Origin of the sequence: Caballeronia sp. ATUFL_M2_KS44 (assembly GCF_023630965.1) — a bacterium.
Taxonomy (GTDB): domain Bacteria; phylum Pseudomonadota; class Gammaproteobacteria; order Burkholderiales; family Burkholderiaceae; genus Caballeronia; species Caballeronia concitans.
The window spans coordinates 1-115343 of record NZ_JALQEA010000052.1 but is presented as its reverse complement, the minus strand read 5'-3'; the positions used below and the strand labels follow the sequence as shown (position 1 = coordinate 115343).

Annotated in this window: 101 protein-coding genes and 6 pseudogenes (1 of these 107 running past the window's edge); 65 read left to right on the top strand and 42 right to left on the bottom strand. The window is 63.2% G+C overall.

The genetic code is table 11. The features are described from left to right. From NCR39_RS23485 to NCR39_RS23475, 3 genes are all read right to left on the bottom strand, one after another. Nucleotides 1-449, bottom strand: the 5' end (the start) of a protein-coding gene (locus tag NCR39_RS23485; RefSeq protein WP_250454487.1) for a DUF2971 domain-containing protein. 520 nt of this gene lie to the left of the window's left edge; the window shows 449 of its 969 coding nt (coding positions 1-449); the start codon lies at nt 447-449; the stop codon falls past the left edge of the window. 633 nt (nt 450-1082) lie between these two features. Then, nucleotides 1083-1631, bottom strand: coding sequence for an MFS transporter (locus NCR39_RS23480; protein ID WP_350029692.1), 549 nt, complete (start codon nt 1629-1631; stop codon nt 1083-1085). Next, the gene (locus NCR39_RS23475; RefSeq protein WP_250454485.1) at nt 1556-2095 is read right to left on the bottom strand and encodes an MFS transporter; all 540 of its coding nucleotides are present in this window, start codon (nt 2093-2095) and stop codon (nt 1556-1558) included. The genes NCR39_RS23480 and NCR39_RS23475 overlap by 76 nt, the downstream gene beginning before the upstream one ends. A 130-nt stretch (nt 2096-2225) precedes the next feature. On the opposite strand from NCR39_RS23475, the gene NCR39_RS23470 reads away from it, so the two are divergent. The 3 genes from NCR39_RS23470 (at nt 2226) to NCR39_RS23460 (ending at nt 8116) form a co-directional block, all read left to right on the top strand. Then, a complete protein-coding gene (locus tag NCR39_RS23470; protein ID WP_250454484.1) occupies nt 2226-6269 on the top strand; it encodes a helix-turn-helix domain-containing protein in 4044 nt (1347 codons plus the stop codon). Nucleotides 6270-6354: 85 nt separating this feature from the next. Continuing rightward, nucleotides 6355-7383, top strand: coding sequence for a hypothetical protein (locus NCR39_RS23465; RefSeq protein WP_250454483.1), 1029 nt, complete (start codon nt 6355-6357; stop codon nt 7381-7383). 22 nt (nt 7384-7405) lie between these two features. Next, nucleotides 7406-8116, top strand: coding sequence for a hypothetical protein (locus NCR39_RS23460; protein WP_250454482.1), 711 nt, complete (start codon nt 7406-7408; stop codon nt 8114-8116). A 157-nt stretch (nt 8117-8273) separates the two neighbouring features. Here NCR39_RS23460 and NCR39_RS23455 read toward each other — a convergent pair. Beyond that, nucleotides 8274-8938: pseudogene (locus NCR39_RS23455) on the bottom strand (integrase core domain-containing protein). Between NCR39_RS23455 and NCR39_RS23450 the strand changes: the two are divergent. Further along, nucleotides 8909-9928 carry an IS110 family RNA-guided transposase gene (locus NCR39_RS23450; protein WP_250454481.1) on the top strand — a complete coding sequence of 340 codons (1020 nt, stop codon included), beginning with the start codon at nt 8909-8911 and terminating at the stop codon, nt 9926-9928. The pseudogene NCR39_RS23455 and the gene NCR39_RS23450 overlap by 30 nt on opposite strands. Before the next feature lie 169 nt (nt 9929-10097). Here the strand turns inward: NCR39_RS23450 and NCR39_RS23445 are convergent, their stop codons facing one another. After that, entirely contained in the window at nt 10098-11300 is a 1203-nt protein-coding gene (locus NCR39_RS23445) for a PIN domain-containing protein (RefSeq protein WP_250454480.1), read from the bottom strand. A gap of 422 nt (nt 11301-11722) precedes the next feature. Between NCR39_RS23445 and NCR39_RS23440 the strand changes: the two genes are divergently transcribed. The 4 genes from NCR39_RS23440 (at nt 11723) to NCR39_RS23425 (ending at nt 14422) form a co-directional block, all read left to right on the top strand. Then, nucleotides 11723-12223 (top strand): transposase, encoded by a 501-nt coding sequence (locus NCR39_RS23440; RefSeq protein ID WP_250454479.1) that lies wholly within the window; start codon nt 11723-11725, stop codon nt 12221-12223. Beyond that, nucleotides 12199-12378, top strand: coding sequence for an IS66 family insertion sequence element accessory protein TnpB (tnpB, locus tag NCR39_RS23435; RefSeq protein WP_250454478.1), 180 nt, complete (start codon nt 12199-12201; stop codon nt 12376-12378). The genes NCR39_RS23440 and tnpB overlap by 25 nt, the downstream gene beginning before the upstream one ends. Nucleotides 12379-12505: 127 nt before the next feature. Next, the gene (locus tag NCR39_RS23430; protein ID WP_250454477.1) at nt 12506-13468 is read left to right on the top strand and encodes a DUF2806 domain-containing protein; all 963 of its coding nucleotides are present in this window, start codon (nt 12506-12508) and stop codon (nt 13466-13468) included. 144 nt (nt 13469-13612) lie between these two features. Next, on the top strand, nt 13613-14422 hold the full coding sequence (locus tag NCR39_RS23425) for a PD-(D/E)XK nuclease domain-containing protein (protein ID WP_250454476.1): 810 nt from the start codon (nt 13613-13615) through the stop codon (nt 14420-14422). A 544-nt stretch (nt 14423-14966) separates the two neighbouring features. On the opposite strand, the gene NCR39_RS23420 is transcribed toward NCR39_RS23425, so the two are convergent. Both NCR39_RS23420 and NCR39_RS23415 read right to left on the bottom strand, forming a co-directional pair. Next, nucleotides 14967-15221 carry a hypothetical protein gene (locus NCR39_RS23420; RefSeq protein ID WP_250454475.1) on the bottom strand — a complete coding sequence of 85 codons (255 nt, stop codon included), beginning with the start codon at nt 15219-15221 and terminating at the stop codon, nt 14967-14969. Nucleotides 15222-15265: 44 nt separating this feature from the next. Beyond that, entirely contained in the window at nt 15266-15943 is a 678-nt protein-coding gene (locus NCR39_RS23415; protein WP_250454474.1) for a hypothetical protein, read from the bottom strand. A 522-nt stretch (nt 15944-16465) separates the two neighbouring features. Here NCR39_RS23415 and NCR39_RS23410 point away from each other — a divergent pair. Beyond that, nucleotides 16466-18004, top strand: coding sequence for a methyl-accepting chemotaxis protein (locus NCR39_RS23410; RefSeq protein ID WP_350029691.1), 1539 nt, complete (start codon nt 16466-16468; stop codon nt 18002-18004). Nucleotides 18005-18307: 303 nt separating this feature from the next. On the opposite strand, the gene NCR39_RS23405 is transcribed toward NCR39_RS23410, so the two are convergent. The 4 genes and pseudogenes from NCR39_RS23405 to NCR39_RS23390 form a co-directional block, all read right to left on the bottom strand. After that, a complete protein-coding gene (locus tag NCR39_RS23405) occupies nt 18308-18541 on the bottom strand; it encodes a hypothetical protein (protein WP_250454472.1) in 234 nt (77 codons plus the stop codon). 166 nt (nt 18542-18707) lie between these two features. Then, nucleotides 18708-19880 (bottom strand): glutamine amidotransferase-related protein, encoded by a 1173-nt coding sequence (locus tag NCR39_RS23400; RefSeq protein ID WP_250454471.1) that lies wholly within the window; start codon nt 19878-19880, stop codon nt 18708-18710. Nucleotides 19881-20270: 390 nt separating this feature from the next. Then, nucleotides 20271-21836 (bottom strand): methyl-accepting chemotaxis protein, encoded by a 1566-nt coding sequence (locus NCR39_RS23395; RefSeq protein ID WP_250454470.1) that lies wholly within the window; start codon nt 21834-21836, stop codon nt 20271-20273. A 558-nt stretch (nt 21837-22394) separates the two neighbouring features. Next, a pseudogene (locus NCR39_RS23390) lies at nt 22395-22916 on the bottom strand (IS66 family transposase); the annotation flags it as partial. 1068 nt (nt 22917-23984) lie between these two features. On the opposite strand from NCR39_RS23390, the gene NCR39_RS23385 reads away from it, so the two are divergent. After that, on the top strand, nt 23985-25292 hold the full coding sequence (locus tag NCR39_RS23385) for an SBBP repeat-containing protein (RefSeq protein WP_250454469.1): 1308 nt from the start codon (nt 23985-23987) through the stop codon (nt 25290-25292). A 606-nt stretch (nt 25293-25898) separates the two neighbouring features. Here the strand turns inward: NCR39_RS23385 and NCR39_RS23380 are convergent. Both NCR39_RS23380 and NCR39_RS23375 read right to left on the bottom strand, forming a co-directional pair. Then, complete coding sequence (locus NCR39_RS23380) at nt 25899-26036, bottom strand: hypothetical protein (RefSeq protein WP_250454468.1); 138 nt, start codon at nt 26034-26036, stop codon at nt 25899-25901. 41 nt (nt 26037-26077) lie between these two features. Further along, a complete protein-coding gene (locus NCR39_RS23375; RefSeq protein WP_250454467.1) occupies nt 26078-27778 on the bottom strand; it encodes a S10 family peptidase in 1701 nt (566 codons plus the stop codon). Between the two features lie 181 nt (nt 27779-27959). Between NCR39_RS23375 and NCR39_RS23370 the strand changes: the two genes are divergently transcribed. Both NCR39_RS23370 and NCR39_RS23365 read left to right on the top strand, forming a co-directional pair. After that, entirely contained in the window at nt 27960-29405 is a 1446-nt protein-coding gene (locus tag NCR39_RS23370; RefSeq protein ID WP_250454466.1) for a DEAD/DEAH box helicase, read from the top strand. A 290-nt stretch (nt 29406-29695) separates the two neighbouring features. Next, nucleotides 29696-30097: a VOC family protein gene (locus NCR39_RS23365; protein ID WP_250454465.1), complete on the top strand. Its 402-nt coding sequence runs from the start codon at nt 29696-29698 to the stop codon at nt 30095-30097. 338 nt (nt 30098-30435) lie between these two features. Here NCR39_RS23365 and metE read toward each other — a convergent pair whose 3' ends face one another. Continuing rightward, nucleotides 30436-32727: a 5-methyltetrahydropteroyltriglutamate--homocysteine S-methyltransferase gene (gene metE, locus NCR39_RS23360; protein ID WP_250454464.1), complete on the bottom strand. Its 2292-nt coding sequence runs from the start codon at nt 32725-32727 to the stop codon at nt 30436-30438. A gap of 107 nt (nt 32728-32834) precedes the next feature. On the opposite strand from metE, the gene NCR39_RS23355 reads away from it, so the two are divergent. From NCR39_RS23355 to NCR39_RS23330, 6 genes are all read left to right on the top strand, one after another. Next, entirely contained in the window at nt 32835-33743 is a 909-nt protein-coding gene (locus NCR39_RS23355) for a LysR family transcriptional regulator (RefSeq protein WP_250454463.1), read from the top strand. Between the two features lie 187 nt (nt 33744-33930). Beyond that, complete coding sequence (locus tag NCR39_RS23350) at nt 33931-34959, top strand: gluconate 2-dehydrogenase subunit 3 family protein (protein WP_250454462.1); 1029 nt, start codon at nt 33931-33933, stop codon at nt 34957-34959. A 16-nt stretch (nt 34960-34975) separates the two neighbouring features. Continuing rightward, nucleotides 34976-36799 (top strand): GMC oxidoreductase, encoded by a 1824-nt coding sequence (locus NCR39_RS23345; protein WP_250454461.1) that lies wholly within the window; start codon nt 34976-34978, stop codon nt 36797-36799. A 3-nt stretch (nt 36800-36802) separates the two neighbouring features. After that, a complete protein-coding gene (locus NCR39_RS23340; protein ID WP_250454460.1) occupies nt 36803-37987 on the top strand; it encodes a cupin domain-containing protein in 1185 nt (394 codons plus the stop codon). A 15-nt stretch (nt 37988-38002) separates the two neighbouring features. Beyond that, nucleotides 38003-39256, top strand: coding sequence for a cupin domain-containing protein (locus tag NCR39_RS23335; protein ID WP_250454459.1), 1254 nt, complete (start codon nt 38003-38005; stop codon nt 39254-39256). A 10-nt stretch (nt 39257-39266) separates the two neighbouring features. Beyond that, nucleotides 39267-41207, top strand: a complete 1941-nt coding sequence (locus tag NCR39_RS23330) for an alpha amylase C-terminal domain-containing protein (RefSeq protein ID WP_250454458.1) — start codon at nt 39267-39269, stop codon at nt 41205-41207. Nucleotides 41208-41225: 18 nt separating this feature from the next. On the opposite strand, the gene NCR39_RS23325 is transcribed toward NCR39_RS23330, so the two are convergent. The 3 genes from NCR39_RS23325 to NCR39_RS23315 form a co-directional block, all read right to left on the bottom strand. Then, a complete protein-coding gene (locus tag NCR39_RS23325) occupies nt 41226-41531 on the bottom strand; it encodes a hypothetical protein (protein ID WP_250454457.1) in 306 nt (101 codons plus the stop codon). A gap of 135 nt (nt 41532-41666) precedes the next feature. Then, on the bottom strand, nt 41667-45017 hold the full coding sequence (locus NCR39_RS23320; RefSeq protein ID WP_250454456.1) for an adenylate/guanylate cyclase domain-containing protein: 3351 nt from the start codon (nt 45015-45017) through the stop codon (nt 41667-41669). 209 nt (nt 45018-45226) lie between these two features. After that, nucleotides 45227-45472 (bottom strand): hypothetical protein, encoded by a 246-nt coding sequence (locus tag NCR39_RS23315; protein WP_250454455.1) that lies wholly within the window; start codon nt 45470-45472, stop codon nt 45227-45229. Nucleotides 45473-45558: 86 nt separating this feature from the next. On the opposite strand from NCR39_RS23315, the gene NCR39_RS23310 reads away from it, so the two are divergent. Further along, a complete protein-coding gene (locus NCR39_RS23310; protein WP_250454454.1) occupies nt 45559-46683 on the top strand; it encodes a LuxR C-terminal-related transcriptional regulator in 1125 nt (374 codons plus the stop codon). Nucleotides 46684-46729: 46 nt separating this feature from the next. Here the strand turns inward: NCR39_RS23310 and NCR39_RS23305 are convergent, their stop codons facing one another. The 4 genes from NCR39_RS23305 to NCR39_RS23290 all read right to left on the bottom strand — a co-directional run bounded on the left by NCR39_RS23305 (nt 46730) and on the right by NCR39_RS23290 (nt 50669). Then, nucleotides 46730-47500, bottom strand: a complete 771-nt coding sequence (locus NCR39_RS23305) for a hypothetical protein (RefSeq protein ID WP_250454453.1) — start codon at nt 47498-47500, stop codon at nt 46730-46732. Between the two features lie 452 nt (nt 47501-47952). Further along, entirely contained in the window at nt 47953-49023 is a 1071-nt protein-coding gene (locus tag NCR39_RS23300) for a hypothetical protein (protein WP_250454452.1), read from the bottom strand. Next, nucleotides 49020-50114, bottom strand: a complete 1095-nt coding sequence (locus NCR39_RS23295; RefSeq protein WP_250454451.1) for a GH25 family lysozyme — start codon at nt 50112-50114, stop codon at nt 49020-49022. Before NCR39_RS23295 ends, NCR39_RS23300 begins: the two co-directional genes overlap by 4 nt. A gap of 105 nt (nt 50115-50219) precedes the next feature. After that, nucleotides 50220-50669, bottom strand: coding sequence for a hypothetical protein (locus NCR39_RS23290; protein ID WP_250454450.1), 450 nt, complete (start codon nt 50667-50669; stop codon nt 50220-50222). Between the two features lie 147 nt (nt 50670-50816). On the opposite strand from NCR39_RS23290, the gene NCR39_RS23285 reads away from it, so the two are divergent. The 15 genes from NCR39_RS23285 to NCR39_RS23210 all read left to right on the top strand — a co-directional run bounded on the left by NCR39_RS23285 (nt 50817) and on the right by NCR39_RS23210 (nt 63512). Then, complete coding sequence (locus tag NCR39_RS23285; RefSeq protein ID WP_250454449.1) at nt 50817-51491, top strand: carboxypeptidase-like regulatory domain-containing protein; 675 nt, start codon at nt 50817-50819, stop codon at nt 51489-51491. Between the two features lie 57 nt (nt 51492-51548). Continuing rightward, on the top strand, nt 51549-52766 hold the full coding sequence (locus tag NCR39_RS23280; protein WP_250454448.1) for a phage tail sheath family protein: 1218 nt from the start codon (nt 51549-51551) through the stop codon (nt 52764-52766). An 18-nt stretch (nt 52767-52784) separates the two neighbouring features. After that, on the top strand, nt 52785-53255 hold the full coding sequence (locus NCR39_RS23275; protein WP_250454447.1) for a phage tail protein: 471 nt from the start codon (nt 52785-52787) through the stop codon (nt 53253-53255). After that, nucleotides 53252-54508: a hypothetical protein gene (locus tag NCR39_RS23270; protein ID WP_250454446.1), complete on the top strand. Its 1257-nt coding sequence runs from the start codon at nt 53252-53254 to the stop codon at nt 54506-54508. The genes NCR39_RS23275 and NCR39_RS23270 overlap by 4 nt, the downstream gene beginning before the upstream one ends. Further along, nucleotides 54487-55167: a CIS tube protein gene (locus tag NCR39_RS23265; protein ID WP_250454445.1), complete on the top strand. Its 681-nt coding sequence runs from the start codon at nt 54487-54489 to the stop codon at nt 55165-55167. The genes NCR39_RS23270 and NCR39_RS23265 overlap by 22 nt, the downstream gene beginning before the upstream one ends. After that, nucleotides 55164-56669, top strand: a complete 1506-nt coding sequence (locus NCR39_RS23260; RefSeq protein WP_250454444.1) for a contractile injection system protein, VgrG/Pvc8 family — start codon at nt 55164-55166, stop codon at nt 56667-56669. The genes NCR39_RS23265 and NCR39_RS23260 overlap by 4 nt, the downstream gene beginning before the upstream one ends. Before the next feature lies 1 nt (nt 56670). Further along, on the top strand, nt 56671-57018 hold the full coding sequence (locus tag NCR39_RS23255; RefSeq protein WP_250454443.1) for a hypothetical protein: 348 nt from the start codon (nt 56671-56673) through the stop codon (nt 57016-57018). 46 nt (nt 57019-57064) lie between these two features. After that, nucleotides 57065-57487 carry a GPW/gp25 family protein gene (locus NCR39_RS23250; protein WP_250454442.1) on the top strand — a complete coding sequence of 141 codons (423 nt, stop codon included), beginning with the start codon at nt 57065-57067 and terminating at the stop codon, nt 57485-57487. Nucleotides 57488-57491: 4 nt separating this feature from the next. After that, the gene (locus NCR39_RS23245; protein WP_250454441.1) at nt 57492-60116 is read left to right on the top strand and encodes a baseplate J/gp47 family protein; all 2625 of its coding nucleotides are present in this window, start codon (nt 57492-57494) and stop codon (nt 60114-60116) included. After that, nucleotides 60097-60648: a phage tail protein gene (locus NCR39_RS23240; RefSeq protein WP_250454440.1), complete on the top strand. Its 552-nt coding sequence runs from the start codon at nt 60097-60099 to the stop codon at nt 60646-60648. Before NCR39_RS23245 ends, NCR39_RS23240 begins: the two co-directional genes overlap by 20 nt. A 2-nt stretch (nt 60649-60650) precedes the next feature. Further along, complete coding sequence (locus NCR39_RS23235; RefSeq protein ID WP_250454439.1) at nt 60651-61658, top strand: PASTA domain-containing protein; 1008 nt, start codon at nt 60651-60653, stop codon at nt 61656-61658. Nucleotides 61659-61774: 116 nt separating this feature from the next. Next, nucleotides 61775-61987 carry a hypothetical protein gene (locus tag NCR39_RS23230; protein ID WP_250454438.1) on the top strand — a complete coding sequence of 71 codons (213 nt, stop codon included), beginning with the start codon at nt 61775-61777 and terminating at the stop codon, nt 61985-61987. After that, entirely contained in the window at nt 61987-62466 is a 480-nt protein-coding gene (locus NCR39_RS23225) for a hypothetical protein (RefSeq protein WP_250454437.1), read from the top strand. Before NCR39_RS23230 ends, NCR39_RS23225 begins: the two co-directional genes overlap by 1 nt. Before the next feature lie 16 nt (nt 62467-62482). After that, nucleotides 62483-63181, top strand: a complete 699-nt coding sequence (locus tag NCR39_RS23220) for a hypothetical protein (RefSeq protein WP_250454436.1) — start codon at nt 62483-62485, stop codon at nt 63179-63181. A gap of 172 nt (nt 63182-63353) precedes the next feature. Then, nucleotides 63354-63512 (top strand): hypothetical protein, encoded by a 159-nt coding sequence (locus NCR39_RS23210; RefSeq protein WP_250454492.1) that lies wholly within the window; start codon nt 63354-63356, stop codon nt 63510-63512. A gap of 221 nt (nt 63513-63733) precedes the next feature. Here the strand turns inward: NCR39_RS23210 and NCR39_RS23205 are convergent, their stop codons facing one another. Continuing rightward, the gene (locus NCR39_RS23205; RefSeq protein ID WP_250454435.1) at nt 63734-64234 is read right to left on the bottom strand and encodes a ProQ/FinO family protein; all 501 of its coding nucleotides are present in this window, start codon (nt 64232-64234) and stop codon (nt 63734-63736) included. Between the two features lie 625 nt (nt 64235-64859). On the opposite strand from NCR39_RS23205, the gene NCR39_RS23200 reads away from it, so the two are divergent. The 12 genes from NCR39_RS23200 (at nt 64860) to NCR39_RS23145 (ending at nt 77722) form a co-directional block, all read left to right on the top strand. Next, nucleotides 64860-66143 carry a quaternary amine ABC transporter ATP-binding protein gene (locus NCR39_RS23200; RefSeq protein ID WP_250454434.1) on the top strand — a complete coding sequence of 428 codons (1284 nt, stop codon included), beginning with the start codon at nt 64860-64862 and terminating at the stop codon, nt 66141-66143. Further along, entirely contained in the window at nt 66140-67033 is an 894-nt protein-coding gene (locus NCR39_RS23195) for an ABC transporter permease (protein WP_250454433.1), read from the top strand. The genes NCR39_RS23200 and NCR39_RS23195 overlap by 4 nt, the downstream gene beginning before the upstream one ends. A gap of 104 nt (nt 67034-67137) precedes the next feature. Then, nucleotides 67138-68013, top strand: a complete 876-nt coding sequence (locus tag NCR39_RS23190) for a glycine betaine ABC transporter substrate-binding protein (protein ID WP_250454432.1) — start codon at nt 67138-67140, stop codon at nt 68011-68013. A 41-nt stretch (nt 68014-68054) separates the two neighbouring features. Then, nucleotides 68055-69371, top strand: coding sequence for a serine hydroxymethyltransferase (gene glyA, locus NCR39_RS23185; RefSeq protein WP_502800272.1), 1317 nt, complete (start codon nt 68055-68057; stop codon nt 69369-69371). Between the two features lie 35 nt (nt 69372-69406). After that, the gene (locus NCR39_RS23180) at nt 69407-70291 is read left to right on the top strand and encodes a dihydrodipicolinate synthase family protein (protein ID WP_250454431.1); all 885 of its coding nucleotides are present in this window, start codon (nt 69407-69409) and stop codon (nt 70289-70291) included. 7 nt (nt 70292-70298) lie between these two features. After that, complete coding sequence (locus NCR39_RS23175; protein ID WP_250454430.1) at nt 70299-71630, top strand: NAD(P)/FAD-dependent oxidoreductase; 1332 nt, start codon at nt 70299-70301, stop codon at nt 71628-71630. 15 nt (nt 71631-71645) lie between these two features. After that, nucleotides 71646-73142, top strand: coding sequence for an aldehyde dehydrogenase (locus tag NCR39_RS23170; RefSeq protein WP_250454429.1), 1497 nt, complete (start codon nt 71646-71648; stop codon nt 73140-73142). Then, complete coding sequence (locus tag NCR39_RS23165) at nt 73135-73911, top strand: pyrroline-5-carboxylate reductase (protein WP_250454428.1); 777 nt, start codon at nt 73135-73137, stop codon at nt 73909-73911. The genes NCR39_RS23170 and NCR39_RS23165 overlap by 8 nt, the downstream gene beginning before the upstream one ends. 94 nt (nt 73912-74005) lie before the next feature. Then, the gene (locus tag NCR39_RS23160; RefSeq protein WP_250454427.1) at nt 74006-75010 is read left to right on the top strand and encodes a LysR substrate-binding domain-containing protein; all 1005 of its coding nucleotides are present in this window, start codon (nt 74006-74008) and stop codon (nt 75008-75010) included. Nucleotides 75011-75034: 24 nt separating this feature from the next. Further along, on the top strand, nt 75035-75379 hold the full coding sequence (locus NCR39_RS23155) for a cupin domain-containing protein (protein ID WP_250454426.1): 345 nt from the start codon (nt 75035-75037) through the stop codon (nt 75377-75379). A gap of 11 nt (nt 75380-75390) precedes the next feature. Then, entirely contained in the window at nt 75391-76323 is a 933-nt protein-coding gene (locus tag NCR39_RS23150) for a LysR substrate-binding domain-containing protein (protein ID WP_250454425.1), read from the top strand. 145 nt (nt 76324-76468) lie between these two features. Further along, a complete protein-coding gene (locus tag NCR39_RS23145; protein ID WP_250454424.1) occupies nt 76469-77722 on the top strand; it encodes an aromatic ring-hydroxylating oxygenase subunit alpha in 1254 nt (417 codons plus the stop codon). A gap of 174 nt (nt 77723-77896) precedes the next feature. Here NCR39_RS23145 and NCR39_RS23140 read toward each other — a convergent pair. Then, nucleotides 77897-78355: pseudogene (locus NCR39_RS23140) on the bottom strand (nitroreductase family protein); the annotation flags it as partial. 5 nt (nt 78356-78360) lie between these two features. Between NCR39_RS23140 and NCR39_RS23135 the strand changes: the two are divergent. The 6 genes from NCR39_RS23135 to NCR39_RS23110 all read left to right on the top strand — a co-directional run bounded on the left by NCR39_RS23135 (nt 78361) and on the right by NCR39_RS23110 (nt 86652). After that, nucleotides 78361-78774: a condensation domain-containing protein gene (locus NCR39_RS23135; RefSeq protein WP_250454423.1), complete on the top strand. Its 414-nt coding sequence runs from the start codon at nt 78361-78363 to the stop codon at nt 78772-78774. A gap of 135 nt (nt 78775-78909) precedes the next feature. After that, the gene (locus tag NCR39_RS23130; protein ID WP_250454422.1) at nt 78910-81162 is read left to right on the top strand and encodes a TonB-dependent siderophore receptor; all 2253 of its coding nucleotides are present in this window, start codon (nt 78910-78912) and stop codon (nt 81160-81162) included. 84 nt (nt 81163-81246) lie between these two features. Next, on the top strand, nt 81247-82896 hold the full coding sequence (locus tag NCR39_RS23125) for a cyclic peptide export ABC transporter (RefSeq protein ID WP_250454421.1): 1650 nt from the start codon (nt 81247-81249) through the stop codon (nt 82894-82896). Nucleotides 82897-82905: 9 nt separating this feature from the next. Continuing rightward, nucleotides 82906-83826 carry an ABC transporter substrate-binding protein gene (locus tag NCR39_RS23120; RefSeq protein WP_250454420.1) on the top strand — a complete coding sequence of 307 codons (921 nt, stop codon included), beginning with the start codon at nt 82906-82908 and terminating at the stop codon, nt 83824-83826. Further along, nucleotides 83819-85843 (top strand): Fe(3+)-hydroxamate ABC transporter permease FhuB, encoded by a 2025-nt coding sequence (fhuB, locus tag NCR39_RS23115; RefSeq protein ID WP_250454419.1) that lies wholly within the window; start codon nt 83819-83821, stop codon nt 85841-85843. Before NCR39_RS23120 ends, fhuB begins: the two co-directional genes overlap by 8 nt. Before the next feature lie 8 nt (nt 85844-85851). Beyond that, nucleotides 85852-86652, top strand: a complete 801-nt coding sequence (locus NCR39_RS23110; RefSeq protein WP_250454418.1) for an ATP-binding cassette domain-containing protein — start codon at nt 85852-85854, stop codon at nt 86650-86652. A gap of 200 nt (nt 86653-86852) precedes the next feature. On the opposite strand, the gene NCR39_RS23105 is transcribed toward NCR39_RS23110, so the two are convergent. Continuing rightward, nucleotides 86853-88940, bottom strand: a complete 2088-nt coding sequence (locus NCR39_RS23105) for a TonB-dependent receptor (RefSeq protein ID WP_502800273.1) — start codon at nt 88938-88940, stop codon at nt 86853-86855. A gap of 447 nt (nt 88941-89387) precedes the next feature. Here NCR39_RS23105 and NCR39_RS23095 point away from each other — a divergent pair, with 447 nt between their 5' ends. Next, nucleotides 89388-90323, top strand: coding sequence for a LysR family transcriptional regulator (locus NCR39_RS23095; protein WP_250454417.1), 936 nt, complete (start codon nt 89388-89390; stop codon nt 90321-90323). On the opposite strand, the gene NCR39_RS23090 is transcribed toward NCR39_RS23095, so the two are convergent. From NCR39_RS23090 to NCR39_RS23080, 3 genes are all read right to left on the bottom strand, one after another. After that, nucleotides 90300-91025: an SDR family oxidoreductase gene (locus NCR39_RS23090; protein WP_250454416.1), complete on the bottom strand. Its 726-nt coding sequence runs from the start codon at nt 91023-91025 to the stop codon at nt 90300-90302. The two genes, NCR39_RS23095 and NCR39_RS23090, sit on opposite strands and share 24 nt — an antisense overlap. A gap of 63 nt (nt 91026-91088) precedes the next feature. After that, nucleotides 91089-91748, bottom strand: a complete 660-nt coding sequence (locus NCR39_RS23085) for a peroxiredoxin-like family protein (RefSeq protein ID WP_250454415.1) — start codon at nt 91746-91748, stop codon at nt 91089-91091. 25 nt (nt 91749-91773) lie between these two features. Next, a complete protein-coding gene (locus NCR39_RS23080) occupies nt 91774-92340 on the bottom strand; it encodes a carboxymuconolactone decarboxylase family protein (protein WP_250454414.1) in 567 nt (188 codons plus the stop codon). On the opposite strand from NCR39_RS23080, the gene NCR39_RS23075 reads away from it, so the two are divergent. The 3 genes from NCR39_RS23075 to NCR39_RS23065 all read left to right on the top strand — a co-directional run bounded on the left by NCR39_RS23075 (nt 92231) and on the right by NCR39_RS23065 (nt 94025). Further along, nucleotides 92231-92623: a hypothetical protein gene (locus tag NCR39_RS23075; protein WP_250454491.1), complete on the top strand. Its 393-nt coding sequence runs from the start codon at nt 92231-92233 to the stop codon at nt 92621-92623. The genes NCR39_RS23080 and NCR39_RS23075 overlap by 110 nt on opposite strands. A gap of 66 nt (nt 92624-92689) precedes the next feature. Next, the gene (locus tag NCR39_RS23070) at nt 92690-93325 is read left to right on the top strand and encodes a peroxidase-related enzyme (protein WP_250454413.1); all 636 of its coding nucleotides are present in this window, start codon (nt 92690-92692) and stop codon (nt 93323-93325) included. Between the two features lie 55 nt (nt 93326-93380). After that, nucleotides 93381-94025 (top strand): RBBP9/YdeN family alpha/beta hydrolase, encoded by a 645-nt coding sequence (locus NCR39_RS23065; protein ID WP_250454412.1) that lies wholly within the window; start codon nt 93381-93383, stop codon nt 94023-94025. Nucleotides 94026-94066: 41 nt separating this feature from the next. Here NCR39_RS23065 and NCR39_RS23060 read toward each other — a convergent pair whose 3' ends face one another. Genes NCR39_RS23060 through tauA form a run of 3 tightly spaced genes read right to left on the bottom strand, consistent with a single transcriptional unit; the run spans nt 94067 to nt 96749 of the window. Further along, nucleotides 94067-94942 carry an ABC transporter permease subunit gene (locus NCR39_RS23060; protein ID WP_250454411.1) on the bottom strand — a complete coding sequence of 292 codons (876 nt, stop codon included), beginning with the start codon at nt 94940-94942 and terminating at the stop codon, nt 94067-94069. After that, nucleotides 94939-95718, bottom strand: a complete 780-nt coding sequence (locus tag NCR39_RS23055; RefSeq protein WP_250454410.1) for a taurine ABC transporter ATP-binding protein — start codon at nt 95716-95718, stop codon at nt 94939-94941. Before NCR39_RS23055 ends, NCR39_RS23060 begins: the two co-directional genes overlap by 4 nt. After that, entirely contained in the window at nt 95715-96749 is a 1035-nt protein-coding gene (gene tauA, locus NCR39_RS23050; protein WP_250454409.1) for a taurine ABC transporter substrate-binding protein, read from the bottom strand. Before tauA ends, NCR39_RS23055 begins: the two co-directional genes overlap by 4 nt. Before the next feature lie 225 nt (nt 96750-96974). On the opposite strand from tauA, the gene NCR39_RS23045 reads away from it, so the two are divergent. Then, nucleotides 96975-98306, top strand: coding sequence for an LLM class flavin-dependent oxidoreductase (locus tag NCR39_RS23045; RefSeq protein ID WP_250454408.1), 1332 nt, complete (start codon nt 96975-96977; stop codon nt 98304-98306). A 128-nt stretch (nt 98307-98434) separates the two neighbouring features. Next, nucleotides 98435-99493: an LLM class flavin-dependent oxidoreductase gene (locus NCR39_RS23040; protein ID WP_250454407.1), complete on the top strand. Its 1059-nt coding sequence runs from the start codon at nt 98435-98437 to the stop codon at nt 99491-99493. 44 nt (nt 99494-99537) lie between these two features. On the opposite strand, the gene NCR39_RS23035 is transcribed toward NCR39_RS23040, so the two are convergent. The 5 genes and pseudogenes from NCR39_RS23035 to NCR39_RS23020 all read right to left on the bottom strand — a co-directional run bounded on the left by NCR39_RS23035 (nt 99538) and on the right by NCR39_RS23020 (nt 103429). Continuing rightward, complete coding sequence (locus tag NCR39_RS23035) at nt 99538-100779, bottom strand: acyl-CoA dehydrogenase family protein (protein WP_250454406.1); 1242 nt, start codon at nt 100777-100779, stop codon at nt 99538-99540. A 19-nt stretch (nt 100780-100798) separates the two neighbouring features. Next, a complete protein-coding gene (locus NCR39_RS23030) occupies nt 100799-101803 on the bottom strand; it encodes an NrtA/SsuA/CpmA family ABC transporter substrate-binding protein (RefSeq protein WP_250454405.1) in 1005 nt (334 codons plus the stop codon). An 88-nt stretch (nt 101804-101891) separates the two neighbouring features. Next, nucleotides 101892-101996, bottom strand: a pseudogene (locus NCR39_RS29935) (sulfonate ABC transporter ATP-binding protein); the annotation flags it as partial. Between the two features lie 87 nt (nt 101997-102083). Continuing rightward, a pseudogene (locus NCR39_RS23025) lies at nt 102084-102584 on the bottom strand (ATP-binding cassette domain-containing protein); the annotation flags it as partial. Beyond that, nucleotides 102581-103429, bottom strand: coding sequence for an ABC transporter permease subunit (locus NCR39_RS23020; protein WP_250454403.1), 849 nt, complete (start codon nt 103427-103429; stop codon nt 102581-102583). The pseudogene NCR39_RS23025 and the gene NCR39_RS23020, both read right to left, overlap by 4 nt. Before the next feature lie 481 nt (nt 103430-103910). Between NCR39_RS23020 and NCR39_RS23015 the strand changes: the two genes are divergently transcribed. The 3 genes from NCR39_RS23015 to NCR39_RS23005 are packed head-to-tail and all read left to right on the top strand — an operon-like array spanning nt 103911 to nt 106080. Continuing rightward, nucleotides 103911-104726: an ATP-grasp fold amidoligase family protein gene (locus tag NCR39_RS23015; RefSeq protein WP_250454402.1), complete on the top strand. Its 816-nt coding sequence runs from the start codon at nt 103911-103913 to the stop codon at nt 104724-104726. Nucleotides 104727-104758: 32 nt separating this feature from the next. Continuing rightward, on the top strand, nt 104759-105364 hold the full coding sequence (locus tag NCR39_RS23010) for a DUF6875 domain-containing protein (protein ID WP_250454401.1): 606 nt from the start codon (nt 104759-104761) through the stop codon (nt 105362-105364). Next, nucleotides 105361-106080 (top strand): oxygen-binding di-iron domain-containing protein, encoded by a 720-nt coding sequence (locus NCR39_RS23005; protein WP_250454400.1) that lies wholly within the window; start codon nt 105361-105363, stop codon nt 106078-106080. The genes NCR39_RS23010 and NCR39_RS23005 overlap by 4 nt, the downstream gene beginning before the upstream one ends. A 122-nt stretch (nt 106081-106202) precedes the next feature. On the opposite strand, the gene NCR39_RS23000 is transcribed toward NCR39_RS23005, so the two are convergent. The 6 genes from NCR39_RS23000 to NCR39_RS29930 form a co-directional block, all read right to left on the bottom strand. Continuing rightward, nucleotides 106203-106973, bottom strand: coding sequence for an ABC transporter ATP-binding protein (locus tag NCR39_RS23000; RefSeq protein WP_250454399.1), 771 nt, complete (start codon nt 106971-106973; stop codon nt 106203-106205). 13 nt (nt 106974-106986) lie between these two features. Next, nucleotides 106987-107769, bottom strand: coding sequence for an ABC transporter permease (locus tag NCR39_RS22995; protein WP_250454398.1), 783 nt, complete (start codon nt 107767-107769; stop codon nt 106987-106989). A 9-nt stretch (nt 107770-107778) separates the two neighbouring features. Then, nucleotides 107779-108603 carry an ABC transporter permease gene (locus NCR39_RS22990; RefSeq protein WP_250454397.1) on the bottom strand — a complete coding sequence of 275 codons (825 nt, stop codon included), beginning with the start codon at nt 108601-108603 and terminating at the stop codon, nt 107779-107781. After that, nucleotides 108604-109689 (bottom strand): ABC transporter substrate-binding protein, encoded by a 1086-nt coding sequence (locus NCR39_RS22985; RefSeq protein WP_250454396.1) that lies wholly within the window; start codon nt 109687-109689, stop codon nt 108604-108606. Between the two features lie 64 nt (nt 109690-109753). Next, the gene (locus NCR39_RS22980) at nt 109754-110692 is read right to left on the bottom strand and encodes a TauD/TfdA dioxygenase family protein (protein WP_250454395.1); all 939 of its coding nucleotides are present in this window, start codon (nt 110690-110692) and stop codon (nt 109754-109756) included. Nucleotides 110693-110793: 101 nt separating this feature from the next. Beyond that, complete coding sequence (locus NCR39_RS29930) at nt 110794-111117, bottom strand: hypothetical protein (RefSeq protein ID WP_502800271.1); 324 nt, start codon at nt 111115-111117, stop codon at nt 110794-110796. Nucleotides 111118-111704: 587 nt separating this feature from the next. Between NCR39_RS29930 and NCR39_RS22970 the strand changes: the two genes are divergently transcribed. From NCR39_RS22970 to NCR39_RS22955, 4 genes are all read left to right on the top strand, one after another. After that, entirely contained in the window at nt 111705-112526 is an 822-nt protein-coding gene (locus NCR39_RS22970; RefSeq protein ID WP_250454394.1) for an ABC transporter substrate-binding protein, read from the top strand. Nucleotides 112527-112605: 79 nt separating this feature from the next. Continuing rightward, complete coding sequence (locus NCR39_RS22965) at nt 112606-113337, top strand: amino acid ABC transporter permease (protein WP_250454393.1); 732 nt, start codon at nt 112606-112608, stop codon at nt 113335-113337. Then, nucleotides 113334-114068, top strand: coding sequence for an amino acid ABC transporter permease (locus tag NCR39_RS22960; RefSeq protein WP_250454392.1), 735 nt, complete (start codon nt 113334-113336; stop codon nt 114066-114068). The genes NCR39_RS22965 and NCR39_RS22960 overlap by 4 nt, the downstream gene beginning before the upstream one ends. Before the next feature lie 132 nt (nt 114069-114200). Next, nucleotides 114201-114665: a RidA family protein gene (locus tag NCR39_RS22955; protein ID WP_250454391.1), complete on the top strand. Its 465-nt coding sequence runs from the start codon at nt 114201-114203 to the stop codon at nt 114663-114665. A gap of 58 nt (nt 114666-114723) precedes the next feature. Here the strand turns inward: NCR39_RS22955 and NCR39_RS22950 are convergent. Continuing rightward, nucleotides 114724-115207, bottom strand: a pseudogene (locus NCR39_RS22950) (MetQ/NlpA family ABC transporter substrate-binding protein); the annotation flags it as partial. Nucleotides 115208-115343: the final 136 nt, after the last annotated feature.

Sequence of the window (115343 nt, the reverse complement as noted above, 5' to 3'; positions counted from 1 at the left end):
GACGGATCAAAAACTATCGCAGCTCCGCCGCCGTTCGCGCCATATCCACGCCACATTGAAAGTAGTCCGTCTGAGTTCCCTCGTTCGTGGGCACAGAAGCACAGGACGTAGATGTCAAATGCGCCTCCTTGCTCTAATCCGTCATAAGCGTCTTCAACGAGTTTTGAGAACGCTTCATATTGCTCTGCCTTGGAGAACGCGTTTGCAATCGCTTCGTTCTGGCGGAACCTCTCGCGACTTTGCCGCATGCCGAACCTCAGCTCATCTAGGTCGTTCATGAAAAGCGGATTTGAAAACCACATCTCGTTGTTCTTTACAATTGATTCCAACACCGGAAGAGAGCAATAGTGCGCCAACAGAGGCATCTTGTCAGGTGACGGCGTTTCTTCTTGTGCCTCACGCCAAAGCGGGGCGAACAACCCTGTTATCCGGATTACTTTTTCGTTCATGGCTTGAGCGGCTATCTTTGATGTTGAGCATTTTAACCGGTGTGTCTCACCCCGCCGTTTCTCGCATCAAAATTGCGTCATTTCACAACCGCATTTCTTGCTTGAGTGGGCCCCCAGAGCGCGGCTTGACGCGATCCTGGCCATGCATCAAGAGTTGGGAGACAAGGAGCGACCAGGCGCGGAGCAACACCTGCATAGCCGGCTGGCCTCGAAATGGTCGATGTCATGCGGGCCGTACTCTGCAGCAGCTTTTCTATCCGCTGCTTTTAGAATGGCTGGAGTTGGCCAAACCCCGTCGGATGTCTGGCGGGCGAGCTTCGGCCTTTGCGAACGTTCGTGCATCGGCTTGGGTCAGGCGGCTGAGCGCGGCTTTCCGGCCGTTCGCACGTCAGCCTGTCTCGAATGACCGGTCACGCTGTCCCCCAATGCGAACTCGCGACCCGCAAGAGACGATCGCACCGGTCCGGCTCAATGGCCGTTTGCTAAGCTACTGCGGCCATCTGTGCGTCGACAACCATCTGTCCGACGGATCAACCGAAATTGTCTATGTCTCCCGATCAAGCGGTCCATCGTGAGTGAGGTGCGTGCGGCGGGCTATCCACCCTCGGGACCACGGGGTTAGCGCCAACGCGCTCAACCCGCCATCGCTGGTTTCAACTTCGCGCGAAGACGTTGCTCTGCTTCCTTGACGAACCTCAACCGTACAACGAGTATGCCGGCGGCGACGAGCGTCAGGCTCACGAAGCCCAACCCCGCGTAGATGGAACCTGTCGAGTCTTTTAGCGCACCAAACGCAACCGGGCCAACGAAGCCACCCAGGTTGGCAATTGAATTGATCGCTGCAAGGCCAACGGCCGGCGAGGAACCCGTCAAGAAAAGTGACGGCATCGCCCAGAAAGGGCCATACGGTGCATAGATGGCAGCGGTGATGACGATGAGCAGCGCAACGGAAACCCAAATATTGCCCGCCGAAAGCGCCATCAAAACGAGGGCAGCACCCGCAACCAAGAGCGGCAACGCAGCGTGGCACCGTCGCTCGCCAGTCCTGTCCGAGCACCGGGCCCACCACACCATCAAGACGGTCGCCACTGCGTAAGGCAGGCCGTTCACGAAGCCCACTGCGGTGCTGCTGAGCTCTTGTCCCAAGCCCTTGACGATTTGAGGGGAATAGAACGCGAGCACATACCCGCAACAGACTTGGCGTAATAGATAAATGCGAGCAGCCAAATGCGCGCGCCACCCAGACTCCTCCAGAACGATACGTCTCCATGTTGCTTGACCTTCGCGGCAGCCTCAGCTTCGAGGACGCCTACCAGCCAGGTCTTCTCTTCTTCGCTCAACCATCTGGCATCGCGCGGATGGTCGACAAAGATGCGCAGCGCGAGGAACCCGAGAAGCACTGCAGGCAGTCCTTCAAGGATGAACACCCAACGCCAGGAAGCGATGCCATTCCAATGGACGTGGTCGAGGATGATGCCGGACAGCGGGCCTGCGATAAGCGTCGCAATCGGTAATGCGATCATGAAGAGCGCCACCACCCGAGCACGCTGCCGCTCCGGAAACCAATACGTCAAATACAGCAGCACGCATGGGAAAAATCCCGCCTCGGCGATGCCCAGAATCGTCCGAATGACGGCAAGCTGCACCTAGCTCTGCACGAAACCCGTGCAGGCGGCGACCGCGCCGTAGGTGGACTAGTTGCGCGCAATCCTTGACAAGAGAATCAGACATAAATATTCTGATGTCAGTTATTTACTATGACGTTGAATCAAATATATGATCCAAACTCTCTCGCCGGCACAGGTGCGTGCTGCACGGGCGCTCTTGGGCTGGTCGCAGCAGGATTTAGCCAAGCAAGCGCGGGTTGCCGCGTCAACTATCGCTGATTTCGAGCGCGGTCAGCGTACGCCGATAGCGAACAACTCGGATGCGATCCGATCGGCGTTAGAGTCAGCAGGCGTGGCTTTCTTCGGCGGCGGCGCACTCTTCGAAATGCCGCCCGCCGCACCGGCACTCATACCTACAGGGCAGCCGATACGCTGGATCGAAGCATCTGACTTGGGAGACTGGGCGGACCGGCGGGATGGCCAAGCCGCAATGCCGGAACTGCTGAGCAGGCTTATCTCTGCGACGTGCAGCAACGCCGCACAGCTTCGATTTCCTGCCGGAGATAGTGTCCAGTATTCGGGCTGGGATGGAACGTGCGTTGCGACTGTCGCCGTTGAACCGGTCCCGCATGGTGCGTCAGCTTGGGAAGTCGGCTCGCAAAGAAACGGCATCAAGGCGAAGGCCGACGAAGACTATGACAAAAGAACAACTGATCCGGGCGCCGTTTCTCTCAAGGACGCGACCTACGTTTTTGTGACGCCACGGCGTTGGCCAGGCAAGGATCAATGGGCGGCCAAACGCAAGGCTGAGGGCTCGTGGGCGGATGTAAAAGCCTTGGATGCTGACGACCTCGTCCACTGGATAGACAGTTACCCCGCCGTCGCCTATTGGCTTGCAACCCGGCTTCGCAAGCGACCGGCAGGCATCGGTGCGTTGGAGGACGTATGGACCGAATGGTCATTGGCGACGGCCCCCCCGCTTACTGCCGATCTAGTACTCGCCGGTCGCGACGAAGAGGCCGCACACGCACTGCGTTGGTTGCGGGCTGCCCCTTCCGTGCTGTCCGTTCAAGCCGAATCCACCGAAGAAGCGCTCGCATTCTTCCATTCGGCCATCATGGAGTTGCCGCCTCAGTACGCGACGATCTACCTCTCTCGCGCACTCGTGGCGGCAAACGAAGACGTTGCCCGCATCCTTGGTGACGCGGCATCTCCATTGATCATCGCGCTGCGCGCTGCCGATGCGGGATTGGCTCAACTCCTTGCTGCGAGAGGACATCACGTATTCCTTGCGCTTGGTCCAGACTCAGGCCAAACAGCAAACGTGCTCGTGCTCAGCCGTCCACGCCGCGATTTCATCAGCGAGGCGCTATGCGGCATGGGTTTCGAACGTGGAGAGGCTGATCGACTGTCTGGAGACTCAGCGCGGAGCCTCGCCGTTATCCGTCGATTAATCCCTTCTGCGCCTGGTCGACTACCGAGGTGGGCTCAAAGCGTACCTAACCGCGCGTTGGTGGCTGCCATACTTGCCGGGGGTTGGGATGAAAGCGTACCGGCGGATTGCGCCTTACTAGGGAGCCTGTCGGGACTCACGTACAATGATGTGGCAAGGGACTTGGCACCCTTGACCAACGTCCTCGACGGTCCGTTGCGCAAGTCGGGCAATGCCTGGCGAGTCGCGTCGCGGCGCGATGCCTGGTTGTTGCTAGCGCCGTTCCTCACAGACGGCGACGTTGATGGCTTTCTTTATCTGTTCGCAAAGGTCTTTAACGAGCGCGATCCCCAGTTCGCCCTCAGTAGCAACGAGCGATTCTTCGCATCAACGCAAAATAATCGACTACCTCATTCGCGGCTCCTACGGCAGAGCATGGCGGAAACGCTCATTCTTATGGCGACGCTGGCGAATAATGCGAAGAACGTAACACGTTGCGAGCCCAAGGTCGGCTTTGCGATCGAGAAGCTCCTTCGAAACTCAGACGCTGCCCTATGGTGGACGCTGGACGCGGAATCGCCGAGATTGGCGGAAGCTGCCCCCAGAGAGTTCTTGCGAGCGCTAGACGATGCTTTGGGCGAGTCACCGTCACCTATAGTCGAGTTGTTCGACGAAGACGACAATCCTCTGTTCTCAAGTCATCATGTAAATGGGTTGCTTTGGGCGCTGGAAAAGCTTGCTTGGTCGCCGACCTTGCTTGGCACAGTGGCCTATGTTCTTTCAGACTTAGCCGTCCTTGATCCTGGGGGGCGGCAAGGCAACAGGCCGGAAAGGAGCCTGCGCGCGATTTTTCTGCTGTGGTCGCCGCAAACTTTCGCGTCGCTGGATGAGCGCCTGCGTATATTGGATCGTCTTCGTACGTCTAGGCCTGATGTAGCTTGGAAACTGATGCTATCGATCTCGCCTCGGTCGTACGACACATCCTTCCCGACTTCCCTACCTCAGTGGAGGGACTTCGGTGTTGACGGCGGGCAACCGATCACACATGAACTGGTAGCTCGCGGTGCGGACGAGATCGCGACTCGTTTGCTGGAAGATGTCCGATACAGCGTACAGCGCTGGATTCAACTCATCGAAACCATGGCTAGCTTTCCCGGGCGTCGTCGCGCCGATTTGCGTCGGCTATTGCTCGCGTCTTTGCCACATATCGACAAACCAGAGGATCGCGCGCTATTGCGCGATACGATTCGCAAATTCTTAAATCATCATCGCAGTTTCCCTGACGCGGAATGGTCATTGCCCGAGCAGGAGTTGAACGATTTTCAAGAAGCATACGAATACCTGGAACCGACCGATCCGATCGATCGCGTCGTCTGGGCATTTGCACCCGGGTGCGGGTTGCCTCAACCGCCAGCGGGCGGAGATTGGCAGGCCGCGGAAAAAGCCATCAAGGACTACCGAGTTGGGGCTATAAGACAATTGGTGGATCGGGATGGTGTCGATGCAGTTATGACGCTCGCCCGTCGGTCTGAATCGCCCGGCTGGGTGGCGGAGGCTGTCGTGATCGCTGCGTTGCCCGACCAATTGCAACTGGATCTGGTCAAAAAAGGCTTACGCAGCGAGAACGACCGCGAACGAAGACTTGCACGAGCCATGATCGCCGGGCGCAGCGGGCAAATTGGCGATGCCTGGTCTGACTACCTACTCGAGACGGCAACGGTAGAGGGATGGGAGCCGAATGCGGTCCTACGGACACTGCATGCGCTACCGGGCGTTCGACGCACTTGGGAAGCCGCAAGCGCCGTCGGGCCGGAGATGGCTCGAAGCTACTGGCAAGGTGTGACAACGTGGACGATCTCTGGCTCTCCCGAGGACTTCGCATTTGCGGCTGAGCAACTGATCAATGAGCGCCGTGCGAGGGATGCCGTTCATTTCTTTGCTCAGCACCTGAAAGTCGGGTTTCCTCCAGCTTTGATCATTCGCGCGTTGTTCGCAGCCGTCGAAGAAAGCAAAGATGCGGACGCAGCAGATTCAAATGAAGCCACGATGTTTGGCTACCACGTCACACAGTTGCTCAATTGGTTGGATTCGATAGATTCGACGGACCGCTCAACCATTGCTCGTATTGAGTGGGCCTACTTTGCTCTGCTCCAATACTCTGAGCGTCGGCCCAAAGAGTTGCAGAAGGCCCTAGCTACCGATCCCAGCTTCTTCATGTTGCTACTGAAGACGATTTACGCGCCTTCTCCTGACAGCGGCATAAAGGAGCCGGAATACAAGGACACGGAGCAAGCTGCGAATATCGCGTCTCACGCTTGGAACGTTTTGCATGACTGGGACCACGTTCCAGGAGCGAACGAAGCCGGCGAAATTGATGCTGTAGCGCTGCAATCATGGATCAAGACGGTGCGAATACTCTGCTCGGAGAGCGGTCGTCGGGAGGTCGGCGATGAACGCATAGGCAACATCCTGGCTGCGTCGAAGCCAGATGCGGACGGAATGTGGCCGCCGAAAGCAGTACGCGAAGTCATCGAAGCCACGCGGAGCAAAGAGCTTGAAAATGGAATCGTCTTGGGAGTAGTGAACCGTCTGGGTGTGACCACGCGCGGGATATACGACGGAGGAGAACAGGAACGTGCGCTGGAAGCGAAGTATAGACGTGCATATGAGGCCCTTAGCGAATGGCCTCGAACAGCCGCGGTACTAGACGAACTCGCTCGCAATTTTGCGGCAGATGCCGAGCGTGAAGACCAGCGCGTAGAGCGCCGTCAATGGCAGTAATGTTAAATAACGTCGAACAACGCTCTTTGTCGACTTCCAGGCATGCGATAAAACGAGGCTCACAATGACGAAAAATAGAGCGCTTATGTATCCCCGCGACGCCGCGGGCAGCTTCAAGGTCCCCGCAACAAAAGATGGAGCCATTCAACGCCTCGTGCCGCTTGGGGACCATATGGAGATCTATACGCCGGAGGAGACATTCAGGATGCAGACACCTGAATCGATCGACCCTGGTCGGACGAATCCGAACACTATGTTCGTCAACGTTAAGATTGCCGATGTCGGGTCTTCGTCGCCGTTCGTCGCGCGCACGCTTCTTATGGCGCATGACATGCTTAAGGACCGCACGATACTGCAGGACGACGAACGCCGACTCACAGCGCTCAAACTTGTGCACCGGATCAAGGCTTCACTCCTGCACTGCGACCGCGCTTCGGATGAACTGATCCGGTTGGTGAACGCGCAATGCGAAAATTTTGAGCAGACCGAGCAAGCGGCCAGTTCCCGCACTTACACGAACTTCCCAATCGTCCCCGATCTCGACGCGAAGGTGACGGCATTCCTGATTCCCGCGCGTCGCGTCATCACAGATATCTGCCAGATCCCTCAATTTTTCTGGAAACTCAGTGGGACGCACAGCAGTCTGGACTATCTGCTTGACAAAGAGATTGCACCCTTGTTGGGTGAAGACCATCACATGGTGCAATGGTTTCGAAAAATGATTCCCGGCATCACACGCATCGTTAATTTTCGCAACGGACAGGAGCACGCGGGCACGACAAAAGGGTTATCGCTAGTGACCAGGAATTTCGAAATGCTGCCGACAAACGAGGTCCATATTCCCGTTTGGCATCTCGAAGGCGAACGACCGAGCCCGATTGCAGAAGAAATGCCGCGCATGGTCAATCTACTCTTACACTTCGCAGAGACAATGCTCGTCGCGTGCGTCGATGCCAACTTGCCGACCTTTCCACCGATGATTGTGCAACCGATCGAGAAACCCGACCCGCTGTGCCCGATCTGCTACGAGCTGATTATCGACGCTAGTCGCCTCTCATTTCCTGAATCCGGCGATCGCCAAACCGAGCCTCACAAGTCTCGAAAATCACAATGAAGCGTGAAGGCGAGTAGCCACTATGTATAACGCATTATTCTGGCGCCCTTATTTTCAGAGGGTGTTCAAGTCGCACCTTGAGCGCACGCTCCAGGTGCTCGAGCAGCGACTGCTTCCTACGTTTGATGGGATTGAAGCTGAAGCAACCGCACTTGAGGAGAAGACATATAGCGACTTGGTCGCGATGCCGTTTGATCCCGACTTCGTCGACGAATCCATGGTCGCTGAATGGGCGTTTGATGCCGGCTATGCTCACTACTCCGGGATGGAAGCCGTCAGGCAATCGCTCGTCAATTCGTTTGCGCCAATGCTCTATCACACGTGGGAGCAACAGCTGCTGGCGTTTCATCGCAAGGAAGTTTTACATCCCAGAGAAGAACATGACAGGGAGAACCTTAAATTGTCTGTTCTACGCAAGCGATTGGCGACCAACGGTATTGACGTTACCCAGCTATCAACTTGGACGCTCATTGACCAGTTGCGATTAGTGGCAAACACAGTGAAGCACGCGGATGGCGATTCTGCCGATGCGGTGAAGAGACAACGCCCTGAGTTTTTCGAACCGCATCATGCGAATGAAGCGCTCTCCCGTACACCATTCTCCTATGCCCCGCGCGTTTATCGACCGATGTCCGGCGAGGATCTTTACCTCACAATACTAGACATTCAAGCGTATGGCCGGGCGACGATCGATTTCTGGGACCAATTTGCGAATGCTCTAGAGCAAGCGTAGGAGGCCCGCAAGGTTCGCAGAACGCCCATTCGCATTGAAGCCCAGCGACCCTACCTGCTCATAGACACAGATTATTAATGAAAAGAAAAGCTTTTGGCACCTGTGCATTAACGGGAAAATCAGGTCAATATGACCTGCCTGATTTCTCCGGACCGTTTCAATCTTGAAGAACGGCGTTGGCTGCTTCAATTGAACAATACCGCTGCTTGAACTCGTTGGGTGTTAGATAGGCCAAGCTCGAATGCGGTCGAATGGCATTGTAGTGGCGCCGCCATTGCTCGATTGCGACCTTGGCTTCGACGCGCGTCCGAAACCATTCCAGGCTCAGACATTCGTCCCGGAACTTGCCGTTGAAGCTCGCCTTGTCGATCCAAAAAGATCTGGATGCGACGGTAACCGTAGCGCGGGTACTGCGCCGACAGGACACGCATCGCCGCCAACACCGGCGCGTCACGCTCGGCCAACTTCGACTGGTAATGCAACGCCGACCTCGCGACTGACATCAGCGCGCACGCACGCCGCTGCGACAGGCCTCGCGCTTTCGCGTAGGCAACCTGCAGGCGGCGAGCGGGCACGCTCACCATTTTTTGCGTTGATCTCCCTCATTACATCGAGTTCGAGATCACGCTCTGCCACCATCTTCTTCAGTCGCGCGTTTTCCTGCTCAAGCTGCTTAAGGCGCTTCACGTCGGCCGCCTCCATCCCGCCGAAATGCTGACGCCAGTTAATGGTATGGACTGCTCCGGCAGGCGTATCGTGGCTGCTGGCGTTCCCGTTAATAGGAGTGTCGTCATGGACCCCATTCGATTTCTTGCCATCGATCTAGCGAAGAATGTTTTCCAAGTGCACGGCGTAGATGCCGCAGGCAAGCTTGTGCTGCGGCGCCGTGTCGGCCGCGCCCAACTGATGGATCTGGTTCTTCGACTTTCGCCATGCACTATCGGGATGGAAGCCTGCGCAAGCGCCCATCATTGGGCGCGACAGTTCCAGCAGCAAGGTCACGTAGTGAAGCTCATCAGCCCGCAATTCGTGAAGCCCTTCGTGAAGGGCAACAAGAACGACGGCAACGATGCCGAGGCGATCTGCGAGGCGTTGCAGCGACCATCAATGCGCTTCGTGCCGATCAAGTCAGTTGCGCAACAGGATGTGCAGAGCCTTCACCGTGCGCGTAGTCGCCTTGTCAATAACCGGACAGGGCTCGTAAGTCAGATGCGCGGCATTCTTGCCGAGCGAGGCATCGTCTTCGCGCAATCGATCACGCGCGCCCGTCGGGAGATTCCAGCTGTCGTTGCCGACACCTCAAACGCCTTGACACCGCTAGCCCGTGAGATGCTCGCCGATCTGATGGATCAGTTGCGTGAGCTGGACAAACGTATCGCCGGCTTTGACCGGCGTATCGACATGGTGTTCAGAGCCAGTGAAACCTGTCAGCGTATCGCGCAGATTGAAGGCGTTGGGCCCAAGACCGCTACCGCCATCGTTGCTGCAGTTTCCGATCCAAAGGATTTCAAGAACGGCCGTCACTTTGCGGCATGGCTCGGCCTCGTTCCACGCCAGAGCTCAAGCGGAGACCGGACTCATCTCCTCGGTATTAGTAGGCGAGGCGACCGCCATCTTCGGACTTTGCTGATACACGGTGCGCGCGCGGTACTTCGAACCGCGCCAACCAAGCACGACAAGAAACACGCGTGGGTTATGGCATTGCAGGCCAGGCGAGGCGCCAATCGCGCAATCGTTGCGATCGCTAACAAGACGGCCCGCGTGATCTGGTCGATGCTCGCAACCGGCCAGTCGTATCAGAGAGCAGTGTAGTTTCCGACGCCACCAACGATGCGCTGACAAATTGACGAATGGCACTCCGGTCGATCCGGCGAGCAGGGAAGCCGCTCCCACAAGAGCAGCTCCACGCTCGCTTTCCTTTTAGTTCCGTAAGAAATTCACCGAAGTACCGCAAGTCTCGTTCGTCCATTACGCCCGCTGCCTAGATAAGATGCGAATCACCAAATGTGTCGGCGGGAGCGGTGTCCTGTTCTGGCCCAGTAAGGCCTAGAAGATCGATGATCGCATCGATCAATCCGCCGTCAACGTCTGACATGTGCTCGTTCAAAATGCTTACGAAGAGGTCGTACACGTCGCTGTCGGTGATAATCCATCCAATCTGTGTATTCCCGATAGCCGCTTCGAACAGCCGCGTAGCGTCATCTTTCGTGAGAAGGCGCCGGAAGGGCATGAGCTGTGCGACGGCTAAGTGCGTTTCAGCAAACGCTACGCTTTCGCAGAGCCTCTTGAGAGCGGCGTCTTTCTGCGCGATCAATGCCTGTTGCTGAGGGTCTACGTTGACCGCTTCCTCAGCGTTGCCTGCCCGATCCTGTGCCTCAACCACGTTTTCATCGACAATCGCTTCGGCGGCATGAGGCGGCGGTTGCACTGGATTCTGATCGGCGGCGGCGATGATTTCTACGACCACGCCTTGAACTGCGGGTTGCAGAAGTAGCTTCTTGTAGTGCTCAACGACTGACTTGATGGTCGTGAAGATGTAAAGGCTTGCGCCGTCTTTCTTTTGCGCCCATTCACTGGCGAGAAAGGCCATCGGGCGGACAACAGACTTGTCGATGCTACTCAGTGGTGAGGCAAAGTCACCATCCTTCGAGACGATGAAAAGGTCATCGTTCGGAAGATACTTAAGCAGGATTTCCCAGTTGTAGCGATCGCCGAGGCTATCAGGCTTGCCTGGAGGGTTGCCCTTGTTCATTCGCGCGATGGCGATTTCGTAGGAATCCGCGTCCTCGGGATGGCGCGTGGCTTTTTCGAAGAGTGCTGCGATCTTCTTATCTACGTTAAGCTCGCGCTCGTGCGCCAGACCTGTTACGTTTGCGATGAGTGCTTTCTTAGCAATCTGGGCATTCTTCAAGGCCTGTTCGTATTGGACGGCCGTCTCCGTTCCCTTCATCACATTCGGGATACTCATCGGAAACTGGGAGTTCTTGAAATCGAGAACCGCCGTTCGTAGCTTCGATTCGCGATTTCGCTCGAATTCGTTTTCTACCTGCGCAGGCAAATGGAGGGCAATCTGGTCGCCACCGATGTGCGCGATCAACTCATCGATCACCTCAAGCTCGTCATCCGAGAATGAGTAGAAGTTGAGCAAAATATTGGTATCAATAAACAGGTTCAGCTTGGTCATGACCTTGTCGTATTCGAGAAATACCTATGCGATACGTTGGAAATTGCGGGATATCACTGATTTGTCGCCGCTACACTTCATCGCAACTCGCAGTAGCGGCTCCCTTGGGCAAGACGGAAGATTCCTGATCTATCGGCCGTTTTAGCTAAAACTTGAGCCTCAGTTCAGCATAGTTATGGGCGATCCATGCTGGTACCGCCTCCGACTGTCCATTCAGCGCGGAGCCACGCCGAGCTTGTTCAGAACACCCTCGACGTGAGGCGAAAAGATAAGCGAATCTAGGTTTTCTCCGCTAGAAGGCGGCGGCTGTTGCCGTCCGGTGTCTTCTGGTCGAACGTATGCGGTCCTTCATGGACGCCCTAGCAATGGACGAGTGATTCTCTGATGCTACCTGTCCACGTGGACAGCTGGGATGAGAGTACATGACAGAAGATCGAGATTTGCGTAGCCGTCTGGTAGTCGGCGCGAAGCGGGATGGTCGCCGGGAATACGATCCGCAAGCCCGCGAGGAACTGTTCCAGTTGTGCATGACGTCCGGCGTTTCGATAGCGCGTACGGCGATGGAATACGGTTTGAACCCGAATCTGTCGCGCGAGTGGATCACGCGCTATCAGAAGACACATGCGGCGCAGAATTCGGCGGAGAAGGAACTGAGGTCAGTAGAGAGGGCATCGCTTGATGTTACGCCGCCGGCCTTGCGACCTCACGCGTCCGACGTGTCATCACCATTTGTACCGGTCGTTCCGGGGGCTGTGACGGTTGAACCAGCGGTGTCCGCACGCGCACCATCGATCGCGGTTGCCTTGCACATACGTTTGCCCAACGGTGTTGAGTTCGACATCGCAGAGGCGACCATCGACGAGCTGACCACCGTGGTCCAGATGCTCGGGAGGATGCCGTGTTCCGGTTCGACGATAATGTGAAGGTCTACCTGCACCGCGATCCTGTCGACTTCCGCTACGGCATGAACAGTCTGTCGATTCTCGTCGAGCAGCCGATGCGCCTAAATCCGATGGACACGTCGCTTTACATCTTCGGAAACCGACGTCGTGGCCGAATAAAGATGCCGCGCGCATGAGGCAGCCGTTTTTTATCCGGTCGGGCAGTGCCTGATTTTTTGGAGCAGCACTAAGAGTTGAACGGCTTGTCCAAGGGCCCTCGCAAGTTATACTAGGCTCCGATCGAAATGAGAGCGGGAAGCAAAAATGAGTGTGCCGGAATCAACCGCGGTGTCAATGATAGCAGCCGCAGCGAGCGGTGTACCAGAGCCTGTGAAGGCGTCATTGTTCAAAGCGATCTCTGATTTGCTCGGCGGACTTGTCTCCGTGCCAGCGGCAAAGCTAAGGCAATACACTCAAGCAATCGAAGACACTACTGCCGCACGGTCCATGGTTGCGGGTGTCCTTGCAAAGGCTGCGGTCGATGACTCCGGCGCCGACCCCGAGTTGTTGAAGATCGCTGCCGAAGTGTATCTGCCAACTATTGTGCGGAAGGCGAAAAATCGACTAAGCATCGCCAAGAGCGCTGCGGAGCATTTGGGCACATCGGCAGTAAATGCCAGCGAAGAAGAAACGGCGGCGCCGGACGACGACTGGATGAACAGGTTCATGCGGTTTGCCGAGGATGCGTCGTCCGAACGTCTCCAGGACTTGTTTGGTCGGATTCTCGCTGGCCAGATCTTGCGTCCGGGGGCGTTCGGATTCGCCACCCTTCGGACATTGAGCGAGCTTGATCAAGGGATCGCCAACGACTTCACAGAAGCATGGTCCAAAAGTGTCGGAGACGCAGTCGATTACAGTCCAGAGTGGCAGCGGGGCGACGGTTTCTCGAGATGGAAGCGTCTGGCGGAGGCCGGTTTAATGGCGCCTGCGTCAAGCATACAATTCCTACCGCCGTTCAAGGCTGTTATGGACGGGGCTGCATTATGGTCGCCAATGACGGCAGATGGCATTGCATTGTGTGTGCATTTCCAGGAGGGATCGACATCGACATGGGACCATATCGCTTTCACCCGTGTGGGCAGGGAACTCGGGACCATCCTTCAGAAACCTTATTATGAACAAAACATTCGGCAGGCGGCGCATCGGCTGCCACGGCACGGACTAACTCGAATTGATTTGCTCCGGCCTAATGTGGGTTCCGAAACCATCTGGCACTTGCATCTGTAGGCTTACCTGGAGGTAACGAAGCGGTCCGCAATCAGGCGGGCGAAGGACCGTCCTCCGGCGGAAGCTTACTCAACTTATTTCCGAATTCGGCCACGAGCCGACAGTCGAGGCCGCCATCAATCGCATCCCACGTTAAATCTGCATATGAGCCCGGACGATTTCATCAATACAGTGGAAAGATACTCGGCCGAACTGAGCGCCATGCTAGATCGGTTCAAAAAGAATGAAACCGGAATCAACATGGCCAAGGGGGACGAGGGCCGCTACAGGGAGATTGGCGTTGAACTGACCGACTTGTTCAGGGACGAACTGGTGGACGGCGTTCATGCGCAGATGGCCGCTAATCGTTTCAACGAGAGCATCCGCACTTACACGGGATCCCCCTCCTATCGCGGCGTAGAGAACCTACGAGGCGTAGCCAACGCAGTGATCGCCCGAGTGAACCGAAGTCCCGCGTGTCTAAGGAGCGCCCAGATTTCCTCAGGCGCGACCACCGCGCCCGAGCGTGTGGAGGCTCTGTACCGGATAGGAGAGCGATTCCATTTAGTTGCCAAACAGTTGCGAGTTCGGCGCCAAGACCGTGCTACCTTGGATATCGTCGACGAATATGACGTGCAGGACCTTTTTCATGCACTTCTCCGAATCAGTTTTGACGACGTACGTCCCGAGGAATGGACCCCTAGCTATGCTGGCGGCGCATCGCGAGTTGATTTCCTCCTCCCGGAAATCGAGGCAGTTGTGGAAATCAAAAAATCCCGACCTGGATTAAGTGCGAGGGAACTGGGAGAACAGCTTATTGTGGACATCGCAAAATACAAGAAACATCCGAACTGTCGTACTCTTTTCTGCTTTGTCTACGACCCGGACGGCCGGATTGCTAACCCGAGAGGAATCGAGAGCGATCTGAACGCGACCCAAGACGAACTAACGGTCAGAGTTCTCATCGCTCCATGAGGGTACTCCTAGTCTCGGATCACGCCTCCGTTTTGTACAACTAGGCACCATCTGAATAAGCAGACTATCCCAGTCTCGGTCGCGCGATCCGCACACGCGGTGCGCTTGCGCATAGAGGTCGACGATGCACTCGAGATCTCCGAGCAAACCGAGATCTAAAAGAGCCCGCGGCCGTGCGACAGGCCGTTGGTCGCTGCGGCCGCCTCGCGCTTTTCGCGCACCACTCCTTTCGCGCATGAAGCGACATACATCGTCGTTGGCGTCTAGCCTTCGGACAACTGCTTCTTAGCTTCTTACTGGAGTACTGGCATTTCTCATAGAGGGTCGTCGTCGCGCAGTCAGAGCGGTCGACGGGGCAGCTATAGCGCTGTTCAAACGTTCAAACGCTAAACTTGCATAGAAGAATCGCCGCACGAGCGTCGAGAGCGCTGGGCTGATCGGAAAACTGAGTACCTTCGCGTGACGCAAAGCGGGACCGCCACTGCCAGTTGTCTATGTTCGGGTTTTCCTGAGTGCGGGTTCGCTAACGGCTTCGTGAAGCGAGTCAGAGAACAATCGACGCCGGTCCATCTCTAAACGTGAAAATCTCGTTCGGTTCAATGTCACCCGCATCGGTAGGCGAATGCCAGTTTTGTCGAACTTTGAATTTTACAATAAACAATAACCATGTTCGTCGTTTTGGTGTCTGGAAAATCTGAAGCATCGATTTCACGGATTCTCCCGATCCTTGAATGACGGCAATGGCCGAACTGCTTGCCTCTTCGATATCCATAGAGATGCGCGAAGCCGCTTCGTCCAAAGCGCGATGCTACGTTATCGAAGGCGTCAGCCCTTGCTACACTTCTAACGCCCGCTTCCTATCCTCCTGAGCGTTCGATCAAGGGGCGATGGCGAACGATTCTCGCTAGATGGCTCTACGACGATTCTCTGCGTATGCTTGGCCTGGTGTTGAACTAACTTCTCGGCCCTGTCGAGGCGAATGGCGGACCGAAGCGAGAGCCATGCAGAAGGAAGGAAGACTAGCAGCGTGACCCCAGTAACAAAGAGCATATCACTAGGATCGCGGAACAATACCCGTGAAAAAACAAAGGGAAAGAAGCCCGAAAAAGAGAGGGCCGCGTACGCGGCTAGGAACCAATATTTCCGAACACGCCGCGCAACAATAGACTCATATTTCTCTTTGAATTGAACCTGCAGGTTGCCTTGCTGCGGCAAGTGCCGCAGATATTGGCGACCGAGAGTGTAATCCCTTAGCGCACGTGACGCGCCTTGAAGGGAAAGCAAGTATTCAATTTCGTCCGCGCTGAGCCGGGTGTCACCAGCGATCGCTTGGTAGCCCTTCTCACGCATGAAAGGGTGCATCGCAGGAACCTTGTCTTGGTCGAGCAAGAATTCCTTCGCGAAACGATACTCTTCTCGCAGCCTGCCGGGTTGGCTTGTCAAAAGATCGTAGATGAGGCGGCCGGCTCCTATCAGGCCGATCACGAAGCCTCCGATCTTAACCGCAATATCAATGTTCACGAGTTTGCTAGGAGAGTTTCAACAAACCGACTATCGGCAACCTCAAAAGAAACTTTAGGACTTTGCACATTGGCCGCCGCGGCTGCGTTGAGCGGCGGCAGCGCGCCCCGTTGCGAACATTCCGTCTTGTTGGACTCAATGTCAGCAAAGGCCGAACTGCGGCAGCGGCCCGCCCGAAGCGAATGTCCGATGTACTACGGAAGCCGACATACAGATCCCGCCATTTCGAAGGGCTGATGTGGGTCGGCTACGGCCGACCACGTCACGCGATAGTCGGCCCAATCGCAACGGCTTACACAACGAGCACAGTGGCAACGCGAAAGCCATCGATCAAAGAAATCTCTCCATCTGCCGATAACCATGCCTAGAGACGGCCGACCACGGGTCAGCCTTGGCCGCACGCAGACGCGTCGATTGCCAACGGCGCCCGCGCCGGCGTGGCGTCCTTTCTGCTGTCACGAGCAGGAGGGGCCGTTTGGTGGCTGATAAGGCCGTAAGAGTGAAGGCACTGGGGCAGGGTTAATGAGACGACTGACGTTTAAGGCAAAATTGTTGTGCGCGGTGGCGTTTACCGTCGTGGGTCTGGTGGCAGTGGCGATTGTCGGGGCGATTCAGGAACGGTCGATTCTGGTGGAGCAAAGGCGCGTCGCGATGGCGGAACAGGTCGACGCCGCGCTTAGCGTGATCAACAACTACGCCAAGGAGAGTGAAAGCGGCCACATGTCGGCCGAGAGCGCTCAAGCCGCCGCACTCGCGCATCTCCGGATGATCCGATTCGGCAAAAGCGGCTACTTCGCCATTGTCGATTCCGAGCCGAAGCTGGTGCTGATGCCCGTCAATACGAGCATGGAAGGCAAGCACGCGGATTTCGTCGATCCGAACGGGAAGCATCTCGTGCAGGAGATTCTGCAGCACGCGCGCGACGGCACGTACCTCACCTACTACATGTGGCCGCGCCCCGGTTCCGACACGCGCCCGGTGCCGAAGATGACGTTCGGCAAGCAGACTGCATGGGGATGGACGGTCTACACGGGCGATTACATCGACGATATCGACGTCCAGTTCCGGGCGATTCTGATTCGGTCACTGGCGATCGTCATCGCGATCGCGGCGGCGCTCGTCGCGGGAATGAGCCTGCTGATGCGTAGCGTGCTTCGAACGATCGGCGGAGATCCCGCATACGTCGCGCAGGTCTGCGAACGCATTGCTGAAGGCGATATCAGTGAACGTGTCGTGCTGTCGGGGAACGACTCGTCGAGCCTGCTCTATTCGATGCGTACCATGCAGACACGACTGGCCGAAGCGATCCGGCAGATTCATAGCAGTGCCGACGCGATTACGTCCGCCTCGCGCGAGATCGCGGACGGCAACATGGATCTTTCGTCACGCACCGAAGAGCAGGCGGCATCGCTTGCCGAGACTGCGTCGAGCATGGAAGAGCTGACGTCGACCGTGCGCCAAAACGCCGACAATGCGCAAAAAGCCAGCCAGTTGATGGCAAAAGCGTCGCTGACCGTGCAGGAGGGCGGCAAGGTCGTCTCGGGCGTCATCGGGACCATGAGCGACATTGCCGCGAGTTCGGCACGGACCAAGGACATCATCGGCGTTATCGAAGGCATTGCGTTTCAGACGAACATCCTGGCGCTGAACGCGGCAGTCGAGGCCGCGCGCGCGGGCGATCATGGGCGAGGCTTCGCAGTCGTCGCCTCCGAGGTGCGCAACCTTGCACAACGATCCGCGGCGGCAGCCAAGGACGTAAAGACGTTGATCGACAGTTCGGGCGAACGGGTGACCGTGGGCGAGACGTACGCGCGTCAAGCCGGCGAAACCATGGACGCGATGTTGCGTGAGGTGTCGCAAGTGACGTCGATCATGGAGGAAATCTCGGCTGCGTCGTCGGAGCAGAGCCGCGGCATCGAGCATGCCGGAGTCGCCGTGTCCCAAATGGACGCCGTGACACAGCAAAACGCCGCGTTGGTCGAACAGTCGACCGCCGCCACGCGAGCGCTTGCTGACCAGGCCGTCGGGTTGCGGCAAGCCGTGAGCGCCTTCACGGTTTGATGGCTGCGCCGCGTGTCTTTGCCGGTCACGCGTGAGATTTCAGAGGTCGGGGAGAGTGACGCAACGCGAGAAGAATCAGATCGAGCGCCAGCGAGGCCGAGATCGACGCTGATCCTCGATACATCGAGCTGGTTGCGTTCCACCGACTATGGTCGTTTCACGCGTCGGATGGTGGAGTCGCGGCTGTGTGCGCGGAAATAGCCGGCATTCAGCACTCGCGCTACAGGGTCGCCCGGGCGACCGGCTCTGTACGACAGTGGACAGACAGGCACCCCGGCTCGATTCCGCTCTACGGCAAGGTGCTTACAGGACGCCCTTTTTGATCAGTTCGATGAATTCGCGAGTCTGCGCAACGTGCGCCTTCATTGTCTCTCGAGCGTCCAGCATGATAGCGAGCAGTCTTCGCGCTTCATCGGTCGATAAACCTTTCTCGTCCAAACGCAGCAAGTGCCCCTCTTGGTTGTCGATTCGTTGGTTCGCTTCCGCCAGGTGCGCCAGAGCCTTGCCCAGTTGAACTTCTTCGTATTCCAGATCCATGTTTGTCTCTCCATAGGGTGATGCGATGCACGGCGCCAGGTCGGCTGGGGTGCGATATCGTCTCCGCCTGCACTGCCGCGGTTCGCGCACTGGCGGCCTACGCACACCTCTTGCGTCCGCATCGCCAGCACATCGACGCGCATGCGCGATCGCGATCCGCTCACGCTTATGAACGGCGCGCCGCCGCGCTCAGAAATGCAATCAGCAACGGATGCGGTGCGCCATCGCGCGACGACAGTTCGGGATGCCCCTGCATGCCCGCAAAGAACGGATGCTTATCGGCCTCGATGGCATCGGCGATCGAGCCGCTCTCATCGTGCGCGCTGACGGTCACGCCAAGCGTCGCGAGCGGCGCTTCGAGCGCCGGATTGAGCCTGTAGCGATGATTGCAGAGAATGCTCCCCTGCGGGCCGAGCATGGCCTCCATACGTGATCCCGGCACCAGGCTGATCGGCCGCAAGCCCAAGCGATGCAACAACACGCCGTCCTCGCCGACATGAATCGGCTCGAAGCTGGCGACGCGCGCATCCGGCTGCGCTTCCTTCATGCCGATCTCATCGCTCTTCAACGCGAGCCGCGCGATGGCCGTCGCCATTGACTGCATGCCGAGACTCAAACCCACGACCGGAATCGACGCCAGCCAGCCGAAACGCGCGGCCTCGATCTGTCCCGCCACGCGTGCCATGTCGGCGCCGCCCGGCAAAAGAATGCCGTGTGCATCGGCGAGCAAAGTTTCTGCGTTGTCGCGGTCGATGTCCTGCGCCGCGACGAAGCGCACATCGAGATCGAAGCCGAGCGCATCGGCGGCGTCACCGAGGGCGGCGAGCGTCGCGGGGTATTGCTGATGCTGGTCGCACTCACGACCTGTCAGCGCAATCGTCATGGACGGTCCGCTCGCGCGCGATGCGGCTTCTTCCGTGGATCGCCATCTGCCATAGCGATCCCGATGCGCTTGCAAAACCACGCCCGAACCATCTTCGACGAGCTGTGCGCTATCGGCTTCATGAACGACGCGCAACATCTCCACGTCTTCGGCGCATTGCGTAGGAAACGCATCGAACGATTGCACGAGGAGCACGATATCGCGCGTGCGCGCCAGCGCAAAAAGCTCATGGCATGGTTCGGCCATATCGGGCAGGCCCGTGCGCGTGCGCCAGATCAGACCGCTCGCGACCAACCGTCCATCCGCCGTGACGTGCTGATGTGCATCGGGAAACCGCTCTTCGTCGAAATGCACGCCTGCAGAGCGGAGTTCGGCATTCAAAGTTTGGGCGAACAGCGCGGGAAGGGCGCCGAATTGCGCCGGCTCGGGGGTAGCGTCTTCGATGAGATAGAGCATGGAAGGCCATCCGATAAGAAGAAAACCCCGCGACACGGCACACGTGTCGCGGGCATGGCGTCTGTCGTTGAGGCGCTTCGGGCCGCGGCGACAGCAGGTGTCAACGCCGCATATGCGGTCCCGATGCGTCGGCGCAGGATACGCGATCCGCACAGGGCTCTGCACGCCGGGAAGCGCCGCTTCCAGCCGTGACGCATGTGTTTGCAGGTGTCGTCGGCCGTCACGAGCACATGTTCGCGTTCGAGCGGGACGTCGACGAGCGCGCGCGGCCTCGGTTCGATGGCGAACCTTGCACTGCGTCGAGCATGTGATGTCGTGATCGATATGACGGCGCGAACGTCTGTACCGATCCCACCCGTGTCATTATCGACGACGCGGTACTACCAAAAACTATCCGACTCTGAACGCATCCGTCGACGTCTTCAGCCTTCCAGCCTGCTCGGTCAGCGAATGCGCCGCCGCCGCGGCCTGCTCGACGAGCGCCGCGTTCTCCTGCGTGAGACTGTCCATCTGCGTAACGGCGAGATTGACCTGCTCGATGCCCGCGCTCTGCTCGGCCGTCGCCGCCGCGATTTCCTGCATGACGCCCGTCACGCTCGCTATCGCGTCGCGCGCCTCCTGGATGGTGCTGCCGGTGCGCTCGACGAGACTTGCGCCGTTGCCTACCTTGTCGACCGCGCGACTGATCATTTGCCGCACTTCCTTCGCGGCGCTCGCGCTGCGATGTGCGAGCGTGCGCACTTCGCCCGCGACGACCGAGAAGCCGCGACCTTGTTCGCCCGCGCGCGCCGCTTCGACGGCTGCATTCAGCGCGAGGATGTTGGTCTGGAATGCGATGCTCTCGATTACCTCGATCACCTCGACCATCTTCCGCGACTCGACAGAGATGTCGTGCATCGTCGTCACGGCTTCGCCGACCATCGCGCTGCCCTTGTTCGCAATCTGCGCGGCGCTTTCGGCCAGTTCGCGGGCGGTGCGCGCGTTCTCGGCGGTCTGCCGGACCATCGACGTCATCTCTTCCATGCTCGCCGCCGTCTGCTGCAACGACGCTGCCTGATTCTCGGTACGAGACGACAGGTCCGCGTTACCGCTCGCGATTTCGCGCGCGCCCGTCGCGACGTGATCGGCGGCATGCTTGATCGCACGAATCGTGTCCGTCAGCGTGTCGCGCATGCGGCGCATTTCGCGCATCAGGCTCTGTTCGTCGTTCATGTGCGTGTCGATCGCGACGGTCAGATCGCCGATGGCAATCGCGTTCGCGACATCCGCCGCGTAGCCTGGATCACCGCCGATCGTGCGCTGGATGCTGCGGGTCGTCACGGCGACGATCGCCGCGAGCACGAGCGCGATGCCGACGAACACCGCGCCGATCAGATACAGCGAGCGTATGAACGCGGCGTCGATATCGTCCACATACGCGCCCGTCGCGATGATCCAGTCCCACGGCGCAAAGCGCACCACGTAGCCGATCTTGCCGACGGCTTTGGCCGGTCCGTCCGCGTTGTCGCTGCGCGCGTGCGGAAACACATAGTCGACGAAGCCGCCCTCCGGCGACTGCGCAACCTTCGCGAAGGCCACGTAATGGTGACGGCCATCGGCGTCGGCGGTGCCGGCGAGGTCCTTGCCGTTGGTCGTCGGCTTGATCGGATGCATGACCATGCGCGGCGACGAGTCGATCACGAGGAAGTAGCCGTCCTCGCCGTAGCGGATATCGCGCAGCCGTTCGAGCGCCTGCTTGCGCGCGTCTTCTTCGCTCAGCTTGCCGCTCTGCGCGAGCGCCGCATATTCCTGTACCAGCGACAGGCCGACATGCCCGACGTTGACCAGATCGTTCTTGCGTTCCTCGATACGCGTCTCGCGCGACAAATAGGCAGCCGACACCGACACCAGCAACAACGCGAACAGGCTGATGACGAGTGGCAACCACAGCTTCTGCGTGAAACTCAGCTTCAACATTCGGGTGCCTCGCGAAGTGGGCGATTAATGACGTGGTCTCAAGTCGCAATATCGGCAAGTTTGGGCTACGTTGTGTAGAGATAAACCCTGCTGTATCCGCAGCCGGGGGCTGAGTCGCATCGTTACGGTCGATATCGAGCGGCAACGTCTCTTAAGCCGGTAGACGTTCGTGCATGGGCTGGATTTGCGGGCAGGGGCGCCTTCGTGCGCTGTAGTGCCAATCGGTCAGCGCGAGCGAAAGACAGCTGATTTGTCGCTGCGTCGGCGTACGGAAAGCACTAGCGTCCGAATAGCCGGCGTAGTGGTATCTCCGAGGCGCAGTTTCGAAAGGGTAGATCGGCCTTTTCGAATGCGATGTATCAACTCGTTCTCGGAGATCGTAACGGAGGCATTCTGAAAGCGTTGAAGCCGAGCAGCGCATTGAACCTGAACTTGGTATTGCGACGATCAACGAGATACGCTCGGCATGGCCGACCGAGCAATTTAAACTCACTTTGAATTGGAGTGCCCATTCAAGGGCGACCACGCTCGCCTGAGTCAATTGCTCTCCAACTGCTCGTCGTCGCAATAGCGTGTGAGCGCCTCCCATCGGTTCAGCGCATAAAGGATCGCACGACTTATGTCCGATTTGCACGAGAGCGTCTCGAGCGTCGAGGTGGGCCACACGCGAAGGTCATCAAGTAGCGGCCGCGCACGCTCCTGGCGATACATACTGCGCACGTCGGGCGGCTTGCCGCTGATCGTTTCCTCAATCCAATACAGCGCACCAATACGTTCGAGCGCCTCAGTGTTCAAAGCATTGGGGCGCGCTGCGTGCAATTCGTAGAACTGTCGCCGGGCGTGCGCTCAACAAGCCGCCTCGGCGACATGCCCCGTTTCGTGGATGGCCTGATAGCCGCCATACGCGTCGGCCTGCAGCGTACCGCTGAACGACTCAAGGTGCTGCCATGGATGGATGCCCTTGCGATCCGGCGTATAGGCGAACCACACCGCCGACGGCGTCATGTCGGCCGATGCACGATCATCGCGTGCATACATCCACAGGCGACCGGTCTTCGTTTTGCCGTTGCCCGGTGCAAGCGTCATGTGATGTCGGCGACGAAGCTGCACGCCGACGAATCCGGGGCTTGGTCCATGTGACGACATCTTCCCGCTCGGTCGAGGCGCATCGCGTGGCGAGTAGTGACGCAATGACAAGCACGAATCCAGAACGAACACTCATGCGCGGCGTTTTGACGAGTCGCGGTACCGATGCGCTTTTTGCTGCCCTTTGGTGCATGCGCGAGAACATCGGTTCATGGACGAGGGCAACTCGCTCACCCGCGGTCGAATCGCCCGCAGCGGAAGGCGCGCCCGGACGAGGTCGTTCGACTTGGATTTCGTAAGCTTCGGTTGAAGGTAGCCGCCCGGTTCGCGCATGGCTTCAGTCTCCGCGTCTTCGATCACTAATTCAGTGTTTTCACCTTCTCGCCCAAATTACCTGCTGAGAGTTTCAACTGCCTGTAACAGGCTTTACGTTTGAGAGAGTCCGGTGTATGCATTTCACGGCATCTAGAAACTCTGTCGAAGCCTAGTGAAAGGCATCGACGCGGAAGTTTCGGCACAGCTAATTTAGGCATCCGTATAGAGACAAACAGTCACCGAAGCACCAAATTTCAGAGAGCTAATAATTGTCGAGCATTTAGGCCATCGAATGAACGTACGCACCGTTATTTGGATTTGCCTTCACCTTCTCGTCGCCTATCATGTTTCAGACGACGTACGGAGGCGGACATGAGTGAACAAAGAATAGCCAATGTTGTTGCGGCGTTCATGCTAGTCATACTTGCTGCGTGCGGCGGAGGCGGTTCATCGTCAACCGGCTCCACGTCATCGACAGGAAGCGGAAGTTCAGGGTCTACACCGAGCGGCGCTTCCGCACCAAGCGGCGCGTCAACGCCGGCTTCCACGAGCACCGCAGCGTGGAGTGGCATTCAGCAGGACAGTGCGCCGTACGACTATCTTGCGGCGGCTGAGGACAGCCCTCCGCTCAATACGGCCTCAAGTTCGGGGTTCGCTCTCACCACGGACCAGCAGGGCAATGTGATAATTGGCGGGTCCACCGATGGCACTTTCACGAAATTAACTCTGGGGGAACAAGAACCCCAAATGTTGCCCGGTGACGCGTTCGTAGCCAAATATAACTCCGCCGGTGTCCTGCAATGGGGAACGCAGCTTTTGGACGCCCATTCTGATGCAGGGGGGTGGGGCTTGGGATTGCCAGGCGGCGTTGACGACATACCAAGTGGCAACGCAGGTTTCGATGCAGTCTCTGGCATCGCTGCTGACTCAACTGGCAACATCTTTGCGGTTGGAACCACGCTCGCTGGCGGAGTAAGTGGCGAAAGCTTCGCTGAGAGCGCGTTCATAGCCAAGCTCGGACCAAACGGCAACCGCCTGTGGATTCATGGATTGGGCGCCACTACGGGGTCACTGATTACAGGAGGGAATGCTATTGCGGTGGATAGCAGTGGAAACGCGTACATAGTGGGGCAGACTTCTGCGAGCCTTCCCGGGCAGACATTCCTTGGCACCGGAAACATAACAAACTATTTCATTGCCAAATATGATTCCTCGGGCAATCGGCAGTGGCTGCTTCAGCGTGTCTTCAACGACCCGTCTCACGTTGGACCTGCGAGCAGCGTGGCAATAGGAGTCGCAGTGGATTCCAGTGGAAGCGTGTACCTGACTGGCGGCACCGACTATCATCCGTTCGTGGATAAGTTCAACGGTTCCGGCGCTTTACAATGGGAAACCTATATGCCGGCTGTGATTCAGAATGTCGGGGCCGGCTTCACGAACACGTGGTCGGCCGGAGTACCCACAAGCATCGCTGTCTCAACCGACGGAAGTAAAGTTTTCATTGCTGGCGGAACGATTGTTGAACTGGCAGAAGCCGGAACTCCGCATACGCCCAGCGGGTCGTCGGATGCGTTCGTGACGCTTTTCAACGGCTCTGGTGTACAGCAGTGGTCTCAAACTTTGGAGGCATCGACCACAACCGCATGCGGGCCTACGAGCATACCGGTCTGCGGATTTGGAACTCAGGCTTATAGCATCGCTGCGAAGCCGGACGGTTCTGCCGTATTTATAACCGGTTTTACCTTTGGCGCGCTGCCGGGGCAAACAGCAACAAACCCCCAAGCGAATAACGGCACTAGCAGCAATATTATCGCTGCTGGCATCGATTCCAGCGGGAAGGTGCTTTGGACCAAACAGATGGGAGCCGGTCCCTTCAATGGTTCGGTAGGTGCCCCCGGAAAAGACGTCGGATACGGCGTTGGCATGGACGCATCAGGTGATGTGTTCGTCACCGGCGTGACTGAGGGACATCTTGGAGTTTGGGGGGCGGGCGCGAATGGGGGTGACAACTGGTTCGTAATGAAAATGAATCCGGCGACTGGCAGCGTGTACTAAATCCATTCCACATAGCATCTTCCCGCTAACGCTCACTTGGCCTCGGCCGCGTCTCGATGAAGTTGTAATTTTCGACCGTTGACGAAGGGTATGGGTCTCTTCCTTCGAGCAAATGCGCCCCGCGTGGCGCAGCATCTGCAGTAATACGTCACTCGGCGCTTGCACGCGGCCTTTCCTTGCAGACAGAGGACGAGGAACGAGTTGAAGAGGGGCTGAAGAGGCCGTGACGGACTTTCACCGGTGCAGTCGTTTTCGAGAGCATCGTTGCGAAGCAGTGCTTGCGCATAGAGTTGTGCTTCTTCATCGCGTCCACTCAATAATGAGAGTAGCGTCTACTGGGTCCGTCCTGCCGACGAGTCTGAGCAATGCGTAGCTGCCGTCGCCCAGCATCGCCTCGAAACGCGGCGTGGCCGAAGTAATGTTCGGCAGTTCTCGACCCCGAACGGAGAACGGCAAGCGATACGCCAGGGATCTTTCCGCTGGCAGTGGTGTCCGCCAGAAATCGCTCGAGGTCGATCATCGGCTCACGCATCGGTTGGGTTCGTGCCGACTCGTAGCGGCTGCGACGCCGCCCGCGTGTCGGATCAGGCATGACGGCTCACGCTGTCACACGGTGATGCTGAGCAAGACGTTCAGTCCGTCGAACAGCGCATCCGGGTTTTCCTCGGCGATCCAGTGAGCAGCACGTGGCACGCGCATCCCAGTGACGTTGTCGGCCGCTTCGCGCATGATGTCCGCCGTCATCGAGCCGGTCGTGCTCGCTGCACCGCCCACAGCAGGGCCGTCTATTTCGTCAGAACGCCGGCATCATAAAACCGGGCGAGATCGGACCTTACCGCGTGCAGCGCCGCGTCATCCAGATAGATCATGTGACCGGTGGCGTAGTACTTGATCTGAATGTTCTCGCGCAACGCCCTGTCCAGGCTCAGGTGCGACAGCGCGAATTCGGTTGCATAGAACGGTGTCGCCAGATCGAAATAACCGTTTAGCGCCAACACACGCATTGCCGGATTCCGCCGCATGGCCGCCGCGAGGTCGCCGCCCGCATACGGCAACTGAAGTTCCTCGCCCCAGTTTTCCCTGTGCTTCCAGTCCCACTGTTTCAACGCGTCGTCGTTGAAGACACGATAACGGTCCTCGGCTTTGTACTCGAGGTCCTGCGCAAGGTGCTGATGGAATGCGGCATCGAAAGCGCTGGAAATGCCGCTCGCCGATGGATCGTATTCCGGCCGCTCGCCTGCATCGTCGAAGTCGATCCCCTCGAACCGGGCATCGAAGCGGCCCATCGTGCGCGACTCGCTCCGTAGCAACTGCTTGCGAAAACGCGCCGGCCAAACGCGCAGATGCGTCTCCTTCACATATTGCGGATCGAGGCCCGTGTAGGCTGCGACCCGCGCGGCAATGGCATCGCGCTCGGAATCCGGAAGCGTGTCGCCGAGTGCGAGCGCCTGCGAATAGGGGCCGCGCGCAAAGTTGCGCACGTCCGCCAGGAAGGCGGACAGATCGGGCGGCTTTGGTGCAATTCTGTCGTGATACCACGCGACGGCGGCGAACGTCGGCAGGTAGCTTACGTTCTCAAAATCGGAACCTGGCGAAAATGCTGCGGAGTCGAGCACGGACGACATCAGGATCACGCCGTTCAGCGCGATGTGGTCCTGGTTCAGCCGGTACGCGAGCATCGCGGCGCGCGCAGTGCCGTACGACTCGCCGAACAGGTATTTCGGCGAATTCCAGCGCCCCGCGACAGTCAGGTAGCGCTCGATGAAATGGTCGAACGCGTCCAGATCCTTATCGACACCCCAAAAATCCTTGTTGGTGGCACGGCCTACGGGTCGCGACAGGCCCGTTCCTACCGCATCGACGAAGACGAGATCGGACCGGTCGAGCAAGGTATCGGGATTGTCGGCGAGAAGGTACGGGGCCGGTGGCGTGACCGCCGGGCTCGCTGTTCTTACGCGCTTCGGCCCGATCGAGCCCATCAGCAAGAAGATGCTGCCCGTACCCGGGCCACCGTTGAACAAGAACGTGACAGGGCGCTCGGCACTGTCTTTTGTATCGGCCGTATAGGCGACGTAGAAGACACTCGCGGTAGGGCGTCCGCTTTGGTCACGCAAAAGCAGATTGCCAGCCGTCGCGTTGTAGTCGATCGTCTTGCCGTCCACGCGGATCGTGTGACGCGTGCGCGATGCGACCTCTGGCGGAATCGGAATCGACGTGTCCGCCTTCGCGCCGCGTTTGTCGTCGGACTCGTTGAATGCCCTGGCCGATCGAGGTTCCGCCCGCTCGGCGCGTGACGTGGTGGCGTTGCGGTTTCGCAGGGTTGTGTCTTCTCTGCCGGGGCTGAGAGCCGCTCCACCGGAAGCGGGTCCGGACGCGTCAGCGGCAGCCGGAGCAGCGAGAGCCGGCGCCGTCCCGACGCTGCACACGAGCGCTAGCGCGCCTGCGAGCATCCATCGATATATCGATGTATTCAGGTGCAGGGTCATGTCGATTCCCGTCGGCCGATACGTTAGCTGCGCGGGCAGATTCTCGTTGCATCCGCTGGAATGTGTCAACTGAAAGCCCTCTCTCGTCGATGCCGGCCTCAGCGGAGACTCCACTCGATCCGCGCCCGGCGAAATCAGCGCCGCAACCGCTAAAATTGCAGATTTAGCCTGGATTACAACCGTGTCTTTTGCCTCGCTTGGTCTGATCGATCCGTTACTGCGTACTCTGCAGGACCTCGCTTACCAGATACCTACACCGGTGCAGGGCAAGGCGATTCCTGCCGTGCTCAACGGCAAGGACGTCATGGCCGCGGCACAGACCGGCACCGGCAAGACGGCGGCGTTTGCGCTGCCGCTGTTGCAACGGCTGGTGCAAGACGGCCCGGCGGTCTCCAGCAACCGCGCGCGCGTTCTGGTGCTGGTGCCCACGCGTGAGCTGGCCGAACAGGTGCTGCAAAGCTTTATCGCTTACGGCAAAGGCCTCGACTTGCGATTTCTGGCCGCCTATGGCGGTGTGAGCATCAACCCGCAGATGATGAAGCTGCGCAAAGGCGTGGACGTGCTCGTTGCCACGCCGGGCCGCTTGCTGGATCTCAATCGACAGAACGCGGTGCAGTTCGATCAAGTGCAAACGCTGGTGCTGGATGAAGCCGACCGCATGCTGGATCTGGGCTTTGCGCGCGAACTCAACGCCGTCTTCGCTGCCTTGCCTGCTCGACGCCAGACCTTGCTGTTCTCCGCCACGTTCACCGATGATATCCGCGCCATGGCGGCGAGCATTCTGCGCAGCCCGGTCGATATCAGCGTCAGCCCGCCCAATGCGACGGCCAGCAAGATCGAGCAATGGGTGGTGACGGTTGATAAACGAAACAAGCCCGAGCTCTTCATGCACCTCGTGGCTGAGAACAACTGGAAGCACGCGCTGGTCTTCGTCAAAACGCGCAAAGGCGTGGATTACCTGGCCGCCATGCTGGATGAAGCGGGCTATGCGATCGACACCATCCACGGCGACAAACCGCAACCCGCGCGCCTGCGTGCGCTGGAGCGCTTCAAGACAGGCGAAGTAGACATGCTGGTCGCCACCGATGTGGCTGCGCGCGGGCTGGATATCGACGACCTGCCGCTGGTGATCAACGTCGACCTGCCGATCGTGGCGCAAGACTATGTGCATCGTATTGGCCGAACCGGCCGCGCGGGCGCGAGCGGCGTGGCGGTGTCTCTCGTATGCGCCGATGAAGCGCCACAACTGGCCGCGATCGAAGCGCTGATCCGGCAAACGCTGCCCCGTGAAGAAGAGCCGGGTTTTGAAGCAGAGCACCGCGTGCCGCAAACCAGCGCGACGGGCCAGATCGTCAAGAAACCCAAAAAGGCCAAGAAACCTAAAGTGCTGCAAGCGGCGTCCGGTCCCGGGCAGATGCCCGGCAAGAAGCCGCGCCCGCAAAGTGGCGAAAACAATCGGAAGCCTGCAGTGGAACGCGCTGTGGCAGCGGGTAACGGCGCAAGCTCGCCCAGCGGTAATCCGTTCAGCGTGCAAAAGCCACGCGGCAAGGCCGCCGGAAAGCCAGCCACGGGTGGACGTAAGCCGGCTGACAAAGCCGCTGGCGGGCGGAGCAAACGCAAACCCTGATTCGTGGGGGCGAGTAACACGGCCCTGGAACAGGCGGGAGGTTCGCGCCTCGCTGACGGGTAGCGAGACGCTTAGGCATGCTGCACAGCCGTTGAAGTCGTGCGTAGTGAGCGTCCCATCGAGGTATTCGATCGTGCTCGTCTCGAACTACCGCTGTGGGTCGGGTGCCGAAGCTCAGGACGCGCGGCTGCGGATCGGCGCTGCTCGGACTGCGGGCTACGACTGCCGGATGGAATCGCCGACAATCGGACGGCGATGCCACGCCGAGCTTACTTTTAGGGAGTGACGCAATGGCCGAAGCGCTTACCGACCTCAGTTCTTTCTCTTTCGTTCTCGCAGTACCGAATCTCGATGCCAGTGCCTCGTACTTTCGCGATGCGCTTGGTTTTAGACTGGATTGGCCTGACGGCATCGGGTGGAAGTTGGCGACGAGAGGAGGGGTGCGCGTCATGATTGGCCATTGCCCCGACGCGATGCCGCCTTCGGCAACAGGCGACCACAGCTATTTCGGCTATGTCCACGTGACGAATGCCGACGCGCTTCACGAAGAACTCGTCGCTCGGGGTGCCATCATCCTGCAACCTCCGGCCGACAAACCGCACGGCATGCGCGAATTTCTCGTGGGCACTCCGGACGGTCATCGAATGATGTTTGGCCAAGACCTGTCCAACCGAACGGCCGTTGCGGAGTAATGCCATTGGCGGAAACGGGTCCAGAGCGAACGCCTTTCGCGATCGATTCCGTGCCGACGATCGTCGCGATCGGGGAAATGCCGAGACCTTCGATCATCGTCGGCAGCCAGAAGGTCAGCGTGTAGACGGCGCACGCGCAACAGAAATAAACGAACGCCAGCACGTATGTCCTGGAATCGGCCAGCGCGGCGGCGAGACGCCCGTGACGTCACCGCGATGATCGCCATCGAGAACGGACTGCACGAGTGCTTTTTCGGCGTCAGCGTGCGCTTGGAAGTCGGTTCGCACGTTCAACATGACGTTGCGACGGTCGCCGACCACACTGCGAGCACCACCGCTCAGACCGGCTGACGCAGCCTTTTTGCCGCCGCGACCATATTCGTCAGCGCGGGAATCACTTCGGCCCATGCACGCGTCTTCAGGCCGCAATCCGGATTGATCCACAAACGCTCGGCCGGAATGCGCTCGGCGGCTCGCTTCATCAAACTGACGATGTGTTCCTCGCTCGGGATGTTCGGCGAGTGAATGTCATATACGCCCGGACCGATCTCGTTCGGATAGTTGAAGTCGTCGAACGCGTCGAGTAGTTCCATGTCCGAGCGCGAGGTTTCGATGGTGATCACGTCGGCGTCCATGTCGGCGATCGACGCGATGATGTCGTTGAACTCCGAGTAACACATGTGCGTATGAATTTGCGTTTCGTCGTTCACGCCGTTCGCTGCGATACGAAACGATTCCACCGCCCATCGCAGATACGCGTTCCATTGCGCGCGACGCAGCGGCAGCCCTTCACGCAGCGCCGCCTCGTCGATCTGAATCACGCGTACGCGGGCCTTTTCGAGGTCCAGCACTTCCTCTCGAATCGCGAGCGCGAGCTGATGACACGACACCGAGCGGGGCTGGTCATCGCGCACGAACGACCAGTTCAGGATTGTCACGGGACCCGTCAGCATGCCTTTCATCGGCTTCGTGGTTCGCGACTGGGCATACTTGATCCATTCCACCGTCATCGCCTTCGGACGGCTGATATCGCCGAACAAAATAGGCGGCTTCACGCAGCGCGAACCGTACGACTGCACCCAGCCGAACTGGCTGAACGCGTATCCGTCGAGCTGCTCGCCGAAGTACTCGACCATGTCATTGCGTTCCGCTTCGCCATGCACGAGCACGTCCAGCCCGAGTGCTTCCTGTTCTTTGACGGCCCGTGCGATTTCCTGCTCCATCGCCGCCCGATACCCGGCCTGATCGAGTTCGCCCGCCTTGAACCGGCTGCGGGCGTGACGAATCTCGCCCGTCTGCGGGAACGAGCCGATCGTGGTGGTCGGGAACGGAGGGAGCTTGAGCATCGCGGACTGCTTTTTCGCGCGCTCTGCGTAGCCGCTTTTGCGCTTGCCGAGCGATGCATCGATGCCCGCGACCGCCGCCTTGACCGCAGGGTTGTGCACGCGCGGCGAAGTGCGTCGGCTCTCGATGGCCTTCGCATTGGAACGGAGCGCATCGGCAACCGATGCGCGGCCATGGTTCAGCGCGCCGGCCAGCACGCTCAGTTCATCGAGCTTCTGCATGGCGAATGCGAGCCACGATTGGATTTCCGCGTCGAGGTTCTGCTCGCTGTTCAGATCGACCGGCGAGTGCAACAGCGAGCACGACGGCGCAATCCATAGCCGCTCGCCCAGCGTGCGATACAGCGGTTCGAGCCAGTCCAGCGCTGCGTTGAGATCGGTCTTCCAGATATTGCGGCCGTTGATCGCGCCGACCGAGATGACCGACGTCGCCGGCAATTGCTCGATGACCTCGACGATTTCGTCGCGCGCGTTGATGGCGTCGATGTGCAGGCCGTCGACCTGCAGCTTGCAGGCGAGCTGCAGGTTGTCCTCCAATCTGCCGAAGTAAGTGGCGAGCAGCAACTTGACGCGTCGCTCCGACAGCGCCTCGTACGCAGTACGGAATGCTTGCCGCCAGCTTGCATCGAGTTCGGTGACGAGCACCGGTTCGTCGATCTGCACCCATTCGATGCCGTGCGCAGTGAAGTAGTCGAGCAACGCCGCGTAGACCGGCAACAGGCGCGGCAACAACGCGAGCTTGTCCGAGTCGTCCTTCGCCTTGCCGAGCCACAGATAGGTGACCGGGCCAATGACGACGGGCTTGGCCTTCACGCCGAGCGCGCGCGCCTGATCGAGCTGTTCGAGCAGACGCGATGGATCGAGCGAGAACTGGGTGTTCGCGTCGAACTCGGGGACGATGTAGTGGTAGTTGGTGTCGAACCACTTCGTCATTTCACCGGCCGCCACGCCGCCGCAGCATCCGCTGTGGTCCGCGGAACCCTGCGCCGAGCGGCCGCGCGCGACGCGGAAATAGTTGTCGAGCGAATCGCCATGAAAACCACGCACGCGTTCGGGCAGATTGCCCAGCATGAAGCTCATGTCGAGCACGTGATCGTAGAACGCGAAGTCTCCAACCGGTGCGAAATCCAGTGACGCCTGAGCCTTCCAGTGCCGCTCGCGCAATTGCGCGCCGACCGCTTCTAGATCGTCTCGCGAGGACTCGTTCTTCCAGTATGTTTCGAGTGCGAATTTGAGTTCGCGTTTTGCGCCGATGCGCGGGAATCCGAGGTTGTGCGTCGTGAGCATGTGTGCCGTCCTGAGAGGTATCCGGAAGCGATGATAAGATCATCCATGCATGAATAAAAATGGATTAATTTCATGCAAGGATCAATTTTGTTCATGGAGCGCGACTCATGTTGGAGCGCAGTCACCTGATGGTCGTGCGGGAGGTGGAGCGTCTCGGTTCGCTCACGGCCGCCGCCGAGCGACTCAACCTGACGCAGTCGGCGTTGAGTCACGCGGTCAAGAAGCTGGAGCAGCAGTTGGGCACGCCGGTGTGGACGCGTGAAGGCCGCGCGATGCGGCTCACGCAGGCCGGCCGGTATCTACTGGGCCTGGCGAATCGCATGCTGCCGCAGTTCGAGCTTGCCGAAGTGCGCATCAAGCAATATGCGCAAGGGGAGCGTGGCACGCTGCGCATCGGGATGGAATGCCATCCGTGCTATCAGTGGCTGCTGAAGGTGGTTTCGCCCTACCTCGCGCGCTGGCCCGATGTCGACGTCGATGTGAAGCAGCGCTTTCAGTTCGGCGGAATCGGCGCGCTGATCGGTTACGAGATCGATGTGCTCGTCACGCCCGATCCGCTGAAGCATGCCGAATTACGCTTCAATCCGGTGTTCGATTACGAGCAGGTGCTGGTGGTCGCCGATGGTCATGCGCTCGCGAACCATCCGTATGTCACGCCTGAACAACTCGCGACCGAAGTGCTGATCTCGTATCCTGTCGAGACCGACCGGCTTGACATCTACACGCAATTTCTTTCGCCGGCCAACGTCGTGCCGAAGCGTCACAAGGTGATCGAGACGACGGACATCATGCTGCAGATGGTTGCGAGCGGGCGGGGAGTTGCCGCGCTGCCGCGCTGGCTCGCCGAAGAATACGCAAGCTCGATGCCGCTCACGCCGCTCAAACTCGGCAAGAAGGGCATCGACAAGCAGATTTTCCTGGGCACGCGCAAAGCCGACGACGAGATCGAATATCTGACGGCATTCGTGGACGCCGCGCGGGAATCGGACGGGACGGGCGCGAAGTTGCGTCGGTAGTGATGCCGATGGAATCGAAACGAAATCATGCGCCGTTGTGTCTGCGCGCGCACAGACAGTGAAATCGCGGCAAGGCGACGGCCAAAGCCAGACGCGCGCTCATCGACCTCATTCCACACCTGGTTTGACTATTAGCGATTTTCTACTAGATTAAAACGGAGCGAATCGTCGCGAGATGGAGGGGCGTATGGACTGCGAACCAATCGACGATACGTACGTCCTCAATGCCGTCTCGAAGTATCTTTCGCGTCAGGAACCATCCACGGGATATTGCGAGCCGTGGCGCTTTCCGCTGATCGGCAGTTGCCCGCCATCCTCGAATCCTGCCGACGGCTCCCAGCCGAAAGATCTCGTGACCTTCGTCTGGCGAGCTTCGAGCGAAGCGGACCGCCGCCCCGTCGCGGTGACGGGCACCTTCGATCGCCTATGCGAGGCAACAACGCTCGCGCCCGTTCGCTTCGATGAGCAGGACACGGCTTATCGCGCCGTGTCATTGCGCGTTCCCATCGGCGAGGTGCATTACTACAAATTCCTGATCGACGGTGAACCGTCGCTGGATCCGATCAACCCGCAACGGCAGCCGCTCGATAACGGCATCGAATGGTCGCGCTTCTTCACGCGCTATTGCAACACGCCCATCACGCTCGAAGCGTGGGAAGCCGATCTGCTCATGCGGCTGACCAACGCAATCCTCCCGTTTGCCAAGGGCGCCGCCGCCCAGTTTCTGGACCTCTACTATTTCCGCGCGGATCGCGCCGCGCAGGACAACACCTATCATCAGGCGTACCGGCTCTCGCAGCCGATAGGCGCGGTGAACTTCATCGACAACCTGCTCTCGCGTGAGGAAAGCCACCGTCTCATCGACTACCGCCTCTGCCTCGACCAGATCGATGCCGTGTTGCGCGCACGATTTCCCGGCATGGAACCCGTCGACGTGAGCGATACCGCGTACACGGACCTTTATCGTCAGATGGCCGCCAATAGCGTCGATGGCTGGGACACCAGCGCATACCGCGACCCCGTTTTCTTTCTCAAGCTCTTGAGGCGGCACACCTATCTGGGCGCGTTCTCTCATCCTTTGCACGGCGGCAATGCGGCCGGCGCTGGCTGGGCCTTCATCGAAGACCGTTTTCGCGACGCGGCGGGCGCGAGCTGTTTCGACTGGCGGCGAGCCATCGAAAAGCCGCTCGGAACCAGCGAAGCGTATCTCGGTTAGCCCGTGCGAGCGCGTCATGGATTACGACTACGATGCCATCGTCATTGGAAGCGGGGCAGGCGGCGCGCCGGTCGCGCATCGGCTCGTCTGCCAGAACAAGCGCGTGCTGATGCTCGAAAAGGGACCGCTGATCGAACCGCAGTTTCTCTCACGACGCGGCGTCAGCGAATTCAAGCGCGACGAACTGATTTCGGACGGAGCAGAAAAGATCCTGCGTCTCGACGTCGCCAATGCGGGCGCATCGTATTACTCCAGTCACGTGGAACCCGATCTCAACGATGAACCGCACGTGTACCGGCGCGACGCCGGCACGCCTGCCGAGCGCGACTGCGCGACCATCGAAGGGTATACGGCGCAAGTGGTCGGGGGCGGCACGCAGCTTTATGGCGGGGTGTCGCTGCGCTTCACGCCGCGAGACATGGCGCTCGCGACGTGGAACAACCGGCCGAGCGCGGCACTGATCGACGATCCCGATGCAAGCGTGCGCCGCGAGGCGCGCGACTGGCCGTTCACGTATGACGTGCTCGAACCGTATTACGCGAAAGCGGAAGCGCTCATCGGCATCAACGGCGAAGCGAACAATCAGCTCAAGCCGTTCCCGAGCGGCGTGCGCTATCAGACGCCGCTCGACCCGAATCCGGTCAGCGCGCATGTAAGGGATGGCATGGCGCGGCTCGGTATGGCGTATTACCGCACGCCGCTTGCCATCATCACGGCCGATCACGCGCCGAGCGGAAGAAAAGGCCCTGTGCCCGGCGATTCGGCCAAGACCGCCTATATCAACCGATACGGCGATCCCCTCGGCTTCAAGTCCAGTACGTGGGTTTCGCTGCTTGCGCCGATCCGCGATCGCGATAACTTCAAGCTGCTTCCCAACTGCACCGTCACGCACCTCGGTTCGGATGGCAGGACCGTGAAGACCGTTCATTATCTCGGCCCCGATGGCAAGCGGCATCGCGTGTCCGGCAAGACGGTCATCGTCGCGTGTTCCGCCATCGAAACGGTCCGCCTGCTCAAGCTCTCGGCCGAAGAAGACCCGAACGGCTTCGGCAACAACATCAATCAGGATGGCAACGGCATGCTCGGCGCATATTTCCTCACGCATTGCTTCGGCGGCGCGTCCGGTCTCGTGCCCGCTTCCGAGCGATTCGACAAGTCGCGCACGCTCGACAGCGACTACGCCACCGACTTCTGCCACAGCGACGCGTTTCTCGAAGCCCAGCAACTGTGGGCGGGCGCCGTGATCTACAACAACACGTCCGATCGCGCGTTGCCGCTCGCGCTCGCGCGCAATCAGGGAAGCCAGGACCTCGATACGCTCTGGAACGGCTTCAACGACGACACGGGCACATTCAATCAGGACCTGATCGCTTATCTGGACAAGCGCATCGGACGCGGGCTCTCGGTGACGTTCATGGCGAATCAGGTGCCCGTGAAAGCGAACCGTATCGAGCTGCATCCGAGCATCAAGGACAAGTGGGGGCGTCGCGCCGCTTATGTCATCAAGGACTGGCATTCGCATGATATTGCGCTCATGGGCAAGCTCGCGAAAATCTGCGAGGACATTCTGCGGCAGGGCGGCGTGACCGACGAGTTGTCGTCCGGCGCGGTGTTCGGCAAGGACGAACTGGCGCGCTGCGCCAATCACATCATGGGCGGGGCGCGCTTCGGCAACGATTGCCGGGATTCCGTGCTCGATAAAGATTGCCGCGCGTGGGGCTTCGACAATCTCTATGTCACGGACGGCGCGTGCATGCCTACCTCCGGCGGCGCGAATCCCACCCTGACCATCGAAGCGAACGCCTTGCGCGTCGCCGACGTGCTCGCCCAGGGGCTATGAGTCATGGATCCCAGGCTTCAGTCAATCGCAAGCGACCCGGCCAACCAGATTTTCTCGGTCGTGTTCTTTCCGGATCGCATCTATCACTCGGCCTATCTGAACGCGACGCGCAGTTCGCGTTACCGCTACGACGTGCTCGAAGTGCGCGGCTATCACGAAGTCATATGCCTCAAGGGGCATGTCTTTCTGGATGGCAACCTGTGCGCGAACTTCCTGCGCATCGAATACCGCGGTTCCCGTTTGACCGAGGCCATGCGCTCGACATCGCGGCTCCTGCGCGATCGTTGCAGCGCGTGGGTGCGGCTCACCACGTCCACCAACGCGCAGACCGTCACGCCGGATGAGCATCTGCTCACGCTGCACTGGGACGACTGGGTCAATGCTTACCAGGCCGAAGTCTGGGACACCCTCGAACCGCCCGGCCGCAGCACGCATCCGTTGTCGGTCCTGGCCCTGATGGGACGGGACAACGAAATCACGTGCTTTCCCGAAATCACGCCGATGCTCGCTGACGTTCGCGCCATCCGGCAGGTGGAACTGTCATTTCGCGAGCCGCAGCGCGTGTACGCCTCGGGCGCGCTCGTGCGCGACCTTCGCTGGGACAACAACCTTGAGCGAACGCATCAGGCGCCGAACACGGCGGTACCCAGTTCGCAAGACAACACCGTGCCGGACAAGAACTACATGCTCGACTTTCAGCGAGGCTGGTACAAGTCCGCGAAGGATGTCACGCCCGTCGAATATCGCAACGCCATGATGCTGCCGGGCAGCGACGGCCGCTATACGAATCCCGATGCGGCGGACGACAACATCATCGCGATGCGCTGGCTCTTTCAGCGCGAACTGGGCGGTTCCATGATCTTCTTTCACGAGGTCACGATTCCGCCGGGCAAGGTCGAAGGCAATCATCAGCATGTCGGTTCGGAGGAGCTTTACTACATCATTCAGGGCTCCGGAATCGCCTATCTTCGCGTGGGCGACGACCCGTCTCTCGGCGACGAAAACGACACGCGGTATCAAACGGTCACGCGCGAAGTGTTCGGACTCGGCCCGCAGCAATTCAAGCAATTGCCCGTGCAGGCAGGCAACATGATCTTCACCAAGAGCGGCGGAATGCACGGCATTCGCAATCCCCGGGAAAACACGCAGGATCTCAAGTTCGTCGCGTTCCTGTATCACAGCGAATAAAGCCCAGAGGCCTGCATGTTCATTCTTCATGACGAGGTCATTCCGCTTCGGGCCGGGCAAAAGCCGGACTACCGGCGGGACAATCCGCTCACGCGGCTGTTCGGCATGATCGAGCAGGCGAGTTTCGCCGCCGGACGCGAGCACTATGTCTTCGAGGACCTGCAGTATCTCTTTCCCGTCAGCGGCATGACGCTGTACGGTCCGGCCGGCAACGACAGCGCGATCCTCGATCCGCTCATTCAGGACAACAAGACCGACTTCCAGAAGCAGAATCTTCAATCGATCTACGCCGCCGATACACAGCTGATTCGCGGCTGGGTGTGCGCGGGCGACTGGAGCGGCCCGTTTCTACGCGTGACCTACCGCGCCGGACTCGATTCGGTGCTGGCGCACAAGGCGCGCTCGGTCCTGTCGGACTCCTTGCTTCTCTATCTGAAAGTCGGGGCGAATGCTCACGGCGATCTGCTGCGCGTGCCGTATGACGAGCGATCCGGCCGCTACGCGCTGGAGCTTTGGGGATGGACCGGCAGCGTCGACGACCTGCGTGGCCGGCTGGACGCGAAAGGCCGGGACGCCCTCGCGCAAGGAGAACTGGTCGCGGACCCCGCGCTCATTCGCGGCGGCGCGGATTTCACTCGCGAGGCGCTCGATCGACAGGATGTCAGAACCGTCGCGCCGGACCACGCGCTGCATCCCATCTTGCCTCTGCACGTCGAAATGGCCTGGGCGGACGCATCCGGCAAGGTGTGGGATTCGCTCGACGGATCGAACCATCAGTACGAGTTCAACATGAAGCTGCGCGGATGGGAAAGCTTCCTGTCGGTCGGCACGAGTGTCAATCCGCACGGCGGGATGGGTTTTCTCGAATATCGCAACCTCCTGTCCAACTACGGCTCGTTCGGCAACTCGGGCGAGCTCGGGCGGACCGTCGAGCCGTGGAACTTCGACGCGTTCGGGAACAAGGCGGCGACGGTGCGCCAGGAACCGTTCATGGCCGTCGACTACATGGATCTGCACGTCCTTCACGGCCACGCGGCGATCGGGCTGCATCGCCACCGTGACAATCAGGAAGCCTTCATGGTGCTGGGCGACCGCGCGGGTCTCATGGTGATAGGCGACTGGGCACAGATGCCGGGCCGCGAGCGATGTATCGAGGTGCGCACATTGAAGCCGGGTCATCTGGCGCTGCTCAAGGGCGGCAATCTGCATGGACTGATCAATCCCTCGGATCAGGACCTGTTCCTCTTCATGTTCGGCGGATACGACTGAAGGAGCGCGCATGGTCATGCCGACGCTGGGCAACGTGAAGATGGGCGCGAACCTGGTGCAGGGCGGCGCGACGTTCCGGCTATGGGCGCCGTGCGCGCAACGCGTCTACGTCATCACGGGCGAGCGCCTGCCGCTCATCGATACCTCCGGCTTCGCGCCGGCCGATACCGAGGCGCTCTTCAACCTGGGCGACGGCTCATGTAGCGGCTTCGTGCCCGGCCTCGCCGACGGCTCCCCGTACCGGTTCTGGGTGACGGGCAATGGTTCCACCGGCCCGAAGCGCGACCCGCGTGCGCGCGAGTTGAGCATCGTGCCGGCCTATCCGCGCTGCGACTGCATCATTCGCGACGTGAGCCGCTATCCGTGGCACGACGACGCTTATCGTCCGCCCGCGTTCAATGATCTGATGCTGTACCAGTTGCACATCGGCGTGTTTTACGCGGTGGACGCGGCGGGCATGGACAAGCGCCGCGGCATCGGCAAGTATCTCGATCTGCTCGACCGCGTGGACTATCTCGCCGATCTCGGCATCAACGGCGTGCAGCTTCTGCCCGTGCAGGAGCATCCGACCGAGACGAGCCGCGGCTATAACGGCCTCGACCTGTATTCACCGGAGATGGACTATCAGGTGAACGACCCGGCGGAACGCGGCCGCTATCTGACGAAGGCCAACGCGCTGCTCGCCGCGCGAGGCAAGGCTCCGTTGTCGCCAGCCGACATCGAAGCAGGGCAGGACCAGCTCAAGTGCGTGATCGACATCTTCCATCTGTCGGGCATCGCGGTCCTGTTCGACCTCGTGTTCAATCACGCGGGCGGCGGGTTCAACGATCAATGCCTCGAATTCCTGGACCGCCAGCCCTACGGCGACGAGAACCGCAGTCTCTATTTCACGGATCACCAGTGGGTGGGCGGTTACGTGTTCGCATACTGGAACGACGGCGTGCGCGGTTTTCTCATCGATAACGTCAGGCAATGCCTGGAGGAGTACCACATCGACGGCGTGCGCTACGACGAAGTCACCGTCATCGACGCCAACGGAGGCGGGCGGTTCTGTCAGGACGTGAGCTCGACCGCTCGCGCGGAGAAATCATCCGCGCTGCAGATCGCCGAATACTGGGGCAGCGACCGCGCCGCCGCCGTGCGCGCGCCGCCGAACGGTCTCGGATTCGATGCGGCGTGGTCCGACCGCTTGCGCCTCGGCGTGCGCGGCGCGCTGTCCCAGATGCGCGGCGGCAGCGACGCGTTCGTCGACATGCAGAACCTCGCCGCCAGCCTCGCGCCGCCCGATGGATTCGGTGAGGCGTGGCGCGCCGTGAACATGCTCGAAGATCACGACATCGTGTTCGTCGAGCGCGATCTGCGCGTGGCGGCGCTGGCGTCGAACGACAGCCGAAGCTGGTACGCCCGCAGCCGGGCGCGCGTGGCGCTCGGGCTGTTGTTCGCGTCGCCGGGCATACCGCAGTTGTTCATGGGCCAGGAAATCTTCGAAGACAAGCAATGGAGCGACGACACCAACTTTCACGCGAACCTGCTGATCTGGTGGGACGGCCTCGCAGTGGACGGCGTCATGCGGGACTATCACAGCTTCTGCCGCGATCTGATCCGGCTGCGCGCGGCCTATCCCGCGCTGCGCGGCGAACGGGTCGCCGTGTACGTCGTGAACGAACAGGACCGCGTCATCGGCATTCATCGCTGGATCGAAGGAAGCGGGCAGGACGTGCTCGTGGTCGCCAATCTTCAGGAGCAGAACCGCTTCGGCTATCGGATCGGCTTTCCTGGCGCGGGAACGTGGCGCGAGATCTTCAATAGCGACGTGTACGAGGGCTACCCGAATCCGCAGCCCGCCGGAAACGGCGGCAGGGTCATCGCGGATAGCGGCCCGTGGGGTCCGATGCCGAATTCGGCGCAGGTCACGTTGCCGGCCAACGGGTTCATCGCCTTCGCGCGGTGAAGGCCCGCACCGAAAGTCTCAACCCAGCAATCCGACGCCGAGCACCTTGTTCCGGATGACCACGACGGCTTCGAACAGCGCGAGCGCAATCGCGAGACAGATGCCGATGGTCGTGTGCCCCGTGACGTACAGCGCGACCGCCACCAGGAGGGTGAGCAGCATGCAGGCGATGAAGTACAGGCTGACCTGCCACTTGGCCGGGTGCCGCCCGAGGATCGGGTTCACTTCGGTGAACGTCTGGGGATGCCCGGCTATCGTGAGCGTCTGCAGCCAGTCGAGGCTGAGCGCGGCAAGGGCTGAAGCGACACACAGGATGTAGAGCATCGGAGACCTCTGGAGGCTGGCGTGCCGCTGACGTGTCGGCAACGGCATCGCGATGACGGGCGCGAAGATTCGACGGACTGCCCGCAGAGAAAACGAACGGAAACGCCCGCGTTTGAACATCGCCCGCAAAGGCCGCTAGCGCGCGGCGCGCTTCGGGGCCTGCTTCGGGACGTGAGCGGGGCGCCGGTGGCGCAGCTTCGCGAGGGCCTCGTCGATGGCGGGCAGCCCGCTGCCGATGCCCGCCGACTGAAACGCGCGGCGCACGTCGAGCAAGCGTTGCCCGGCCGCGAGCAGGTCGTCATCCAGCGCGAGGCTGCACAGCGCGCGAGCCCGCGCGGCGATGAGAAGCGCGAGCGGCAAGCCGTCATCGCCGACGAAGGTTTGCAAGGACTGCGCATAACGCAGTGCCGCGTGCCATTGCCCGGATTCGAGACAGGCTTCGATGGCATTGGTATGAAAGCGCAACACGGAGTGGGCGAGACAAGGCTCGCGCAGCAGCGCCTCGCCTTCGCTCAGCGCCGCCTCGCGCTCGGCGGCATCGCGCGCGGTGCGGGCCAGCATGCCGTGGATGGCCGCGCCCGCGAAACCGAGCCCGGTGTCGCTCGCGAGCCGCAGGGCGCTCATCGCGCTCGCCCGCGCTTCTTCGCGCCGGCCCTGGCGCAACTGAACGTCCGCCAGCGATGTCAGAAGCGAGGCCTCGAAGCGCCGCGCGCCGGCGCGGCGGGCGAGCGGCAGTCCGTCGCGGCAGGTCTCTTCCGTGCCGTCGATATCGCCGGCGTCGACCTGCACCGTGGCGAGCGTCATGGCCGCGAACACTTGCGCGGGCACGAGGCCGACCTTGCGGGCATCGGACAGGGCGCGCAAGGTTTCGTCGAGCGCCTGCGCCAGCAGTCCCGCATAACGCAGACAGTGGCCGAACATGCAGCGATTGGGAATTTCCATGCCGATCCACCGCCGCGCCGCGCATATCGAAACGCAGTCGCGAAACGATTCGAGCGCCGCCGCGAGCTTGCCCTGTTCGAGCCGCGCATCGCCGAGACCGCTGAGCGCCCGTACCTCGCACGCCGGATGGTTCGCGGCGCGCGCGTGGTCCAGCGCGAGCAGATGCTCCGCCTCGCATGCCGGAACGTCGCCGCGCGCATAGTGCAGATTGCCGCGCAGATTGTGAATCTGCGAGCACTCCACGGTCAGCGCGTTGGCGACGGCAATGGGCTGCGCGTGCGACAGCGCATCGAGCGCCGCGACGATGTCTCCCTTCACGCGATAGTCCGCGGCGGCGCCCATCCAGGCATGGCAACGCTCGATATCGTGCGTCGCCAGCGACAACGCCTCCTCGAATCCGGCGATGGATTCGTCCGACTGCCCCAGCTCCCGCAACGATTCCGCCGCGAGCAGCGCGAGTCTGCAACGCACCGACCGGTCGGTCGCGCAGGCCATGCCCCGGCGGGCAAAGGCCAGCGCCGTTTCCACGCGCGCCTGCTCCAGTTCGTGCCGCCCGGCGAGCAGCCACTGCTGCGCGGCTTCGGCGTCGGCGGCGCGTTCGAGATGCTCGGCACGTAGCGCATGATCGTCGTCGGCCGTGTTGCGCGCCGCGCACAGATGCAACTGGCGGCGCCGGCTCCGCAGCACCGACGCATACACGGCCTCGTGAATCAGCGCATGCGTGAAGCGAAAGCCCGTGCCGTCGTCGTCCGGCCGGATGATGTCGGTCGCGACGAGTCTCGCCACCAGCGTGCGGATCGACAGGCACGCGTCGTCGTCGTCCGGATTGAGGATGCCGGGCGGGACCACCGCCGCGCGCAGCTTGTCGTCGGCGGCGGCGAGCCCTTGCAGCTCGGCGTACGTGAAGCGCCTGCCGATCACCGAGGCCGCTCGCAGTAGCACCCGCTCGGCTTCGCTCAGCCGATCCACCCGTTCCATGACGACGCTCTGCACGGTCGGCGGAACGTCGTCCAGTCCGCCCTGCACGTGCGCCTTCAGCAACTGCTCGAGGAACAGCGGATTGCCTTCCGCCCGCGCGATGCAGCGTTGCGCGACGTCGCTGCCGGCGTCCAGCCAGCCGCTCGTCATCAGGGCCGCTTCGCCGTGACTGAGCGGGGCGAGGTCCAGCACGACGGCGGCGGCGCCGGTCAGCTCGTCGCGCCAGGCCTGATCGAACGGATCGCTTTCGATGCGCGTGGTCATCACGAGCGCGAGCGGCGCGCCGAGCGCGGCCCGCGCCACGGCGTGCAACTGATGCAGCAGTTCGGGCGAGGCCCAGTGTACGTCCTCGATAGTCACGAGCAGGCGCGTGCGCCGCGCGAGCCGCGCCACCAGCGTCGTGATGGCGTGCGCTTCGTAGGCGCTTCGCGTGGCGTTGTCGAGCGCGTCCTGCAGCGGTCGCGCGCCCGCCGCCGGTTCCAGTTCCAGCATGGCATGAAGGAACGAGGCGCGCGCCGGATCGATGTCCGCATCGCGCAGCGCGGCGTCGAGCGTTTCGCGGGCGCTGGCTTCGCCGCACGACGCGTCGATGCCGAGCAGCGACCGGAGGAGCGCGGGCATGGCGGACTGGCCGCGCGCCACGCCGAAATCGAGCACGGGCTGAAGCGGCGTGGCGAAGCCTTGCGCGGCGGCGCGCGCCCGCACTTCGGCAACCAGTCTCGTCTTGCCGATGCCCGCGTTGCCGCGCACGATGACGACCGCGCCTCGCTCGCCCGTGCGCACCGCATCGAGCACGGCGAAAAAGCGTGCGAGATCCGATTCGCGCCCGACGAACGACGAAAGCGGCGCGGCCGTGCATCGAACGCCGTGCAGCCGCCATACCGAAACGGGCCGCGCGAACCCATGCACCACCGTCGGACCCAGCGCCTCGGCCTCGACGATACCGGCGACAGCCTGATACAGCGGCCCCGGCACGAGCGTTTCCCCGGCGCCGGCCGCTTCGCCGAGGCGCGCCGCGAGATTCACCGCGTCGCCCGTCACGCTGTAGGCGGCGTGCGCGCCGTTGCCGCGCATGAGCGCCGCGACTTCCCCGCGCGCCGCGCCGATATGCAGCACGAGCGGCCGGCCGCACGCGTCGGGCAGACGCGCGGCCGTGGCGTGCATGTCGAAGGCCGCGCGCAGCGCGCGCTCGGGATCGTTGCCATGCGCGACGGGCGCGCCGAAAACCGCCATGACGCAGTCGCCGATGCGGTCGAACACGCTTCCGCCGTAGGCGTTCACCACGTGGTCCATGCCCGCATAGAAGCGTTCGAGCATCGCCTGAACGTGTTCGGGATCGCTGCAGGCGCATTGCGCCGTGTAACCGCTGATGTCGGCGAAAAGCACGGTGGCCTGCCGGCGATCCTCGATGGCCTCGCGTGCGAAGCGCGCCTCGCCGTCACGCGGGCGGTGTCCGGAGAGCGGCGCGTGCCATGCCGGATCGCGGGCGTGCGCCGCGCCGTCGAGGGGGGAGCCGCATGCCTCGCAGAAGTTGGCGGCGGCGTGGCATTCGTGCTGACAGTGCATGCACCTCATGAGCCAGCAACCGAGTAAGGAGAAGGGTGCGGCGGCGTCGCCCCTGGCGCCACGCATGGAGTGCGCGAGCCGCATCGGCCGCCGCGAATCGATCAGTCGGATCAACTCAATATAGAACATTGGCCGCGATTGTCTTCGCGGCGCATGGCGCGTTCATGCGCCCCCCCGTGGCGAACGGCAGCCGGCCAACGTCGCGGCGCTCAGAACGTCGAGCCCGGTCCGCGCATCGCCGGGCACTCCGGTGCGGGCGGAAACACGCGCCAGGCGCCGTCGCGGTGCCGAAAGAACACCAATGTGTGATGCATGGCGTCCGCCGCTTCCACGCAGACGAAGCGGAAACCTTGCGCACGGGTGCGCCCGAAGCGGCGCACACGCGGCCTGCACGTTCCGCCCGTGGGCAGCCATTTTTCTACCTGCGCGTGCAGGGAGCGGGTTGCGGTGGTCATGTCGTCCTCCGGGGGAGCGAACGTTGGAAGGGCCTCGGAACGGGAGGCGGCCGGTCGCGCGTGGCGAGGTGCGTTGCGGACGCATCATGAAAATCCGATACTTCAAGCTCTGGACGACGAAGCGATTTCGCTCGCGACGCACCGCGGGCGAGCCGCCCGGCGCCAGACTGGAGGTCGCCATGTACATCCTGCTGACCGGGCCCGCCGGGCTGTTTCGCGAAGGCGTCGAACGCCTGCTGCGCGAGTTCGCTCATCCCGGCGAAGTGGTCGCGAGCGCGTGTCTGGTCGAGGGCTGGCCGGGCGAGCGCAAGCCTGACTGCATCGTGATGGACGGCGACTGCCTGCGTCACGCCAGCGACGAACTCGATGCCGCGCGCCGCCACACGCGCATGACGCCGGTCGTGGTGCTGCTGGAGAAAGCGGAGCCGCGTCAGGTGGACGAGTTCATGGCGGCGGGCGTCTCGGGCTGCGTGGAGAAGTCGGCGTCCTCTTCGCTGCTGTTCGGCGCGCTGCGGCTCGCGCTTGCCGGCGGCATCTACCTGCCGCGCTCGCTGCTCGCGGCGAGCCTGAACGAGCCCCCCGCCGGCGCCGATGCAGGCCACGCGCCGGGCACGCCGGACCCGCATCTGCATCTCACGCCGCGCCAGATCGAGGTCCTCGCGCTGCTGGCGCAAGGCCGTTCCAACAAGATGATCGCGCGCGAGCTGGGCTGCGCCGAGGCGACCATCAAGACCCATCTCACGACCATCTTCAAGGCGCTCAACGTGCGCACGCGCGGTCAGGCGAGCGCCGTGGCACAGCGCCTCGAGCGCGTGCACGAGAAGCAGATCACGCGGGCGCTGGACGGCAGCCTGTCGATCGGCACGCTGCTCGCCAACATGGAGAGCCAGTTTTATCGTTCGGGCGACGTACTGTTTCGCAAAGGCGATCCGGGCGCCGAAATGTTTTACGTTCTGCGCGGTCAACTGAGGCTCGCGGGCGTCGATGTGCGCCTCGGAGCCGGTGCGCTGCTCGGCGAGATCGGCCTCTTTTCTCCGGAGCGCCGCCGCACGGCGACGGTCGTGTGTGAAAGCGACTGCGAACTGCGGGTGGTGCGCGCCGCCGATGCGATCCGGCTCTACTATCAGGAACCCGAATTCGCGCTGCAACTGATCCGCCTGCTCGCGAGCCGCCTGAACGCGGACAACGTGCGCCGCGCGCAGAACGTCTAGGCGGAAGGCTTGCCGTCCATGTTTCACGATGCGTCTCCCGTGTCGCTCAGGCGTGCGATTCCATCGCGAGAAGGCTGAGGACGACGAGAATCGCCGCGCGATTGTCCTCCGAGATCTCGATACGGAGCGTGCCCGCGATCCAGTGGCCGATGAGCGTGCCCGCGAAGTCCTCGGGCGTCGCGGACTTTTTCATGGTCACGCCGAGCTTGCGGGCGCGATAGTGGTACGAGGGCACGTCGTACGCATCGGCGACGCCCCTGAGTCCGCCGCCGCGCTCGCGGATCGAACCGAGACTGCCCGCCAGCACGATGCGGTCGTGCGCGTTCAGCGAGGCGACGAAGGCGCGCGCCAGCATCCGCACGCGCGCTTCGCTCAGGTTGTGCTCGGCGAGGCTCGCCTCGATGGAATCGGCCGGCGCGTGCGCGCTACGCTCGACTTCGGTCTGCACACCCTCTATTTCCATCGAGAGATTGCGCTGCAGGCCGGCGCTGCGCAGGCAGTCGATCAGGAAGCGTCGAAAATACGCGCACAGCGCATAGACCGTGGACGGTGCGCTTTCGGGAGACGCCGCCGACGCGCGCTGTTCGAGATCGAAGCGCAGCACGCGCGAGAAGATGAACTGCGCGACCAGTTCCTCCTTGTCGTCGGGCAGCGCGCGCAGTTCGGCGGGGTAGTAGGAGCGCAGCGCGTGGCGCACGAGTTCGTACATCTGTCCGATTTCGATGTCGGTCAGGGCCGTGCGCCGATGCCACAGATCGACGAGCGTCGCGCCGTCCAGCATCATGGCGCCGGGTTCGCGGCAGGTCAGCGCGTCCATGTCGGCTGCTCCGCGAAATCGAAGAACGCGCGAACGCCGATCGTTCGCGCCGAATCGATAAAGCTCGTCATGTCTTCCCCCTCTGGAAGCAATCGCCAACGATCACGACACGGAACACGCGAATGGCGCCGTTACGCGGGTCCGCCATGGGCGGCCCGTGCGTCGTGACAGGACCCTTCAGTGAGGAAAAGTAGTGGCGAGCCGGTCGGCTGATAATCAGCCGGACGATCTACATCGAAAGTCGTATTGACCGGGGAGGGGTGTTCGTCGACGGGCTCGGAGCCGGTAGGACGCGGCGCTTCGGGTGGCGGCGGTACGCCACCATGCGGCGGCTAAAGCGGCACGCCAAAGGCGGCACGCTAAAACCGAAAAGGCACAAACGACAAGTCGAAAACGCAAAGCAAGAGATACGGCGAGCGCAGCCGCCAACCACGCCCGCCCGCCCGCCCCGCTTACCGACGCACGTACTGCGTCGTCCTGCTGTCCGACACCGCCTTGACGGGAAACGCGCGATCGACGTCGACATGAGGCACCGACGCGTTCGTCACCGGCAGGATCATGCCCACGACACCGCGATGCGAATACTGATGCACGATGCATCGGTTGCCCGCCGGTTGCAGGCAGGCGCGCTGCGCGTAGAGATCGTTGACGTCCTTCGAACCGACGACGCCGATCAGATCGCCGCCGTCGCGCGTCGTGCGGGCCATCCAGACCGGCAGGCCGCGCAGGCAGTCGTCGTCCTGCTGATAGGCGTGGTTGAGATAGTCCCCGAACACCGAAGGCGTCGAATAGATGATGATCATCGTGTCCGGATACCTGGCCTTCACCCGGTCGATATAAGTGCAGACCGCACGCGCATAGAACCTGCCGTAGTAAAGCCGCGCGTTGGCGTTGCGCTCGTCGGTCAGCTTCTGTTCGACGTCGAGCGCGAGAATGCGCCCCTTCAGTCCCGCAAAGGCGATCTGCGGAATCTGGCCCGCGCTGTACTGCTGCAATTGTCGGGGCAGGTCCACCGCGGACTGGCTGCCTATCGCCGCGAAACGTTCGAGCGCGCCGTCGATCTTCGCCGTGTCGCTGCTGCGCAGCGAGGCATACGCGCGGGCATCGCGCAGCGAGTCCGGGACCGAGAAGAACACGTACGGAATCGTCGTCCAGTTCTCGTGCGCAATGGCGTCCAGATGTTTCGGATAGGAACTGTCCAGCTTGACGAACGCGAACTTGCCGCCGCAACGCGAATACACCTTGTAGTCGCGGATCACGTTCGCATGCGACAGATCGATTCCGTGCAGGATGCCGTCCGGATGCGTCAGGCCGACGAAACCGTCGATGATCGCGCCGGTATCGGTCGTGCCCCAGGGCTTGACCGGGTTCGAGATGGTGGCGGGCAAGGGCGCCATGTATTTGGGTGTCGGACAGTCAGTGAGCGGCTGCGCGGAGGGTGCGGCGTGCGCGGCGCTGACGGCAGACAACAGGCTGATCGCCGCGAAGGCGATCTTCGGGGCAAGCGTTGGAAGGCGGTTCATTTTTTCCACAGCTCCGGATATTTGGCGTGCTGCAACAGGTTCGAGAGATCCGCGACCGATCCATAGAAGCGGTCGAGATCCAGGGGCTTGCTGGTCTCGAAAAGCGCGAATCCGCCGTACGACGTGTATTGCTGGAAGACGCATCGGCTGTCCTTGTCGAAGGTCCGGCACAGCGAGGCGGCGCGCTCGCGAACGCGTGGGTCGCTGAGGTCGCCGAAGCGCGAGCCGTCGAGCGTATGGGCCGACATCCAGACGCCGTCCTTGCCGAGGTCGCAGGGCGCGTCGGCGAGGCCGTAATCATGGAAGAGCGAGGCCGACGTGAAGACCATCACCCGCTGATGCGCAAAGCTCTTGTGCGCATCCACGGTCTTGATCCACTCGCATGCCGCCTGCCCGTAGACCTTGCCTATCGCGCGCCGGTCCTCCACGTCGAAGCGGGATTGCGGCCGCTCCATCAGCGTGAGGACGATAGGCAGATACGGCTTGCCATAGTTGCTGTCCGTCACGTCGAGGCTCGGATCGGCGCCGAGCAATTGCCCGAAGTGCTGCACGAACACACTCGCCTGCGCACGCGCCGATGCAAGATTGGCGGCAAGCAGCGCGCCTTGCTGCGCGGCGGGCAGCGCCGAATACGCCGAGCTTGCGTCGCGAAACACGAAGGCGTGGTAAGGCCCGACAAAAAGATTCTGATTGCGCGCGTTGTACCAGTGCGTGCGGGCAAACGTTTCGTTATCCGGATCTTCGCCCGCGCTGATTCGCACGTAGACGAACGGCTCGTGCATGCCGCCCTGACTCGACGCGTCTTCCGTCTTGCCGAGACATTCGCGCAAGTGCGTGAAGTCGGCCTGATCCTGCCACTTGGATACATCGATGCCATGCACCACCGGTTCGTCCCGGACATCGACGAAGCCTTGCGTGATGATGCCGGCGTTCGTCGGGCGGCTCGTCTGCGGGTTCCAGCTCGCGTGATACGGAAACGTGCCGGGCGCGGTGTCGTGCGTGCACGGTTGCGCGCGCGCGGTCTGCATGAGAGCCAGCAGCGTCGATGCCGCCAGCCAGCCGATGCAGCGTACGGAAAATGTCTTGGTCATGTCGGTCGAGTCGTCAACGAGAGAAAGAATGCGACGGCGTGCCTGCCGCCCGGTCGCGGGCCACAGGCACGCACATCGCCCGGATAAGGCGCGCCCCCGCGCCATTCAGTCGATGCGCACCGCGGCGCTCGTCTGCCGCGACATCGAAGCGAGCAGATACCCCTCGTTCGTGTTGTAGCAGTCGAACATCCAGTAGCCGCCGCTGCGCAATTCCCTCACGACATTCAGCGCGGCATCGTAGGAAAGCTGCTGCCTGACGGCCATCGGCTCGTTGCGCGCCATGGGGCGGTCCTGCCATGCGGCCGTGCCGCGCGGCAACCGCGCGTCGAAGTCGCCGGTCGTTCCGGCCGGCCGCGGCGAATGCCGGAACTGCACTTCCAGATAGCCATTGATGTAGCTCGTCTGCGTGTCCTTGCTGCCGTGCAGGACGAGCCAGTAAGACGGAGGCTGCGCGAACGCGGGCTGCATCGCGACTGCCGGAGCCAGTGTCACGGTCGCGGCGATCATGGAATGCACGATGCGCCGTGAAAATCTGGAGAACGAACGATAGGACATTTCAAACCTCCTCGTGTGGCCGGTGGGACGGGTTGTCAGAAAAACGAATCGGCACGGCGAAAGTGCAAACGACACTCGCGACACTTCCGCTTCAAACGTTTCGAGGCTCTTTCGTCTTCTCGGGCAGGAAGCGGTACGGGAGGGAACATGCTCGACGAAGTGGACAGGAGACTGCTGGCGTGGGCCGGTGCCGCCGTGCCGGATGCGCAGGCGCTGCTCGGCCCGCCGCCGGACGCGGTCACGCAGGACAGTGTGAGCGTCCATCTGTTCGCGATCGTGCCGCGTGCGGCGAACCGGCAGCCTCGGCAATGCCGCTGGCCGTTCGAATTGCGCTATCTCGTCACCGCCGATGCGGTCTCGCCCGCCGATGCGCATCGCATGGTGGGCGCGTTGTTGATCTCCGCGCTGGAGACGCCGGACTTCGACGTGCAGGCCTCGCCGCCGCTCGGACTGTGGCGCGCGCTCGGCGCGAAGCCCCGCGCGGCGTTCACGCTGGGCGTGCCGTGGCAGCACCAGGCGACGTTTCCGGCAGCGCCTGCGGTGCGCGAAGGCCTGCATATCGAGCACGGGTCCATCGGCGCGCTGCACGGCGTCGTGCTCGGCCCCGAAGACATACCCGTCATGTCGGCGCGCGTCGAGATCGGCTCGCTCGGACGCGTGACGGTGTCCGACCGCTTCGGCAAGTTCAGCTTCGCGGGCGTGCCGCGCGGCATGGATCTGCGGGTGCGGGCGCAGGCCCGAGGCGCGTCGCTGGAATGCGTCGCTGCGGGCAGCGGCAGCGGCGGCGACGACCGCGGCGTCGTGATTCGCCTGCCGCTATGAGTCCCGGCGCGCGCTGCGCCCCGAAAACCACGTTGCAAGAGCAAGGAGAAAGTCGATATGGCGACCAGTTACCTCGCGCCCGGCCTGTATGTGGAGGAGCGATCCACCGGCGCGCGTCCGATCGAGGCCGTGGGCACGAGCACGGCGGCCTTCCTCGGCGAGCCGCCCGACCCCGGCGCGCATTCCGGCGTCGCGCACGCGGTCAACAGCTGGACCGAATTCCAGCGCACGTTCGTCGGCAAGGCCAGCGCAAGCACGCTGCTCTCGCATGCGGTGTTCGGCTTCTTCCTCAACGGCGGCCGTCGCTGTTATGTGGTGAATACCCGCGAGTGCGGACTCATCAAGGGCCTGCAATCGCTCGAACGCGTCGATGACGTGAACATCGTGGCCGCGCCCGGAATGACCGACATCCAGACTTACGAGGCCGTGCTGAGCCATTGCGAGGCGGCGAACAACCGCTTCGCCATTCTCGACGCCCCGCGCGACGTGGAGGATATCGGCACGCTGACGCGCGCGGGCATGCTGACGGAGACCGGCAAGCCCGGCGCGCCGGCGCAGCCCGCAGCCGGGGCGGCCCAAGATGGAGAGCAGGGCGCGGACGAAGGCGCGGGCGTCGGCGCGCGGGATTCGAACAACGGCGCGTTTTATTTCCCCTGGTTCCGCACGCGGGATGCGCTCGCGTCCGGCGCCAACGACATCGTGACGGTTCCGCCTTCCGGTCATATGGCGGGCGTCTACGCGCGCACCGACGCGCTGCGCGGCGTGCACAAGGCGCCCGCCAACGAACGCGTGAACGGCGCGCTCGGCCTCACGTATCTCGTGACGGACAGCGAGCAGGCGGTGCTCAATCCGGCCGGCGTGAACTGCATTCGCATGTTCCAGGGCGGCGTGCGCGTGTGGGGCGCGCGGACCACGGCGCGCACCGACATCGAATGGCGCTACATCAACGTGCGGCGGCTTTTCATGATGATCTGCCAGTCGATTCGCGCCGGCACGCGCTGGGTCGTCTTCGAACCGAACGACAGGCCGCTGTGGCAGCAGATCACCGGTCAGATCACGGCTTTTCTGCTCACGATCTGGCGAGACGGCGCGCTCGCCGGCGCGACGCAGGAGGAAGCGTTCTTCGTGAAGTGCGACGCGGAAGTGAACCCGCCCGAGGAAATCGACAACGGGCGGGTGATCGTGGTGATCGGCATCGCGCCCGTCAAGCCGGCCGAGTTCGTTATTTTTCGCATCGGTCAGGGCGTGGGCAGCACCGACCTCGAAACCGTCTAGCGACGAGAGGAGATCACCATGGCAGAGCAGACCGCCGCGCAGGGAAGCGTGGGCACGCCCGAAGACCCGTATCGCGATTACAACTTCAGGATCGTCATCAACAACGTCACCGAAGGCTACTTCGTCCAGTGCAGCGGACTCTCGGTGCGCTCTCGGACGATCGCCTACCGGCAGGGCGGCGACGCCACGACGCGGCGGCTTCCCGGACCGGTCGAGTATGGCGAGGTGACGTTGTCCTTCGGTCTCACTGCGTCGTCGCGGACGCTGTGGGACTGGTTTCAGTCCACGGTGCGAGGGCAGGTGGAACGGCGTTTCGTCACCATCGTGCTGCTGAACAGCGACGGCTCGCAGGGCGATGTCAGCTGGAATCTGACGAATGCGTGGATATCGGAATGGCACGCGCCTGCGTTCAACGCGCTCGGCAAGGACGCGGCCATCGGGCATGTGACGATCGTCAGCGATGAAATTCTTGCGGGAGCGGCACAATGACACTCGCCGCTCGTCTGACGCAGATCGTGCGGCGCGGCGGCCTGCTGCTCGTGGAGTGGGCCGCGCGGCGCTCGCCGCCGTCCGTGCCCGATGCCGCCGCGCCTCGCCATGACGACGCCGAGGCTGGGGACGAGGTGGATCCCGTCGCGCTCGGCATCGATCGGGACGTATGGGACGCGTGGCGGCGGGAGGGCGCGCCGGCGCACTGGATCGCGCATGTGGCCCGGTCAGCGCCGAGCTATCTGCGCGCGGGTCCGGCGGGCGGCGGGACGTCGGCGGGGGCGCATGGGCCGCTTGCGGAGGGCGCAAGCATCGGCAGGCGGACCGGTGGACCGGCGGGATTGTTCGCTTCGTCGGGAGCGGATGCGGCGATGCCGAACGCAGCCGATGCGTCGCCGCCACCGCGTCCCCGTGTCGTGCGGATGCTGCGATGCGTCGAGCCGGACGCGCAACCGCGCGCGCCTTCGGCGCGGGCACCGCGAGACAAGGCGCGACGCTCCGGGCCGCAACGCCCGCCCGAGGCATCGGACGCGCCCGACACGCGCGAGCCGTCGCGCACGGCCGCCCCCGCGAGCCTCGCCGCGCAAGGCGAGCCCGGCGCGCACTCAGACGCGTGGCGGCTCTCGCGTCCACGCGATACGGCATCGGCGACCGCCTATGTGCCATCCATCGACATGTTGGGCGAGTCGATGCGCGCATCGACCGTCGGCCGTACGCATTCTCCCGATGCGCCGCTCGGAGCACTCGCGCCCCGCCCCGCGAATGCTTCCGCGCGGCGGTGGCCAAATGCGGCAGCGGCGGCCGGCCATGGAACGGCCCCGCTAGCGCCGATGCCCGGACTGCCCGCGTGGCCCGAATTGCCCGAATTGCCCGAATTGCCCGCCCGCGCGACGACGGTTCGCGGTGCGAATCAACCTTCCGCGCTTCGCGTGCCAAGCGCGCCAAACGCGCCCAACGCACCGCACCCGCCGGCCGCAAGCGGCGACCCGCGACCGCAGTCGTGGCCTGACCCGGCGCCTGTGGCCCTGCACGCCCCGGCGCGCGAAGCCGGCAGCGCAGCCACGCGCGACGGCGAAGCGCCGACCGCGCCCGCGTACAAGGAAAGCGCTCATGCCACCGGACGCTGGGCCGACTTGACAACCGGCGCCGTCCGCGAAGTCGACGCCTGGCTGCGCGCTCAACGCGAAGCGCGGGCCATCCGCGATCTGCTGGCCGAACAAAGGGAGGTGGCATGGAACGCGTGGCATTCCTGATCGAGGACACGGGCGAGCGGATCGATTGCCTCGTGAATCCGGAAAGCGTCGTGCTGCGCCGTGAGGCGGGGCTGCATCGGCGCAGGCTCGTCGGCGAGATCATCGGCGATTCGGCCTGGTCGGACGACGCGCTCATCTGCGGCGGCGGCCTGACCGAACTGCAACTCGATCTCCTGTTCGACACGTCGCTCGTCGCGCCGCCCAACAAGTGCGCGGATGTGCAGGAACTGACCGCGCCGTTCTGGGCGCTTGCCGAACATGCGGTCGATGCCGGCGGCTACAGCCGGCCGCACGTCGCACGCTTTCTGTGGAGCAAGGAGTGGAACGTGCCGGGCGTGGTCGCCGCCGTGGCGGAGCGTTTCGAATGCTTTCTGCCGAACGGCGCGCCGCAGCGTTCCTGGCTGCGCATGCTCTTTGTCCGGGTGGACGACGGCGCGCGCGCTCAAGGCGACCGGCCGACGCAAACGCAGCGCGTGGGCCCGGCGCCCGGACCGTCGTTTCCGGTCACCACGCCCGATCCGCTGGACGACGGCATGCGCGCGGACTGGCTGGACGCCGCGCGCGACTGGGACCCGCGCGACTGGCTGAACGATACCGGCGCGTCGCAGGCGCTGCCCTCCCTGCCGCATGCCGGCATCGCTCTGGATGACGAACGATGAAAGCGCACCCAGTCCTGTCCGCGCTGTCGCTGCAAGTCGGCGGCACGGATGCGCCCGCCCTGTGGCTCGCGCGTCTGGCCGATCTCCGGATCGTCCAGCGTCTCGGTCTGCCGAGCGTGTGCGAACTCACTTTCTCCGATCCCGACGGACGGCTCGGCGACACCGCGCTCACGCAGGCCGGCGGCGAACTGCAAGTGTCGGTCGGGGCGCCCGGCGATGCGCTCTTCAGCGGCGACATTTCCGGGCTCGCGTATCTCTACGAGTCCGGCGACGGACGGCAACTGCGCGTGCGCGCGTACGACCGTCTCGGGCGGCTCGCGCGCCGGCAGAAGCAGCGCACGTTCGCGCAGACTTCGTTGCTGGAGGTGGCGGGCGAACTGGTCGCGGATCTCGGTATCGACGTGGCGTGCGATCTTCCCGATGTCGCGATCGACCACGCCATCCAGCACGAGCAGACGGACCTGCGTTTCCTGAGCGACCTCGCGGCGCGCAACGGCCTGTATGCGTTTCTCGCCGGCCGGACTCTGCGGCTCGTCGCGTTGCGCGGGGCACGACCGGCGCCGGACGCCGTGATCGAGATGGCGATGGGCCGCGAACTGCTCGAAGCCCGCTTCTCGCGCAACGACATGGCCGCCTGCGCCAGCGTGTCGGCGCACGGCTGGAACAGCGCGACGGCGGAAGTGCATCGCGCGATGGCGGAACACGGGGCGGCGCCGGGTGAAACGAGCGGCTTCGCGAGCGCGACGTCGCTCGCCAATCGCGCGTTCTGCGACGACGCGCACGCCGAACGTCACGCGCAGGCAGAGTTCGACTTTCACGCGGCGCGCGCCTCCGGCATGGCGGGCGTGGCGAACGGCGACCCGCGTCTGCGGCCGGGGGCGCGGGTCGCCGTGGAGGGCGTCGCGCGCGCGCTGCGCGGGCCTTATCTGCTCGCTGCGGTCAGCCATACCGTGAGCGCCGAGAGCGGCTATGTGAGCGAAATCGAAACGACGCCGCAGCGCCCGCCCTCGGAAAGCCGGGGAACGTCGCTGACACTTGGCAGCGTGTTTCGCACCGACGATCCGCAGGCGCTCGGCCGCGTGCAACTGACGCTGCCCGCGCTCGGCGAGGTGACGACCGACTGGGTGAAAACCGTCTCGCCGTGGGCGGGCGCGGGCAAGGGCTTCATGTCCCAGCCCGATACCGGCGACATCGTGCTCTTCGCCTTCTTCGACGCCGACCCCGCGCATGGTGTGGTGCTCGGCAGCGTGTATGGCGGTGCGCCGCCGCGCGACTGGAGCCGCAGCGCGCGCGGCCAGTGCTACGCGCTCGTCACGCCCGGCGGCCAGAAAATCCGCTTCGACGACGCCGGGGGCAGCACGCACGTCGAGATCGCCAACGGCAGCTATATCCAGCTTTCGCCGAAGGAGACGGTCATTCACGCATGCGGCGCGCTGCGCATCGAAGCGCCCGGCGAGGCGCTGACGCTGCGCGCACGGACCATCGACCTGGAGCGCGCCTGACATGCTCGCGCTCACCGAGGACGCGGTCATCGTGTGCGAACACGCGAAAGGCGTGGTGAAGCTCGCGCCCTCGCAGGACTTCTGCCGCGTGGAAGGCAGGCGGCTGCTCGTGGACGACGACCCCGAGCACAAGGGCATCTCGGGCTGTCCCAACCTGAATCCGGCGATCGGCATGAAGCCGTGCACGCACACGCTGGCCGTGCGCGAGGGCTATGCGTCGTTCGTGCGGATCGGCGGGCGGCGGCTGTGCATCGCGCCCTTGTCCGGCCTGACCGACGGCACGCCCGCGGGCATCACGCATTACGTGACGCGCGACCCCGGTCAGACGTTCGTGAATTGCAGCGAATGACAGCCGAGGCGCCGGTTCATGCGGCGCGCGGCAAGGAGACGAGTAAATGGCGGCTGCGAGCATTGCATGGAAATTCCGGATGCCCGGCGAGGCGTCCGTCGAGCACGGCACCGGGCCGCGCGTGTCGGTGACCGGCGGCATCGAGACGGTGGCTCACGCGAAGGCGGTGCGTCAGGCCATTCTGATGCTGCTCAACACGCGCCCCGGCGAGCGCGTCATGCGTCCGGAGTACGGCTGCGCGCTGCATCGGCTGATGTTCGCGCCGAACGACGACACCACGGCGGGCCTCGCCATGCACTACGTGCGTTTCGCGCTCACGCGCTGGGAGCCGCGCATCGACATCGTGCGGCTCGACGCCGGGCGCGATCACGAGCGTGCGGACGTGCTCGTGATCGACCTCTGCTATCGGCTGCGCGAGACCCGCGAGGTGGAGGAATTGCGCGTGCCGCTCAACCTGAACGGAGCGTGAGCCCATGTTGCAGGACAGCCCTCGACTCGACGATCGCCAGTTCGAAGACCTGCTCGCGGAGGCCACGCGCCGCGTGCGTCAGACCTGTCCCGCGTGGACCGACGTCGGCCCGAGCGATCCCGGCGGCGTGCTGCTGGAAGCGTATGCCTTCATTTCGACGTGGCTCGCGCGCCAGGTGAACCGCGCGCCGGCCAAGGCCTACGTCGAATTTCTCCGGCTGATGGGCCTGCGCCTCTATCCGCCGCGCGCCGCGCGCGTCTCGTTGCAGTTCTCGCTGGAGCAGCCTGCCGCGAAAGCCGTGGTCATTCCGGAGCTGACGCGCGTGGCAGTGGCGCGCGCGAGCGCGGATACTCCCGCGCCCGTCTTCATGACCGTCGCGCCCGCGCATATAGAAGCGGGCGCGACGAGCGGCACGGCGCTCGCTTATCACTTCGACTGGATCGCGGCGGAAGCGGCCGGCGCCGGCAGCGGGGAACTGGGGCAGCGAATCCAGTTGAAGCATCCGCCGGTGCTCGCGCCCATCGACGGCTTCGACGAACTGATCGTCGGCGTGGAAGAACCGGCGCCTGCGCTGACCGAACGCGCGGGCTACCGGCGTCACGGCAACCGCATGTATCGCCTGTGCCACGAAGTGCCGCGTTTCATGGACGACGACGACGGCCCGGGCTGCGCGTTCACCATCGACCGGGTACGCGGCCTCATCAGCTTTGCGCCGTCCGCCCCGCGAAACGCGGACGGCGCGACGGCGGCGAGCCTCGACAGCATGGCGGCGGTGCCGGGCGAGGGCAGGCAGATTCTCGTCTGGTACGCGCGCGGGGCGGGTCCGCAGGGCAACGTGGCTCGCGACACGCTCACGGTCATGAAGGACCTCGTGCCCGGCGTGCGCGTCACGAACCCGGAGCCCGCGGTCGGCGGCGCATCGGCGGAGAGCATCGAGAGTGCGTTGTTGCGCGGGCCGCAGCAACTGCATTCGCTCGAACGCGCCGTGACGGCGCGCGACTTCGAGATGCTCGCGCAACGCAATGCGGGCGCATCGCGGGCCAAGGCGTTCACGCAGGCCGATGTATGGGCGCATGCGGTGCCCGGCACGGTGCAGATCCTGCTCGTGCCCTCGTGGCCGGAATCGCTGCCGCGCCCGGACGGACAGGTGAGCGCGGAGCGCCTCGCGGAACAGCAGGCCGCCGGGTCGCTGCGCGAGATCGAGGCCGCCTTCGATGAACTGAAACCGCTCGGCACCCGCTGCGAAGTCGGCTGGGTGCGCTACAAGTCCGTGCGCGTGGCCGCCCGCGTGGTGGTGTATCGCGGAGAAGACCCGGCGGCCGTGCGCGCGCGCGTGATCCGAAACCTGCATGAGGCGATCAATCCGCTGCCTGCGCCGGACGGCCGGCGCGGCTGGCCCTTCGGCGAGCCGCTGCGCATCTCGCGCGTCTACGACCTGATCCTGTCGGAGAAGTCGGTGAACTACGTCCACGACGTGCACCTCTTCGTCGACGAGTTGCCGGAGCGCGACGCGCGCGCCATCGCGGCGGACTGCCATCAGCGCGGCACCTGGTACGCATGCGCGGGCGCGGCCCTGTTCCGTTCGATGAACGACGGCGAAAGCTGGGAGCGCGTGGCGTCCTTCGATGCGCCGGCCGTGCTCGTCGCATCGCATCCCGGTTGCGCCGGGGTCATCGCGGCCGTGTCGCGTCAGGGCGACGGCAACGTGCAGTGCAAGGTGCACGTCTCGTTCGATTGCGGGGAGAGCTGGCGCCCCGATCCGATTGCCTTCGAACTGGCGGTAGAAGGCATCGCGTGGCTCCCGCGCGACGATGCGAAGGTGCTTCTGATCGCCACCGGGAAGGGCCTCTACGAGCTCTCGGTCACGGATGCGCAGCCGACGCCGGTGCAGATCGTGGTCGATGCGCAGATCCAGGATCTCGGGATCGGCGCGGTCGTCGTCCTAACGGACGTGCGCGGCGTGACCAAGGTCGCGGTGAGCGGCCAGGCCAACCGCGGCGTGTACCTGTCGATGCAGGGCGGCAAGCCCGGCACCTTCGAGCCGATCGGACTCGAGGACGAGAACATCCGCACGCTCGCCGTTCAAAAAATCGGCCCTCGTTCGTTCATCTGGGCAGGTCCCTCGTTTCCGGGCAACGAACCGGGCAGCGGGCTGCATCGGTGGGAAGTGACGGATTCGGTGCGTTCGTCCGAAGGCTGGCGGCAGTATGGCGCGGACTGGACGGGCGGCAGTTGCAATTCGATCGCGTTCGCCGGCGGGACGGTGTATGCAGCCACGCACCACCTGGGCGTGCTCAAGCTCGACAGCGAGCAGCAGGACCCACATTGGGAGGCGCCGGGCACGCGCAGCGGTCTGCCGGCCCGCGAGCAGGTCACGCGCGAAGGAGGCGCGGACGGCAAATATCGCTACTTCCTGTCGGTGAGCGCGGTGGCGGCGCGGCCGGATTCCCCGCTCGTGTTGGCGGGCGGCGAGGAAGGCGTGCTGCGCAGCGAAGACGGCGGCGGCAGCTACGAGAACGTGTCGAAGCAGGACTACGTCGAACGCATCTCGCTGCCGCCGACGTGGCTCTTTTGTTCAGGTGAGCACGACATCACGGTGACGCAGAGAGATGAAACGCAGAGAGATTGAGGCGCTGCTTCCCGCCTTGTTCAGCAACGCCGCGCAGCAGGGCAACGCCGTGCTGAACGCGTTGCTGGAGGTGATGGAGGCGTTGCACGAGCGGCCCGAAGCGATCCTGCGCGACTTCGACGCGTGGTTCGATCCCTTGCGCACGCCCGACGCGTTCGTCCCGTGGCTCGCGCGCTGGGTCGATCTCGACCGCTTCTTCGTGCGGTCCTCGCGCACCGGCGCGGCCGCGCCTGTCTCGGTCGGCGTCGGCAGGTTGCGCGAGCTGATTCGTCAGGCGAGCTATCTGTCGAAGTGGCGCGGCACGCGCAAGGGGCTCATCGCGTTTCTGGAGACGGCGGTCGGCGTGTCGGGATTCGAAGTGCACGAGGCCGTGGAGCAGGCGGACGGCAGCGTGAAAGCGTTTCACATCCGCGTGAGCATGCCCGCCTCGGCCGAGCGGCATCGGGTTCTGATCGAGCAGATCATCCAGTCCGAGAAGCCCGCTCATATCACCTATGAACTTCAGGTCCTCGGTAACGCGCAAGGAGAGTGAGCATGGCTCAGAGCTTTTCGATCACGGCCGCCAATACGGAATGCACGCTGGGCGCCGGCCGCCAGGCGGAAGCGGCCTTCACATTGACCAACAACACCAGCCGGACATTGCGCGGACTGCTCAAGGTGCGTCCGCTCGGCCAGACGAAAGGCGGCTGGTTCGGCTTTGCGGGAGAGCGCGAACGCAGTCCGCAGATGGAACGCGAGTTCGCGAGCGGCACGCATCAGGTGAAGTTGAACGTGAACGTGCCGACGGACACGCCCGCGGGACAGTACAAGTTTCGGATCGACGCGATCTACGCCGATCAGCCGGACGACGACTATACCGAAGGGCAGGTGGTCTCGATCGACATTCCCGCCGCCACCGCGCCGCCGCCGCCGCCCCGCATGCCGCTGATGCTGATCGCCGCGGCGGTGGCGGTGATCGTCGTCGGCATCGGCGGATGGCTGCTGATTTTCAACGGACCGAAGGTGCCGGGCGATCTCGTCGGCCAGCCTTTCGATGCGGCGAGTTCGAAGCTCACGGCGGCGGGCCTCGTGCCGGAAAAGACCACGGTGACATCGGACAAGCCGGCGGGGACGGTCGTGGACACGAAGCCGGCTCCAGGCGAGCGGGTCAAGAAGGGCACGCAGGTCGTGCTGTCGATCGCGCAGGCGGCCGCTCCGGCGTCGTCGCCGAAGCCGGTGATTTCGAGGGACTTTTCGACGGCGGCGGTGATCGGCGGCGGCGTGTCGCTCGACTATTGCAAGGACTGGGCGACGAACTGCGGTCAACCTGCCGCCGATGCGTTCTGCCAGGCGCAGGGCATGAAGATCGCGACCTTGATCGTCGTGATGCGCAACCATCCGCCCACGCAGGTGCTCGGCACGCATCAACGCTGCGCGACGAATAACTGCACCGCGATCACCGATGTCCGTTGCACGACGGATGTCAGTCCCATGACCAGGATTCTCGCCGCCAAGAACATTCACACCGCGCTGGCGCTGCAGGGACTCGTGCCCAAGCAGTGACGGACCGGTCAGCCCGGCGCGCCGCGTCACGATGCGGCGCGCGCAACACCGAGAGAAGCAACCCGGCGGCGCGTGCGCATGAGCCTCTGCCGCCCTCACACGCAAGGGAGTCGACGATGAAGCTGGCCTTAACGGTTTTCTGCATGAGCCTCGGCACACTGGCTGTGCTCGACGCGATCTTCAGCTGGCGCATCGTGCGCCGTATCTGGGTCGGCTTTCAGCCCGACGAGCGCAACGGCGGCGACATCGAGCGCATCGGGCAGGGCGTGGTCGGTCTGATCCTGGTGGCGCTCGGCGTTCTTGTACTCGTCGGCGTGAAGATGCCGTGATGAACGCGACCCAGCAGAAGTTCATGATCGGGCTGATCGTGTTCGCGGGTATCGCCGCCGTGCTCGCGCTGTGGTCCTACAGCAAGCGCGGCGACGATGCGAGCGTCCCACAGGAGTTGCCCGCGAGCTTCGCGATGGTGGGCGAGCCGCTCGCGTCGCTGCGACCGAAGCTGGGTCTCGATCAGCGCGAGTTCACGCCGGGCCGCGTCGCGCAGGTGGTTACCGTGCCCGCGCGCCCGGACGGACCCGCGCAGCGGTTCGGCGGCTTCAGCCTCGCTCTGGGCGTTTCCGCGACCATCGTCTATCGGGACGAAACGCCCGGCATCGACCCGCGGCTTATCAATCAGAGCGCCACGCTCAAGGCGGCAGGCGGCGCCTCGTCCGGCGAGGCGCGCGCGACCATCATCGCGATGCGCGGGGGAGGTCGGCTCTCGCTTGCCTGCACGGGTCCGTTGCCGTGCGTCATTAAGCTGGACTAATCGACAGGGTGTCGTCATGGGTTCCGAGGATCTGCGCCGTCCGCTGCTGCTCGTCGCGCTCGGTTTGAGTGTGATGATCGTGCTCTTCGAGACCGGGTTGAGCGCGAGATTGCTGTTTCTGTCGGATCGGCTCGCGTCGAGCGTGGCGTCGTCCGCGCGGCCCGGCTACGGAATCGCGTATCTCGTCTGCATCGACGCGCTGCTGCTCTACGGGACGTGTCTGATGACGCTGTCGCTCGTCTTGTCGAAGGAACTCGTCGGGCGCCTTCAGGGCGCGGTCGGCGTCGCGGGCGGAGTGATCGCGCTGCTCGCTTTCGGCGCGATGCTCTTCGTCGCGCTGCAGATGCTGATTTTGATGGTCTCGCTGTTGCTCGCGCCGCCCTTCGGCATGGCCGTTTATGCGCCGCTCTTCGCCCACTTCGAGCGCGCGCGGGCGGCCGCCACGCTCGGCGTGCTGACGTTGTTGAAGCTGCTGACGGCGGGGGCGCTGGTGCTGGCGCATCCCCGCTTCATCGAGAACAAGAGTCTTGTCGTTCTGCTCGCGCTCTCGCTCGGATGCACGCTGCTGGTGGGATTTCTGCAAGCGCTTCCACCGGGGTTTCTCGTCAGCGTGACGGACGCGGCCGGGGCGGTCTGTGTCGCCGCCATCGGCTGCGCGTGGGCCGTCGTGCTGCTCGTGGGGTCGTGCATCGCGACGGTGAAAGCGGTCGTCTAGCGGGTGCATGGCTTTTCATGGTGCGCTCGCGGTGGAGGACTCCGCTGAGGCGTTTCAGCTTTAGAGGCGTGGGGAGAGTGAGCGTCAGGATGTCTTGCGGCTGCCCCCGTTCCGGCGCCATCGACTGCGCGATTAGAAAGTGCTCCGGATTGCGCGGATCTCGCACGCTGACGTGGCCGAAGCCGTCGAGCACTTCATGCTGTGCCAGGATGTGATGGGCAACCGCGAGGTCCTCGAAGAGGAGGGGCACGTTTTGCGCGCCGTGGGTGGTCGCTCGACGAGCGGCGATGTGTTGCTCATCTCGCCCACGCTCGCAGCTACATGCTCTTGACGTTCACGATCATGACGGTCGCACGGAAGACTCCGGCTACGAAGCGAGCGGCAAAAACAGCAAGCTGAGCAGTTCACCCTGTTCAATAATATGGTTCGCGGCGGGATTGATGCACGAGTGCGGCCTCTTCTAATCAGCCTTAAAAGCAGGCTGCGACGTAAGGATTCGAGTCATCGAGGCACCGTGACTCACGGCGCGATCTGGAAGGCTGGAAGAGCGTTCTAATCTGTCTTTGCAGCAAGTCGCCGTTGCTCAGCCCTCTTGTTCGTCGCCTTCGTCTCCGAAGCCGTTGATGCACGAGTCGAACGCTGCGCCTCTAGACGTCGCGCGCGCCCGGCGTCAGTTGCGGATACCTTTCCTGTCGCCTTCCCGCCAAGGTCGACGCGGTCAGCGTCCTCAATGAGACAACTCCAATAGCGAGCGCCGCGACACCAGACTTTGATGGCGCCACGAATTTCAATCTCCGACAAACCTATGTCCGATGCCTGCGCAAGCAAGTCGTCGAGAATGCCGACTTTCAGCGGCAGGTTCGGAGCGGGATTCTTCGGGAAAGCGAGCGGAAAGCGCCGCTGAAGCTTTCCGATTGCGTGCACGACCGGATCGACCGGTTGCTTCTGCGCGTTCGTGGCAGGACGCGGCTGGCGCGTCGGCTTCTCCGCCGGGGCGCTCTTCTTTTGTTTCGACAATTGCTCTTTCAGTTGCGCGAGCTGTTCAAAACCCATAACGGACCATCCTTGAAAATTGTTCGAGGATTTTATCAGCCACAGCACGTCACTTCTCTCTGACGGCAACCGTTTGCGGCGCGTGTACATGCGAACCGTAGCCGCAGCAAGGGACTCTCTCGCAGCCTCGCACTAGAGCGCGCTACGCCTCCGTTCGCTGCGACGCTATTGCTCGACGACCGAAACGATGCAGGCGCTCGCCGCTTCTGCGGCACGATAGGCGAGGACGCCGTGCAACGCACGTCGGCGCCATTCCGGCCGCGTACCGCATTTCTTCTAGATGATACGGTCCTCTCAGGACATTCCCTACCTTAGATGATGCGCGGATGCAGTACTGAGAGTCGTCTTCGTTACATGACAACCCCGCGCAACCGCCGCCCGTCAAGGCTGACGGTGATCAAGAATTGCCAACGCCCACGTCCCCGACTTCCTCTGCCGGACGAGTCATTACCAAAACTATGGGCTAAGGCCAAGGATATGTAACTGGCCAGCGCAATTTGTATTGATACGCTGCAAGCCATGCATTAACGACGTGCCAGCGACCGGCGAGACCTAATGAATCGCTCGGATGCGCGCGTAACGAGTCCTCATCGCCAGATTCACTGACCATCTGCCGGAACAACAGATGACATCCAACCTTACTCTTGCGCCAGCCATGTCTACGCCGGTCGATGCCTCCCGCGCTGCGGCATCGGTCCGGTCGGCCGAAGCGACCTCCACCGCCGACATTTTGCGCGTGCGCAATCTGACGAAGATCTTCGGACCGAAACCCGAACGCGCCGCTGAGATGTTGAAGCAGGGACGCGGGCGCAACGAAGTCTTCGATCTCACCGGCAACATGGTCGCCGTCGATGACGTCAGCCTAAGCGTGCGTGCGGGTGAAATCTTCGTGATCATGGGGCTGTCGGGCTCGGGCAAGTCCACACTCGTGCGTCTGCTCAACCGTCTTATCGAGCCGACCTCAGGCAGCGTGATTCTCGAAGGACGCGATATCGCGCCGATGTCGAAGCTCGAACTGCGCGACGTTCGCAGAAGGAAGATGGCGATGGTCTTCCAGTCTTTCGCGCTGCTGCCGAACCGCTCGGTGCTCGACAACATCGCCTATGGTCTGGAAGTCGCCGGGCAAAAAAAGTCCGAACGCTACGACACCGCCCGCGCCGCGCTGAACCGCGTGGGCCTTGGCGCCTATGAAAAGCTCCTGCCGAGCGAACTTTCCGGCGGCATGCAACAGCGTGTGGGCCTGGCGCGCGCGCTCGCCGTCAATCCGGCGCTCTTGCTGATGGACGAAGCGTTTTCCGCGCTCGATCCGCTCATCCGCTTCGAGATGCAGAACGAACTGCTGCGTCTACAGAAGGAAGAGCAGCGCACCATCGTGTTCATCTCGCACGATATCGAGGAAGCCATCAAGATTGGCGGGCGCATCGGCATCATGAAGGACGGACGGCTGATCCAGGTGGGCACACCCGCCGAACTCATCCAGTCGCCAGCGGATGACTACGTGCGCGACTTCTTTCGCAACGTGGATGTATCGCGTTTCCTGACCGCATCGAGCCTCATGTGCCAGCCTGCCGCAGGCGTGATCTCGTGCGATGTCGGTACGTCGGCGGAACGCTACCTGCCGCAGATGATCGACGCCAACCTCGACTGCGCCTACGTGTGCGACGAAGCTGGACGCTTCCTCGGCTGCGCCACGCTCGACCGCCTGCACAAGGCCGGCAATCGCCCGGTACGCGATGCACTGCACCCCGACCTGCACGCCGTACCGGCAGAAGCGGATCTGCATGAACTCGCGTCGATCGCGCTCGCGCGCGACTACGACGTGCCCGTGGTGGACCGCAGCGGCAACTTCGCCGGTGTCGTGTCCTGCCGAACCATTCTCAGGCAAGTGCTCGAACGGAGAGCAGCATGAACGGATCGTCATCGATTTTCGGGAAGTTCGCGGAGGACCTCGTCAACTTTCTGTTTCAGCATTTTCGCGGCGGCTTCGACGCGTTTTCCGCCGTGCTAGGCGCGTTCGTCAAGATGCTCGAAGACGGCCTTGCCGCGGTCCCGTTCATCGCCATGCTCGTGATCCTCATGGCGCTCGCGCTGTGGCGGCGTGGCGTGGTGTTCGCGGCCTTCGTGGGCGTTGCGCTGTATGTGATTCAGTACATGGGACTGTGGGCGCAGACCGTCTCGACGCTCGCACTCGTCGTGGCCGCGACATTCTTCAGTCTCGTCGTCGGCGTGCCGTTAGGTATCTGGGGCGCGCGCAACAAGCGCGTCGAAGTGGTGCTGAGATCGGTGCTCGATTTCATGCAGACCATGCCCGCCTTCGTCTATCTGATTCCAGCCGTCATTCTGTTTGGGCTCGGCCGCGTGCCCGCCGTGATCGCGACGATCGTATTCGCCATGCCGCCCGTCGTGCGTCTGACGACGCTCGGCATCAAGCAGGTGCGCGAGGAATTGCTCGAAGCGGGCCGCGCCTTCGGCAGCACGGATGCGCAACTGCTCTGGAAGATTCAGTTGCCCAACGCGCTGCCCTCGATCATGGCAGGCGTGAATCAGACCATCATGATGGCACTGTCGATGGTCGTCGTCGCCTCGATGATCGGCGCGGGCGGCCTCGGTGAGTACGTTCTCAGCGGCATTCAACGGCTCGATATCGGCATCGGCTTCGAAGGCGGCCTCGGCGTCGTGCTGCTCGCCATCGTCCTCGACCGTCTGACGGAAAGTTTCGGCGTCAAGGCGAAGAAGCCGCGCAAGGTATCCAAGGTAACGAAGGCGATTCCGGAAAACGCCTCCAATACCCAAGCCTGAAAGCAGGAAGTCCGGCGCACGCACCGGACTTCCGTGAATCGCAATAACCGATTTACCAATAACCCACGAACCGCACGACCTGACCAATAAGGAAGGACTACGAAATGCCAAGCAGTCTTTTGAGAAAAATATTCGCCGGCGCGGTCGCGGCCGTTTCGTTCGGCGCGTTCACGGCATCCGCTATCGCTGCAGAGCCGATCAAGATCGCCGTGACCAACTGGGCCGACGTGCTGGCCGTCGCGAATGTCGCCAAGTACGTGCTGGAAACGAAGCTCCAGCAGCCGGTGCAGTTCGTGCAGGCCGATATCGGGATTCAGTATCAAGGCGTGTCACGCGGCGATCTGGACATCATGGTGGGCGGCTGGCTGCCGGTAACGCACGGAACCTATTACGCGCGCTACAAGGACAACATGGAGGACACCGGCGTCATCTATACCGGCGGCAAGAATGGCTGGGCGGTGCCGGACTATATCCCCGAGAGCGAGTTGTCGTCGATCACCGATCTCTCAAAGCCCGATGTGAAAAGCAAGCTCAATTCGACGATCCAGGGCATCGAGCCGGGGGGCGGGCTGATGCAGGCATCGGAGAAGGCCATCAAGGAATACAACCTTGCAGGCTACAACCTTCAGTCTTCCAGCGAGGCCGGCATGCTCGCTTCGATCTCGCGCGCATATCAGTCGAAGAGCTGGGTCGTGGTGACGGTGTGGAGCCCGCACTGGCTGTGGCAGAAATGGAAGATGCGCTATCTGAAGGACCCTAAGGGCGCGCTCGGCGGCGAAGAACAGGTTCACGGCTTCGCATCCAAGCAGTTCGCCAGCAAATTTCCCCGCGCGGATGTGTTTTTCCATCACTTCAAGTTGACGCTGGCCGATGTCGAGTCCATCGAGTTCGAGGGCAACACGACGAACGATTACGCGACGGCCGCAAAGAAGTTCGTCGATGCGCACCCGGACAAGGTCAAGGCCTGGCTCGAGCAGTGAGCAAAGGGCGGCACGCAGGACCGAATGAGCCTCATGAACAGATGCGGAGCGGCAAATTGAACGAACACGAGAACGCACGATTCTTTTCCGAGACATTGCAGAACCGCGATCCGGTGATCGCCTCCGAGATCAATCTCGAACTGCGCCGTCAGCAGACGCAGATCGAGCTGATCGCCTCCGAGAACATCGTGTCCGCGGCCGTCATAGAGGCGCAGGGCACGGTGCTCACCAACAAGTACGCCGAGGGCTATCCGGGCAGGCGCTATTACGGCGGCTGCGAGCATGTGGACCGGATCGAGGCGCTTGCGCTCGACCGCGTAAAGGCCCTGTTCGATGCGCAATTCGCCAATGTGCAGCCGCATTCCGGCGCGCAGGCGAACGGAGCGGTCATGCTCGCGCTGGTCAAGCCCGGCGATACGGTCATGGGCATGTCGCTGGATGCGGGCGGCCATCTGACCCACGGCGCGCGGCCCGCGCTGTCGGGCAAGTGGTTTCATTCCGTGCAGTACGGCGTGAGCCCGGAGACGTTTCGCATCGACTTCGATCAGGTGCGGCGGCTCGCGCACGAACACAGGCCGAAACTCATTATTGCCGGATACTCGGCGTATCCACGGGCGCTGGATTTCGCAGCGTTTCGCGAAATCGCGGACAGCGTCGGGGCGCTGTTGATGGTGGATATGGCGCATATTGCGGGCATCGTCGCGGCAGGGCGGCATGAGAATCCGCTCGCCTATGCGGACGTGGTGACTTCGACGACGCACAAGACGCTGCGCGGTCCGCGCGGCGGCTTCATCCTGACCAACGACGGCGACATCTCGAAGAAGATCAACTCGGCTGTGTTTCCCGGTCTGCAGGGCGGCCCGCTGATGCATGTGATCGCGGGCAAGGCCGTGGCGTTCGGCGAGGCGTTGAGGCCGGAGTTCACGCAATACATCGACCGTGTGCTGCGCAATGCCGTGGCGCTCGGCGACGTGCTGAGCGCGGGCGGCTTGCGGCTCGTCACGGGGGGCACCGACAACCATCTGCTGCTCGTCGATCTGCGCACGAAAGGGCTCACCGGCGCAAGTGCGGAGAATGCGCTGGAGCGCGCGGGCATCACGTGCAACAAGAACGGCATTCCCTTCGACACGCAGAACCCGATGATCACTTCAGGCATCCGCCTGGGCACGCCTGCAGGCACATCGCGTGGCTTTCGCGAAAAGGAGTTTCGCCTCGTCGGCGAAATGATCCTGGAAGTGCTCGGTGCGCTCGAACGTTCGCCCGAAGGCGATGGCGAAGTGGAGCGCTCGGTGCGCGGCCGCGTGAAGGATCTGTGCAGCCAGTTCCCGATCTACGCGAGCGCCGACGCGCTCGTCTGAACCATCCCCATGAAATCAACATCGAGAGAACACTCATGAGCTTCGAAGGAGTCCACGCACCGCTGGTGACGCCGTTTTCGCAGGACGGCGAGATCGACCACGCGCTGCTCGCGAAACACGCCACGGGTCTAGTTGGACGGCTGAGCGGCCTGGGCGTCGGCGGCACGACGGGCGAGTATTACGCGCTCACGCTCGACGAGCGCGAGAAGACCTTCAACACGGTCACCGAGGCCGTCGGCGGGAGGACGTTCCTGAGCGCGGGCATCAACGCCACGACGACGCGCGATGTCATCCACTTAGGGTTAGCCGCGAAGCGTGCGGGCATGTCGGCCCTGCTGATGGCCACGCCGTACTACGCGCAGCCCACGCAGGAAGAATTGCTCGCGCATTTCCTGAAGGTGGATGACGCGGTGGATCTGCCCGTCATGCTCTACAACTTTCCCGCGCGCACCGGCACCGAGATCAGCGACGACGTGCTCGCGAAACTGCTCGAACGCCCGAACTTCCAGGCGATGAAAGAGAGCACCGGCGACGTGGGCCATCTGCATCATCTGATCACGCACTTCGGCGAGCGGCTGGTCGTGAGTTGCGGCATGGACGATCAGGCGCTCGAATTCTTCGCATGGGGCGCGCGAAGCTGGGTGGGCGCGGCGGCGAACTTCATACCGGAGACGCACGTCGAGCTGCTTGAAACCTGCAAGGCGGGCGACTTCGCGAAGGGCCGCCGACTGATGACGCAACTGCTGCCCGTGCTCGAACTGCTGGAGCGCAGCGGCAAGTTCATTCAGTACGTGCGCTACGGCTGCGAACTCGCGGGCGTGCCGGTAGGCGCCGCGCGCGCTCCGCTCGGCGGCCTCACCGATGACGAAAAGCGGGGCTTTGCCGCCGTGGTTCAACCGCTGCTGCGTCAGGGTAGGTAAACCGCACATGGGCTCCAGACTGGATTTCGGACGCGTACCCCGACCCGATGGCGTGAACGGCTGGTGGGAGACGCTTCCCGCCGCCGCCGATGCAATCCGCGTCGCGGGCGAGCAGCGCTTCGACTGGGTGGTGATCGGCGGAGGCATCACGGGCTTGTGCGCGGCACGGCGCCTGGCGGAGCTGGCGCCGGATGCGTCCATCGCGCTGGTCGAAGCCGACCGCATTGGCCGGGGCACGGCGGGGCGCAATTCGGGCTTCTTCGTCGATCTGCCGCACGACATCAGCAGTGAAAGCTATTCGCGCAGCGTGGAGGCGGATCGCGCGGATATCCGATTGCAGCGGCACGGCATCGACTACGTGCGCACGGCGGTGGTGGAACACGGCATCGACTGCGACTGGCGAGACGACGGTAAGTATCACGCCGCCGTGAACAAGCGCGGCATGGCGGCGCTCGGGCATTTCGCGGCGGGTCTGGAACGCATCGGCGAAGCGTTCGAATGGCTCGATGAAGCGGCCATCGGCGGTGTGACGGGCAGCGCGTTCTACAAGAGCGCCATTCGCACGCCGGGATGCAGCACGGTGCAGCCCGCCGCGTTGATGCGCGGACTGGCGGCATCGATGCCCCGGAACGTGAGCGTGTTCGAGTTGAGCGCGGTGAAGGGCATCGAGGCGGGCAACGGCATCCATGCATTGATGTTCGAGCACGGCCGGATCGCGGCGAAGCAGATCGTCCTGTGCACGAACTCGTACGCCGCCACCTTCGGCCGCGATTCGAACGGACTGCTGCCGGTCTACACGTTCGCCTCGCTGACGCGCGTGATGAACGACGACGAAGTGGCGACGCTCGGCGGTCTGCGCTCCTGGGCGCTGATTCCGGCGGACCCGGTCGGCTCCACCGTGCGACGTCTGGCGACGGACCGCATCTGCGTGCGCAATCACTTTGCATTCCGGCCCGACGTGAGCATCTCGCAGGCGGATCTGGACAAGGCGCGCGCGCTGCACCAACGCTCGTTCGAACGCCGTTTCCCCATGCTCGCGGATGTCACGTTCGACTACACCTGGGGCGGGGCGCTGTGCCTTTCCGCGAACAGCGGAACGCTGTTCGGCAAGCGCGAGGACGGCATTTTTCAGGCGCTGGGCTGCAACGGACTGGGCCTGAGCCGCGGCTCGGCGGCAGGCAAGCTGATCGCGGAACATGCGCTCGGGACATCGAACGAACTGATTGTTCAAATGTTGCGACAACCGCCGCCGCGTCCGTTGCCCGGGCGGCCGATCTCCGATCTGGCCGTATCCACCGCAATCTGGTTCAAGGAATTCTCGGCAGGCGCCGAACTTTAATTTTTCGAGGTCAGCATGAGCACGTATCAGGAATGGAAGCAGGCCGCTGAAGCATTGTCCGTCGACGGCCGTGCGTTCATCGGCGGACAGCGCTGCGCGGCGGCGTCGAACGAAACGTTCGTGACGCTGAATCCGGCCACGGGGAAGAAGCTCGCCGACATCGCCAAATGTGCCCAAACCGATGTGGACCGCGCCGTGCAATGCGCGCGCGATGCGTTCGAGAGCGGCGTGTGGGCGAAGGCATCGCCCGCGCAGCGCAAGGCCGTGCTGCTGCGCGTGGCGCAACTCATCGACGACCACGCCGAGGAACTCGCGTTGCTGGAAGCGCTGGAGGCGGGCAAGCCCATCGGCGAATGCATGGGGCTGGACATTCCCGAGTCGGCCGCGTGCATCCGCTGGCATGCAGAAGTGACGGACAAGCGTTACGACGCGCTCTCGCCTTCGGGTTCGGGCGTGGTGAGCATGATCACGCGCGAGCCGATCGGCGTGGTGGCGGGCGTGCTGCCGTGGAATTTTCCGGCGCTGATGCTGGCGTGGAAGATCGGCCCGGCTCTCTCTGTGGGCAACAGCGTCGTCATCAAGCCGGCGGAGCAGACTTCGCTGTCCACGCTGCGCATCGCGGAGCTGGCGAGCGAGGCGGGTCTGCCTGCGGGCGTGCTGAACGTGGTGACCGGTTTCGGCGAAGGCGCGGGGCAGGCACTGGGTCTTCATCCCGATGTCGATCTGGTCGCGTTCACCGGTTCGACGGAAACGGGCAAGCGTTTCCTGCGCTATTCGGCGGATTCGAACCTGAAGCGCGTGGTGCTCGAATGCGGCGGCAAGAATCCGCAAGTGGTGCTGCCCGACGTGGCGAACCTCGATGCCGTCGCGGAGCAGGCCGTCGCGGCGGCGTTCTGGAACATGGGCGAGAATTGCAGCGCGGGGTCGCGCATCATTGTGCCGTCGTCCACCAAGGCTGCGTTGCTCGACAAGATGCTGGCCGTGCTGGAGGGCTGGAAGACCGGCGATCCGCTGGACCCGGACGTGAAGCTCGGCGCGCTGATCGAGGCGGCGCACCACGACAAGGTGCTCTCGCATATCGAGCGCGCGAAAGCCGAAGGGGCAAACCTCGTGTGCGGCGGCCGCGCGACGCTGGTCGAATCGGGCGGCTGGTTCGTCGAGCCGACCATTTTCGATAACGTCACGCCGGAGATGAGCATCGCGCGCGAGGAAGTGTTCGGGCCGGTGCTGTGCGTTATCGAGTATGACGATATCGACGATGCCGTGCGCATCGCCAACGACACGTGTTATGGACTGGCGGCCTCGCTCTGGACGGACAACGTCAATCATGCGCACAAGGTGGCGGCGCGCATCCGCGCGGGCACGGTCACGGTGAACTGCTTCGGCGAAGGCGATCTGTCGACGCCGTTCGGCGGCTTCGGACAATCGGGCTTTGGCGGGCGCGACAAGTCGGTCTATGCGCATGACCAATACTGTGAGTTGAAAACCACCTGGATCAAACTGGATGACTGACTTTCGCCTGGGTTTCATCGGAACGGGGGCCATCACGAAGGCGGTGGTCACGGGTCTCTGTCAATCGTCGTTTCATCTGACGAGCGTCGTGCTTTCGCCGCGCAATGCGCAGGTCGCGGCGTCGCTCGCGAGCATCGATGAGCGCGTGAGCGTGGGCGCATCGAATCAGGATGTGGTCGATCGCAGCGACGTGGTGTGCATCGCCGTGTTGCCGAAGCTCGCGCCCGATGCGGTGAACGCGCTGAAGTTCTCGCCCAGGCAGACCGTCATCAGCTTCGTGGCCGGCTGGCCGCTCGACGAAGTGAAGCGCGCCGTCGACGCCGATGTCGGCATCGCCCGCGCCATTCCCTTGCCCGCGACGGCGCAGGGCAACGGCAGCACGGTGATTTATCCGCCGAATGAGCACGCTGCGGCGATGTTCGCGTCCATCGGCGCGGCGGTTGAAGTCACGGACGAAACGCAGTTCGACGCGTTTTCGGCCATCACGGCCACGATGGCGAGCTACTACGCGTTCATGGAGGTGCAGGCGCAATGGCTCGCGCAGCATGGCGTGCCGTACGAGAAGGCACGCACTTTTCTGGCTGGCTATCATGATGGTCTGGGACGTCTCGCGCTGTCCGGCGACGACGCGTTCACCGAGCTTGCCCGTGAATGCACGACCGAAGGCGGCATCAACGAACTCATGCATCGCACGCTGGAAAAGGAGGGCGTGTTTCGGCAATACGGCGCCGCGCTCGATGCGGTCTGGAAGCGACTGGAAAAGTCATGACGCCAGACCCGCGAGCTGAGCGAACGAAACATGCGGGACCACTCTCGCAAACGCGAGCAGTAATATAAGACGCAGCCACACCAGGGTTCCGACCATGCAGAAAAAGCAGCTTTTCGCCGACCGGTTGCTCGCGCAGATGCCTTCGCTGCGCGCGCTGAAGTGCTTCGTCACCGCCGCGCGCTATGAGAGCTTCACGCAGGCCGCCGACGTGTTGTGCGTGACGCAGGCCGCCATCAGCAGGCAGATCAAGGACCTGGAGGATTCGCTCGAGGTCGCGCTGTTCGACCGCTCGGCGCGGCACATCACGCTGACCGAAGCGGGACGGATTCTGTATAACGCGTCGTATCTGTCGATCATGAACATCGCGGAGACGGTGGAGGCGGTGCGCCGCGCGGGCCGCGTGGAACTGACCATCTGCGTGTCGCACACGTTCTCCGCGTTGTGGCTCGCGCCGCGTCTGCAAAGCTTCCGCAAACAGTTTCCCGATGTGCGGCTGCATGTCATCGTCACCGATCATTTCATGGAGTTCGACCGGCTCATCGACCCGGATGTGATCATCACCAAGAATCCGCCGCGCGAAGCGGAATACGAAGTCGAGCGGCTGTTTCACGATGTCGTCTATCCGGTGTGCAGCAAGCCGTTCTTCGAACAGGCGTTTCGCGGCAGAAAGACCGGCGCGCTCGACCTGCTGTCGCAACCCACGCTGAACCTGTCGCCGCTGGGCCGCACGCAGGTGTGCGAGCACGTCGACTGGCGCGTGTGGCGCAACTGGTTCCAGCCCGGCGACGTGGGCGAGCGTTCCGTGGAGAGCGAGCATCTGGAAAGCAACGACTACCGGCTGCTCGTCTCGCAGGCGGAAGCGGGCGAGGGCACGCTGCTCGGCTGGCATCATCTGGTGCATCGTCAGATCGAGCAGGGCCTGCTCGTGCGCCCGGTCGAGGAAAGCCTTGTGTTTCACGATCGCTATCACTACCTCATCACGCACAAGAATGCGCTGGAGCGCCCCGAGTACAAGCTGTTCCGAGAATGGATGGCGAGCGAAGTGAAAGAGATGATGGGAAGCTGGCGCGAGACCACCGAAACGCGCGAGGCTTCGTAGCTCAACGACACTCAAGGAAGATCGATGACGGCAGGACGCATCATCCATACGCTGCGCGAGCGCGACTGGCAGCCGATGATGATCGAAGGCAGGCGCCATCCCGGCTTCTGGTTCATTCCGCTCGTCGACGACGAAACGGGCGCATGGACGAGTTACTGGATGCGTCTGGACGCCGGCGCGCGCTCGTTGCTGCACACGCATGCATCGACCGAGCTGCTGTTCATCATGGACGGCATCTACACCGATCAGGACGGCACCGACTTCGCGCCGCGACAAGTCGTGACGTATCCTGCCGGCACCTCGCACTGGTCGCATTCGCGCGAAGGCTGCACGGTGCTCGTCGTCACGAACGCCGAATCGACGCTGTAGATGCGCGTGCGATGAAACCCGCGTCATCGGCCGTCAAGGGTTATCGGCGTCTCATTCCTTCGGTGACGGCGCTCGTCGAGTTCGAGGCCGTTGCGCGGCTCGCGAGCTTCACGCTGGCAGCGCACGAACTCGGCGTGACGCAGGCCGCGGTCAGCCGCCAGGTGAAGTATCTCGAAGACCGCCTCGGCGTGCGGCTGTTTCACCGGCTGCATCGCTCGATCACGCTGACGGAGGAAGGTGAGGCGCTTTATCTCGTCGTCGCGGAATCGATGCAGAAGATCGCCGGCGTGTTCGACCGGCTCGCCAGCGGCCCCGCGCAACAGGAACTGGTGCTCGCGGCGACGTCCGCGTTCTCGCAGCTTCGTCTGCTGCCGCGTCTTGCAGCGCTGAGGGCGGCGCAGCCGGACCTTCAGCTTCGCCTCTCCACGCAGATGTTCACCGCCGATCTGCGCCACAAGGAGATCGATGCCGCCGTGCGTTTCGGCGCCGGCTCGTGGTCCGACGGTTCGTCGACGCTGCTCTTCGACGAGGAAGTGTTCCCGGTCTGCTCCCGCCGATGGCTTGAGACACATGAATCGCCCGTCACGCTCGATGCGCTCGCCAACGCGCCGCTGATCGAATCCGACTCCACGTCCGAAGGCTGGATGACGTGGGACGAATGGTTTCGCACGCTCGGCTTCCGCCCGGCGCAGCTCAACTTCGCGCTGCGCTGCACGCTGTACACCGATGCCATTCAGGCGAGCCGCCACGGCCAGGGCATCGCGCTCGGCTGGGGGCGGCTGGTGCACGACTTCATCGCGGCGGGCGATCTGGTGCGGCTGCCGCTGGCGTCGTTCAGGACGCGCGATGCGTATTACATCGTGGTGCCGCATGGCCGCACGATCACGCCTGCGATAGAAGGCCTCATCGACGGGTTGCGGCAGGACGCGCCGGGCGACCAATGACCGTGCTCGAAGCGCCGAACTTCGCATAACTCAAAGTCATCCCACCACGAGAATAAAGCGCGTTGACGCTCGTTTTCGGCACGCCAATACTGGTTTCATGGCGGGAACATTCGACGTCCCGGGCCGTGAACATTGGAGAACGAAGATGGACGCGCAGTCACGAACCCATGGTGAACTCATCCGCGGCCGCGAGCCCGGACACGGCATGCCGGGCGAACTGTTCGGGCGTCAGGACGTGTTCGAAACGGACGTCGATGTCTTTTTCCACAAGCACTGGATACTCGTCGGCGTGACGGCGGACGTGCCGGAACCGGGCGACGTCTCCACCGTGGATATCGGTCGTGCCTCGATCATCGTCGTGCGTGATGACGACGGGAACATTCGCGCGTATCGCAACGTCTGCCGCCATCGCGGCGCGCGGCTGAAGGAAGCGGGCAAGTCGACCGTCGGCATGCTGGTCTGTCCGTATCATCAGTGGACCTACGATCTCGACGGCAGCCTGCGCCACGCCGCGCACATGGGCCGCGATTTCGATCCGACGTGCCGTAGCCTGGCTCCGGTGCACACGCGCATCGTCGGGACGCATGTCTTCGTGTGTCTCGACGAACATCCGCCCGAGGACATCGAAAAGCTCGACGTGACGATGACGCCGCGCTTCGCGCCCTACGACCTCACGAACACGAAGATCGCCTTCGAACAGGAGATTGTCGAAGAGGGAAACTGGAAGCTCGTGATCGAGAACAATCGCGAGTGTTACCACTGCCAGGGCACGCACCCGGAACTGACCGCATCGTTCCTGCCGGAAGATTTCGGCTTCTGCCCGGAGAATCTGAGCGACGAATCGCTGCGCGCGCTGGACGACTACAAGACCCTCAATGCCGGCTGTCAGGCGAGCTGGGAAAAGGACGGCTTCACCACCCAGACCGTGGAATGGCTCGGCGAGGACGCCGTGACGCAGTTCCGCACGCAGCGGCTCGTGATTGCCGGCGCGGGCGAATCGCAGACGATCGACACGAAGGTCGCCTGCACGAAGCTCTTCGGCGAACTCTCGCGGCGCGATCTCGGCGACACGCATCTGTGGACGCACAACTCGTGGACGCACGTCATGAGCGATCACGCGGTCATCACCTACATCATTCCGCTCGCGTCGGACCGGACGCTGGTGCGCTCGAAGTGGCTCGTTCATGCGGATGCCGTCGAAGGCGTGGATTACGACGTCAAGACGCTCACGGAAGTGTGGGTCGCGACGAATACGCAGGACAAGCACCTCGTGGAGATCACGCATGAAGGCACGCAGGACCCGGCGTACCGTCCCGGCACGTTCTCGCGTTTCACCGAAGCCTATGTCGATCAGTTCTCGCGCTGGTATGCGGCGCGGCTGAACGCGCACGGCGTGTGAGGGGGCGCGCATGAACGTCGTCGATTCGATCTTCAACGCCGATACCCTGAGCCGCGCCGAGACGTGGGAGCGCGGCGCGCGGGCGTGGCCGGGCAACGAGCAACAGCTTCTGACCTGTGTGCGCATTGCCGATGAAACTCACGACGTCAGAACCTTCGAGTTCCGCACGCCCGTGACGAACAGAAAGCCCAGAAGCCGTTCGGACGACTGAAAACGCAGCGCGCCGCGTAAGGTCGCGTCGTAAGCGTCGGGACCGGTCGCCCAGAACCCGCCATAGCCGAGCGCGTGGATCGCGTTGAGCATGTTCGTCGTCGCGGCGCCGACCGACAGCAGTTGCTCGATCTCCGGAATATGCGATTCGGCGGATACGGCCGCGCCCAGCGCGATGATCATCGGAACGGCCTGCGCACGCTGTCGCCGATGCTCGTACGTTTCCGCAGGCTCGTCCGGCTCCCGCGCGCGGGCGACATCGACGAGCACCTGTCCGAGCGCCTCGCGCGCTTCGCCGCGCACGACGACGAAGCGCCACGGACGCAGACGGCCATGATCCGGCGCACGCAGGGCGGCATCGACGATCAGCGAAAGTTCATCGTCCGTTGGCGCGGGCTCGATGAGCGGCCAGTGCGACTCACGAACACATGGCGCTGTACGACATTCAGCGCCTTGCGCGACTCGCAGGCGGGCAGGCGCTGTTCGACAGCATCCTCGTGTTCGAGAACTATCCGCTCGACGATGCACTGCGCGGCGTGGCGCACGGAGGACTCGCGTTTTCGGGAATCCGCGCGCGCGAGCAGACGAGCTATCCGCGCACGGTGTCGATCACGCAGCGGCCCGGCACGCCGGATGCCGGATTGCGCATCGACTTTTCATTCGCGCGCGATGCGTTCGATGAAGCGAGCGTCGCCGGGATCGCGCGGCATGTGTCGAACTTGCTCGACGCGCTCACGAACGATGCTCGACCTGATTTCGGCGCTCTGATGACACTTCGATACAACGGGAATCCATCGCATGAATGCGAATCATTTGCAATTACGAGCTTGTCTCGGTTATAGTCCGGCGGGTGTTTTCCACGCGGTTTCTATTCGTTTCGCAGCGCGTTGCCTTGGATTTGCACGGCGATATCTTCAATCACGTAAGTCTTCTGAAAACAAGGGCGGGGCATGACAGCGTGCAGGCATAAGAACGTCATGGCAAGAGGAGAGCGGACCGATCCGTCGCCTATCGCGCGCGGTCTGCGCAAGCGGAACATCGCAGTCGCGGCGTTCTTGCTGTTCGGCGGCGCAGCGCACGCGCAAAGCGCGGGCTCGGGCATCGACCCGGCGACGACCGAGGAAGGCCGCGCGCCGCAGACCGTGCAGCCGTCCAACCCCAGCGGCACGGGGCAGCAACTCAAGCCGGTGATCGTCACGGGCGAGCGCGAGAAGGAAACCGCGACCGGTCCCGTCGAAGGATACGTGGCCAAGCGCAGCGGCACGGGGACCAAGACGGATACGCCGATCGTCGAGACGCCGCAGTCGATCTCGGTCATCACCGCCGACCAGATGCAGGCACAGGCCGCGCAAACGGTGGGCGAAGCGCTGCGTTACACGCCCGGCGTCGTCGGCGAGCAGTTCGGCGGCCTCGATTCGACCGTCGACTATTACACCGTGCGCGGCTTCCAGCAGACGATGCCCTTCGTCGACGGTCTCTCGACCCAGACCTTCTTCACCGTGCTGTCGCCGGCGTACGACACCTACGGGCTGGAACGCATCGACATTCTTCGCGGCCCGGCTTCGGTGCTGTACGGCCAGAACATTCCGGGCGGCATGGTGAACCTCGTCACGAAGCGGCCGACCGCCGATCCGCTGCATGAAGCGTCGATCGAAGTCGGCAGCCGAGGGCTGATCGGCGGGCGCGTCGATCTGTCCGGGCCGGTGAACAAGGACGGCTCGCTGCTGTATCGCTTCACCGCGGATTCGAGCAGCGAAAGCACGCAGACGGCCTTCGTGCAGGACAAGCACATCTATGTCGCGCCCGCGCTGACATGGAGACCCAACGCCGATACGACTTTCACGCTGCTCTCGCACTTCAGCTATCGCGACACGGGCCGCCAGAACGTCGACTTGCCTTCCGTCGGCACGTTGTACGGCAGTCCGTTCGGACGCATCGGCACCGGCACGTTCCTCGGCGAACCGCAGTTCAACGAATATCGCCGCACGGACGAAGCGATCGGCTACGAATTCGAACATCGCTTCAGCGATATCCTGACGGTGCGCCAGAACCTGCGTTATTCGCATACGCATCTGGATCAGAAGATCGTCGGCGATGCGGGACTTGAAGACGATCTGCAAACGCTCGACCGCTACGCGTATGCCGCGCGCGCGAGTTCCAACGTCTTCACGGTCGACAATCAGGCGCAACTCAGATTCGGCACGGGCCCGGTCGAACATACGGTGCTCGTCGGTCTCGACTACACGCGTTCGGTGGATAGCTGGGACGAGCGCGATGCGGCCGAAGTCCCGTCGATCAACGCCTATGCGCCGGTGTATAGCGGCGCGAGCAGCATCGTGCTGCCGGATTCGCCCGACTTCAGCGTACACGACACGCTCAACCAGCTCGGCGTCTACGCGCAGGACCAGATCCGCTTCGGCAAGCTCGTGGCCACCGTCGGCGTGCGGCAGGACTGGACCAGCACGAAGCAGTTCGACAACATCGCCGGGGCGAATTCGCAGGACAACGACGCAAACCGCTTCACATACCGCGCGGGTCTCGTTTATCTGTTCGACAGCGGCTTCGCGCCCTACGTGAACTACGCGACGTCGTTCCAGCCCGGCCTCGGCACGACCTTCGACGGCTCGGCGCTCAAGCCGACCACGGGACAGAGCGTGGAAGTGGGCGTGAAGTTCCAGCCGAAGAACCAGAAGAGCTTCGCGATGCTCTCGCTGTACAACATCAAGCAGAAGAACGTCGTGGAGCCGGACTTCGATCATCCGGACGGCAACTTCGTCGTGCAGACGGGCGGCGTGCGCGTGCGCGGCGTCGAGTTGTCGGGCGTGGCGGATCTCGGCAGCGGCCTTTCGCTGACCGCCGCCTATACGTACATGAACGGCGAGATCACCGACAGCGATCAGGGCTATGCGGGCAATCGCGCGGCGAACGTGCCGCACAACATGGCGAGCCTGTGGGTCGACAAGACCCTGCAGACGGGTCCGCTCAAAGGGCTCGGTTTCGGCGGCGGCATTCGTTATATCGGCTCGCAGTACGGCGATCAGGCCAATACGCTGAAGCTCGCGTCGACCACGCTCGTCGATGCCGCGATTCATTACGACATCGAACACTGGCGCTTCTCGGTCAACGCGCACAACCTGTTCGACCGCATCTACGTGAACTGTCAGAGCGATACCTACTGCAGCTATGGCCTGCGCCGCAGCGTGGTCGGACGCGCGACATACCAGTGGTAATCTGCGTGCTTCGCGCATTGCAGTGTCGCAGTTGAAATACTCGATGCCGGCGCGGCTTGCCGGCATCCGCGAAGGAGAGCAGGGATGTCGCTGATCTGGTATCTGATTCGCAGTTCGCGCTGGACGCTGCTCGTCGCGATGGTCACGAGCGTGATCAGCGGTCTCGCGAGCGCGGGTCTCGTCGCGCTCATCAATCAGGCGCTCGGCGCGTCGAGTGAAACGCTCGGCGCGCTCGGCTTCAAGTTCCTGGCGCTGAGCGTGCTCGTGCTGGTCACGCGCGCGGTGTCGTCGACGCTTTTCATGAAGCTCGGCCAGAACGCCAAGGCGACGCTGCGCATGAGCACGATCCGACGCATCGGCGCAGCCTCGTTTCAGCATCTGGAGAAACAGGGCGCGGCGCGCGCGCTGTCGGTGCTGACCGCCGATCTCGATTCCATCGTCGTGTTCTTCGTGAGCCTGCCGAATCTCGCGATGCAAGGCGCGGTCATCGCCGGCTGCCTGATGTATCTCGGTTACCTGTCCTGGCAAATCCTGCTGTTCGCGATCGTCACCATTTTTCTCGGCTCGCTGGGTTTTCATCTGGCGAACACGCGCGCGGAGTTCCATCTGCGCGCCTCGCGACGCCGCGAAGACGATCTCGTGAAGCTATTCCGCGCGCTCTTCGACGGCGCGAAGGAACTGAAGCTGCATCGTCATCGCAAGGAGGCGTTCATCGACGATACGCTCGCCACCAACGTCGAAGCGGTGCGCGTGCAAAGAACGCGCGGCTACGTGCTGTATGCAGCGGCCGCGAGCTGGGGCAGCTTCATCTTCTTCGCGTTCATCGGCTGCGTGCTGTTCCTGCTCTCGCGCTTCTATCCCGTGCAAGGGCCGGTGATGTCCGGCTACGCAATGATCTTCCTCTACATGATCATGCCGATCGAAGGGCTGCTCTCCGCGCTGCCGAGCATCAGTTCCGCGAAGGTCGCCATCGAGCGTATCGACGCGATCAACGCCGATCTTCCGCCGGAGAACACGCTGCCCGCGAGTGAAGCCGCCGCGTTCGAGAGCATCGTGCTGGAAGGCGTCACGCATCGCTATTACCGCGAGCGCGAAGACGAAGTGTTCACGCTCGGGCCGATCGATCTTTACTTCGCGCCGGGCGAACTGGTCTTTCTGATCGGCGGCAACGGCAGCGGCAAGACGACGCTCGCGAAGATGCTCGTCGGTCTCTATGCGCCCGAGGGCGGCCGCATCCTGCTCGACGGCAAGCCGGTGGGCGAAGCGGAGCGCGATATTTATCGGCAGCATTTCTCGGTGGTGTTCAGCGACTTCTATCTCTTCGAAGCGCTGCACGGCCTGCAGCTCGACGGCCTCGACGCGCGCGCGCAGGCCTTGCTCGCCGCGCTGCATCTGGATCACAAGGTGAAGATCGAGAAGGGCGTGTTCTCGACCACCGATCTCTCGCAAGGGCAGCGAAAGCGTCTCGCGCTGCTCGTCACTTATCTTGAGGATCGCCCGTTCTACGTGTTCGACGAATGGGCCGCCGATCAGGACCCGGTCTTCAAGGATGTGTTCTATCGCCGGCTGCTGCCGGATCTGAAGGCGCAGGGCAAGACCGTGCTCGTGATCTCGCACGACGACCGGTACTTCCATCTCGCCGATCGCTACCTGAAGCTGGATTACGGACAGCTTGTCGAGCAAGGGCGTGGCGAGGAGTTCGCCCACGCGCCGGAACGCGTTTCGCTGGGATGAAGTTGCGCAGTGAAGACTCGTCATTCCACGATGAATCCAAGACGCCGCCGCGTGCTGGGCGCGCTCGCGTGTCTTCCGTTGGCATCGCGGGTGCGCGCGGCCATGCCGCCACGCGTCGCGTCGTTGAGCTGGGCGGGCGCGCAGATTCTCGCGTCCATCGGCGCGCCGCCGATCGCGCTCACCGAACTCGAAAGCTATCCCGAAGTCGGCGCGCTGCCGCCGATGCCGCCGGGCGTGCTGGAACTCGGGTCGCACAGCGAGCCGAACCTCGAACTGCTCGCGCAGCTAAAGCCCGATCTCATCGTGCTCGATCAGGGCCAGTCGAATCTCGACGCGCAGCTTCGGCGTATCGCGCCGACGTTCGCCATCGACATCTACGATCCGCAGCGCGGCAGGCCGCTTGCGCGTGCGGTCGCGGAAACCGGCCGGCTCGCCGCAAGGCTCGACCGGCTACCGCAGGCACACGCCTATCTCGACGATGTCGAACGCCGGCTCGCGTCCCGTGCCGCGACGATAGACACGCTCGTCGTGCCGCCCGTGCTCGTCGTCGATCTCTATGACGACGGCCGGCGTCTCTTCGTCTACGGTCCCAACAGCATGATTCACGACGTCATGACGCGGCTGGGGATCGCCAACGCGTGGCGCGGCGATACCGGCACCGGCTGGGTGCTGCTCAACATCGAAGATCTCGCCCCGATGGCCGATGCGCAGATGTTCTACATCAGCCACGGCGCGCGGGACCGGATCGCGCTTTCGAACCTGGCGCGCAGCCCGCTATGGCGCAGCTTGCCCTTCGTCGCGCAAGGACGGTTTCATCCGCTGTCGGGCTTTTTCACGTACGGCGCGGCTTCGTGCGCGGTGCAATGCGCCGATGGCCTCACGCAAGGTCTCGTCGCGGCCACGCGAAACGGGAGCGTGGCACGTGGCTGAGACCGTCGCCATGAGCGCCGCGCCGCGCCGCTTGCGCATGCATCCTGTCTGGCTCGTCGCCGTGCTGATGGGCTGCGCGTTTGCGCTGTCGTTGCGCCACTTCGCCGAACTCCTGCCCGGGCATTTGTGGTGGCGCGCGCTCGTCGATCCCGACCTGCGCGATCTGCGGCAGATCGTCGTGCATCAGAGCGTCGCGCCACGCATCGCCGTGTGTCTGCTCGGGGGCGCGCAGCTCGCGCTCGCGGGCGCGATATTCCAGCAGGTGCTGCGCAATCCGCTCGCCGAACCGACGACGCTCGGCGTGTCGGCGGGCGCATCGCTCGCGCTCACGATGGCGACGCTCTTCGCGCCGCAGTGGTTGTTCGGCGGACAGCAATGGGTCGCGCTCGCGGGCGCGGTCGCGTCCATGCTGCTCGTGCTCGTGCTCGCGTTGGCCTGGCGGCGCCGGCTCGCGCCGGTTGCGCTGATTCTCGCGGGGCTCATCGTCACGTTCTATTGCGGCTCGCTCGGCGCCGTGCTCACGCTGTTTCATCGCGAGACGCTGGTGTCGCTCTTCATGTGGAGCGCGGGGTCGCTGTCGCAGAACAACTGGGATGCGCCGCGCGCGCTGCTGCCGCATCTCGCAGCGGGCGCGGTGCTCGCTGCCGCGCTCGTGCGGCCGCTCACGATGATGTCGCTCACCGATGCCGGCGCGCAGTCGCTCGGCGTCTCGCTGCGCGTCGTGCGCTTCGCGGCGCTGGCGCTGGCGGTGTTCTTGAGCGCATCGGTGGTGGCGTCGGTCGGCGTGATCGGCTTTCTCGGCATGCTCGCGCCGCTCGTCGTGCGGCTCGCGGGGGCGCGGCGTTTTCGCTCGCGTCTCGTGTGGGCGCCGCTCTTCGGCGCGGCGCTGCTGTGGATCACCGACGAGCTGGTGCAGATGATTCCGGGTGGCCGCACCGGCTTACCGACCGGCGCGGTGATGTCGCTCGTGGGCGCGCCTTTCGTCTTCTGGCTGCTGCCGCGTCTGCCCGCGCTGCCCGATACGATCGATCTGTCGGCGGACGCGATCGGCTTCAGGCGCGTGCATCTGCCGCGCTGGATCGCGTTCGGGGTCGTGCTGCTCGCCGCGGCTGTCGTGCTCGGCGTGACGGTGGGCGGCTCGCCGCACGGCTGGACCTGGGCGCGCGGCACGAACTTCGATGCGCTGCTGCCCTGGCGCGCGCCGCGCGTGGCCGTCGCGCTCGCGGCCGGGGCGATGCTCGCGCTCGCGGGTGCGATTCTCCAGCGCGTGACCGGCAACTCGATGGCAAGTCCCGAGGTGCTCGGCATTTCCGCGGGCGCATCGCTCGGCGTGATCGCGCTCGCGTTCATCGCACCGGCAGCCGGGCGTTGGCTGCAGACCGGCGCGGCGGGTGCAGGCGCTTTTGGCGCGCTCCTCGTGATGCTCGCGCTCGGCCGCCGCTATCACTTCGCGCCGGAGCGCATGCTGCTGCTCGGCGTCGCGCTCGGCACCGCGTTCAGCGCGTTGGTGAGCGTGCTGCTCGCCACCGGCGATCCGCGTCTCACGAACCTGCTCGCGTGGCTGTCCGGCTCGACCTATGGCGTGTCCGTCGACGATGCGGCCTTCGCGTGCGCCGCGCTCGCCGTGCTGTTCGCGGCGGCGCTGTGCTTTGCGCGCTGGCTCGATATCCTGCCGCTCGGCGATACGCTTTCGCGCAGCCTCGGCGTCGGACTGGACGCAAGCCGCATCGCGCTGATGCTGCTCGCCGCCGCGCTGACGGGCGTCGCCACGATGGTGGTCGGTCCGCTCAGCTTCGTCGGCCTGATGGCGCCGCATCTCGCGCGCATGCTCGGTTTCCGGCGCGCGGCGGCGCAACTCGCGAGCGCCGCGATGCTCGGCGCGCTCGTGATGGTCCTGGCCGACTGGCTCGGGCGCAACATGCTCTTTCCGTATCAGGTGCCGGTGGGTTTGCAAGCGACGCTCGTCGGCGGACTCTATTTCATGTGGCTGATGCTGCGCGGACGCGCCGCGCCTTGAACATATCGATGAATTCGGATCTCGCGGCCCACGACGGCCTCATCTACCAGATCGACGACGCGTCGTTCTCGCTCGGCTCGCGCGTGCTGCTGCAGCCGCTGCGCCTCGCGCTGCCGGCGCGGCGCGTGTGCGGACTCATCGGTCATAACGGATCGGGCAAGAGCACGCTGCTCAAGCTGCTCGCGCGCCAGCAGACGCCGACTTCGGGCGATATCCGCTTTGCCGGCAGGCCGCTCGCGCACTGGGAGAATCGTGCGCTCGCGCGCAAGGTCGCCTATTTGCCGCAGCAGCCGCCCGCCGCCGACGGCATGACGGTGCGCGAACTCGTCTCGCTCGGGCGCTATCCGTGGCACGGCGCGCTCGGACGCTTCGGCGTGCGCGACGGCGCGAAGGTGCTCGAAGCGATGGAGCTGACCGATGTGGTGCGCTTCGCCGAGCGTGCCGTCGACAGTCTTTCAGGCGGCGAGCGGCAGCGCGTGTGGCTAGCGATGCTGGTCGCGCAGGACAGCGACTGCCTCCTGCTCGACGAGCCGATCTCCGCGCTCGATATCGCGCATCAGATCGAAGTGCTCGGTCTCGTGCGCGAACTGAGCCAGAAGCGGGGGCTGTCGGTCATCGTCGTGCTGCACGACATCAACATGGCGGTGCGCTTCTGCGACGATCTCGTCGCCCTGAAGAGTGGCCGTCTTCTCGCGAGCGGGCCGTCGGCGGATCTGATGCGTGCCGACACGCTCGAAGCCATCTACGGCATTCCGATGGGCATTGTCCCGAACCCGCGCGGCGGCACGCCGATCAGCTTCGCGCATTGACTACGAGCTTAGGCATCGACTGTTCTTCGTACTTGGCGTGGCAAGCACTTTCTTCTTGACTGCAACGCCCAACCCGAACTGAATATCCAGCACGATCCGCGCATCTTGCGCTCACTGACGCGTCCTTGAGCGGGTCTTCGCCGCCGAGACCACGAATCTGTCGGCTGAGCGACGGCGGCGAGGGTAGCCGCGCAACGAAGCTAGAAAGTCGTGCGCAGGCCGACCATCACGCTGCGCCCGCCTTCGGGTGCGATATCGCGTACGACAGAACTCGCGTATCGAATATCCTGATTGGTCAGGTTGTCCCCGCGAACATAGGCGAGCCAGTGAGTCGTACCGACATGGAATTTATAGGTGAGCATCAAGCCGAGTTTCGTGTAGCTCGCGGTCGGCAGGTCGTTCTCAGGCACGCGATGCTGTGCCCATGCATGCTCCATCTCCGCACGCGCGCCGAAGGGCCCATAGCCATAATCCAACGCGACGGTCGCGCGCAACGGTGAGATCCGCGGCAGCGGCTCGCCGGTGTCGATGTTTCGTGCGTGCGTATAGTCGCCGACCAGCGAGAAATCGACTTTGTGCGCGCCGCGTTCGTAAATACGCCACTTGTTGTCCCACTCGATGCCGTAGAACTCGGCTCGCACGCCACGATAGACAGCCTCGTTCAACGCGTCGTCGGTGCCGGGCGCCACCACGTGGTCATCATCGTCGACAAGGCGGCCGGTGTTGTATTCGGTGAGATAGTTCCGGAAACGGCTGTAGAAGACGCCAATGCTTCCCTTGTTTGGCCCGCTCGCGTAGCGCAACGAAAGATCGGCCGACACCGCTTTCTCTTTGTGCGCATCCGGGTTGCCGATCAGGTATTGACCGGTCGCGTCGTGCGGTCCGTTGGCAAAGAGTTCATACAGGGCCGGCGCGCGCTCCGTGTACGCGATATTGCCGGCTACGGCCCACGCCGGGGTGAGTTTATAAAGCGCGCCGAGCGACGCGCTCACGGCGTTGAAGTCGCGATCCGCAGCGCTCGCGAACTTATCGTTGCCGGCCGCGGTGGGATCTTGCTTCACGTGTTCGTAGCGTGCCCCCGCGCTGAGCTTGAGCGCATCGGTGACGTTCCACTCCTCCAGCCCGAACAGCGCCACGTTGGTCGTCTGCGTGGTCGGCACGAGTGCTTCGTCCCCGAGCGCCGAGAACGTATCCTGGCTGATCTGCACGCCAATCGCACCTTCCAGCGGACCGATCTTGCGGTGTCGCGCTTCCAGCCGCGCTTCATAGCCGTGGTTGCGGAAAGTCGTGCTCGTCTCGCCGTTGTCGATTTCCCGGTGCTCGTAATCCGTGTACCCGAAATCGAACTTCAATTGCGAAAACGGTCCTTGCAGATTGCGTACTTCGGACGCCAGCGCGACGTGATCCTGATGCATGCGCAATCGCACGTCGTCTTCCGCGACGGAGCCATAGTTCGCTTCGTAGCCGTTGTACGACACGCCCGCGTAACCATCGGCCCATGTGTACGACGTCCCGACCGCGCCTCCGTGCCAGCGACCGTCGCTGTTCGGAATGCTGCCGTATGCCTCGTCGGCGTCCGGGCCGTCGAGCGCGCGCTGGCGATCGGAATGGGCGAAGCCGGGAATACGCAAGTTGCTGGTTTCGCGATCGAACGCGTCGACGTGGAAGGCGAAGCGGCCGTTACCGCCCTCCACCATCGCTTCCCCGGCGCGCGCATTGTTGGCGCCGCCGTAGCTTGCGTCGACCGCGCCGTCCACGCCCTTAACCGGCTCGCGCGGAATGCGGTTGTCGATCGTATTGACGACACCGCCGATTGCATTGCCGCCGTACAGCAACGCCGCCGGCCCGCGCACGATCTCGACGCGCTCGATGGTCAGCGGCTCCTGGGGCACAGCGTGGTCATACGACAGCGACGAGGCGTCCCACGCTGCCACGCCGTTCTGAAGGAGGCGGATGCGGTCGCCATCCATGCCGCGGATGATCGGGCGGCCGACCATCGGCCCATAGGTGGTCGTGGAGACGCCCGGCAGGCCGTTGAGTGATTCGCCGAGCGAATTCGTTTGCCGGCGCGTGAGTTCATCGCCGTAGAGCGCGGTCGCGGGCGCGATGAGGTCCGTGTCACCGAGCGGGTTCGCCGTCACGAAGACGGGAGCGAGCGCACCGCCGGAAGCCTGAGGGGCGATCACAGCCGCATTTTCCTGCGCCTGCGCGATCAGGGCGACGCACGCCAAAGACAGCGGAGCGAGGCGAGGCGTGCGTTTGGTTAGGTCTTTGGAGTTTTTGTTCACGGTGGTTGTTTTAGGTATTTGTCTCGTAAGCGCCGGCTCTTGGGAGTGCAACGTTATATCATTGCGATGAGCGGAAGCGGCGACGCTAAAACACTTGCCGCGCTAAACGCATCGATGCAATGTTATATCGTTGCATTTGTGGCGTAAACAGAAATCTCCTGTGACGAGACAAGCCATCGATTCGTGAGACCCATCATGACTTGCCGGAACGGCTGCGTCTGGACGCACCTCTGAATCGCTACGACCGGACGACGTTTCACGGCGGCGACGCACGCGGCTATATTGACTACGGCTTCTATCAGCCTGAAACAGCCTGATTGCAACCGGTTCGCCCGGTTACCAGCGGCTCTTCAACGCCAGCCGTAGCGTGCACGATTGCCGGCACGGCTGTATTCTCTTTCGCGTCGTCGGGCTGCCCGTTGAACAACAGAAGCGAACAGGGGTTGCATGGATCGGATGGCAGCAATGGAAACGTTCGTCGCGGTAGTCGAAGCGGGGTCGTTCTCGGCCGCTGCGCGGCGCCTGGCACTAGGGCAGCCCGCAGTGTCAAAATCCGTCGCGCAGCTTGAAGAGCGTCTGGGCGCGCGTCTGCTGCTGCGTTCGACGCGTGGCCTGACTCCGACAGACGCCGGACAGCGCTTTTACGAACATGCGCGCCGCGCGATCGAGGAGGCCGACCATGCGGAACAGGCCGTGCATGAATCGTCCGCGGGTTTGTCGGGCCGTCTCCGCATCAGCGCTGCAGTAACGTTTTCGCGTTTGCACGTGCTGCCCGCGCTGAAGGTTTTTCTCGACCGGCACCCGAACCTCGAACTCGACGTCATCCTTGACGACCGCTCGATCGATCTGCTCGAGGAGGGCGTGGACGTCGCGCTGAGAATGGGCTCCCTCGACGATTCATCGATGACCGCACGCCATATCTCGCAGAGCCGCCGTCTCGTGATCGGCACGCCGGACTATTTCGCGCAGATGGGCGTGCCCGGCACGCCGGCCGAGCTGAGCCGTCATCAGGCCATCGTCTACTCGTTGCGCGGCGGCGGCGAATCGTGGGCGTTCAGCCAGAACGGCACCGAAGTCGCCGTCGTGGTGTCCGGCCGTGTGCGCGTGAGCGCTGCCGAGGGCATGCGCACGGCGGTGCTCGGCCACCTGGGCTTGGCAATTGCATCGGAATGGATGTTCTCGCCGGAACTGGCCGACGGAACCGTGCGAGCGGTGCTCACGGACTGGAGTTTGCCGCCCGTCGATCTGTGGGCGGTTTTTCCGGCTGGCCGCATGCCGACGTCGAAGGCGCGTGCGTTCGTTGCATTCGTCGAGGAGGTACTGGGCGCAGCGGCGGGTGCGACTGCATCGGGGCCAGCTTCAGAATCCCAGCTTGCCGATTGATGCGCCACCGTCCACGTACAGCGTCTGCCCGGTCATGAAACCTGCGTCGTCCGAGAGCAGAAACGCGACGGTCGCCGCGATCTCGTCGGGCTTGCCGAAGCGGCCCATCGGCACGGCGGATAGATAACGCCGTTCGCCTTCGCTGCCGGGCTGGTTATTCGCGCGGAACAGTTCCGTTTCGGTCGGTCCTGGCGCGACCGCGTTGACCGTGATGCCGGTATCCGCGAGTTCCAGCGCCCACGAACGCGCGAAGCTGACGAGCGCCGCCTTCGCGGCGGCATAGGCGGTGCGCTCGGTCATGCCGAGAATAGTCAGACTGGAGAGGTTGACGACGCGGCCCCAGCGGCGCGAACGCATGCCGGGCAGCAACGCCTGCACGGCCTGAACGGCCGGATGCAGATTGACCGCGAACACGTCGTCCAGCGAACCGAGGTCAACGTGACCGATGCGCTGCGGCTTCACGAGACCGACGTTGTTGACGACGCCGTCGAAGCCGAAGCGGCGCGTCAGATCCTGAAATACGGCGTCCGTTGCGGCGCGGTCGCCGAGATCGACGGTCACGAGCTCGCCGGGGAAGTCGGCATCGGTGCGTGCAAGGCCGACGACCCGGTGACCGGCGTTCACGAGCCGCTTGCTGAGCGCGAGGCCAATGCCTTTGGTCGCACCGGTAATGAGGAAGGTACGCGGGGTGGGTTGAGTCATCCGTGAAGTCTCAAGAAAATCACCGCCCAGTGTGTCGCTTCGGGCGGTGCCAGGAAGGGGGTGTCAGGCGCGGCCTGCGGCCTTTTCGAGCACAGCAATCATGTCAGTCGGCTCGGGGCGATGCGTGTAGTCGGGGTTGACCTCCGAGTACAACACGACGCCGTCCTGTCCGATCACGTAGCGCGCGGGCATCGGCAGCGTCCAGGACGGGTCGTCGTTGAACGCGGGCAGGTCGTTCTTCAGTTTCTTGTAGAGCGCGACCAGATAATCGGGCAGCGCGAAGCGCAGGCCGAACGCCGCGCCGGTTTCGCCTTTTTCGTCGCTCAGTACGGGGAAGTCGAGGCTGTTGTCGCGTACCGACTTGCGGCTGTTCACCGATGTCTGCGGCGAGATCGCGACGACGTTCGCACCCAGCGCGCGGATCTGCGGCAACACGTCGTTCAGCGCCTGCAACTCGATGTTGCAATACGGACACCACACTCCGCGATAAAACGTGATGACGAGCGGCCCTTGCGCGAGCAAGTCGGCTGACGACACCGGATGACCGTTCTGATCGTTCAGGTCGAATTGCGGCGCGCGGTCGCCGGCCTTGATCGCGCGGCCTGCCTGGCCGCTCGCGATCAGCTCGGCCGTGGCGCGCTCCATGATCGGGTGGATTTCCGGCGGCGCGTTGTACGGTGGCTTGCCGCCCTTGAATGCATCGAGTTTTTGCTGCAGGGACATGATGGTTCTCCGTCGTTCGATTCCGTTATGCCGAAACAGCCTGCGGCTTCGTCCACTCGTTGCCCTGCATGAACGCGTCGTACGGCGTGTGCACGATGTGGTTCGTGTAGTTGCTCATGACTTTGGTCGCGACGCCGAGGATCACTTCCAGCACGTTGCGGCGTGCGTAGCCGGCAGCGAGGAACGCGTCGACGTCAGCGTCCGGCACGAATCCGCGCGCGCGGACAACGCGCGTGGTGAAGCGATGCAGCGCTTCGAGCTTCGCATCGGGCAGCGGCGTGCCGGCGCGCAGCGCGGCGATCACGCCTTCGTCCATATGGATCATCTTCGCGAGCGTGCTGTGGCCCGCCATGCAGTAATGGCAGTCGTTCTCGAAGTTCGAGGTGAGATAGACGACCTGTTGTTCGTGCGGCGTCAGCGTGCTTTTCGAAAACAGGTCCCAAAGCGCCGAGTAGCCGGCCAGTAGCTCCGGCGCTTCAGCCATGTACGACTGCAGGTTCGGCACGAAGCCAAACGCTTTTTTCGTGCCTTCAAGAAGGGCTTTGGACGCTTCGGGCGCGTCGTCGATGGTGTGTTTCGGGAAGGTGCTCATCGCGGTCAAGGAGTCGAGTTGCGGTGAGCAGATGATCGGACGCCGTGCGCCTTTGGAGAAGGCCGCCAGCGGCAATAACAGCCATTACCGTATGGAATGGCCGCCGGATCGGAGGCGACTAATCGCAAGATGGGTTTGCCACGCGCGATTGCTCTTCGATCAGCTCGCGCAGCAGACGAGCGAGAACCTGGCGCATCCGCAAGAAACCGCGCGCTTCCTGTCGAACAATACGGCGTGCCAACCGGGCACGATGCGCGCGCATCGCTTAGCTTATGAGAAATGAGTCGTATCGATGATCGTGCGCGTGAGCTAACGTTGAACTCTTCATCCACACCGGGAGAAAACGACGATGTCCACACTTGCGCCCGATCCGGCGACGCTTGCCGATGCCAACGTCAATCGTGAGCCGATATCGCGCTTCGTCGTGCCGGATGAAGCGCGCTTGCCGCCGCACGTCGCATCGATTCATGCGCAGTTTCGCCGGCAGTACGGCTTCGTGCCGAACTGGCTCGCGGCGTTATCGGTGAATCCGGATACCGCTTACCGGCTCGTCACGTTCTACGAGCATCTCTTCGATCCGCACCGGAGCAACCTGACGGCGGCCGAGCGCGAATTGATCGCGGTCGTGACATCGGCGGCGAACGAGTGCAGCTATTGCGTGTTCAATCACACGCAGGCGCTCGCGCACGTGCTCGGCGACACGGTCCGTGCGCAGCGCATCGCGCAAGGGTTTCATCATGTGCGGCTGACGCCGAAGGAAGCCGCGCTCGCCGAGATTTCGGTGCGTCTGACGCGCGATCCATCGAGCATCCGCGACGACGACTTGCAGCAGTTGCGCGAGATCGGCTTCACGCAGCAAGCCGTGACGGAAGTGCTGGAGATCGCCGCTTTCTTCAATTACGCGAACCGGCTGACGATCGCCCTCAATGTCGTGCCGGATGATCAGTTCTTCGCGGGGCGCGATCTGAAGACCGCAGCCGCATAGATTGGCGCTCGATCAATAAAGACTCGGCTTGACCGGATAGGCAGGGACATCAACGATGATCGAACGTAATGCGTTGCACCGCGACGTGCAGGATCGACGCGAATCGCACCCTGTCACGCTCGTGACGGTTCCCGGCCTGCATGGCAGCGAAGGCGCGCATTGGCAAAGCTGGCTGGAAAGCCAGATGCCCGGCGCGCGGCGTGTCGAACAACGCGACTGGAATGCGCCGCATCTGGAAACATGGAGCGATGCCGTGCACGACGCACTCCTGCATGCGCCGAATCCGACCGTTTTGGCGGCGCATAGTTTCGGTTGCCTGGCCGTCGCGCAGGCGCTTGCGCAGCGTGCGCGCGGAGCGTTCCATGGGTTGGGCGCGACGGTGCTCGGCGTGCTGTTCGTCGCGCCGGCGAGTCCCTCGAAGTTCCGATCCGCGGGCGCGTTCGACGCGCGCCGCCTCGATATGCCCTCGCTCGTCGTCGGCAGCACGAACGACCCGTGGATGCCGATCGACGAAGCGCGCACGCTCGCGCAGCACTGGAACAGCGCTTTCGTGAATCTGGGCGATGCCGGTCATATCAACACGGCAGCGGGGTACGGGCCGTGGCCGCTCGCGCGACATATCGTCGAGACGCTCGCGCGCCGCATCGACACGGTGACGGACGATGCGCGCACGCGGACGCTTCATCGCGCGCACTCGTGACCAGGCCGTTTAGAGAGCCAAGCCGAGCCTGATTTCACCTTTCAGCGTCCCTTCCACGGCACGAGCCGCCGTTCCAGCGCGCGCATGCCGAAATCGAAAATCCACGCGATCGCGCCGATCAACACGATCCCCATCACGACGACATCCGTGCGCAGGAAGCTCGATGCGTTGAGCACCATCTGCCCCAGCCCGGCGGTGGCGGCGACCATTTCGGCGGCGACGAGCGTGGTCCAGCCGAAGCCGACCGCGATGCGCAAGCCCGTCAATATTTCCGGCAGCGCGGCGGGCAGCACGACATGCCACACCACCTGCCGGAAGTTCGCGCCGAGCGACCACGCGGCGTTCACCTGCTCGGCGGTCGCGCTTCTTGCACCGGCACGCGCGGCCATCGCGATGGGCGCGAAGCACGCAAGCCAGATCACGACGATCTTCGCAGTCTCGTCGATGCCGAAATAGATGACGACGAGCGGCAGATAAGCGAGCGGCGGCAGCGGCCGATAAAACTCCAGCGGCGGGTCCAGCACGCCGCGCGCGATGCGGCTCACGCCCATCAGAATGCCGACGGGGACCGCCGTGACGACCGCCAGCGCGAATGCGCCGAATACGCGAATCGCGCTCCACAGCAGATGTTCCGAGAGCGGCAGGCCGCCTTGCAGACGCCCATGCCACGCATCGACGAATGCGTGCCATACCGCCTCGGGCGAAGGCAGGAAGAGCGGCGGCAACCAGCCGAAATGCGTGGCGGACCACCACAACGCCGCGAGCACGACGACGCACAGCGCACTCGGCAGCGCGGTCGGCCCTGCACCGGGCATGCCGCGATAGCGGGCGCGGCGCTTCGCGCGAGCGGTGCGTCGAGTGAGCCGTGACGCCGCCGTTGCACCGGACAACGATGCATCCGAAGCCTGCCGGTTCACGCGGCCTCCTTTTCCGTGCGATGCAAACGGCGCGTCAGCCGCTCGCGCCATTCGATGAACGCGGGCGACGACTTCACGGCGCGCGCGTCGCGGCCACGCACGTATTCGCGCGAGAAAGGCAGTTCGTGCACTTCCTCGATTCGTCCGGGACCGGGCGTCATCAGCACGAGCCGCGTCGCCAGAAAGAGCGCTTCTTCCACGCTGTGCGTGATGAAGAACACCGTCTTGCGAGTGCGCGCCCACACATCCAGCACCAGCTCCTGCACGCTTTCGCGCGTGAGGGCGTCGAGCGCGCCCATCGGTTCGTCCATCAAGAGGACTTCGGGATCGCTCGCGAGCGCACGCGCAATGCCGACGCGTTGCTGCATGCCGCCCGAAAGCGCGTAGACCTTCGCATGCTCGTGCTGCGCCAGGCCGACGAGCGCAAGCGTGCGCCGCGCGATCTCGTGACGTTCGGCGCGCTTCACGCCGCGAAAGCGCAAGCCGAGCGCGACGTTGTCGAGCACGTCGAGCCACGGCATCAACGCATGCTTCTGGAACACCACGCCGCGCTCCGCGCCCGGTCCGGCGATCGGTTCGCCGTTGAGCGATGCCTCGCCCTCGGTCGGATCGATGAAACCGGCGAGGCAGTTGAGCAGCGTGGTCTTGCCGCAGCCCGATGCGCCGAGCGCCACGACGAACTCGCCGCTGCCGATGTGCAGATCGACGCCTTCCAACGCAGGCGCGCTCGCGCCGTCATAAGTGACGCCCAGATCGCGGATGGAAAGCGATGTCATTTCGCGGCCTGCTGCGCGTAGCGCGGATCGACGCCCGTGGAGTAATCCGCGAGCACGTTCTGGATCGTGCCCTGTTGCTTGAGGAACTGCGCAGTCGCGGCAAGCGATTTCGCCGCGCCGGACTGCTGCCCGCCGCCGAGCCACGTCTGCGACGCCTGTTCGCCCGCCGTCGGGAACGCGTAGAGCGCGAGACTCGCGGGCACGTCGACGGCGTTCGCGCCGGATTCCTGTGCCACGGCCTTCACCTGCGCGGAGCCGGCGCTCCAGTCGGCTTTGTGATCGCGATATTGCGTGTCGGTATCGGCGAGCACTTTGACGAGACCGGCCATGAACGCGGCGTTGTCCTGCGCGAACTTGCGCGACGCGACGAAGCCGTCGAAGGTCGCCTTGCCGGTTTCCTTCGCCACCTCGCCCGACGTGACGAGCACCTTGCCGTTCTGCTTGACCTTCGCGAGCACCGGGTCCCAGATATACGTCGCGTCGATGTTGCCGCGCTCCCACGCTGCGGCCACTTCGGGCGGACGCAGATTGACGATCTTGACCGCGGAAGGATCGACGCCCGCCTGCTGCAACGCCACGAGCGCATGGAAATGCGATGTCGACACATACGGCACGCCGAGCGTCTTGCCCTTGAGATCGGCGAGCTTGCTCACGCCCGAGCCGTTGCGCGCGACGAGCGCTTCGGCGTCGTTGATGTTGTCGAGAATCCAGAACAGCGAGAGATCGACGCCTTGCGACAACCCCGCCGCGATCGGACTCGAACCCGCTTCGCCCACTTGTATGGAACCCGATGCGAGCGCGCGAATGACGTCCGCGCCGCTGCCGAGCTTGCGATAGGTGACCTTGTAGCCGGTCGCCTTCTCTACGGCGCCGCTCGCCTGCGCATAACGCCAGGGCACCACCATATCCTGATAGCCGATGACGACCTCGCGTGTCTCGGCGCGCGTCGAAAGAGGCGCGAATGCGATGGCGGCGAACAGAAAGGACGCAGCGCCGGCGATCAGCCTGCGACGATGGAACGTGTGTTTCATGGAGCGGACGAAAGTGGTGGATGGAGCATTCGACTATAGGCACTTCGCGTACCGCGGCTACGAATTTTTCACGCATTGCAAGTGAAGCAGGAAGGCATGATCGCCGGTCATATCCGATGCTATGCATATTCCGCGTCGTGAAAAGCAAAGTTCCGAAGCATTCGAGCGCGTTTTCGCAAGTTGCAGTACCTTGGCGCGAATCACACTCCTTGCTCATCGAACGCGATGCCACACTCACGACAGCTTCATCTCGGCGCGTTCATGCGTCCGGTCAGTCTGCACACCGGCGCGTGGCGCTACCCTGGTGCATACCCCGACGCCAACTTCAACTTCAGGCACCTGAAGCGCTTCGTGCAGACGCTGGAGAAAGCGTGCTTCGATGCTTTCTTCATGGCCGATCATCTCGCCGTGCTCAACATGCCGGTGGATGCGTTGAAGCGCAGCCATACCGCGACTTCGTTCGAACCGTTCACGCTGCTTTCGGCGCTCGCCTCGGTGACCGAGCGCATCGGGCTGGTGGCGACGGCATCGACCACGTTCGACGAGCCGTATCACATCGCGCGGCGCTTTGCCTCGCTCGATCATTTGAGCGACGGGCGCGCGGGCTGGAATCTCGTCACCACGTCCAATCCCGATGCCGCACGCAACTTCGGCCGCGAAGAGCACATGGAGCACGACGAGCGCTATCGACGTGCGCGCGAGTTCTACGATGTCGTCACGGGCCTGTGGGATAGCTGGTCCGACGACGCCTTCGTGCGCGACACCGAAAGCGGCCTCTTCTTCGATCCGGCGAAGCTGCACGTGCTCGATCACAAGGGACCGTATCTATCGGTGCGCGGGCCTTTGAACATCGCGCGGCCGGTGCAGGGCTGGCCCGTCGTAGTGCAGGCGGGATCGTCGGAAGCGGGCAAGCAGCTCGCCGCCGAAACCGCCGATGCGGTCTTCACCGCGCAGCCGAATCTCGCCGCGGGCAAGCGTTTCTATGCCGACGTGAAAGGCCGCATGGAACGCATTGGCCGCGCGCGGGATCATCTGAAGATCCTGCCCGGCGCGTTCGTCGTGGTGGGCGATTCGCGCGACGAAGCGCAGGAAAAGCGCGCGCTGCTCGATACCTTCGTGCACGACGATAGCGGCTTCGCTTCGCTGTCGATCGCGCTCGGGCACGATGTATCGTCGTTCGATCCGGACGGCCCTCTGCCCGAGATTCCCGAAACGAATGCGAGCCGGAGCGCACGCGAACGCGTCATCGACATGGCGCGCAGGGAAGGACTGAGCGTGCGCGAGCTTGCGCGTCGTGTCGGCGGCTATTCGGGCTTGCAGATGGTCGGAACCGCGACGGACATCGCCGACGAGATGGAGCAATGGCTCGTCGAGGAAGGCAGCGACGGCTTCAACGTGATGTTTCCGTTCTTGCCGGCGGGCCTCGATGATTTCGTCGCGAAGGTCGTGCCGGAACTGCAGCGGCGCGGCATCTTCAGGCGCGCATACGAAGGCGCGACACTGCGCGAGCATCTGGGTCTGCCGAGACCGCGCAACCGCTTCTTCGATGAAGGGTGATGATGCGCGAGCGGCCTACGCTTATGACCTCAGGGAACGATTGGTTATCTTTATAAATTGGATAGCCGGACGCGCGCGCGGCATTAGCATGATCTGCTTCGCCACGTCTCTAAAGGCTCATTCAAACGATGTCCAACTCTCCCCGCTTCGGCGTCTGGGCGCTGGTGCATGGCAGCCGCGCGGCGCTGCAGGATCCCGACGAGCCTTACGATGCATCGTGGGCGCGCAACAAGGCGCTCGTGCTCGAAGCCGAACGCCTTGGCTACGACTCCGTGCTCGTCGCGCAACATACGATCAATCCGCACGACCCTTCGCTCGATCAACTCGAAGCATGGACGGCATCGGCGGCGCTGGCTGCGCTCACGTCGCGCATCGAGATCATCACGGCGATCAAGCCTTATCTCTATCATCCTGTCGTGCTCGCGAAGATGGCGCAGCAGATCGAGCACATCAGCGGCGGCCGCTTCGCGATCAATCTCGTGAATGCGTGGAATCGTCCCGAGCTTGAGCGCGCCGGCATCGGCTTTGCCGAGCACGACGAGCGTTACGCGTATGGCCGCGAGTGGATCGGCGTCGTCGATGCGTTGCTGCGCGGCGAAGCGCTGACGCATCGCGGCGATCACTTTCGTATCGACGATTACCAGTTGCGTCCCGGCGATCCGTTTCGTGCGCGTCCGCGCATTTATGTGGGCGGCGAATCGGAGCCGGCGCGTTCGCTCGTGGCGGCGCATGGCGACGTGTGGTTCATCAACGGTCAGCCGCACGACGATGTTGCGAAGCTCATCGCCGATGTCTCCGCGCGTGCGCGTCCGGCTGGGCGCGAGCCGTTGCGCTTCGGGTTATCGGCGTTCGTGATCGCGCGCGAGACGCACGATGAAGCGTTCGCGCATCTTCAGCATCTCTTCGCGCTGGCAGAACTCGACAAGCCGCTGCGCGAGCGGCAGAAGGGGAATACCGATCCGAACGCCGTCATGCATCAGACCTTCGCGCGCTCGGCGCGGGTCGGATCGAATGGCGGGACGGCGGCCGATCTCGTCGGCGATTACGATACCGTTGCGCGGCGCATCGCCGATTTTCATCGCGCGGGCATCGAACTGTTCATGCTGCAGTTTCAGCCGTTCGAAGCGGACATGACCCGCTTCGCGCAGGAAGTGATGCCGCGTGTGCGCCGGCTATTGAACGCATGAGCGCATGCGTGTCCGCCCGCGAGCGGACACGCTTCACTGCATCATCAAAAGAACGCGCCCGTGGGCGGCAGTTGTCCGCTCAGCAGGTTTTGCCCGAGCAGGCGTTCCTTATAGAGCCGCGGATTGTGCGACGCGATGACCTTGATGTTGCGCCAGTGCCGGTCCAGCGCGCCGATGCGTGAGACGACCGATCCCGAGCCGAGATCGATCAGCCAGCTTGCAATCTGCGGCGCGAGATCGTCGATGACCACCTTCGCTTCCGATGCCGCGAGCGTGGCGGCAAGCGTTGCCTCGTATTCATCGCGCGTGCCGTAAGCGTCCCACACGCGCTGCAATGCATCGGCTGCGCGGTCGGCGATTGCTTCGACGCTTGCCGCATACGCGCGCATGCGGCCGAGCAGGGCGTGCAGCACGGGTTCGTCCGTGGGATGCGCGGCTTCGCCATGATAGAAGTTGCGTCCTCGGGCGCGCAGCACGCCGGCGCCGTCCAGCGCCACGCGCCGCGCAATCCCGGCGATGCAGTTGGTCAGATACACCTGATGGAACGTGAAGCCCCACGGCGCGGCTTCGTCGGACTTCGGCGGATCGGCGGGATAAACGTGCGCGGGCGGCACCGTCACGTCGTGAAAGCGCGCCGTCCCCGAGCCTGTCAGACGCTGGCCGAAGCCCTGCCAGTCATCGTCGTTGCTGACGCCTGCGCCGCGTTCCAGCACATACTGCACCGTTCGCCCCGCGCGGCTTTCCACTGCCACGCCGGTGAATGCATCGTTATAAAGATTGCCCGTCGCGTAGGGCTTCTCGCCGGAGCCGACATAGACATCGCGCGACGCGTCCCATTCCAGCCGGGTCAGCACTGTCGTGGGCCGCGCGCCTGCCGCTGTCACATCGCTTTCGACGAAACCGAGGCCGATGGTCTTCTTCTGCGCAGTGAGTTCGAGCACGCGCGCATGGAACGGATGGTCGCGTCGTCTGAGCGCGGCCTCGACCTGCCACAGATGATTGCGAAACGCGTGCGCGATGTTCGAATCCGCTGCGGCGATGTCGCGCGCGACGACGAACAGTTCGCGCAGCGACACGCCATGGCCGCCGGCATCGGAAGGAAGACGCAGTGCGCCGAAGCCGAGCGCCTTCAGCTTCGCGATTTCCTCGTGCGGCAGTCGATGATCGCGTTCGCGTTCGGCGGCCGTCGCGGCGATATCGTCGATGACTTGCGAGAAGCCGAGCGTCGCGGAAAGCGGCGATACGAGGCGCGGATATGAACTCGTGTATTGAGTGCGTTCAGTCATGTTCGTGCGTGTCCTGGTATCACACCTTGATGCTGTAATCCGCGACCTTGATGCGCGAATGGATGATCTTGCGTTCCGCGAGCCAGTCGGCGGCGCGCTGGAATTGCGCGATGAAAGCGGCGTCGTCCGGCTCGTGAAACTGATTGACGCGCTTGAGGCTCGTCAAGTACTCGCGCACCTGATCCGGATACTTGCCCTCGCGTTGAACGAGCAGTTCGGCATCGGCGGAATGCGCGGACTGCCATGCGCCTTCGACGTAGTAGGCGTCGATCACGGCGCGAATCAGTTCCGAGTTCTCCTCGGTGAACTTGCGTCGCGTCACGAGCGAACTGTAGTCGATCAGGAAATCCAGATCGCGGCCTTCGTTGAAGATGTCGCGCGCATCGTTGGCGAAGCGCGAAATGTCGACGCCCGGCGACCACATGGACCACGCATCGACCTTGCCTTGCGCGAACGCCGGTGCCGCGTCGGGCGGATTCAGATAGACGAACTGCACCTTGTCCCGATCGACGCGATGCTTTTCCAGCGCCGCGATGAGCAGGAATTCGCCGAGTCCCGAGCGGTTGACGGCGACCTTGCGGCCCGCCAGATCGCTGACCGAACGAATGCCGCTCGACTTCTTCGCGATGATGGCGGTGGAGCGCGGCGAATAGATATCGAACGCGTTGAAGACGATGGGCGAGCCGGCGAGCATGGCGGCGAGCGCGGGTGTCGTCGATCCCCAGAAGCCGAAGTCCGCGCTGCCGCCGACGACGGCCTGAATCGAGGGCGCATGGTTCGGGAACGGCCCGACCCATTCGACCTTGATGCCTTTGGCAGCGAGCGTCTTCTCGAACACGCCGCGCTGTTTCGCGATGTCCGGCAGGCTGCCGTAGCCCCAGCCGATGCGTACCGTATCGGTATTGCGCGTGAGCTTGCGCGGCTCGGCTGCCTGCGCCGGGAACAGCCCGCCGACGGCTGCGCCGGCAAACAAGCCACCCGCCGCGCGCAACAACCGGCGGCGGGTCAGCGATGAATCGTTCATTCTTTCGGGTCCTTCTTGTCGTGGAAAAAGGCGGTCAATGCGACCGGACACCCAGCTCGTCGAGCAGGATGGGCCGCAGCGTTTGCGGCGTGTGCGCCTTCGGCTCGAACGAAGCCGCGATGCGTCCCGCGCGCATGACGAGGATTCGGTCGGCGAGCGCGAGTGCTTCGTCGACGTCATGCGTGACGATCAGCACGCCGGGGTGGTGAAGCGCGACGAGTTCCTTCACGAGCCCGTGCATCTTGATGCGCGTGAGGGCATCGAGCGCCGCGAATGGCTCGTCGAGCAGCAGCAGCGCGGGATCGTGGATGAGCGCGCGTGCCAGCGCCACACGCTGAGCCTGCCCGCCCGACAGATTGCGCGGCCAGTCGTCCTCGCGGCCTGCGAGTCCGACTTCGGCCAGCGCACGCGCCGCGCCGTCGCGACCGATGGTGTTCTCATGACCGAGCGCCACGTTCTGCCACAGCGTCGCCCACGGAAGAAGGCGATGCTCCTGGAACACGACGGAAGGTCGCGCCGGCGCGCGGATGCTTCCCGCATCGGGCAGATCGAGTCCCGCGAGCGCGCGCAGCAGCGTTGTCTTGCCGCATCCGCTTTCGCCCAGCAGCGCGACGAATTCGCCTTTGCGGATGTCGAGATCGAGGGCATCGATGACGACGCGGCTGCCGTAGCGCCGCTGAAGACCGCGAACCGATACGGCCAGCGCCGATGCAGCGCTTGGCTCACGAAAGGCCGACGCCCTTGCCGAGGAATCGCGCGAAAGAGCGATGCTTTCAGTCACTTGTGCGCTCCCTTGTTGTTGTTCGCGTAGTTCGCATGCCAGGAGAGGAAATGGCCTTCGAGCACGCGCACGAGTGTGTCCGCGACGACGCCGATGATCGCGTAGATGATCACGGTCAGAACGATGACATTGGTGTTCAGAAACTCGCGCGCGTCCATTGCGAGAAAGCCGATGCCTTTGGTTGTCGCGAGCGTTTCGGCGATGACGAGGGCAAGCCACGCATGAGCGAGCGCATAGCGCACGCCTGTGAGGATCGAGGGCATTGCGCCGGGAAGAATGATTCGCCGCACGGTCGCGCTTCGGCTCATGCCGACGACCTTGGCAAGCTCCATCAGCTTCGGATCGATCTGGCGGATGCCGAGCATAGTGTTGATATAAATCGGGAAGAGGACCGCGAGCGCGACCAGAAAGATCTTCGCGGTCTCGCCGACGCCGAACCACACGATGACGAGCGGGAGCATCGCCAGAAAAGGAATGGCGCGCACCATCTGCACGGAGCGATCGATAATCGCCTGCGCAAGGGGCGAGAAGCCGACCACGACACCCAACACCAGCCCGATGATCCCGCCAATGGCGAAGCCCGCTGCCGCGCGTAATAGCGAAACGCCAAGGTGAACGAAGAGCTCGCCGTTCTGCGCCATGTTCGCGGCGGTCGCGAGGACGCTGCTCGGTGCGGGAAGCACCTGCGCAGCAATGAGTCCGGCGCGTGCGGCGGCTTCCCATAGAACCACCACCATCGCTGGTACGAGCCAGGATAGCCACCGGTAAAGCACGGTCTTGGTTAAGCCCGCGCGAGCGGGTCGCGTGGAGAGATAGCGTTCGTGCGTCGAAGTCAGGTCGGCCATTTCATTCCCGTGTCAGTCCATGAAGGATGGAACGCTCCGGCAGGACGCAGAAGCGCGGCGGTGCGCCGAATGCCGTGGGTCATCGAATACTGGATGGTGTAAAGCAGCCAGTCATTAAAAGACAGCGCGATGAGCAACGACAAACGATTTATCGTCGTTTGCTTTTCAGCTCTGGCGCGATGAGCAATTCACGACAAATGATGTCGGCTCCGGCAACCCGTCGCGCAGTGAACTGCATCTATGCATCGAAGAATTGCTTGTTTTCGGCGGCAGTTGAGTTGCCGTATCGTCGGCGAGGAAGATCACTCGGGCAAGGAGGAAGTCGATGACGATTCCCGCGGAAACGAGAAACTCGGTCCACGGAGTACATGAGGCGCGTGCCCGCACGCTGGCAAGCAGCTTAGCCGTGGTTGCCAGCAAGACGCGGGCAGCGGCGGCATCGACATTATTCAGGGCTGCGAGAAGCGCTCTTCCGGATGCGTTGCTGCTGCGTCTCTTGCATCGCCGAAAAGTAGGGCGATTCCCGAACCTTGCCAATCCGGCGACCTTCAACGAACTGATTCTCGACCGCTGCCTGAATCCGCAGCCGCAATGGACTGCGCTCACCGACAAGCTGCTCGTCCGAGACCACGTGAAGCGCACCATCGGCGAGCAGCATTTGATTCCGTTGATCGCTGCGCCCGACGCTTTCACGCGCGATGTTTTCGACGCGCTTCCGAATGCCTTCGTGATGAAAGCCAATCACGGTTGCGGTTTCGTGAAAGTGGTCTGGAGAAAGGCGGATACGTCGTTCGAAGAACTGAGCCGGATTGCGAGCAGGTGGCTCGATACGAACTTCTATCGTCACACGCGCGAACGGCACTATGAGCCGATCGAGCGTCGCGTGTTCTTCGAGAAACTGCTGCTGGATAAAGACGGCAAGATTCCGCCTGACATCAAGCTCAATATCTTCGGGCACGGACCGAACGGACCGATCATCTATACCGGCGTCATTAGCGACCGCTTCGGCCATCCGCGCCACGATTTCTACGATCCGCAGTGGAATCGCATGGACATCGTTCTTGGCGAATATCCGTGCAGCGACGTGGCTGCTCCGCCGCTCAGGAACTGGAAAGAGATTGTCGAAATCGCGACGCGCCTGGCGGACGGTCTCGGCTATGTGCGCGTCGATCTCTATGCACCCGACGATCATATCTATTTCGGGGAGCTAACGTTCACGCCGGGCGGCGGACTCATGCGGATCACGCCGGATCGTTACGACCGTGAATGGGGACGACTGATTCGCCAGATGGGCTAACGGACGAAGCGCGTCGATTGACGAGGGTCACTATGTCAATAAGGCTATCGGAATCGAAACAAATTCCTTTCGACGAGGCGTCGTCCGATCCAGCGTTCGCCGATGTCGTCGACTGGATCGTGCAGTTTCTGTGCGCGCCGCATGCGGATGTCGGCCGGCTGGGGGACGTATGCCCGTTCGCGAGATCGGCGGTGCTGAGGAAGAGCATAGCGTTCTTCAGCAACTGGTCTGCGGACGCGGACGCGTTCGAGCACGAAGTCGCGGCGCATCGCGAAGACTTCGGGCAAAGCGGCGGAATGCTGGACACATATCGTTGCCGTATCATCGTTCCGATGCGAATCGCCAATGCGGCGCACGCGGTCGAGCGCGTTCAGCAGCGGCTCAAGCCGAGCTTCGTCGAACGCCATCTGATGATCGGCCAGTTCTTTCCGGGCTGCGAGGAGCCGGGTCTCTGGAACCCGTCGTTTCGGCCGCTGCAAGCACCCGTTCCCTTGCTTGCAATTCGAAACATGGTCCCGACCGACATCGCGTTTCTCCACGATAACGCGCACTATGTCCGCCTGTATCTGGAGAAGTTCGGCGGGCGCGGCAGGATCGCCCTTCGGCAACTGGAAACCGCAAGAGAGGCCAAGGCATGAACGCATCGTCAATCGAACGATTCGGCAGCGACGTGTACCGCAACACGCTATACATCGAGAAGCTGGACCTCGCGTTCTCACAGTTCTTCATTCGCTCGCCTTCGGGCGGCTACGTGGGCGTGTCCACCGGCATGCGGTCCGACTTTGCGCAACTCGAGGCGAACTTGCGGAGCGTGGGCATCGAAGTGGGCGAGGTCGGAAGCATCGTGGCGCCGCATTTCGAAGCCGATGAAATTGCCGCGCTGCCCGAGTTCGCATCGCGTCATGCGGGCGTCGTTGCATACGCGCATCCCATTTGCGCGCACGCGCTCGCCGATATTTTTTCCGTCAAGACGAAGCCGCTCAGGGATGAAGTGCCGATCACGATATCGGGCGAGCGCGTCGTGCCGATCTTCACGACGCACGTGCATCAATGGGATGCGCTCGTGCTCTATGTGCCGCGGCTGAAGGCGCTGTTTTCGTCGGATATCTTCATGAGCTACGGACCGGTCGATGCGTCGGGCGATGCGTTGCGCAACATCATCGGCTCTATCGAGAAGTCGGGATATCTGCCTTCGCTCGCGCATCTGCATGCCGCACTCTTGAAGATACGCGAGTACGACATAGACTGGATATTCCCGATGCATGGCCCCGCGATCACCTCGGGCATTCCGCAGATCATCGATGGACTCATCGAATACTGCACGGTGGCAAGGGCGAGGGGAGTCGTCGAGTGATGCGTTGCGCTGCACTGGCAGCTTGGCCCGTGACGCGCACGCTGCGGCGTTTCTCGGTGTTTGCGAGAGCGTCTTCCATGACTTTCGTGACGCGAAGATAAAGCCGCGATCGAAGCGCAGCTTCAAGCGGCTTCGGTAAAGAACGCCTCGACGATATCGTCCCGGAGCTTCGCGACCTTGCGATCCCCGAGTTTGCGCGGCCTCGGCACCGCGACCTCCACCACTTCTCCGATGCGCCCCGGCCGCGCCTGCATCACCACGATCCGGTCGGACAGCAGCACGGCTTCCTCCACGTCATGCGTGACGAGCACCATCGTGATCCGCTCATGCTCCCATATGCGCTGCAATTCGAGCTGCAGGCGGCTACGCGTGAGCGCGTCGAGCGCGCCGAACGGTTCATCGAGCAAGAGGAGACGCGGCCGGGTCACGAGCCCGCGCGCAATCGCTACGCGCTGCGCCATGCCGCCCGACAATTGATGCGGGTAATGCCGCTCATATCCCTTTAATCCGACGAGTTCAATATGCTCCGCCACCGCGCGCGCCTTCTGGGCCTTCGTTAGCGGCGCGTTGCGCAATGCCACCGCGACGTTCTGCGCGACATCGAGCCACGGGAAAAGCCGATGATCCTGAAACACGATGCCGCGCGACAAATCCGTCGTCACGACGCGCTCGCCGCCGAAATCGATCTCGCCATCGTAATCGCCATCGAGGCCCGCGATGAGCCGCAGCAACGTCGACTTTCCGCAACCGCTCGCTCCGACGATGCTCACGAACTCGCCGCTCGTGATCGACAGATCGATGCGATCGAGCACCGGCGCCGCCGCATCGCCATCGAAGCGCTTGCTCACATGCCGCAGCGTCAAGCCGCTGTCCTGCTCTGTTTGCGTCGTCATATCCGGATTCTCCTCAAGCCACGCGCGACGCGCCGAGCCAGCGCCGCTGCACGCCGCGCGCGAAGGCATTCAACGCCCACCCCGTCAAACCGACCACGATCACGCCGAACACGACGAGATCCATGCGAAACTGTTCGCTGCCATCCACGAGCGTATTGCCGATCCCGCTGCCCGCGACGAGCAGATACTCCGCGCCGAGCGTCGCGAGCCACGAATAGATGAGTGCGAGATAGACGCCCGTGAAGATGGAGGGCAGCGCGGCCGGCAACACCACATAGGCGAGCGTTTGCAGCCTGCCATAGCGATACGCGCGCGCGACATCGAGCCAGCTCGCAGGCACGGCGCGGATGCCGTCGCTCGTATGCATCACGACGGGCACGAGCGCGGCGAGCGAAAGGAACACGACCTTCGCGACATCGCCCAAGCCAAACCACACGGAAATGAGCGGAATCCACGCGAACAGCGACACTTGCTTGAACGTATTGAAGCTCGGCGCGACCGCGCGATTCGCGAGCCTCGATATGCCGAGCAATGCGCCGAGCGCGAGGCCGAGGCTCGTGCCGATGGCAAAGCCCGTCAACTCACGTGCGAGCGAAGCAGACAGCGCACGCGCGAGCGCCCCGCTGCGGAGCTGATCGACGGCCGTATTCCATACCTGCGCGGGCGAAACCATCACGCCGCGCCCCACTTGGGCATCGCGCGACACGTACCACCACACGGCGAGCGCGGCTATCGGCAACACGAGCCCGCGCCACGATCCTTTGATTGTTCCCGCTTCCCAATCCAGGTTCGACATGGCTGATCCTCAGTTGGCACGGCCGCGTTGCAGCTTGCGCTCGAATGCATCGAGCAGGCGATCGACCGCATAGCCGATTGCACCGACGATGAGCACCGCGGCCAGCACGAGATCGAGCTGAAAGAGCTGGCGTCCATACACGATCAGATAACCCAGCCCTTCCGACGAAGCGACGAGTTCCACGACAACGAGCGTTAGCCACGCTTTGGTGAACGCGAGCCGCACGCCCGTCCCGATGACGGGAATCGCGGACGGCAAAGTCACGCGCGTGATGACTTGCCAGCGCGTATAGCGATACACCGACGCGACTTCCTGCAACGCGCGCGGCGTGCCGCGAAAGCCTTGCAGCGTCGAGAGCGTGACGGGCACGAGCGCCGCATGCCCGATCAGCAGATACTTCAGCGGCTCGCCTATGCCGACGACGATCATCAGAAACGGCAGCCATCCGAGCACGGGCACCTGCACGATCGCGTTGAAGCTCGGCAGCACGTAGGCTTCGAGCGTGCGCGACAGACCGAGCAATCCGCCGAGCACGATGCCAAGAAGCACGCCGCCGCCGAACCCGACAGCGGCGCGCGTCGTGCTCGCCAGCAGATGCGTCCACAATTCGCCGCTCTTCGCGAGCGCGCCGAGCGTTTCGAAAACGAGCGCGGGCGGCGGCAACACTTGCGCGGAGATCCAGCCATAGTGCGAGCCGAGCACCCACAGCAACGCGCACACGCTGGGCACGAGCCATGGCAACGCAGTCCAGCCGATCGTGCGCCACGTATCCGTCGATGAAATCCCGCGCGCACGATCCGCAGGCTGAAACACGCGCGTCAGTGCATTGGCCATTTATCGGTTCTCCGCGAGACGTTCGCCGGAAGGCTTGCCCGCTGCATCGAAACGCGGCCAGTATGCTTCGAGCTTCAGCGACTTCAGCGCCTGATCGAGATACTTCGGCTCGAACCATCCATTCACGCTGACGGGCTGGCGAATCAGATTCAGACGCAAGGCGTCATCGGCGACGGCCTGATAGCGCGCGACCAGAAACGGATCGATGAGCGGCGACATGCGGTCCTTCATCGGCTGATTCGCAAACTCGGACGACCACGATTCGACGGGCACGCCGCTCTTCGCCCACAACGCGAAAAGCGCATTGCGATTGGCTTCGTCGGAGGACCATTGCGCGGCCTGCACCACGGCGGTCACGACCTTCTGCACCGTGTCGGGATGCGCGCGCTCGTAGTCTTCGAGCACGAGCAGATGCGCTTGCCGCGTGAACTGCACGCCGTCATCGCGCGAGGCGTAGACGATCTTCGCAAGCCCTTGACGTTGCAGCTTGAAGAGAGAGTAGTCGAGGAACACGGCATCGACGCCCTTCGATGCCAGCGCGGCCTGCGCAGCGGCGGTATCGAGATTGATCACGCGCAGATCGCGTTCGCTGAGGCCGTTTTGCTTCAGCACGTTATCGGCGACGAGTTGCAGATTCGTCCCGCGAAAGATGCCGACGCGCTTGCCCTTCAGATCCTTGACGCTCTTGATGCCCGAATCCGGCGGCACCGCGAGATAAACGCCCGTGCGCACGTTCGACGCGAGCAGCAGATGCGTCTTCAATCCGTTCGCGCGGCCGAGCACGGAAGGCAGATCGCCCTGATACGCGAAGTCGAGCTGCTTGTTCGCGAGCGCCTCGTTGACGGCGGGCCCCGCGCCCTTGAAGAAGATCCACTCGACCTTGATGTGCCCGGGCTGCAACGCATCTTCCACGCGATGCTGCAATAACGCGGTCGCGGCGGGGGAGCCGCCGAACGTCGGCGGATCGCCGGTGCCCTGCTGCGCAACGCCGATGCGCACCACGGCCGGATCGGCGGCATGCGCGGGACCGATGAGCGCAGCGAACAGCGTCGCCGCGCCGACGAAGAGCTTGAATCGTAGTGTCATCGTGCAAAGAGAAAGAGTGGATTGCCGGCGATGTCATCGCCGGTGCATGCGGTATCGAAACGCGTCACGCGGTGCGCGTTTCCTGTTTGACGACGCGGCTCTTGCGCCCGTCGATGCCTACGGGGACATCGCCGTGCACGGTCGCGCGGCGCACGACGCGATGTGCGTCGCCGTAATCGGCCACCGCGTAATGCTGGGTCGCGCGGTTGTCCCAGATCGCGACATCGCCTTGTGTCCAGCGCCAGCGCACGGTGTTTTCGAGGCGCGTGACGTGATCGTGAAACAGCTCGGCGAGACGATCCGAATCGCGCTGAGAAAGCCCGATGAAGCGCTGCACGAAGTGACCCAGCACAAGCGTGCGTTCGCCCGTTTCCGGATGCACGCGCACGACCGGATGCTCCGTTTCATAGAGCGTCGATGTGAACTGCTTGCGATACTCGCGCTCGGATTCCGTATCGGGCACGTTGCGCGTCGCGGCATAGTCGTAGGCGTTCGAATGCAGCGCCCAGAGCCTGTCGGCGAGATCGCGCAGCACGTCAGGAAGGTTCGCGTACGCGGCGGCCGTGTTGGCCCATACCGTGTCGCCGCCTGCGGGCGGAATCACGACGCCGCGCAGAATTGAAATCTTCGGATAGGCATCGACGAACGTGACGTCCGTATGCCAGGAGTTCGCGCGCGTGCCGTGCTTCGAATCGAGCTCGAGCAGACGGCTGCCGCTCGAGAGCGACGGCACGGTCGGATGCGCGACGGTCTCGCCAAAACGCGCGGCAAAGGCTTCCTGCGCGGCGTCGTCGAGATGCGACTGACCGCGGAAGAACAGCACCTTGTGTTCGAGCAGCGCATGGTTGATCGCGGCGATGGCGTCGTCGTCGAGATCGGCGGAAAGCGTCACGCCGCGCACTTCCGCGCCGATGCGTCCGCCGATCGGGCGCACCTGGAACGGTTCATTCGACGTGACAGGGGCAAGCGTGGACTCGGCGGCGAGCGTGGGGAGGTCGGGCATCGAAAGTCTCCGTTGGTTTGCGTTTGTCGGATGCAGGCCGCATTGAATGCGACGGAAACATTGAAGCATCGGCCAGACGCGTAACCAACGAAGCGTTTCGGCTATGCATATCGCTGCAATCCCGCGATGCTTTCCCGCAGTTCCTCTTGCAGCAGCGCCATCCGTTCAGCGGCGGGCATTTCGCGCGCGAGCGCGCCGGTGTGTCCCGTCCATTGCGCGCCGTAGCCGAATTCGTTCTTTGCTTTCGCGGGCGCGTGCGATGTCTTGCCGGCGTCGTCGGTGACGGGATAGGCGGGAATCGCGGGCGACGTCTTCGTCGCGCCCCAGATCGGTGAACTTGTTGACGAGGCGATAGATGAAGGCGGACGCATCGGCGCTGAGAACGTCTGCCATGCCGCATTCCTCGTCCGGATAGATTCGAACATGTTGGGGGCCATCATGCGCAGTGTGTTCAGGCTCGTTCCGATACCGATTCGCGATTAGCAATTCAGCGAGGCCCGATGCACGCGAATCGCTTAGGAAATGAAAAATGAGTCGTACCGATAGAGCGCCTGGATTTAATCGCGCTCTTCGCGCAGGCGCGCTCTTCGCGCAGGCGCGCTCTTCGCGCAGGCGCGCTATTCAGCGCGGGGCCGGCGGTCGTGTTTCGGCCGCAGCTCGATATACGGCTGGAGCAGGAAGCCGTTCAGCCGTAAGCAAATGAAGCAACATGGGTTATCGCCTGCGCGAGGTCTGCTCAAGAATAAAGCCTCGGCTTGATCGGATAGGCAGAGGCATCAACGATGATCGAACGTAATGCGTTGCACCGCGACGTGCCAGATAGACAAGAATCGCATCCTGTCACGCTCGTGACGGTTCCCTTCCTTCAAAGCGCAAGCCAAATCTTCCCGCCTGCTTTCGACGTGAGAAAAACTTCGTTCCCTTGCGCCCCTTGCGCGGATACAGTGCGTGCCTCGCCACCGCCGACGCACGACGACGGCGCCGGCGGCACAACGAACGAGGAATCCATCCAATGAAAATCAAGACCTGGGGCGCGGTGCTGGCGGCACTGCTGGTGACTGCATCGAACGCCGCGCATGCGGACCGTCTGGACGACATCAAGAAGGCGGGCGTGCTGCGCGTGGCGGCATTCGACAGCAACCCGCCATTCGGCTTCGTCGATCCGAAGAACAACCAGATCGTCGGCCTCGATATCGACTATGCGCGCGCCGTTGCGAACAGTCTCGGCGTCAAGCTAAAAGTGCAGCCGACGAATCCGGCCAATCGCATTGCGTTCCTCAAGTCGGGCAAGGTGGACCTCGTGTTCGCCAACTTCACGATCACCGACGAGCGCAAGAAGGAGGTTGATTTCAGCACGCCATACTTTGCATCGGGCACGCAGTTCATCGCGAAGAAGGGCGTGCTGAAGACGCCCGATCAGATCAACAGCCTGCGCATCGGCGCGGACAAGGGCACGACCAACGAGCAGCAAGTGCGCGCGAAATTCCCGAACGCGACCATCGTCGCCTATGACGATACGCCTTTCGCCTTCGCCGCATTGCGCACGGGCAACGTGCAGGCAATCACGCAGGACGGGCCGAAGCTCGTCGCGCTGCTCGCGCGCGTGCCTGACAAGTCCGGCTATGAAATCTCGCCTTTCACGATTTCCAACGACTACGAAGGCGTGGGCGTGCCGAAGGGCGAAACGCGCTTGCTCGACGCCGTGAACAGCACGCTCACGAAACTCGAAGCGGATGGCGAGGCGAACCGAATCTACGACAAGTGGTTCGGGCCTCAAAGCGCCGCACCGCTGCCGCGCCTCTTCAAGATCGGCGATCCGCAGAAGAACAGCTGAGTCTCGTCGACGATATCAATGGGCCGGCGCGCGAACTTCGGGCGCCGGCCTTCGCTGCTTATGTTTCTCGCTGTCGATCATGCACACCTGGCTCGAACCGAAGTATCTCGCGTGGCTCGTGCACGGCTTCGCCGTCACGCTCGCGCTCTCCGCATGTGCGGGGATCGGCGCAACGCTGCTCGGCTTCCTATTGGCGGTCGCGCGCACGTCGCGAAGCGCGGTCTTCGCGCAAGCCGCCGCGCTTTATGTCTTCGTGTTCCGGAATTCGCCGTTGCTCGTGCAATTGCTCTTCTGGTACTTCGGCGCGGCCGCGTTGCTGCCGTCCGACTGGATGACGTGGCTCAACACACCGCATGCAGTGACCTTCAGCCCGGTTTCAATACCTTGGCCCAGCTTCGAACTGTTTGCTGGATGGATAGGCCTCACTTGCTACACAACGGCCTTCATCAGCGAAGAGTTTCGCGCCGGCATGCGCGGCGTCAGCCATGCGCAGGAACAGGCCGCCGCCGCGCTCGGCATGGGCCGCTTCGCGACCCTGCGATACGTGATCCTGCCGCAGGCGCTGCGCATCGCGACGCCGCCGCTCGCGGGGCAATATATGAACGTGGTGAAGAACTCGTCGCTGACAATGGCCATCGGCGTCGCGGAACTGTCGTACATGTCGCGTCAGGTCGATACGGAAACGTTCAAGACCTTCCAGGCATTCGGCACGGCGACTGTGTTCTATGTGCTGACCATCGCCGTCATCGAGATCGCGCTGGTGCTTTGGCAGCGCAGTCGCGTGCACGCCTTTCAGCGAGGCCATGCATGAGCGGTTTCGACTGGCTGCCCTCGCTGCGCTATCTCGCTTTCGGTGCGTTTCCTTCAGGGCCGTTGGGCGGCATCGCGCTGACAGTCGCGCTCTCGGTCACTTCAGCGTCGCTCGCCGCGATGATCGGCCTCGCTGGCGGCATCGCGCTCGCCATGACACGCGGCATCGTGCATCTTCTGCTGACTTCGGTGGTGGCGTTTTTTCGCGCGATTCCCGTGCTGATGCTGATCTTCTGGACGTTCTTCCTCATGCCGATCCTGCTGCATGTGAACGTGCCGGGGCTCGCGACGGTGGTGTGCGCGCTCGCGCTCATCGGCGGCGCGTATCTGTCGCATTCGGTGCATGCGGGCATCGCGTCGATCGGCGATGGCCAGCGGCAGGCGGCGTTGTCGCTCGGTCTCACCCGCTGGCAGGCGTTGCGCGAAGTGATCCTGCCGCAAGCCGTTCGCGTGATGATGCCGTCGTTCGTCAATCAGTGCGTGTCGCTCGTCAAGGAGACGTCGCTGGCGTATATCGTCGGCGTACCGGAATTCACGTTCCTCGCGAATCAGCTCAACAATCGCCTGATGATTTATCCGGCGCAAATCTTTTCGTTCGTTGGCTTCATCTATCTGATGCTGTGCGGCGCGCTGCAAGGGCTTGCGCGCCTGCTGCTCGGACGTCGCGAGAAGATGCGGCCGCGCGAGCGGCGCACGCGCAAGCCGGGTCTCGGCGAGCGGCTTCCGGAGTGATGGCGCCGTCAGCGTGGCCGACACGATGTCATAGCGGCGTGCCTTGTTCCGCGCATCGAGATAAGACGTTCGCCGGAACGAATCAGAGCACGATCTGCCCGCGATCCGTGCATTCGTTACTACAGGAGCACCATGAACGCCGACGAGAGACTCAACCGTCTGATCGGCCCCGACCGCACTTCGAGCAGCCCGAAGGCGAACTATCGCAACGCCACGCGCTGGGGCGATCTCGTTTTCGTGTCGGGCAAATCGGCGGGCGCTGCCATCGAGGGTAAGCCATCGAGAGGAAGGCTGGGTGACATGGTCACGCTCGAAGACGGCGTCGCGTTCGCACGTGAGGCAGCGCTGGAACTGCTGCTCGTGCTGCGCGACGAACTCGGTTCGCTCGAACGCGTGAAGCAGGTGCTCGACGTGCAAGGCTTTGTGAACGCCGACGCCGCCTTCGAAGACCACGCGAAGGTGCTCGACGGCGCGTCGGACCTGCTGGTCGAAGTTCTCGGCGACGCCGGCGTGCACGCGCGCTCGGTGTTTGGCGCCGTGTCGCTGCGCGGCGGGCAGCCGGTGATTCTGCGCGCCGTCGTCGGCGTGAGCGACTGATCGCTTCGGAGGGCGACGGCGCTAAGCCCGGGAACGGCGAGCCTCACGCCGCACGGTTTCACTTTGCGGGTGCGCCGTCCCATGCCGGCAGCACCGCGCCGTGGTACGCGCTCAGGATGACCGAGGCGACATTCGCTTGCTGATAGCTCTCGAGCAGCTCCTTCACCCATGGCGCCTGAGCATCTTTCGCGTTGACGGCCAGAAAATTGCGATACGGATTATCCGTTACCTTCTCCTGCGCGATACGCTCCTGCGGCACCTTTAAACGCCCACCCCGTGTTGACCACCGCGGCGTCTAGATCATCGATCGCGCGGCCCACGATGCCCGCGTCGAGTTCCTTGATCTGCACGTGCTTGCGGTTGTCGGCGACGTCGCGTGCGGTCGGCAGCAGACCGACTTCGTTACGCAGTCTGATCAATCCGTTGGCCTGCAACAGCAGCAGTGCGCGGCCCTCGTTGCTCGGATCGTTCGGCACGCCGATGATCGCGTTCTGCGGCAGGGCGTCGACGGACTTCCACTTGCGCGAGTACAGGCCGGGGGGGGGGGGGGGGGGGGGGGGGCCCCCCCCCCCCCCCCCCCCCCCCCCGCCCCGGGGGGGGGGCCCCCCCGACCCCTCCCGCACAACCACCCCAAACAGTTAAACCACATACCCCACCCAGAAACCGGGCGCGGCGCGG

Excerpts from the sequence above, each read along its gene's own strand:
- tauA (WP_250454409.1), bottom strand. The coding sequence starts at position 96,749 with ATGAAACACACGTTCCATCGTCGCAGGCTGATCGCCGGCGCTGCGTCC.
- NCR39_RS23290 (WP_250454450.1), bottom strand. The coding sequence starts at position 50,669 with ATGTCCTATCGTTCGTTCTCCAGATTTTCACGGCGCATCGTGCATTCC.
- NCR39_RS23310 (WP_250454454.1), top strand. The coding sequence starts at position 45,559 with ATGAAAATCCGATACTTCAAGCTCTGGACGACGAAGCGATTTCGCTCG.
- NCR39_RS23250 (WP_250454442.1), top strand. The coding sequence starts at position 57,065 with ATGGCGGCTGCGAGCATTGCATGGAAATTCCGGATGCCCGGCGAGGCG.
- NCR39_RS23470 (WP_250454484.1), top strand. The coding sequence starts at position 2,226 with ATGATCCAAACTCTCTCGCCGGCACAGGTGCGTGCTGCACGGGCGCTC.
- NCR39_RS23240 (WP_250454440.1), top strand. The coding sequence starts at position 60,097 with ATGAAACGCAGAGAGATTGAGGCGCTGCTTCCCGCCTTGTTCAGCAAC.
- NCR39_RS23020 (WP_250454403.1), bottom strand. The coding sequence starts at position 103,429 with ATGGCCGACCTGACTTCGACGCACGAACGCTATCTCTCCACGCGACCC.
- NCR39_RS23275 (WP_250454447.1), top strand. The coding sequence starts at position 52,785 with ATGGCAGAGCAGACCGCCGCGCAGGGAAGCGTGGGCACGCCCGAAGAC.
- NCR39_RS23330 (WP_250454458.1), top strand. The coding sequence starts at position 39,267 with ATGGTCATGCCGACGCTGGGCAACGTGAAGATGGGCGCGAACCTGGTG.
- NCR39_RS23195 (WP_250454433.1), top strand. The coding sequence starts at position 66,140 with ATGAACGGATCGTCATCGATTTTCGGGAAGTTCGCGGAGGACCTCGTC.
- NCR39_RS23110 (WP_250454418.1), top strand. The coding sequence starts at position 85,852 with ATGAATTCGGATCTCGCGGCCCACGACGGCCTCATCTACCAGATCGAC.
- NCR39_RS23285 (WP_250454449.1), top strand. The coding sequence starts at position 50,817 with ATGCTCGACGAAGTGGACAGGAGACTGCTGGCGTGGGCCGGTGCCGCC.
- NCR39_RS23405 (WP_250454472.1), bottom strand. The coding sequence starts at position 18,541 with ATGGATCTGGAATACGAAGAAGTTCAACTGGGCAAGGCTCTGGCGCAC.
- NCR39_RS23000 (WP_250454399.1), bottom strand. The coding sequence starts at position 106,973 with ATGACGACGCAAACAGAGCAGGACAGCGGCTTGACGCTGCGGCATGTG.
- NCR39_RS23235 (WP_250454439.1), top strand. The coding sequence starts at position 60,651 with ATGGCTCAGAGCTTTTCGATCACGGCCGCCAATACGGAATGCACGCTG.
- NCR39_RS23065 (WP_250454412.1), top strand. The coding sequence starts at position 93,381 with ATGATCGAACGTAATGCGTTGCACCGCGACGTGCAGGATCGACGCGAA.
- NCR39_RS23040 (WP_250454407.1), top strand. The coding sequence starts at position 98,435 with ATGTCCAACTCTCCCCGCTTCGGCGTCTGGGCGCTGGTGCATGGCAGC.
- glyA (WP_502800272.1), top strand. The coding sequence starts at position 68,055 with ATGCGGAGCGGCAAATTGAACGAACACGAGAACGCACGATTCTTTTCC.
- NCR39_RS22960 (WP_250454392.1), top strand. The coding sequence starts at position 113,334 with ATGAGCGGTTTCGACTGGCTGCCCTCGCTGCGCTATCTCGCTTTCGGT.
- NCR39_RS22965 (WP_250454393.1), top strand. The coding sequence starts at position 112,606 with ATGCACACCTGGCTCGAACCGAAGTATCTCGCGTGGCTCGTGCACGGC.
- NCR39_RS23430 (WP_250454477.1), top strand. The coding sequence starts at position 12,506 with ATGAGTGTGCCGGAATCAACCGCGGTGTCAATGATAGCAGCCGCAGCG.
- NCR39_RS23265 (WP_250454445.1), top strand. The coding sequence starts at position 54,487 with ATGGAACGCGTGGCATTCCTGATCGAGGACACGGGCGAGCGGATCGAT.
- NCR39_RS23300 (WP_250454452.1), bottom strand. The coding sequence starts at position 49,023 with ATGAACCGCCTTCCAACGCTTGCCCCGAAGATCGCCTTCGCGGCGATC.
- NCR39_RS23450 (WP_250454481.1), top strand. The coding sequence starts at position 8,909 with ATGGACCCCATTCGATTTCTTGCCATCGATCTAGCGAAGAATGTTTTC.
- NCR39_RS23180 (WP_250454431.1), top strand. The coding sequence starts at position 69,407 with ATGAGCTTCGAAGGAGTCCACGCACCGCTGGTGACGCCGTTTTCGCAG.
- NCR39_RS22985 (WP_250454396.1), bottom strand. The coding sequence starts at position 109,689 with ATGACACTACGATTCAAGCTCTTCGTCGGCGCGGCGACGCTGTTCGCT.
- NCR39_RS23085 (WP_250454415.1), bottom strand. The coding sequence starts at position 91,748 with ATGTCCCTGCAGCAAAAACTCGATGCATTCAAGGGCGGCAAGCCACCG.
- NCR39_RS23395 (WP_250454470.1), bottom strand. The coding sequence starts at position 21,836 with ATGTTGAAGCTGAGTTTCACGCAGAAGCTGTGGTTGCCACTCGTCATC.
- NCR39_RS23340 (WP_250454460.1), top strand. The coding sequence starts at position 36,803 with ATGGATCCCAGGCTTCAGTCAATCGCAAGCGACCCGGCCAACCAGATT.
- NCR39_RS22955 (WP_250454391.1), top strand. The coding sequence starts at position 114,201 with ATGAACGCCGACGAGAGACTCAACCGTCTGATCGGCCCCGACCGCACT.
- NCR39_RS23160 (WP_250454427.1), top strand. The coding sequence starts at position 74,006 with ATGCAGAAAAAGCAGCTTTTCGCCGACCGGTTGCTCGCGCAGATGCCT.
- NCR39_RS23145 (WP_250454424.1), top strand. The coding sequence starts at position 76,469 with ATGGACGCGCAGTCACGAACCCATGGTGAACTCATCCGCGGCCGCGAG.
- NCR39_RS23400 (WP_250454471.1), bottom strand. The coding sequence starts at position 19,880 with ATGCTCTATCTCATCGAAGACGCTACCCCCGAGCCGGCGCAATTCGGC.
- NCR39_RS22970 (WP_250454394.1), top strand. The coding sequence starts at position 111,705 with ATGAAAATCAAGACCTGGGGCGCGGTGCTGGCGGCACTGCTGGTGACT.
- metE (WP_250454464.1), bottom strand. The coding sequence starts at position 32,727 with ATGCTCACGACGCACAACCTCGGATTCCCGCGCATCGGCGCAAAACGC.
- NCR39_RS23075 (WP_250454491.1), top strand. The coding sequence starts at position 92,231 with ATGTACGACTGCAGGTTCGGCACGAAGCCAAACGCTTTTTTCGTGCCT.
- NCR39_RS23095 (WP_250454417.1), top strand. The coding sequence starts at position 89,388 with ATGGATCGGATGGCAGCAATGGAAACGTTCGTCGCGGTAGTCGAAGCG.
- NCR39_RS23410 (WP_350029691.1), top strand. The coding sequence starts at position 16,466 with ATGAGACGACTGACGTTTAAGGCAAAATTGTTGTGCGCGGTGGCGTTT.
- NCR39_RS23365 (WP_250454465.1), top strand. The coding sequence starts at position 29,696 with ATGGCCGAAGCGCTTACCGACCTCAGTTCTTTCTCTTTCGTTCTCGCA.
- NCR39_RS23090 (WP_250454416.1), bottom strand. The coding sequence starts at position 91,025 with ATGACTCAACCCACCCCGCGTACCTTCCTCATTACCGGTGCGACCAAA.
- NCR39_RS23380 (WP_250454468.1), bottom strand. The coding sequence starts at position 26,036 with ATGACGGCGGACATCATGCGCGAAGCGGCCGACAACGTCACTGGGATG.
- NCR39_RS23130 (WP_250454422.1), top strand. The coding sequence starts at position 78,910 with ATGGCAAGAGGAGAGCGGACCGATCCGTCGCCTATCGCGCGCGGTCTG.
- NCR39_RS23190 (WP_250454432.1), top strand. The coding sequence starts at position 67,138 with ATGCCAAGCAGTCTTTTGAGAAAAATATTCGCCGGCGCGGTCGCGGCC.
- NCR39_RS23080 (WP_250454414.1), bottom strand. The coding sequence starts at position 92,340 with ATGAGCACCTTCCCGAAACACACCATCGACGACGCGCCCGAAGCGTCC.
- NCR39_RS23170 (WP_250454429.1), top strand. The coding sequence starts at position 71,646 with ATGAGCACGTATCAGGAATGGAAGCAGGCCGCTGAAGCATTGTCCGTC.
- NCR39_RS23335 (WP_250454459.1), top strand. The coding sequence starts at position 38,003 with ATGTTCATTCTTCATGACGAGGTCATTCCGCTTCGGGCCGGGCAAAAG.
- NCR39_RS23445 (WP_250454480.1), bottom strand. The coding sequence starts at position 11,300 with ATGACCAAGCTGAACCTGTTTATTGATACCAATATTTTGCTCAACTTC.
- NCR39_RS23035 (WP_250454406.1), bottom strand. The coding sequence starts at position 100,779 with ATGACTGAACGCACTCAATACACGAGTTCATATCCGCGCCTCGTATCG.
- NCR39_RS23460 (WP_250454482.1), top strand. The coding sequence starts at position 7,406 with ATGTATAACGCATTATTCTGGCGCCCTTATTTTCAGAGGGTGTTCAAG.
- NCR39_RS23135 (WP_250454423.1), top strand. The coding sequence starts at position 78,361 with ATGGCGCTGTACGACATTCAGCGCCTTGCGCGACTCGCAGGCGGGCAG.
- NCR39_RS22990 (WP_250454397.1), bottom strand. The coding sequence starts at position 108,603 with ATGGCCAATGCACTGACGCGCGTGTTTCAGCCTGCGGATCGTGCGCGC.
- NCR39_RS23465 (WP_250454483.1), top strand. The coding sequence starts at position 6,355 with ATGTATCCCCGCGACGCCGCGGGCAGCTTCAAGGTCCCCGCAACAAAA.
- NCR39_RS23385 (WP_250454469.1), top strand. The coding sequence starts at position 23,985 with ATGTTGCCCGGTGACGCGTTCGTAGCCAAATATAACTCCGCCGGTGTC.
- NCR39_RS23305 (WP_250454453.1), bottom strand. The coding sequence starts at position 47,500 with ATGGACGCGCTGACCTGCCGCGAACCCGGCGCCATGATGCTGGACGGC.
- NCR39_RS23225 (WP_250454437.1), top strand. The coding sequence starts at position 61,987 with ATGAACGCGACCCAGCAGAAGTTCATGATCGGGCTGATCGTGTTCGCG.
- NCR39_RS23220 (WP_250454436.1), top strand. The coding sequence starts at position 62,483 with ATGGGTTCCGAGGATCTGCGCCGTCCGCTGCTGCTCGTCGCGCTCGGT.
- NCR39_RS23325 (WP_250454457.1), bottom strand. The coding sequence starts at position 41,531 with ATGCTCTACATCCTGTGTGTCGCTTCAGCCCTTGCCGCGCTCAGCCTC.
- NCR39_RS23280 (WP_250454448.1), top strand. The coding sequence starts at position 51,549 with ATGGCGACCAGTTACCTCGCGCCCGGCCTGTATGTGGAGGAGCGATCC.
- NCR39_RS23230 (WP_250454438.1), top strand. The coding sequence starts at position 61,775 with ATGAAGCTGGCCTTAACGGTTTTCTGCATGAGCCTCGGCACACTGGCT.
- NCR39_RS29930 (WP_502800271.1), bottom strand. The coding sequence starts at position 111,117 with ATGTTCGAATCTATCCGGACGAGGAATGCGGCATGGCAGACGTTCTCA.
- NCR39_RS23045 (WP_250454408.1), top strand. The coding sequence starts at position 96,975 with ATGCCACACTCACGACAGCTTCATCTCGGCGCGTTCATGCGTCCGGTC.
- NCR39_RS23315 (WP_250454455.1), bottom strand. The coding sequence starts at position 45,472 with ATGACCACCGCAACCCGCTCCCTGCACGCGCAGGTAGAAAAATGGCTG.
- NCR39_RS23200 (WP_250454434.1), top strand. The coding sequence starts at position 64,860 with ATGACATCCAACCTTACTCTTGCGCCAGCCATGTCTACGCCGGTCGAT.
- NCR39_RS23030 (WP_250454405.1), bottom strand. The coding sequence starts at position 101,803 with ATGAACGATTCATCGCTGACCCGCCGCCGGTTGTTGCGCGCGGCGGGT.
- NCR39_RS23375 (WP_250454467.1), bottom strand. The coding sequence starts at position 27,778 with ATGACCCTGCACCTGAATACATCGATATATCGATGGATGCTCGCAGGC.
- NCR39_RS23440 (WP_250454479.1), top strand. The coding sequence starts at position 11,723 with ATGACAGAAGATCGAGATTTGCGTAGCCGTCTGGTAGTCGGCGCGAAG.
- NCR39_RS23155 (WP_250454426.1), top strand. The coding sequence starts at position 75,035 with ATGACGGCAGGACGCATCATCCATACGCTGCGCGAGCGCGACTGGCAG.
- NCR39_RS23270 (WP_250454446.1), top strand. The coding sequence starts at position 53,252 with ATGACACTCGCCGCTCGTCTGACGCAGATCGTGCGGCGCGGCGGCCTG.
- NCR39_RS23295 (WP_250454451.1), bottom strand. The coding sequence starts at position 50,114 with ATGACCAAGACATTTTCCGTACGCTGCATCGGCTGGCTGGCGGCATCG.
- NCR39_RS23425 (WP_250454476.1), top strand. The coding sequence starts at position 13,613 with ATGAGCCCGGACGATTTCATCAATACAGTGGAAAGATACTCGGCCGAA.
- NCR39_RS23055 (WP_250454410.1), bottom strand. The coding sequence starts at position 95,718 with ATGACATCGCTTTCCATCCGCGATCTGGGCGTCACTTATGACGGCGCG.
- NCR39_RS23125 (WP_250454421.1), top strand. The coding sequence starts at position 81,247 with ATGTCGCTGATCTGGTATCTGATTCGCAGTTCGCGCTGGACGCTGCTC.
- NCR39_RS22980 (WP_250454395.1), bottom strand. The coding sequence starts at position 110,692 with ATGCCCGACCTCCCCACGCTCGCCGCCGAGTCCACGCTTGCCCCTGTC.
- NCR39_RS23070 (WP_250454413.1), top strand. The coding sequence starts at position 92,690 with ATGTCCACACTTGCGCCCGATCCGGCGACGCTTGCCGATGCCAACGTC.
- NCR39_RS22995 (WP_250454398.1), bottom strand. The coding sequence starts at position 107,769 with ATGTCGAACCTGGATTGGGAAGCGGGAACAATCAAAGGATCGTGGCGC.
- NCR39_RS23150 (WP_250454425.1), top strand. The coding sequence starts at position 75,391 with ATGAAACCCGCGTCATCGGCCGTCAAGGGTTATCGGCGTCTCATTCCT.
- NCR39_RS23175 (WP_250454430.1), top strand. The coding sequence starts at position 70,299 with ATGGGCTCCAGACTGGATTTCGGACGCGTACCCCGACCCGATGGCGTG.
- NCR39_RS23245 (WP_250454441.1), top strand. The coding sequence starts at position 57,492 with ATGTTGCAGGACAGCCCTCGACTCGACGATCGCCAGTTCGAAGACCTG.
- NCR39_RS23355 (WP_250454463.1), top strand. The coding sequence starts at position 32,835 with ATGTTGGAGCGCAGTCACCTGATGGTCGTGCGGGAGGTGGAGCGTCTC.
- NCR39_RS23255 (WP_250454443.1), top strand. The coding sequence starts at position 56,671 with ATGCTCGCGCTCACCGAGGACGCGGTCATCGTGTGCGAACACGCGAAA.
- NCR39_RS23005 (WP_250454400.1), top strand. The coding sequence starts at position 105,361 with ATGAACGCATCGTCAATCGAACGATTCGGCAGCGACGTGTACCGCAAC.
- NCR39_RS23165 (WP_250454428.1), top strand. The coding sequence starts at position 73,135 with ATGACTGACTTTCGCCTGGGTTTCATCGGAACGGGGGCCATCACGAAG.
- NCR39_RS23320 (WP_250454456.1), bottom strand. The coding sequence starts at position 45,017 with ATGCACTGTCAGCACGAATGCCACGCCGCCGCCAACTTCTGCGAGGCA.
- NCR39_RS23010 (WP_250454401.1), top strand. The coding sequence starts at position 104,759 with ATGTCAATAAGGCTATCGGAATCGAAACAAATTCCTTTCGACGAGGCG.
- NCR39_RS23260 (WP_250454444.1), top strand. The coding sequence starts at position 55,164 with ATGAAAGCGCACCCAGTCCTGTCCGCGCTGTCGCTGCAAGTCGGCGGC.
- NCR39_RS23350 (WP_250454462.1), top strand. The coding sequence starts at position 33,931 with ATGGACTGCGAACCAATCGACGATACGTACGTCCTCAATGCCGTCTCG.
- NCR39_RS23345 (WP_250454461.1), top strand. The coding sequence starts at position 34,976 with ATGGATTACGACTACGATGCCATCGTCATTGGAAGCGGGGCAGGCGGC.
- NCR39_RS23205 (WP_250454435.1), bottom strand. The coding sequence starts at position 64,234 with ATGGGTTTTGAACAGCTCGCGCAACTGAAAGAGCAATTGTCGAAACAA.